This window comes from Hymenobacter fastidiosus, assembly GCF_039539565.1.
GTDB classification, from domain to species: domain Bacteria; phylum Bacteroidota; class Bacteroidia; order Cytophagales; family Hymenobacteraceae; genus Hymenobacter; species Hymenobacter fastidiosus.
Map to the genome: position 1 here is coordinate 1 of NZ_BAABDJ010000002.1, position 115,343 is coordinate 115,343.

The 115,343-nt window shown below is 62.4% G+C and carries 86 protein-coding genes, 2 tRNA genes and 1 pseudogene (1 of these 89 running past the window's edge); 35 read left to right on the forward strand and 54 right to left on the reverse strand.

All coding sequences use genetic code 11. The annotated features are described in order from the left end of the window. Nucleotides 1–74: 74 nt before the first annotated feature. The 3 genes and pseudogenes from ABD833_RS00805 to ABD833_RS00820 form a co-directional block, all read left to right on the forward strand. Nucleotides 75–4,412 (forward strand): annotated as a pseudogene (locus ABD833_RS00805) (CusA/CzcA family heavy metal efflux RND transporter); the annotation flags it as partial. A gap of 23 nt (nucleotides 4,413–4,435) precedes the next feature. Continuing rightward, entirely contained in the window at nucleotides 4,436–5,608 is a 1,173-nt protein-coding gene (locus ABD833_RS00815) for an efflux RND transporter periplasmic adaptor subunit (RefSeq protein ID WP_345070314.1), read from the forward strand. A 267-nt stretch (nucleotides 5,609–5,875) separates the two neighbouring features. Further along, complete coding sequence (locus ABD833_RS00820; RefSeq protein ID WP_345070316.1) at nucleotides 5,876–8,041, forward strand: heavy metal translocating P-type ATPase; 2,166 nt, start codon at nucleotides 5,876–5,878, stop codon at nucleotides 8,039–8,041. 279 nt (nucleotides 8,042–8,320) lie between these two features. Here ABD833_RS00820 and ABD833_RS00825 read toward each other — a convergent pair. After that, a tRNA-Arg gene (locus ABD833_RS00825) sits at nucleotides 8,321–8,392 on the reverse strand. Between the two features lie 151 nt (nucleotides 8,393–8,543). Between ABD833_RS00825 and ABD833_RS00830 the strand changes: the two genes are divergently transcribed. Beyond that, nucleotides 8,544–9,005, forward strand: a complete 462-nt coding sequence (locus ABD833_RS00830) for an organic hydroperoxide resistance protein (RefSeq protein ID WP_345070318.1) — start codon at nucleotides 8,544–8,546, stop codon at nucleotides 9,003–9,005. A gap of 90 nt (nucleotides 9,006–9,095) precedes the next feature. Here the strand turns inward: ABD833_RS00830 and ABD833_RS00835 are convergent, their stop codons facing one another. The 3 genes from ABD833_RS00835 to ABD833_RS00845 form a co-directional block, all read right to left on the reverse strand. After that, nucleotides 9,096–9,950 (reverse strand): transglutaminase-like domain-containing protein, encoded by an 855-nt coding sequence (locus ABD833_RS00835; RefSeq protein WP_345070320.1) that lies wholly within the window; start codon nucleotides 9,948–9,950, stop codon nucleotides 9,096–9,098. A gap of 242 nt (nucleotides 9,951–10,192) precedes the next feature. Beyond that, nucleotides 10,193–11,395 carry an ADP-forming succinate--CoA ligase subunit beta gene (gene sucC, locus ABD833_RS00840; protein ID WP_345070322.1) on the reverse strand — a complete coding sequence of 401 codons (1,203 nt, stop codon included), beginning with the start codon at nucleotides 11,393–11,395 and terminating at the stop codon, nucleotides 10,193–10,195. A 260-nt stretch (nucleotides 11,396–11,655) separates the two neighbouring features. After that, on the reverse strand, nucleotides 11,656–12,786 hold the full coding sequence (locus tag ABD833_RS00845) for a glycoside hydrolase family 113 (RefSeq protein WP_345070325.1): 1,131 nt from the start codon (nucleotides 12,784–12,786) through the stop codon (nucleotides 11,656–11,658). 182 nt (nucleotides 12,787–12,968) lie between these two features. Between ABD833_RS00845 and ABD833_RS00850 the strand changes: the two genes are divergently transcribed. The 3 genes from ABD833_RS00850 (at nucleotide 12,969) to ABD833_RS00860 (ending at nucleotide 16,970) form a co-directional block, all read left to right on the forward strand. Beyond that, on the forward strand, nucleotides 12,969–13,622 hold the full coding sequence (locus ABD833_RS00850) for an ABC transporter ATP-binding protein (RefSeq protein WP_073108416.1): 654 nt from the start codon (nucleotides 12,969–12,971) through the stop codon (nucleotides 13,620–13,622). A 294-nt stretch (nucleotides 13,623–13,916) separates the two neighbouring features. Further along, nucleotides 13,917–14,726, forward strand: a complete 810-nt coding sequence (locus ABD833_RS00855) for a hypothetical protein (RefSeq protein ID WP_345070328.1) — start codon at nucleotides 13,917–13,919, stop codon at nucleotides 14,724–14,726. Nucleotides 14,727–15,050: 324 nt separating this feature from the next. Further along, complete coding sequence (locus tag ABD833_RS00860) at nucleotides 15,051–16,970, forward strand: RecQ family ATP-dependent DNA helicase (protein ID WP_345070329.1); 1,920 nt, start codon at nucleotides 15,051–15,053, stop codon at nucleotides 16,968–16,970. 73 nt (nucleotides 16,971–17,043) lie between these two features. On the opposite strand, the gene ABD833_RS00865 is transcribed toward ABD833_RS00860, so the two are convergent. The 9 genes from ABD833_RS00865 to ABD833_RS00905 all read right to left on the reverse strand — a co-directional run bounded on the left by ABD833_RS00865 (nucleotide 17,044) and on the right by ABD833_RS00905 (nucleotide 26,643). After that, nucleotides 17,044–17,724, reverse strand: coding sequence for a type 1 glutamine amidotransferase domain-containing protein (locus tag ABD833_RS00865; RefSeq protein WP_345070331.1), 681 nt, complete (start codon nucleotides 17,722–17,724; stop codon nucleotides 17,044–17,046). A 34-nt stretch (nucleotides 17,725–17,758) separates the two neighbouring features. Further along, complete coding sequence (locus tag ABD833_RS00870; protein WP_345070332.1) at nucleotides 17,759–18,067, reverse strand: putative quinol monooxygenase; 309 nt, start codon at nucleotides 18,065–18,067, stop codon at nucleotides 17,759–17,761. A 132-nt stretch (nucleotides 18,068–18,199) separates the two neighbouring features. Beyond that, on the reverse strand, nucleotides 18,200–19,195 hold the full coding sequence (locus ABD833_RS00875) for an NADP-dependent oxidoreductase (protein WP_345070334.1): 996 nt from the start codon (nucleotides 19,193–19,195) through the stop codon (nucleotides 18,200–18,202). A gap of 164 nt (nucleotides 19,196–19,359) precedes the next feature. Then, on the reverse strand, nucleotides 19,360–19,791 hold the full coding sequence (locus ABD833_RS00880) for an organic hydroperoxide resistance protein (RefSeq protein ID WP_345070335.1): 432 nt from the start codon (nucleotides 19,789–19,791) through the stop codon (nucleotides 19,360–19,362). A 42-nt stretch (nucleotides 19,792–19,833) separates the two neighbouring features. Beyond that, entirely contained in the window at nucleotides 19,834–20,283 is a 450-nt protein-coding gene (locus tag ABD833_RS00885; protein ID WP_345070337.1) for a MarR family winged helix-turn-helix transcriptional regulator, read from the reverse strand. 196 nt (nucleotides 20,284–20,479) lie between these two features. Continuing rightward, nucleotides 20,480–20,779, reverse strand: coding sequence for a rhodanese-like domain-containing protein (locus ABD833_RS00890; protein ID WP_345070338.1), 300 nt, complete (start codon nucleotides 20,777–20,779; stop codon nucleotides 20,480–20,482). Between the two features lie 74 nt (nucleotides 20,780–20,853). Beyond that, nucleotides 20,854–22,764, reverse strand: coding sequence for a T9SS type A sorting domain-containing protein (locus ABD833_RS00895; protein ID WP_345070341.1), 1,911 nt, complete (start codon nucleotides 22,762–22,764; stop codon nucleotides 20,854–20,856). A gap of 154 nt (nucleotides 22,765–22,918) precedes the next feature. Continuing rightward, the gene (locus ABD833_RS00900; protein WP_345070343.1) at nucleotides 22,919–23,704 is read right to left on the reverse strand and encodes a PASTA domain-containing protein; all 786 of its coding nucleotides are present in this window, start codon (nucleotides 23,702–23,704) and stop codon (nucleotides 22,919–22,921) included. A gap of 71 nt (nucleotides 23,705–23,775) precedes the next feature. After that, the gene (locus tag ABD833_RS00905; protein WP_345070344.1) at nucleotides 23,776–26,643 is read right to left on the reverse strand and encodes a D-alanine--D-alanine ligase family protein; all 2,868 of its coding nucleotides are present in this window, start codon (nucleotides 26,641–26,643) and stop codon (nucleotides 23,776–23,778) included. Between the two features lie 301 nt (nucleotides 26,644–26,944). Between ABD833_RS00905 and ABD833_RS00910 the strand changes: the two genes are divergently transcribed. Further along, the gene (locus ABD833_RS00910; protein ID WP_345070346.1) at nucleotides 26,945–28,141 is read left to right on the forward strand and encodes a phosphoglycerate kinase; all 1,197 of its coding nucleotides are present in this window, start codon (nucleotides 26,945–26,947) and stop codon (nucleotides 28,139–28,141) included. A gap of 393 nt (nucleotides 28,142–28,534) precedes the next feature. Here ABD833_RS00910 and ABD833_RS00915 read toward each other — a convergent pair whose 3' ends face one another. After that, the gene (locus tag ABD833_RS00915; RefSeq protein ID WP_345070347.1) at nucleotides 28,535–29,752 is read right to left on the reverse strand and encodes a site-2 protease family protein; all 1,218 of its coding nucleotides are present in this window, start codon (nucleotides 29,750–29,752) and stop codon (nucleotides 28,535–28,537) included. Then, entirely contained in the window at nucleotides 29,727–30,383 is a 657-nt protein-coding gene (locus ABD833_RS00920; RefSeq protein ID WP_345070348.1) for an HAD family hydrolase, read from the reverse strand. The genes ABD833_RS00915 and ABD833_RS00920 overlap by 26 nt, the downstream gene beginning before the upstream one ends. A 133-nt stretch (nucleotides 30,384–30,516) precedes the next feature. Here ABD833_RS00920 and ABD833_RS00925 point away from each other — a divergent pair. Beyond that, nucleotides 30,517–30,593, forward strand: a tRNA-Ile gene (locus ABD833_RS00925). 255 nt (nucleotides 30,594–30,848) lie between these two features. Here ABD833_RS00925 and ABD833_RS00930 read toward each other — a convergent pair. The 20 genes from ABD833_RS00930 to allB all read right to left on the reverse strand — a co-directional run bounded on the left by ABD833_RS00930 (nucleotide 30,849) and on the right by allB (nucleotide 55,676). Continuing rightward, nucleotides 30,849–31,814 carry a PorP/SprF family type IX secretion system membrane protein gene (locus ABD833_RS00930; protein ID WP_345070349.1) on the reverse strand — a complete coding sequence of 322 codons (966 nt, stop codon included), beginning with the start codon at nucleotides 31,812–31,814 and terminating at the stop codon, nucleotides 30,849–30,851. Between the two features lie 71 nt (nucleotides 31,815–31,885). Beyond that, on the reverse strand, nucleotides 31,886–36,772 hold the full coding sequence (locus ABD833_RS00935) for a T9SS type B sorting domain-containing protein (protein WP_345070350.1): 4,887 nt from the start codon (nucleotides 36,770–36,772) through the stop codon (nucleotides 31,886–31,888). Nucleotides 36,773–37,460: 688 nt separating this feature from the next. Next, nucleotides 37,461–38,237, reverse strand: coding sequence for an enoyl-CoA hydratase/isomerase family protein (locus ABD833_RS00940; protein WP_345070351.1), 777 nt, complete (start codon nucleotides 38,235–38,237; stop codon nucleotides 37,461–37,463). Nucleotides 38,238–38,347: 110 nt separating this feature from the next. Continuing rightward, nucleotides 38,348–40,411: a phenylacetic acid degradation bifunctional protein PaaZ gene (gene paaZ / locus ABD833_RS00945; protein ID WP_345070353.1), complete on the reverse strand. Its 2,064-nt coding sequence runs from the start codon at nucleotides 40,409–40,411 to the stop codon at nucleotides 38,348–38,350. 181 nt (nucleotides 40,412–40,592) lie between these two features. Continuing rightward, nucleotides 40,593–41,798, reverse strand: coding sequence for a 3-oxoadipyl-CoA thiolase (gene pcaF, locus ABD833_RS00950; protein ID WP_345070355.1), 1,206 nt, complete (start codon nucleotides 41,796–41,798; stop codon nucleotides 40,593–40,595). A gap of 20 nt (nucleotides 41,799–41,818) precedes the next feature. After that, nucleotides 41,819–42,268 carry a hotdog fold thioesterase gene (locus ABD833_RS00955; RefSeq protein WP_345070356.1) on the reverse strand — a complete coding sequence of 150 codons (450 nt, stop codon included), beginning with the start codon at nucleotides 42,266–42,268 and terminating at the stop codon, nucleotides 41,819–41,821. After that, entirely contained in the window at nucleotides 42,243–43,424 is a 1,182-nt protein-coding gene (locus ABD833_RS00960) for a 3-hydroxyacyl-CoA dehydrogenase NAD-binding domain-containing protein (protein WP_345070357.1), read from the reverse strand. Before ABD833_RS00960 ends, ABD833_RS00955 begins: the two co-directional genes overlap by 26 nt. A gap of 159 nt (nucleotides 43,425–43,583) precedes the next feature. After that, the gene (gene paaD, locus ABD833_RS00965) at nucleotides 43,584–44,090 is read right to left on the reverse strand and encodes a 1,2-phenylacetyl-CoA epoxidase subunit PaaD (protein ID WP_345070358.1); all 507 of its coding nucleotides are present in this window, start codon (nucleotides 44,088–44,090) and stop codon (nucleotides 43,584–43,586) included. Then, entirely contained in the window at nucleotides 44,084–44,887 is an 804-nt protein-coding gene (paaC, locus tag ABD833_RS00970) for a 1,2-phenylacetyl-CoA epoxidase subunit PaaC (protein ID WP_345070359.1), read from the reverse strand. Before paaC ends, paaD begins: the two co-directional genes overlap by 7 nt. A 53-nt stretch (nucleotides 44,888–44,940) precedes the next feature. Further along, on the reverse strand, nucleotides 44,941–45,228 hold the full coding sequence (gene paaB / locus ABD833_RS00975; protein ID WP_135497483.1) for a 1,2-phenylacetyl-CoA epoxidase subunit PaaB: 288 nt from the start codon (nucleotides 45,226–45,228) through the stop codon (nucleotides 44,941–44,943). A 166-nt stretch (nucleotides 45,229–45,394) separates the two neighbouring features. Then, complete coding sequence (gene paaA / locus ABD833_RS00980) at nucleotides 45,395–46,348, reverse strand: 1,2-phenylacetyl-CoA epoxidase subunit PaaA (RefSeq protein ID WP_345070360.1); 954 nt, start codon at nucleotides 46,346–46,348, stop codon at nucleotides 45,395–45,397. Between the two features lie 209 nt (nucleotides 46,349–46,557). Further along, nucleotides 46,558–47,637 (reverse strand): 1,2-phenylacetyl-CoA epoxidase subunit PaaE, encoded by a 1,080-nt coding sequence (paaE, locus tag ABD833_RS00985; protein ID WP_345070362.1) that lies wholly within the window; start codon nucleotides 47,635–47,637, stop codon nucleotides 46,558–46,560. Nucleotides 47,638–47,754: 117 nt separating this feature from the next. Continuing rightward, nucleotides 47,755–48,336 carry a TetR/AcrR family transcriptional regulator gene (locus ABD833_RS00990; protein WP_345070364.1) on the reverse strand — a complete coding sequence of 194 codons (582 nt, stop codon included), beginning with the start codon at nucleotides 48,334–48,336 and terminating at the stop codon, nucleotides 47,755–47,757. 453 nt (nucleotides 48,337–48,789) lie between these two features. Beyond that, nucleotides 48,790–49,320 (reverse strand): TetR/AcrR family transcriptional regulator, encoded by a 531-nt coding sequence (locus tag ABD833_RS00995; RefSeq protein WP_345070365.1) that lies wholly within the window; start codon nucleotides 49,318–49,320, stop codon nucleotides 48,790–48,792. 150 nt (nucleotides 49,321–49,470) lie between these two features. Next, complete coding sequence (locus ABD833_RS01000) at nucleotides 49,471–50,907, reverse strand: DUF6986 family protein (RefSeq protein WP_345070366.1); 1,437 nt, start codon at nucleotides 50,905–50,907, stop codon at nucleotides 49,471–49,473. A 270-nt stretch (nucleotides 50,908–51,177) separates the two neighbouring features. Beyond that, complete coding sequence (gene uraH, locus ABD833_RS01005) at nucleotides 51,178–51,516, reverse strand: hydroxyisourate hydrolase (RefSeq protein ID WP_345070367.1); 339 nt, start codon at nucleotides 51,514–51,516, stop codon at nucleotides 51,178–51,180. A gap of 74 nt (nucleotides 51,517–51,590) precedes the next feature. Beyond that, entirely contained in the window at nucleotides 51,591–52,202 is a 612-nt protein-coding gene (gene uraD, locus ABD833_RS01010) for a 2-oxo-4-hydroxy-4-carboxy-5-ureidoimidazoline decarboxylase (RefSeq protein WP_345070369.1), read from the reverse strand. 60 nt (nucleotides 52,203–52,262) lie between these two features. Beyond that, the gene (gene allE, locus ABD833_RS01015; protein WP_345070371.1) at nucleotides 52,263–53,009 is read right to left on the reverse strand and encodes a (S)-ureidoglycine aminohydrolase; all 747 of its coding nucleotides are present in this window, start codon (nucleotides 53,007–53,009) and stop codon (nucleotides 52,263–52,265) included. 77 nt (nucleotides 53,010–53,086) lie between these two features. Next, nucleotides 53,087–54,337 carry an allantoate amidohydrolase gene (locus tag ABD833_RS01020; RefSeq protein WP_345070372.1) on the reverse strand — a complete coding sequence of 417 codons (1,251 nt, stop codon included), beginning with the start codon at nucleotides 54,335–54,337 and terminating at the stop codon, nucleotides 53,087–53,089. Further along, entirely contained in the window at nucleotides 54,324–55,676 is a 1,353-nt protein-coding gene (gene allB / locus ABD833_RS01025; protein WP_345070374.1) for an allantoinase AllB, read from the reverse strand. Before allB ends, ABD833_RS01020 begins: the two co-directional genes overlap by 14 nt. Before the next feature lie 217 nt (nucleotides 55,677–55,893). Between allB and ABD833_RS01030 the strand changes: the two genes are divergently transcribed. After that, on the forward strand, nucleotides 55,894–57,300 hold the full coding sequence (locus ABD833_RS01030; protein WP_345070375.1) for a urate hydroxylase PuuD: 1,407 nt from the start codon (nucleotides 55,894–55,896) through the stop codon (nucleotides 57,298–57,300). 147 nt (nucleotides 57,301–57,447) lie between these two features. Here the strand turns inward: ABD833_RS01030 and ABD833_RS01035 are convergent, their stop codons facing one another. Next, nucleotides 57,448–58,356 (reverse strand): hypothetical protein, encoded by a 909-nt coding sequence (locus ABD833_RS01035; RefSeq protein WP_345070376.1) that lies wholly within the window; start codon nucleotides 58,354–58,356, stop codon nucleotides 57,448–57,450. A gap of 239 nt (nucleotides 58,357–58,595) precedes the next feature. On the opposite strand from ABD833_RS01035, the gene ABD833_RS01040 reads away from it, so the two are divergent. The 16 genes from ABD833_RS01040 to ABD833_RS01115 all read left to right on the forward strand — a co-directional run bounded on the left by ABD833_RS01040 (nucleotide 58,596) and on the right by ABD833_RS01115 (nucleotide 77,192). Continuing rightward, complete coding sequence (locus tag ABD833_RS01040) at nucleotides 58,596–59,588, forward strand: fasciclin domain-containing protein (RefSeq protein WP_345070378.1); 993 nt, start codon at nucleotides 58,596–58,598, stop codon at nucleotides 59,586–59,588. A 162-nt stretch (nucleotides 59,589–59,750) separates the two neighbouring features. Beyond that, nucleotides 59,751–61,313 (forward strand): alpha/beta hydrolase family protein, encoded by a 1,563-nt coding sequence (locus ABD833_RS01045; RefSeq protein WP_345070379.1) that lies wholly within the window; start codon nucleotides 59,751–59,753, stop codon nucleotides 61,311–61,313. Between the two features lie 59 nt (nucleotides 61,314–61,372). Next, a complete protein-coding gene (locus ABD833_RS01050) occupies nucleotides 61,373–61,912 on the forward strand; it encodes a hypothetical protein (RefSeq protein ID WP_345070380.1) in 540 nt (179 codons plus the stop codon). A 427-nt stretch (nucleotides 61,913–62,339) separates the two neighbouring features. Then, nucleotides 62,340–63,737, forward strand: coding sequence for an undecaprenyl-phosphate glucose phosphotransferase (locus tag ABD833_RS01055; RefSeq protein WP_345070381.1), 1,398 nt, complete (start codon nucleotides 62,340–62,342; stop codon nucleotides 63,735–63,737). 157 nt (nucleotides 63,738–63,894) lie between these two features. Beyond that, nucleotides 63,895–64,680 carry a WecB/TagA/CpsF family glycosyltransferase gene (locus ABD833_RS01060; protein ID WP_345070860.1) on the forward strand — a complete coding sequence of 262 codons (786 nt, stop codon included), beginning with the start codon at nucleotides 63,895–63,897 and terminating at the stop codon, nucleotides 64,678–64,680. A 297-nt stretch (nucleotides 64,681–64,977) separates the two neighbouring features. Beyond that, nucleotides 64,978–65,862, forward strand: coding sequence for a glucose-1-phosphate cytidylyltransferase (gene rfbF, locus ABD833_RS01065; RefSeq protein ID WP_345070383.1), 885 nt, complete (start codon nucleotides 64,978–64,980; stop codon nucleotides 65,860–65,862). Between the two features lie 142 nt (nucleotides 65,863–66,004). Then, entirely contained in the window at nucleotides 66,005–67,111 is a 1,107-nt protein-coding gene (locus ABD833_RS01070; RefSeq protein ID WP_345070384.1) for an NAD-dependent epimerase/dehydratase family protein, read from the forward strand. Between the two features lie 43 nt (nucleotides 67,112–67,154). Beyond that, on the forward strand, nucleotides 67,155–67,712 hold the full coding sequence (rfbC, locus tag ABD833_RS01075; protein WP_345070386.1) for a dTDP-4-dehydrorhamnose 3,5-epimerase: 558 nt from the start codon (nucleotides 67,155–67,157) through the stop codon (nucleotides 67,710–67,712). A gap of 83 nt (nucleotides 67,713–67,795) precedes the next feature. Further along, entirely contained in the window at nucleotides 67,796–69,148 is a 1,353-nt protein-coding gene (locus ABD833_RS01080) for an NAD(P)H-dependent oxidoreductase (RefSeq protein ID WP_345070389.1), read from the forward strand. A 23-nt stretch (nucleotides 69,149–69,171) separates the two neighbouring features. After that, nucleotides 69,172–70,515: a methyltransferase domain-containing protein gene (locus ABD833_RS01085; RefSeq protein WP_345070392.1), complete on the forward strand. Its 1,344-nt coding sequence runs from the start codon at nucleotides 69,172–69,174 to the stop codon at nucleotides 70,513–70,515. A 102-nt stretch (nucleotides 70,516–70,617) separates the two neighbouring features. Further along, nucleotides 70,618–71,445, forward strand: coding sequence for a sugar phosphate nucleotidyltransferase (locus tag ABD833_RS01090; protein ID WP_345070393.1), 828 nt, complete (start codon nucleotides 70,618–70,620; stop codon nucleotides 71,443–71,445). After that, nucleotides 71,439–72,089 carry a PIG-L deacetylase family protein gene (locus ABD833_RS01095; protein WP_345070394.1) on the forward strand — a complete coding sequence of 217 codons (651 nt, stop codon included), beginning with the start codon at nucleotides 71,439–71,441 and terminating at the stop codon, nucleotides 72,087–72,089. The genes ABD833_RS01090 and ABD833_RS01095 overlap by 7 nt, the downstream gene beginning before the upstream one ends. A 191-nt stretch (nucleotides 72,090–72,280) precedes the next feature. After that, nucleotides 72,281–73,651 carry a DUF4910 domain-containing protein gene (locus ABD833_RS01100; protein ID WP_345070395.1) on the forward strand — a complete coding sequence of 457 codons (1,371 nt, stop codon included), beginning with the start codon at nucleotides 72,281–72,283 and terminating at the stop codon, nucleotides 73,649–73,651. Further along, complete coding sequence (locus tag ABD833_RS01105; RefSeq protein WP_345070396.1) at nucleotides 73,638–74,498, forward strand: SDR family NAD(P)-dependent oxidoreductase; 861 nt, start codon at nucleotides 73,638–73,640, stop codon at nucleotides 74,496–74,498. The genes ABD833_RS01100 and ABD833_RS01105 overlap by 14 nt, the downstream gene beginning before the upstream one ends. Further along, on the forward strand, nucleotides 74,495–75,418 hold the full coding sequence (locus ABD833_RS01110; RefSeq protein WP_345070398.1) for a phytanoyl-CoA dioxygenase family protein: 924 nt from the start codon (nucleotides 74,495–74,497) through the stop codon (nucleotides 75,416–75,418). Before ABD833_RS01105 ends, ABD833_RS01110 begins: the two co-directional genes overlap by 4 nt. 184 nt (nucleotides 75,419–75,602) lie before the next feature. Next, nucleotides 75,603–77,192 carry a carboxypeptidase-like regulatory domain-containing protein gene (locus ABD833_RS01115; protein WP_345070400.1) on the forward strand — a complete coding sequence of 530 codons (1,590 nt, stop codon included), beginning with the start codon at nucleotides 75,603–75,605 and terminating at the stop codon, nucleotides 77,190–77,192. Nucleotides 77,193–77,659: 467 nt separating this feature from the next. On the opposite strand, the gene ABD833_RS01120 is transcribed toward ABD833_RS01115, so the two are convergent. From ABD833_RS01120 to ABD833_RS01190, 15 genes are all read right to left on the reverse strand, one after another. After that, nucleotides 77,660–79,612 carry a glycosyltransferase family 2 protein gene (locus ABD833_RS01120; protein ID WP_345070402.1) on the reverse strand — a complete coding sequence of 651 codons (1,953 nt, stop codon included), beginning with the start codon at nucleotides 79,610–79,612 and terminating at the stop codon, nucleotides 77,660–77,662. A gap of 29 nt (nucleotides 79,613–79,641) precedes the next feature. Beyond that, nucleotides 79,642–80,874 carry a glycosyltransferase family 61 protein gene (locus tag ABD833_RS01125; RefSeq protein ID WP_345070403.1) on the reverse strand — a complete coding sequence of 411 codons (1,233 nt, stop codon included), beginning with the start codon at nucleotides 80,872–80,874 and terminating at the stop codon, nucleotides 79,642–79,644. Between the two features lie 42 nt (nucleotides 80,875–80,916). Next, entirely contained in the window at nucleotides 80,917–81,873 is a 957-nt protein-coding gene (locus tag ABD833_RS01130; protein ID WP_345070405.1) for a GDP-L-fucose synthase family protein, read from the reverse strand. A gap of 122 nt (nucleotides 81,874–81,995) precedes the next feature. Next, nucleotides 81,996–83,108 carry a GDP-mannose 4,6-dehydratase gene (gene gmd / locus ABD833_RS01135; protein WP_345070407.1) on the reverse strand — a complete coding sequence of 371 codons (1,113 nt, stop codon included), beginning with the start codon at nucleotides 83,106–83,108 and terminating at the stop codon, nucleotides 81,996–81,998. A 267-nt stretch (nucleotides 83,109–83,375) separates the two neighbouring features. Beyond that, nucleotides 83,376–86,444, reverse strand: coding sequence for an Ig-like domain-containing protein (locus tag ABD833_RS01140; protein ID WP_345070408.1), 3,069 nt, complete (start codon nucleotides 86,442–86,444; stop codon nucleotides 83,376–83,378). A gap of 873 nt (nucleotides 86,445–87,317) precedes the next feature. After that, complete coding sequence (locus ABD833_RS01145) at nucleotides 87,318–88,478, reverse strand: hypothetical protein (RefSeq protein WP_345070410.1); 1,161 nt, start codon at nucleotides 88,476–88,478, stop codon at nucleotides 87,318–87,320. Between the two features lie 158 nt (nucleotides 88,479–88,636). Next, nucleotides 88,637–89,521 carry an O-fucosyltransferase family protein gene (locus ABD833_RS01150; RefSeq protein ID WP_345070411.1) on the reverse strand — a complete coding sequence of 295 codons (885 nt, stop codon included), beginning with the start codon at nucleotides 89,519–89,521 and terminating at the stop codon, nucleotides 88,637–88,639. Nucleotides 89,522–89,542: 21 nt separating this feature from the next. Continuing rightward, complete coding sequence (locus ABD833_RS01155) at nucleotides 89,543–90,382, reverse strand: glycosyltransferase family 2 protein (protein WP_345070412.1); 840 nt, start codon at nucleotides 90,380–90,382, stop codon at nucleotides 89,543–89,545. Nucleotides 90,383–90,394: 12 nt separating this feature from the next. Next, nucleotides 90,395–91,762, reverse strand: coding sequence for a glycosyltransferase family 4 protein (locus tag ABD833_RS01160; RefSeq protein WP_345070414.1), 1,368 nt, complete (start codon nucleotides 91,760–91,762; stop codon nucleotides 90,395–90,397). Continuing rightward, nucleotides 91,759–92,805 carry a nucleotide-diphospho-sugar transferase gene (locus ABD833_RS01165; RefSeq protein WP_345070415.1) on the reverse strand — a complete coding sequence of 349 codons (1,047 nt, stop codon included), beginning with the start codon at nucleotides 92,803–92,805 and terminating at the stop codon, nucleotides 91,759–91,761. Before ABD833_RS01165 ends, ABD833_RS01160 begins: the two co-directional genes overlap by 4 nt. Further along, nucleotides 92,771–94,090, reverse strand: a complete 1,320-nt coding sequence (locus ABD833_RS01170; protein WP_345070417.1) for a hypothetical protein — start codon at nucleotides 94,088–94,090, stop codon at nucleotides 92,771–92,773. Before ABD833_RS01170 ends, ABD833_RS01165 begins: the two co-directional genes overlap by 35 nt. 14 nt (nucleotides 94,091–94,104) lie before the next feature. After that, nucleotides 94,105–95,229, reverse strand: a complete 1,125-nt coding sequence (locus ABD833_RS01175; protein ID WP_345070418.1) for a glycosyltransferase family 4 protein — start codon at nucleotides 95,227–95,229, stop codon at nucleotides 94,105–94,107. Nucleotides 95,230–95,231: 2 nt separating this feature from the next. Continuing rightward, nucleotides 95,232–96,863: a lipopolysaccharide biosynthesis protein gene (locus tag ABD833_RS01180; RefSeq protein WP_345070419.1), complete on the reverse strand. Its 1,632-nt coding sequence runs from the start codon at nucleotides 96,861–96,863 to the stop codon at nucleotides 95,232–95,234. Between the two features lie 56 nt (nucleotides 96,864–96,919). Further along, nucleotides 96,920–99,307 carry a polysaccharide biosynthesis tyrosine autokinase gene (locus ABD833_RS01185; protein WP_345070421.1) on the reverse strand — a complete coding sequence of 796 codons (2,388 nt, stop codon included), beginning with the start codon at nucleotides 99,305–99,307 and terminating at the stop codon, nucleotides 96,920–96,922. Between the two features lie 25 nt (nucleotides 99,308–99,332). Further along, the gene (locus ABD833_RS01190; protein ID WP_345070423.1) at nucleotides 99,333–100,121 is read right to left on the reverse strand and encodes a polysaccharide biosynthesis/export family protein; all 789 of its coding nucleotides are present in this window, start codon (nucleotides 100,119–100,121) and stop codon (nucleotides 99,333–99,335) included. 296 nt (nucleotides 100,122–100,417) lie between these two features. Here ABD833_RS01190 and ABD833_RS01195 point away from each other — a divergent pair, with 296 nt between their 5' ends. The 8 genes from ABD833_RS01195 to ABD833_RS01230 all read left to right on the forward strand — a co-directional run bounded on the left by ABD833_RS01195 (nucleotide 100,418) and on the right by ABD833_RS01230 (nucleotide 110,595). After that, nucleotides 100,418–101,098 (forward strand): response regulator transcription factor, encoded by a 681-nt coding sequence (locus ABD833_RS01195; protein ID WP_345070424.1) that lies wholly within the window; start codon nucleotides 100,418–100,420, stop codon nucleotides 101,096–101,098. 218 nt (nucleotides 101,099–101,316) lie between these two features. Continuing rightward, entirely contained in the window at nucleotides 101,317–102,723 is a 1,407-nt protein-coding gene (locus ABD833_RS01200) for a sensor histidine kinase (RefSeq protein ID WP_345070426.1), read from the forward strand. A 236-nt stretch (nucleotides 102,724–102,959) separates the two neighbouring features. Beyond that, a complete protein-coding gene (locus tag ABD833_RS01205; protein ID WP_345070427.1) occupies nucleotides 102,960–104,558 on the forward strand; it encodes a SulP family inorganic anion transporter in 1,599 nt (532 codons plus the stop codon). Between the two features lie 111 nt (nucleotides 104,559–104,669). After that, nucleotides 104,670–105,422 (forward strand): carbonic anhydrase, encoded by a 753-nt coding sequence (locus ABD833_RS01210; protein ID WP_345070428.1) that lies wholly within the window; start codon nucleotides 104,670–104,672, stop codon nucleotides 105,420–105,422. Nucleotides 105,423–105,584: 162 nt separating this feature from the next. Then, a complete protein-coding gene (locus ABD833_RS01215) occupies nucleotides 105,585–106,529 on the forward strand; it encodes an NAD(P)-dependent alcohol dehydrogenase (RefSeq protein ID WP_345070430.1) in 945 nt (314 codons plus the stop codon). A gap of 194 nt (nucleotides 106,530–106,723) precedes the next feature. Beyond that, nucleotides 106,724–109,255, forward strand: a complete 2,532-nt coding sequence (locus ABD833_RS01220) for a type IA DNA topoisomerase (protein WP_345070431.1) — start codon at nucleotides 106,724–106,726, stop codon at nucleotides 109,253–109,255. Between the two features lie 251 nt (nucleotides 109,256–109,506). Next, on the forward strand, nucleotides 109,507–110,187 hold the full coding sequence (locus ABD833_RS01225) for a hypothetical protein (protein WP_345070432.1): 681 nt from the start codon (nucleotides 109,507–109,509) through the stop codon (nucleotides 110,185–110,187). Between the two features lie 27 nt (nucleotides 110,188–110,214). Next, on the forward strand, nucleotides 110,215–110,595 hold the full coding sequence (locus tag ABD833_RS01230; RefSeq protein ID WP_345070433.1) for a hypothetical protein: 381 nt from the start codon (nucleotides 110,215–110,217) through the stop codon (nucleotides 110,593–110,595). Between the two features lie 15 nt (nucleotides 110,596–110,610). On the opposite strand, the gene ABD833_RS01235 is transcribed toward ABD833_RS01230, so the two are convergent. Then, a complete protein-coding gene (locus ABD833_RS01235; protein WP_345070435.1) occupies nucleotides 110,611–111,276 on the reverse strand; it encodes a hypothetical protein in 666 nt (221 codons plus the stop codon). A gap of 179 nt (nucleotides 111,277–111,455) precedes the next feature. Here ABD833_RS01235 and ABD833_RS01240 point away from each other — a divergent pair, with 179 nt between their 5' ends. Further along, nucleotides 111,456–111,683: a DUF2905 domain-containing protein gene (locus ABD833_RS01240; RefSeq protein WP_345070437.1), complete on the forward strand. Its 228-nt coding sequence runs from the start codon at nucleotides 111,456–111,458 to the stop codon at nucleotides 111,681–111,683. Between the two features lie 12 nt (nucleotides 111,684–111,695). On the opposite strand, the gene ABD833_RS01245 is transcribed toward ABD833_RS01240, so the two are convergent. Both ABD833_RS01245 and ABD833_RS01250 read right to left on the reverse strand, forming a co-directional pair. After that, on the reverse strand, nucleotides 111,696–113,579 hold the full coding sequence (locus ABD833_RS01245) for a prolipoprotein diacylglyceryl transferase family protein (RefSeq protein WP_345070438.1): 1,884 nt from the start codon (nucleotides 113,577–113,579) through the stop codon (nucleotides 111,696–111,698). A 339-nt stretch (nucleotides 113,580–113,918) separates the two neighbouring features. Further along, nucleotides 113,919–115,343: the 3' portion of an SDR family oxidoreductase gene (locus ABD833_RS01250; RefSeq protein ID WP_345070439.1), read on the reverse strand. 57 nt of this gene lie beyond the right edge of the window; the window shows 1,425 of its 1,482 coding nt (coding positions 58–1,482); its start codon lies beyond the right edge, outside the window — the gene reads right to left on this strand; it ends in the stop codon at nucleotides 113,919–113,921.

Genomic DNA, 115,343 nt, shown 5'->3' on the forward strand with positions numbered 1-115,343 from the left:
CTAACGCATGGATTAGCTTGGCAAACATCAAACGGGTGCTCAAATTCTGCTAACTCAAACAGCTTCTCAGGCATTTACCCATCGACGCGGTGCCCGATATTACCACCAATCAGGTGGTGGTGTATACCGTAGCGCCTTCGCTGGCAGCCAGCGACATCGAGCGGCTCGTCTCGTTTCCCGTCGAGCAGAGCGTGGCCACGATTCCTGAGCTGGAAGAGGTGCGCTCTTTTTCGCGCTTCGGACTTTCGGTTGTCACCATCGTATTCCACGACAAGGTGGATATCTACTGGGCCCGTCAGCAAATCAGCGAGCGGCTGCAGCAAGCGCAGGAGCAGATTCCGCCCGGCACCGGCCGGCCCACCCTGGCGCCGGTGAGCACCGGGTTGGGCGAGATTTACCAGTATGTGCTGCGCCCCGCCCCCGGCTACGAGAAGGTGCACAACGCCCGGGAGCTGCGCACGATGCAGGACTGGATAGTGCGGCGGCAGCTGCTGGGTACGCCCGGCGTGGCCGATGTCTCGTCGTTCGGCGGCCTGCTTAAGCAGTATGAAATTGCCCTCGATCCGGCCCGGCTCAGCTCCCTGGGCGTGACCGTGGACCAGGTATACCAGGCCGTGCGCCGCAACAACCAGAATACCGGCGGGGCCTACCTCGACGTCAATCCGCAGGCTTACTTTATCCGCACCGAAGGCCTGGCCGCCACCCCCGCCGATCTGGGCAACATCGTGGTGCGCCAAACCGCTACCGGCCTGCCCGTGCTGGTGCGCGACGTGGCGCAGGTAGGCCTGGGGTCGGCCATTCGCTACGGGGCCATGACGCGCAACGGGCAAGGGGAGGTAGCCGGCGGCGTAGTGCTCATGCTCAAGGGCGCTAACGCCAACGAGGTGATTCAGGCCGTGAAAACCCGCATGGCAACCGTGCGCAAGTCGCTGCCCCGGGGCGTTATCGTCGATGTGTACCTGGACCGCTCCGAGCTGGTGGGCCGGGCCATCGGCACGGTGACCAAGAACCTGGCCGAGGGCGCGCTGATTGTGCTGCTGGTGCTGGTGCTGTTTCTGGGCAACTGGCGGGCGGGGCTGGTGGTGGCTTCCGTTATTCCGCTGGCCCTGCTGTTCGCCATCAGTCTGATGCGCGTATTTGGGGTGTCGGGAAATCTGCTCAGCCTGGGGGCCATTGACTTTGGGCTGGTGGTAGACGGGGCCGTGATTATCGTGGAGGCCATCGTGCATCGCCTGCACAGTGGGCCGCTGGCGGCCACCGCCCGGCTGAACCAGGACCAGATGAACGAAGAAACCTATCAGGCGGCCTCGAAAATCCGCTCCTCGGCGGCGTTCGGCGAAATCATCATCCTCATCGTGTACCTGCCGTTGCTGGCTTTGGTGGGCACCGAGGGCAAGATGTTCCGGCCCATGGCCCAAACCGTGGCCTTCGCCATCCTGGGCGCCTTTATTCTGAGTTTGACCTACGTGCCGATGATGTCGGCATTGTTCCTGCGCCGCAACACCCCGCCCAGGGAGAATTTCTCGGACCGGATGATGCTGTTTTTCACCCGCTTGTATGAGCCCGTGCTGCTATGGGCATTGCGGCGCAAGACCCTCGTACTGGGCACTGCCGTAGGATTGTTTGCCGGCGCCGGGCTGCTGTTCCGCACGCTGGGCGGCGAGTTTATTCCCACGCTGGCGGAAGGCGACTTCGCCGTGGAGATGCGCACGCTGGCCGGCAGCTCGCTGGGCTACACGGTGGAGAAAACCGAGCAGGCCCAACGCATTCTGCTGAAGCAATTTCCGGAGGTGCAGGAAGTGGTGGGCAAGGTGGGCTCGGCCGAAATCCCCACCGACCCCATGCCGGTTGATGCCGCCGACCTGATGGTGGTGCTGGAAAAGGACCCGGGCAAATGGACCTCGGCCACAACCCAGCAGGAGCTGGCGGAGAAAATGACGGCGGCGGTAAGCGTGATTCCCGGCGTGACATTCAGCTTTCAGCAACCTATTCAGATGCGCTTTAATGAGTTGAGCACCGGAGCCAAGCAGGACGTGGTGATGAAAATCTACGGCGAAGACCTGGCCCAGCTCAGCCGCTACGCCCGGCAGGCGGCCGCCCTGGCCCGCAAGGTGCCCGGCGCGGTCGATATCTACGCCGAGGAAGTCACCGGCCTGCCCCAGATTGTGGTGACGCTCGACCGCAACCGCCTGGCCCAGTTCGGCCTCAACGTGGAGGACGTGAACCGCACCGTGCAAACGGCCTTCGCCGGCCAGACCGCCGGGCAGGTGTTCGAGCAGGAGCGCCGCTTCGACGTGGTGCTGCGCCTGCGCGCCGATCTGCGTCAGGACATCAGTTCGGTGCGTCAGCTGTTCATCGCCACGCCCGGCGGCGCCTCGGTGCCGCTGGAGCAGGTAGCCACCGTGGCGCTGGTCGACGGCCCCAACCAGATTCAGCGCGACGACGCCAGGCGCCGCATCACCATGGCCTTCAACGTGCGGGGCCGGGACGTGGAAAGCGTGGTGACGGACCTGCAGGCGCGGGTGGACCGGCAGCTCAGGTTCGCGCCGGGCTACTACGCCACCTACGGCGGGCAGTTCGAGAACCTGCGCCAGGCCACCGACCGGCTCCTGATAGCGGTGCCGGTGGCCCTGGGGCTCATTTTCGGGCTGCTGTATTTCACCTTCCGCTCCCTAAAGCAGGCGGCGCTGATTTTCACGGCTATTCCGTTGTCCGCCATTGGCGGGGTGCTGGCCCTGGGGCTGCGCGGCATGCCCTTCAGCATCTCGGCGGGCGTGGGCTTCATTGCCTTGTTCGGAGTAGCCGTGCTCAACGGTATCGTTCTCATCGGCTACTTCAACCAGCTCAAAGCCGAAGGCGTCACCGGTCTGGTGGCGCGCATCCGGCGTGGGGCGGAGGTGCGGCTGCGCCCGGTGCTGATGACGGCTACGGTGGCGTCGCTGGGCTTTTTGCCCATGGCCTTGAGCACCTCCGCCGGCTCGGAGGTGCAGCGGCCGCTGGCCACGGTGGTCATCGGCGGCCTGGTTACGGCCACGCTGCTCACGCTGCTGGTGCTGCCGGTGCTGTATGCCCTGGCGGAGCGAAAGGCAGGGAAGCCAGCGGCTCCGGACCACGAGCTGATTGAAACCCGCGCCCGCGCTCTGCCCAAAACGCCGGGCCGTCTGGCCGTGGTGCTGGCTTTATTACTGCCTCTTGCGGGCCAGGCCCAGCAGGCTCCCATTTCAGCTGCTCAGGCGGTGAGTTTGGCGTTACGGGCCAACGGTACCGTTGCGGCCGCCCGGGGCGCGCTGGAAGCCCAGCAGGCCGGGCGGCGTGGGGCCGTGGATGTATTGGGTCGCACCACCATTCAGGGCACCTACGGCCAGTTCAACTCCTACCGCAACGACAACCAGCTTAGCATCACTCAGCCCCTGAGCCTGCCTAGCGCGTACCGCAGCCAGGCCCGGCTGGCCGACGCCCAGGTGACCAGCCGGGAGCTGGAACTGGCCCAGGTGCAGGCTGAGCTCCGCCGGCAGGTGCGCCTGAGCTACGAGCAGGCCGTACACGCCCGCCACAGCCTACAGGTGCTGCGCGGGCAGGACAGCATTTACACCGAGTTCCTGCGGGCGGCCAACCTGCGCTTCAAAACCGGGGAAGCCGCCCGCCTGGAACCTGCTACCGCCCAGGTGCAGCAGGGTGAAAACCAGGCTAAACTGCGGCAGGCCCGCACCGCCTACGTTGTGGCCCGGCGCCAGCTGCAAGCGCTGTTGCAGCAGTCGGCGCCGGTTGAGCTAACCGATAGCTTATTGCGGCCCCTGCGGCCAGCTGCACCCCCAACTGATCGGGATACCGCGGAGCCGGTCCGCAACGCCCAGGCCCGCGTGCTCCAGCAGCAGGTGCGGGAGCAACAGGCCGCCACCCGCGCCGAGCAGGCCCAGGGGCTGCCCGGCTTCACCCTGGGGTATTTCAACCAGAGCCTCATTGGTCCCCAGACCGTGGGTGGCGTGGGCGGCCCGGAGCGTTACTATGGCGGCAGCGCCCGGTTTCAGGGGGTTACGGCCGGCGTGGCCCTGCCGCTGTACCGCAAGCCGCAGCAGGCCCGGGTGCAGGCGGCCCGCCTGCGGGCGCAGGTAGCCCAAACCCAGGCCCACCGCTTTCAGACCGAGCTGGCCGCCCGCGTCGACGAGCTGCAGGCCCGCCGTCAGGAGCTGGCAGAGCGGGTGCAGTTCTACGAGCAGACTGGTCTGCCCCAGGCTGCCGTCATCGTGCGCCTGAGTACCCGCGCGTTCAAAGCCGGGGAGATGGGCTACTCCGAGTACCTGCTCAATCTGGACCGGGCCCTGCACCAGCGCACTGCCCGCCTCGACGCCCTGCTGGCCCACAACCAAACGATCATCGAACTGGATTACCTGCTTGGCACCGCCGCCCAGTAGACCTTCTCTTGCTGACTCTTCCGATGCGTATCCCGTTTATTTTTCTGCTGCTGCTGAGCCTGGCCCAGGCCGGGTGTGACTCCACCCCCAAAGAAGCCGCTGCTACTGACGGCCCGGACCCCACGGGCGGGTCCGCCGAAGCTGCCGAAACCGATCCGGACCTGGTGCTGCTCTCGGTTGCCGAGCAGCAGGCTGGCGGGCTCGAAACCGGGCGCGTCAGCTCCCGCCCCATGGGTACGGGCCTGGCCGTGACCGGCACGCTGGATGTGCCCCCCGAAAGCTCGGTGGCCATCACGGCCCCGCTCGGCGGCTTCGTCGAAAATACTCAATTGTTGCAGGGCACGCGGGTGCGCAAGGGGCAGGTGCTGGCCGTGATTCGCAACGCCGGGTTCGTGCAGCTCCAGCAGGACTACCTCGAAACGGGCAGCCGTTTGGAATACGCCCGCACGGAGCTGGCCCGCCAAAAAGAACTGTACGAGCAGGAGGTAGCCCCCCAGAAAAACTACCAGCGCGCCCAGGCCGACTACAACGCCCTGCGGGTACAAACCAACGCCCAGGCCGCCCGGCTGCGGCTGGCGGGCCTGCCCGTGGGCGGCCGCATCGTGAGTACGGCTACCGTGCGCGCCCCGCGGGCGGGCTTCGTGAAAACGGTGAACGTGACCGTGGGCCAGAGTGTGACGGCCACCGAAACGCTGTTTGAAATCGTGGACCCCGAGCACCTGCACGTCGAGCTGACCGTATTCGAGAAAGACGTGGCCAGACTGCGGAAGGACCAGCTCATTCGCTTCACCCTGCCCGGCGACTCGGCCCGCGGCAGCCAGCCGCGCACGGGCCGGGTGTACCTCATTGCCCAGGCCATCGGCGCCGACCGCACCGTGCGCGTCCACGGGCATTTGGATAAGGAAAACGACCGGGCGCTACTGCCGGGCCTCTACGTGCGAGCCATTATCGAAACCGGCCGCACCGCCGTCGTGGCCCTGCCCAACGCGGCGCTGGTGCGCTTCGCAGGCCAGGCCTACGGCTTCGTGGCCGAAGCGGCGGGCCGCTACCGCATGGTGGCCCTGCCCACGGGCCGCAGCGAGGATGGCTACACTGAAGTCACCTTGCCCGCCGATTTGCCCGCTACTACCACGTTCGTGACCGCGGGCGCCTACTCGCTGCTGGCCAAGCTCAAAAACGCCGGGGAAGAGGATTAGAGCGGTCCTCGGGGTGGTGTACGTCCCGCCCGGTCCGCCGGCTTTTTCGGCCAGCAGACCGGCCATCGGCTGCTGACCTTGTTTACCTTATTTACCGGTAATGGTCACGCCCGTCTTGTTCCGGCGCCGACTGGTCCGCGGGCCAAAAAGCCGGCGGGCCGGAAAAACGGCCGCGTACACCAGGCGGAGAACCGCTTTAATTCTTCTGCCCGGGGCAACTTATTCGGGCCCCTTCCTGGCTGCTTCTCTCCTGCAATTGTCTTTGCTATGCCTGAGCCAACCTCCTCCGATACCAACGAAGAGCTGAACCCTGCCAGGCAGGTGCCGCCCGAAAACGTGGGTGCCCTCAACCGCGACCAGCTCACGCCCGCAGCGGCCGCCGGGCCGCCGGGGCACGACGTGCCCGGCCACGCTCATGCCCCGGCCGCCGATACCACCCCCGACAAGCACGCCGGCCACCACCATCCCGCCAGTAAGCTCGTGGGGGATAAAGGTGGGGTAGGCGAAGATGAGCACACCGGGCACGACCACGGCCCGCCCGGGGCCAACCCCTACCTCGGGCCCGGCGTGAGCCTGGGCCTGCTGCTGGGCGGCTTGGCGCTGGACTACTACGACGCGGACTTTTTCACCGGCTACGTTCGCCTGCTCTGGTACGGCGTGGCCTTTCTGCTGGTGGGCTGGCAGGTGATGAAGGCGGCCGTGCTCAGCATTCCCTCCAGGAATATCTTCAACGAGTTTTTGCTGATGAGCATCGCCACGCTCGGGGCCTTTGCCATCGGGGAATACCCGGAAGGGGTAGCGGTGATGCTGTTCTACACCGTGGGGGAGCTTTTTCAGGACGCGGCCGTGAACCGGGCCAAGCGCAGCATCAAGGCCCTGCTGGAGATTCAGGCCACCGAAGTCACCGTCATTCGCAACGGGCAACTGCTGGTGCTCGACCCCAGGCAAGTGGTAGTGGGCGACACCATTGAAGTGAAGCCGGGGGAGAAAGTAGCGCTCGACGGCACCCTGACCAAGGGCCCGGCTTCGTTCAACACGGCTGCCCTCACCGGCGAATCGGTACCGCAAACCAAACAAACCGGCGAAACCGTTCTGGCCGGCATGGTCAACCTGGCAAGCCTGATCCAGGTGGCCGTAACGGCTGACTACCAAGACACGAAGCTGGCCCGCATCCTGGCTATGGTGCAGGACGCGGTGGGCCGCAAAGCCAAAACCCAGCAGTTCATTACCAGGTTCGCCAAGGTGTACACGCCTGTCGTGGTGGCTTTGGCGGTGCTACTGGTGCTGGCACCTTACTTCTTGGTCGACGACTACGTATTCCGTACCTGGCTCTACCGGGCGCTGGTATTTCTGGTTGTTTCCTGCCCCTGCGCACTGGTTATCAGCATTCCGCTGGGCTATTTCGGCGGTATCGGTGCGGCCTCCAAAGCCGGCATTCTGTTCAAGGGCTCCAATTTCCTGGACGTGATGCGCGAGCTGGACACGGTGGTACTGGATAAAACCGGTACCCTCACCCAGGGCGTGTTTGCTGTGCAGCAGGTGCAGCCCGCGCCTGGGTTGGCTGCCGCGCAGCTATTGCGGCTCGTAGGCGCGCTCGAAACCAAATCGACCCACCCCATTGCCAAAGCCGTGGTGCTCTACGTGGGCGCCGCTGCCAGTGGCGTGTCGGTGGAGAATGTGGAGGAAATATCCGGCCACGGTATGCGGGGTAAAGTCGATGGCCAGGACGTGCTGGCCGGCAGCGCCCAGCTATTGACCAGGTTCAGCGTCGGCTATCCGTCCGAAGTCGACCAGGTAACGGACAGCATCGTAGTGGCCGCCATCGACGGAACCTACGCCGGCTACCTCACCGTGGCCGACGCCCCGAGGGAAGACGCGGCTCGCACCGTACGGGAGCTGCGCGCCGATGGCATCACCAAAATTGTGATGCTCTCCGGCGACAAGAACAGCATCACCCAGCGCGTAGCCAGGGAGCTTGGTATTGATGAGGCTCATGGCGGCTTACTACCGGAAGACAAAGCCCGCTACGTGCAGCAGTACAAGGATGCGGGCCGCAAGCTGGCCTTTGTGGGCGACGGCGTAAACGACGCGCCCGTAGTAGCGCTGGCCGATGTGGGCATTGCCATGGGCGGCCTGGGCGCCGCCGCCACCATCGAGACGGCCGACGTGGTGATTCAAACCGACCACCCCAGCAAGATTGTCACCGCCCGGCGCATTGCCCGTGCCACGCATACCGTGGTCTGGCAAAATATCTGGCTGGCTTTTATCGTGAAGGGCATTGTATTGGCCCTGGGTGCCGGAGGCCTGGCTACTATGTGGGAAGCCGTGTTTGCCGACGTGGGCGTGGCCCTGCTGGCCATTCTCAACGCGGTGCGTATTCAACGAATGGACTATTCGACCGCTGCAGACAGGCCTCGGCGACGCGCGGCATGACTACAGCAGCTTCGCCAGCGTGGGCCAGGTACGCAAAAATGAGTAGGTCAGGCCTTACGCCCTGGTTCGCGAAAATCATTTCACGCAGGGCTCGCAGGGTTAAAACGCAGGGCTCGCAGTGCGAACGGAGCAGAACCCTGCGAGACCCTGCGGGAAAGATAATTCGCCGATTTTGCGTAAGTCCTGACCTACTCACGACATCACAAGCAGGATCGGGTCCCCTGGCAGGGGCCCCGTAAAAGCAAAACCCCTTCACGACGACGTAAAGGGGCTTTTCTGTGGTCACGCTAGGAATCGAACCTAGATCAAGAGCTTCGGAAACTCTCATACTATCCGTTGTACGACGTGACCAGGTTATTTCCGATGTGGGGCAAAAGTAGAGAGAAAAACACGTGCAGCCAAATACAAGCCGTATTAGGCGGCCAGATTGTTAGCTGGGTGGAGGTAACCTTAACACAGTCAGAACGGTTAAATGACTACACAACCACCAACTCTTTCCAGGATGAAAAAGAATCTGTATACCGCCGATGCTACGGCCACCGGCGGCCGTAGCGGCCACGTTCGCTCCTCCGATAGTACTATTGATCTGGATATGTCGGTGCCAGAGGGTTTGGGCGGCAAGAAAGGAACTACCAATCCGGAACAGCTGTTCGCTGCCGGTTATGCCGCCTGTTTTCAGCAGGCCCTGCTGGTAGTAGCCGGGCAGCAGAACGAGGAGCTGGATCCGGCCAGCACTGTACAATGTTCCGTAACGCTGTTCCAGGAGGGCGAAGGTTACGGTCTCAGTGCGGTGCTGAATGTTGATCTGAAAGGACTTGACATCCAGAAGGCCCAGGCTATGGTAAGCAAGGCCCATGAAATTTGCCCTTATTCAGTGGGCACCCGCGGCAATATGGAAGTAGAATTGAACGTAGCCGGGCAACCGGCAGAGGTTGTAGAGTCTGAGAAGACAGCCTCTGCCTGAGCAATAGCGAAACGTCACTAACCGTGCTATCTGACAACAAAGAAGCCTTCCATCGTCATTGGAAGGCTTCTTTGTTGTCAGATAGGGTCTCTATTTCAGGGCTGTCAGCGATGGTACGGGCTGGTAGAACGTAGTGACGGAGTGGGTATAGCGCATCCGGCTTATTGGGGTGTCATGCTGGAATACGGTAGGATTTTTAGCGCCCGTTGGAACCAGCATCAAGCCACTGGGCGCAGTTCCGGTACCGATGCGGGTGTCTAAAGTAGTGTCAAAATAATACAGGTAGTTCGCGAGCCAAGTGAAGTAAGGCTTACTCTTGGTACCGGAAGAAGTAGCAATCTGCAGGCCCGGTGCCTTACTTACCAGCGCTGCCTGAAGTTCGACGGCATTAAGCGGGACGTCGTTAAGCATCGGAACCACATCCCACTGCCCGTCTACCATCACCCATTTCTGCTGGTCGCGGAGCCAGGCCTCCGCTACCGCGTGGCCAGCGCCCTGCCGGCGGGTTTCTACATCGGCCGTTTTCAGGTTCAGGGGCCGGGCCGGAATACCCAGGGCGGTGAGAGCTCCAACAATCACAATGCTGTATTCGACACACTGAAACTGCTCACCCATTGCCGCATCCTGTAAAATGGAAATTGGATCGGGTTTGCGGGCTTCGTTGCGGCCGTTGTGTTCCCAGCGGTTGTGCACCCACGTACATACGGCTTGCACTTTGGCCAGATCAGTGTCTTTCCCCACCACAATATCTTCCAGCGCATAGGAAGTGTAAAGGTTAACCAGATAGGGCTCCCCGGGTGAGCTGCGCTGAAAGGTATAAGTAGTCGGATCAGGATCTTTCTCAAATTCCAGAGTCTTAAGCCTGTTCTGAGCACTGCCGGGCCACTGACACGCCAGCAGGAGTAGTGTGAGAACAAATGACCTGGTGAAGCGATGGAAATTCATAGAGTGCAGGTGGCGCGGAGGGGCAATAGGAAACAGGCAGTAAGGACGTATTCAAGCAAGGGGTAAACGCAGGAGGTATAGCTCGGGTTGTGATGTTAAAGTTATACATAATATATATATTAATCAATTTAATTCTTTGTAGAGCAGCTCCCGGATGGGAAGCAAGCGCACAAGAAGGCCCACCCAATAGCTGGGTGGGCCTTCTTGTGCGCTTACCCGGGAGTGGGGAAGCCAGAGAAAGATTACGCTACCTGGCTGGCCAATACTTCCTTCACGCGGTCAGCCGCATCCTTCAGCAATACGGCCGAGAATACCTTCAATCCTGACTCATCAATGATGCGGGCTCCTTCCTCCGCGTTGGTGCCTTGCAGGCGCACGATGATGGGCACCTTGATGTCGCCGATGTTTTTGTAAGCTTCTACCACCCCATTGGCCACCCGGTCGCAGCGCACGATGCCACCGAAGATGTTGATCAGGATGGCTTTCACGTTCGGATCCTTCAGGATGATGCGGAAACCGGCTTCCACGGTCTGGGCGTTGGCTCCACCCCCTACGTCGAGGAAGTTGGCCGGCTCACCGCCGCTGAGCTTGATGATATCCATGGTGGCCATGGCCAGACCCGCCCCGTTCACCATGCAGCCCACGTTGCCGTCGAGCTTCACATAGTTCAGGTTAGAGGCCGAAGCTTCCACTTCCAGCGGATCTTCCTCGTTGGTGTCGCGCAGGGCTACGAAATCGGGGTGGCGGTAGAGGGCGTTTTCGTCCAGCGTTACTTTGGCGTCCACGGCCAGAATCTTGTTGTCCGAGGTCTTCAGCACGGGGTTGATTTCGAACATGGCCGAATCCGTCTCGTCATACGCCTTGTACAGGGCCTGCACGAACTTCACCATCTCCTTCTGGGCCGGGCCGGTCAGGCCCAGGTTGAAGGCAATTTTAGCGGCCTGGAACGGGCGCAGGCCCACGCGCGGGTCCACGTGCTCGCGGTGAATCTTCTCGGGGTGCGCCTCAGCTACTTCCTCGATGTCCATGCCACCTTCGGTGGTATAGATGATAACGTTTTTGCCGGTTGCCCGGTCCAGCAGCACGCTCATGTAGTACTCCTTTACTTCCGACTCGCCGGGGTAGTACACGTCCTGAGCAATGAGGACCTTGTGCACTTTGCGGCCTTCGGCGCCGGTTTGCTTGGTTACCAGCTGCATGCCGATGATCTGGCCGGCAATTTCCTTCACCTGCTCCAGGTTTTTGGCGAGTTTCACCCCGCCCCCTTTGCCGCGGCCGCCGGCATGAATCTGGGCCTTGATAACGTACCAGCTGGTGCCGGTATCGGCGGTCAGCTTTTTAGCGGCTTCGACGGCCTCCTCGGCGGTGTCGGCCACGATGCCTTCCTGCACGCGGACGCCGTAGCGCTTAAGAATTTCTTTACCCTGATACTCGTGAATGTTCATAGAGGGTCCAGTTGAGTGGGGTTGACGGGTGGTTTGCGGCCACGAAAGTAGACAATAATCGGTTGTGCTGCGTTATGCCGCCTGTCATTGGCCGTACCAGGTGTCATTGCGAGCAAAGCCAAGCAACCCGTCCTCTGAAATGTAAAAAGCCCTGTTAACCCCGCAAGTCCCAACGTACTGCATTCGTCCGGGCTTGCTGCTTTCACAAGGGTTAACTTATTGTCCAGGACGCATTGCCGCGCTTCGCTCGCCCCGACAGGCTACCGGCCATACCAGGCTGCCATTACCCGCTCGGCGGGCTTGTGCTGGGGCGTGAAGTCGGCGTGGCGGCGGGCCGGGCCGTCGGCAGCCAGGCCGGGGTACCATTTCCACACGAACAGGCCCTTGAACCAGGGCTGAGGCCAGAACGTCTCGAACAGGGCCTCGTAGCAGGCCGCCTGCGTAGCCTCATCCGGCGGGCTAAAAGCAGCCGTGTGGTCGGGCCATTTCCAGGGCTCGATGGCGGCATCGGGCGTGCTTTTGTAGCCGGCTTCGGTGAAGACTACGGGCTTGTTAAACTGCTTCTGCACCCGCGCAATGGCCTTCAGGTGGGGCTGCCAGTTGGTCAGCAGGGACTTTTTTGGTGGACTATCCGCCTGGCTCAGCGGAAAGTAGGCCTGGATGCCGATGAAGTCCAGCGCGTCCCAGAAGCGGACGCGCTCAAACTCGCCGCTCCAGTTGGCCGCGTAAGTCAGCGGGCCGTGGTACACCTGCCGCACCTGCCGGATCAGGGCGCGCCACTCGGCCTCATGACTCACGGTTTTCTCCAGCTCCGTGCCAATACAGAAAGCCGCCATCTGCTGCTCTTCGGCCAGCCGGGCGTAGTGCAGAATGAAGACGGAGTAGCTGGCAAACCAGGCCTGCCAGTCGGCGGCCGACTGCATTTCCACGTCGCCGGGCCAGGTGCCGCCGGGGCCGCGCAGCCAGAGGTGAGGCTTGAGTAGCGTGTTAATGCCTTGTTTACGCGCCTGCCGCGCGGTTTGGACCAGGCCGTAGTCGCTTTCGCCCCAGTAGCGGTGGCGGCCGGACAGGCGCTGGGTGTGCAGCTGCACCGTGGGCACGGCCGCGCCGGCCTGCCAGCCGAAGGGGGTTTGGGCAATCCAGGTGACGTGGGCGCGGAGCAGGGGAGCAAGGTCGGCCGAGGCGGCGGAGTCGGCCGCCACCCAGCTCACGCCCCGAAAGCGGCCGTCGCTGACTGGTCCGGCAGCCGCGGAGCTGTTGGCAGTCAGCAAGGCTGCTGGCGGCGGGGTGCGCGGCCAGTTCCACCACGCGCCGGCGCTGATGACCAGGGTGAGCACCGCCAGGACCGGAGCCAGCCATCGCCAACGGCGTCCCGGGGAAAGCAGCCGCATCCCCATTATTTCAGAGCCCGAAGAAAAAGCAAGAGGCGGTGGCGGGAGCATCAGGGAAGGTTTAAACGGCGGTGGCGTCTGGCCTGACCGGGGAAATCCACTGAATTTGGGAAGTAAACCTGACAACGCCCTACATTCCGTAGCTTTGTTTCGTAAGACCAGCTTAACCAATCCCGTTTCCCTTGCTCCAGGCCATCAACGTTCGTAAAAAATATAATACGCTGGAAGTGCTGAAGGGCATCGACCTGACGATTGAGAAGTCGGAAATCGTATCCATCGTGGGTTCTTCGGGCGCTGGCAAAAGCACGCTGCTGCACATCCTGGGTACGCTGGACAATCCGGATTCGGGCGAGGTGCTCTTCGATGGCACGTCGGTCAGCTCGCTGGGCCGCGCTAATCTGGCCAAGTTCCGCAACCGGCACATCGGCTTCATCTTTCAGTTTCACAACCTGCTGCCCGAGTTCACGGCCCTGGAAAACGTGTGTCTGCCGGCTTACCTGGCCGGCCGCTCGGAGAAGGAAACCCGGGTGCGGGCCCGCGAGCTGCTCGGCATGCTGAACCTGGAGCGCCGCGCCGACCACAAGCCCTCGGAAATGAGCGGCGGCGAGCAGCAGCGCACCGCCGTAGCCCGCGCCCTGATCAACTCGCCCGAAATCATCTTCGCCGATGAGCCCAGCGGCAACCTCGACTCGCAGAATGCCCACGAGCTGCACCAGATTTTCTTTCTGCTGCGCAAGGAGCTGGGTCAGACCTTCGTTATCGTAACTCACAACGACCAGCTGGCCGAAATGGCCGACCGCACCATCACCATGAAGGACGGGCACATTTCGGAGTAAGCAGTCTTTGTTGCTACAAAGAGCCCTGCCGGATAGTCCGGCGGGGCTTTTGGCGTTTGGGACTTCGGCCAGGGAGGTTGCACAGGATTGAGGTTGGTCAATATTGCAGGTGGTAAAGCGTTAACAGTCAGGAATAGTCGAAGTGAAAAAGCCAATAAAATTAGGCTGGCTAATATGGTTGGAAAAATAGTTTGTAAGTAGCTGGTAATCAATGGGTATATTTTGTAATTTTTGGCACGAAACCACCTCCTTTCTGGTTTGCTACAGAGAACAACAGAACGTAACAGGACACTTATGGAAACCGCCATGAACGAAGCCCCCAAAACCACCAAGAACCAGGTCAACAAGACCAAAGTCGAGAGCTACGACATCTCGCGCTCCGATGAGACGCTGCACCTGGCCACGGATCTGGCCAAGTTCATCAAGGACAACAAGCTCACCACGAATGTGCAGGGCAAGGAGTTCGTGAACGTGGAAGGCTGGCAGTACGCCGGCTCGCGCCTGGGCATCGTGCCCATCGTCGACCACGTCATCAATGTCTCGACTGAAACGGAAATTAAATACCAGGCCAAGGTCACGCTGTTTGACCTGCGCTCGGGCCATATCGTGGGCGCCGGCTTCGCCATCTGCTCAAATAAGGAGCAGGGCAAGAAATTTTACCAGGAGTTTGCCATCATGAGCATGGCCCAGACCCGGGCCATCGGCAAGGCCTACCGCAACATTCTGGCCTGGATTATCCGCGCGGCAGGGTACGAGCCCACGCCCGCCGAAGAAATGGAGTACGGTGGCAACCAGCCCGAGGCGAAGGGGGTTGTGCTCACTCCGGCTCCGCAGGCAACTGCTGAGCCAGCCATTGCCGCCGCTATGAAAGCCGTGCCCGCCGAGCCTGCCGTCGTAGCCGAAGCTCCGGCCGTCGCCTACGCCACGGCCGCGCAGAAAGAGGAAATCATCCGCCTCCTGAACCACCCGGTGATTACCCGCCAGGAGAAAACCAAGATGCTGCTCAACATCAACCGGCTGGATGAGGAGCGCGCCACTCAGGCCGTGGCCAAGCTCCGCAAAGCCATCGACGACCGGGAGAACGGGCAGTCGGCCGCGGCTTAAGCGTTATCCTGCTATTGTTATCGAAAGCCCGGTGCCATTTGGCGCCGGGCTTTTTCGGCCGTCATTTCCCCTCGTTTGTCATCCTGAGCAAAGCGAAGGACCTTCCTCTGAATTGGCAGTGAGCCTTCTTAAATGAGCAAAGCCCTTTCCCGTTGCGTACGGGAAAGGGTTTTGCATTTTGAAAGAGGTTTTGCAGAGGCGACGAGGAAGGTCCTTCACAGGCTCAGGATGACAGCCGTAAATGAGCTGACAGCAGCCGCCGAAAGCTTCCGTTTCCGAAGCCGCCCTGCTACCTTCGCTGCTCCGCCAAAACTATCTGTACCCGTGGCTTTACCTACCGACGATATTCTGCTGGTTCTGCGCCAGAACTGGGGGCACGCGGCATTCCGGCCCATGCAGGAGGATATTATCCGGGCGGTGCTGGCGGGGCAGGACACGTTGGCCCTACTGCCTACCGGCGGCGGCAAGAGCGTCTGCTTTCAGGTGCCGGCGCTGGCGCGGGACGGGCTGTGTCTGGTGGTGTCGCCGCTGATTGCGCTGATGAAAGACCAGGTGGAAAGCCTGCGCAAGCGTGGTATCAAGGCCGAAGCGGTGTTTTCGGGGATGAGCCACCAGGAAATCGACCAGACCCTGGACAACTGCGTGTACGGGCCGGTGAAGTTCCTGTACGTGAGCCCCGAGCGGCTCCTGACCGATATGTTCCGGGCGCGGGTGGGCAAGATGAAAGTGAGTTTGCTGGCCGTGGACGAGGCCCATTGTCTTTCGCAGTGGGGCTACGACTTCCGCCCGCCGTATTTGCAGATTGCCGCGCTGCGGGAGCTGCTGCCCGGCGTGCCCGTCATTGCTCTCACGGCCACCGCCACCGCGCAGGTGAAGCTGGATATCGTGGAGAAGCTCCAGTTTCGGCCCGGCAGCCGGGTTTTTCAGCAAAGCTTCGCCCGGCCCAATCTGTCGTACTCAGCCCTGCCGACCGAGGACAAGCTGCGCCGGCTGCTGGAAGTGGTGCGCGGGGTGGGGGCTGATAAAACCAGTATCGTGTACGCCCGCACCCGCCGCCAGACCGAGGACACGGCCGCTTACCTGCAGCAAAACGGCTTAAAGGCCGCTGCCTACCACGCCGGCCTGCCCGCCGACCAGCGCAGCCGTACCCAGCAGGACTGGATGGAAAACCGCATCCGCTGCATCGTAGCCACCAACGCCTTCGGCATGGGCATCGACAAGCCTGACGTGCGGCTGGTGGTGCACCTGGAAGCGCCCGACAGCCTGGAAGCCTATTACCAGGAAGCCGGGCGGGCCGGGCGCGACGAGAAGTATGCCTTTGCCGTGCTGCTCCAGGGCCCCAACGATGCCGACGAGCTGCGCCGCCGTACCCAGCAGGCCTACCCGCCGCTCGACACCGTGCGGCGGGTATACCAGGCCTTAGCCAACTTCTCGCGCACGGCCGTGGGCGGGGGCGAGCTGGTGGCCTTCGATTTCGACATCCAGCATTTCGCCGAAACCTACCGCATTAAGGCCCTGGACGCCCACAACAGTCTGCGTACCCTGGCCCGGGAAGGCTTCGTGCAGCTCAACGAGGCCGTGAACACGCCCGCCCGGGTCCACATTCCCATCGACCACCACGACCTGTACCGGTTTCAGGTGGCCAATGAGCAGCACGACAAGCTGATTAAGTCGCTGCTGCGCTTTAATGGGGGGGAGCTGTTCAGCGGGTTTCAGCGGATTTCCGAAAACAGCCTGGCCCAGCACCTGAAGCTGAGCGTGCTCGACGTGCGCAAAACGCTGCTGTTTCTGCACCGCTCGGGCATCATTCAGTACCAACCGCGGCAGGAATCGCCGCAGGCGCTGTTTACCACCCCGCGCTTCGATGCCGACAAGCTGCCGCTGGACCAGAAGCGCCTGCTCCGGGCCCGCGACCTGGCCCGCGACAAAACCGAAGCCGTGATTCGCTACGCCCACGGCGGCCTATGTCGCCAGCAGCTGTTGCTGGAATACTTCGGCGAGCTGGACGCGCCGGCCTGCAAGGTCTGCGACTTCTGCCTGGCCGAGAAGAAAGCCCGCCAAACTCCGCCGCCCACCACCAATTTGCGCGCTCAGCTGCTCACGCTGCTCAAAGCCACGCCCCAGACGCCCCGCGACATCCTCGCGCGCTTCGCGCCGGGCCAGGCTACGGCCGTAACCGAGCAGCTGCGGGAGCTGGTAGAAATGGGGGAGCTGCAGTACGCGCCGGACGGGCGGCTGGGGTAGATACCCAAAAGCCGCCCCGGCCGCGCCTGAAACAGGAGCAACCGGGGCGGCTTGGTACGGCAAGCGGCAGGAGCTACTTCGCCAGCTGCTTCAGCAATTCGTGGGCGGCCAGCTCGGAGGAGGCCGGGTTCTGGCCCGTAATCAGGTTGCCGGCGCTTACCACGTACGGGGCCCAGTCGGCCCCTTTGGAGTAGGTGCCGCCGTTTTCCTTCAGCATGTCTTCCACCAGGAAAGGCACGACGTTGGTCAGCTGCACGGCTTCTTCCTCGGTGTTGGTGAAGCCGGCTACCGACTTGCCTTTTACCAGCGGCTCGCCGTTGGCGGCTTTCACGTGGCGCAGCACGCCGGGCGCGTGGCACACGGCCGCTACGGGCTTGCCGGCGGCGTAGAACGTTTCGATCAGCTCAATCGACTTCTGGTCCTCGGCCAGATCCCAGAGCGGGCCGTGGCCGCCGGGGTAGAATACGGCGTCGTAGTCGGTGGCGGAAACTGTGTCGAGCTTGACAGTATGGGCCAGCGCCTTTTGCGTCTCCGGATCCTTTTTGAACCGCCCGGTGGCTTCGGTCTGGGCGCCGGCTTCGTCGCTCTTGGGGTCGAGGGGCGGCTGACCACCCAAGGGGGAGGCCAGGGTCAGCGTCGCGCCGGCGTCCTTGAACACGTAGTAGGGGGCGGCAAATTCTTCCAGCCAGAAGCCGGTTTTATGACCCGTGTTGCCCAGCTGATCGTGGGACGTCAATACCATCAGAATATTCATGGGAGCGTGCTTTTAAGGTGAAAAAATGCCGTGGCTAAGCCAGCAGGCGGTAAAAAGTGGTTTTGCGCTCGGCCAGCAGCGGCACGATCCGGCCCAGTACCAGATCCTGGAAGTGGGGCGCGGCGCGGTGGGCAATCTGGGCTTCCTGGTTGGCGTACTGCTCGTAGATGAAGAAGCGCGCCGGCTCCTCCGTCGACTGGTGGGCAATGTAGAGCAGGTTGCCGGGCTCATGCTGGCGTACGGCCGCGGCGGCTTCGAGGAGCAGGCGGCGCACGGTTTCAACGTGGTCGGGCTGCACCAGCCACTCGGCGGCTACGCAGTAGATTTCACCTTGGTTGGTCATGGGGTTTGGGTTGATGTGATTTCACGCAGGGTAGCGCAGGGGATGGCGCGGGGGCGCGCAGTGTGGTTCAACGGGCCACTGCGCTACCCTACGGTTTTAACCCCGAGCCCCTGCGTGAAACAGAGAAGAAAGTTACGCCATCTTCACGATGGCCTTGCCGGTGTTTTCGCCCTTGAACAGGCCCAGGAAAGCCGCCGGAATCTGGTCGAAGCCCTCGGTGATGGTTTCTTCGGCGTGCAGCTTGCCCTCGGCGAGCCACTCGCTGAGCCTGGCCACGCCTTCGGGCCAGCGGCTGTGGTAGTCGCTGACGATGAAGCCCTTCATCAGGGAGCTGGTAGTCAGAAGCTTGCCTTCCGGGCGCGGACCTACCGGCACTTCGGTGGCGTTGTACATCGAAATCTGCCCGCAGATGGCAATACGGGCGTTTTTGTTGAGGTTGTTGTACACGGCATCCGTGATGGCCCCGCCCACATTGTCGAAGTAGCAGTCTACGCCGGCAGGCGCGGCGGCGGCCAGTGCTTCGGCGATGTTAGCGGTCTTGTAGTTGATGGCCTCATCGAAGCCGAGCTTTTTCAGGTAGGCTACCTTTTCGTCGGAGCCGGCCGTGCCGATGACGCGGGCCCCCTGGATTTTGGCCAGCTGACCCACCACCATCCCCACGGCCCCGGCCGCGCCGGATACCACAACGGTTTCGCCGGCTTTGGGCTGGCAGATGTCGAGCAGGCCGAAATAAGCGGTAAGACCCGGCATGCCCAGCAACCCCAGGAAATAGCTGATGGGGGCTTTATCCGTGGGTATCCGGGTCAGCCCCGCCCCATCCGACACGCTGTATTCCTGCCAGGGCAGATTGCCGACGACCACGCTGCCCACGGGCAGCTGGTCATGCTGACTTTCCACTACTTCGGCCACTATACCACCACTGATGGGCTGGCCCACCTCGAAGGGTGCCACGTACGACTTGCCGGCATTCATCCGCCCCCGCATGTACGGGTCGACCGATACATAGCGGGTTTTGAGCAGCACCTGACCGGCCGCGGGCTGGGGTAGGGCCCCGGTTTCGAAGCGAAACTGGTCCGCCGAAGGCTCCCCCTGGGGGCGGCTGGCCAGCACAATGGTTTGGTTTTGCATAGCTCGGGGGGAATGAGGGGAAAAATCTATTCTCCTGCGTCGTCTGTCATCCTGAGCAAAGCGAAGGACCTTAGCACGCAGCAACGACTGGTTCTGGTATGATAAGGTCCTTCGCAGGCGTACGCCAGATCAGGGATGACAGACGGCGCAGCAGGGCAGAAGAATTAATTAGTCGTGGTAGTGAGGTTCACCTCGATGTTGCCTTTGGTAGCCCGGGAATAGGGGCAGATGCCGTGGGCGGCTTCTACCAGCTTTTCGGCCTGGGTCTGCGCCAGGCCGGGGATATTTACGTGCAGGTCGGCCGAAATGCCGTAGCCGCCGTCTTCGGCCTTACCAAAGCCGATCAGGGCTTCTACGGTTACGCCGGCGAGCTTCACCTGAGCCTGACGGGCGGCTACGCCCAGGGCCCCTTCGAAGCAGGCCGCGTAACCAGCGGCAAACAGCTGCTCCGGGTTGGTAGCACCAGCTTTGCCGGGGCCGCCCATTTCCTTGGGCGTGCTCAGCGTGAGATTCAGCACATCGTCGTTGGTGGATACGCCGCCGTCGCGGCCGCCTTTGGCTTTGGCCTGGGCCGTGAAGATTTTTTCGATTTTCATCTAAAAAAAGTAAAAGTGAACTTGGAAAAACAGCCGGCCGGATCAGGCCAGCTGGGTTAAAAGAGTATGTAGCTGGAGGCGGAGCGCGGCAAACTCAGCGGGCGTCATGGCCAGCTTTCCCAGCAGCTGGAGCGGAATGTGGCAGGCGCGCTGCTGCAGCGCCCGGCCGGCGGGCAGCAGACCAATGATAACCGACCGCTCATCACGCGCGTCGCGGCGGCGGCTGACCCATTGTTTCTGCTCCAGGCGCTTGAGCAGGGGCGTGAGCGTGCCCGAGTCGAGCAATAGCTTTTCGCCCAGCGCTTTCACCGTCAGCTCTTCGTGCTCCCACAGCAGCAGCAGCACCAGGTACTGCGGATAGGTCAGGTCCAGCTCCCGCAAATAGGGCTGGTAAGCTTTCGTCAGCATCCGCGACACGGCATAGACCGGAAAGCAGAGCTGGTTTTCCAGCTTTTGCAGCGCGTTTTCGGACGAAGTGGAGGGCTTGTTCATGGGTTTCGAAAAAGACAACCAGCAATAGTTGTGCAATGTTTGATTGTGGGCAACTAAATTTCCCGGGCCGTCTGATACCTTGTACAGCAAGGCGAAAAACGCCAAGCAGTGCGGGCCTGACGATGGGGCAAAAAAACCGGAGCCTCGCGGTAGCAAGGCTCCGACAGGGGAGCGGCAAAAAAAGGACTGTGGGCTGCTAGGCTTGCTGGTAAGCCTGGAAGCCCCCTAACAGGTTGCGGACATTCCGGAAGCCATGCTGCACCAGGAGCGCCTTGGCGGAAGCCGAGCGGCCGCCACCCTTGCAGTGGACGATGATTTCCTGCTCCTTCAGGTCTTCCAGCTCATCCACTTTCTCGGGTAGGGTACCGAGCGGAATATTTCGGCTGCCTTTGATGTGGCCTTCCTCGTTTTCCCAGGTTTCGCGCACGTCAATGATGGTAGGCGTTTCGCCAGCGGCCTGGCGCTGTTTCAGCTCGGCAGGAGTGATGTCAGTCATGTAGTATAGTAAGGAGACGGGAGGAAAAAGGCGTTGCCCGCGCAACAATAGGAAATTCCGGTCACAGCTGCTGTCTACCGGGCCAGCACCAGCCGCTTGGTCACCGTCAGGCCCGTTGGCAGCGTGAGCTGCACCAGGTATACGCCGGCCGCCAGAGGCCGCAGATCCAGCGCTGGCTGCCCCAACTGCCCAACGGGCTGGGTCCAGACCGGACGGCCCAGGGCATCGAGTACCGTAGCGCGGAGGTAGCGGCCCTGCACCTGCACCAGGCCGGAGCTGGGGTTCGGATACAGCGCGAAAGCCGCCGCGATAGCCGGATCAGCGGCCGCCGTCACCAGCTTGTTGGTCAGCACCGGCCGCATCATAATGGAGCCGGCCGGGGTTTTGCCCGCGCTGAACTGGTCGGTAGTATATACTTGCCACAGGCCGGTTTCGTTGGCGAGGAAGTGGTTCTCCGGGGGCGCGTTGTTCAGATCAAGCCCTATGGGAACATACTGCCCGCCCAGGGCCCCCCGGCTGTAGCCCGCGAAGAACGTCCCGCTTACCGGCACCGGCGCATCGAAGATAATTTCCACGAAGTTCTGGCCGGCGGGCAGCGTGGCCGGAATGACAAAGGTTTTGCTGGCCCCGGGCTTGGGCAGGTCGGTGGGGCGCAGGCCGGCGCCCGAGCCCTGGCTGTCCCAGACGTGGGCCGTGATGGTGCGGCCGGCCGCCGCGGGCATAATAGGGTAGATGCGTAGGCTGCGAACCTGATCAGCAACGCTCAGAGTGTAGCGGAGGGCATAGAAGCGGGCGGGGCCGCTGATAAACGGAAAGAAGTCGATGGTGCCTTCGGGGGTGCCGTCGTCGTAGGCGTAGAAGTTGCGCAGCTCCGTCACCCGCGAAATACTGTCGTTGGCTAAGGTCCGCGGATCGGCTCCGGCCAGCGGGAGCAGGGCAATGGTATGGCGGATGGTTTTTTCGGCCGGCGTCACCGGAATCGGGGTGTTGCGGACATTCCCGGCCAGCCGCACCTGCCGGGCCGAGGCATCCAGGGCCTGGTTGCCTACCAGAAATGTCTCTGCCGGACCCGCGGGCAGAATCTGCAGCGTCCCCCGCCAGTCGATGGGAATGGGCTGGGGGCCGATGTCGAGGTTATTGATGGTCGTCGCTACCTGGTCATTCAGCTCGGCGGTGGGTGCTGGGGAAGCGTTGTACTGCCAGACCGGCATGGCCGTGTAGCGCTTCAGCAGGCTGGTCAGCGGGGTGCTGACGGCAATATCGCGGTAAGACGAGTCGGCGGCGGAGCGGTTGCGGTCCAGCTTCACGTAGTCGACGGCCCAGCTGTCGTTGCCGTTGGCGGTGGTCTGGTAGCCGGACGTGTGGAACCGGAACTGGAAGTTGGCGTGCAGGTAGCGGGCCTGGTCCACGGCCAGCAGCTGCTGGCGGAAATTGGTGCGCTTGCCCTGACTGCGCAGAATCCAGGCCCGCTGCCAGCGGTTGTTCATATCCTTGAACTGCACTTCAATAAATACCGGCCGCGAGCCGCTGTTGGTCGACGGCTGGGAGTAGATATTGCCGACCTGGTAGAAGAAGCTCAGAAACACCTTATCCGTCGCCGCCAGCGAGCTAAGGTCGATAGGCTGGGAGGTGAGCGTATCCGTATCGCTGTAAAAAGTGCCGTAGGGCAACCCTTTACCGTTCAGCCCGTCGAACGAGGCGACGCCGCGCGAGGGGGGGGCCAGGGCGAAGCGGTTGTTGATGAGCACGCCCCCACCCGCCGTCCAGCGTTCGGGGGTAGCCGGGCCTTCGGGTTGGGTGGAAAAATCGTCGAAAAAGGGCAGGGGAAGCGCCGCCGGTCGTGGCGCGGCGGCCGGCTGCCGCGCCAATCCGGCGGCCCGGTCGGGAGCAGTGGGCAGGGGCTGCACCAGCTGGGCCCGAGCGGTCAGCGGCAGCAGCGCCGCAAAGAGAAATAGCGACTTAAGTAACGCTTTCGGGTGGATCATAGACGGTAGCTTACGCAGGGCAAACGAAGAGGGCGGCGGGAAAATTTCGTGTTTACCGGAAATACGACGGACCGCTTTGGCTCCGAAAACCAGGCTGCCCGTCAAAGTACCCTGCGGTCTTTGGCGGGCAGCCTGGTTTTCGGAGTAGAGTCGTTTATTCGACGGCATCCAGCGGGGCCCGACCCGCAATCCAGAGGTCGACGAGCTGGCCCATGCGAATGGTAGCGCCGGGCGCGGCCACCGGGCGCTGCTTCACTACGGAGCCGTCGGCCTGGCCTTCCTCCGCGGTCTGGTAAAAAATTTCGCCTACCTGCAGACCCTGACCCACCAGCAGCGTGGCGGCTTCATCCTGGGGCATATTCACCACGTTGGGCACCGGGAATTCCTGGTTGCCCTGGCCGTCGCCGACGACCAGATCGACGCGGGTGCCTTTAGCAATGGGAGCTCCGGCCGCTATTTCCCGGCCGCCCACCAGCTGCTTGAGCACCGCGTTCTGGGCCAGATCGGGCACCAGCTTGATTTCACCGACCACCAGGTCGTAGCTTTTCAGGATCATCTGCGCGTTTTTTACCGAGCCATCAATCAGCTTAGGCATCTTGATGACGGGCGGGTTCTTCATGCTCACCGACACGTAAATCTTGCGGTCTTCCTTCACCCGCTCACCGGGGGCGGGGTCCTGGGTGAGTACCGTACCGGGCCGGATGCTGGGGTTGTAGCTGCTGTCGTCAACGAAAAAGCGCAGGTTCCGCTCGTCGAGGTAGTCTTCCAGCGCCGCCTGCTGCATGCCGGTCACCTTGGGCACCACGATGGTTTCGCCGTGGTTGGTGGTCATGGGCAGATACACGAAGAAGAAGCCCCCCAGCAGCGCTGCCCCAATGGCCGCGATGACCAGCAGATGTTTGAGCAGATCAACGGGGGTGTCAGATTTAAGAAAGGACATGAAGGGAAGGAGGTAGGAACTGGGAGGTAGGAGCTGGAATCGGACGGGAAAGATAGATGTTCAGAGAGGCTTTAGCCCTGGGCCATCAGCTTCTCGTTCCGTGCCTTGCCAAACTCCAGAATCTGGTCGATGAAGTCGTAGGGCGTGTAGCCGCTGAGGGCCGTCTGGTGGAAGATGCAGGTGGCGGGCGTCATGCCGGGCAGGGAGTTCACCTCGATGATGATGACTTCCACGGCCCCGCCAGCTTCGGCTTCTCCGCGCACCCGCACGAAGGCGTCGATGCGGGCGTAGCCCTGAATGTTGAGCACCTCGGCTACGCGCTGCAGCTCCGCTTTCACCTCGTCGGAGATGCGCTGGCGCTCGGCGGCCTCGGGGGCGTAGCGGGCCGGGGTAATGTTCTGGCCTTCGCCGGCCAGGAATTTCTCCTCCAGGCTAAGTACTTCACCCGTCGCCAGGGCCTCCGATGCCTCAAACACTTCGATGGTCAGCGTCCCATCAGTCTGCCAGTGCGTAAGCAGGCCGCCGGTGACTTCGAGAAAGTGCCGGGCCCCGTCGCGGCTGATGAGGGTTTCCACGAGAAAGGCCTCCTTTTGCGGAAATTCCTCCTTGAAGCCCAGGCTCAGGACGGTGGCGGGCGCGGGCAGCAAATCTTCCTGGTCGCGGAAGATGAGCTGGCTGAAGGCTTCGAGCTCGGCGCGGGTCTTGATCTTCTTTACCGCCGAGGAGCAGCCGTCGTCGGCGGGCTTGGCGATGAAGGGGTAGGGAAACTGCGTTTCGAGGCTGCGGTAGAAGCTTTCGGCGTCGGCGGCCCACTCCCGGCGGCTGGCCATGCGATGCTCGGCCACGCGCAAGCCGGCTTCGCGCAGGCGGCGGTTCGTTTCGAACTTGTTGATGGTGATGCTGCTGCTTTCCACGCCCGAGCCGTTGTAGGGCAGGCCCAGCTTTTCCAGCTCCTTTTGCAGCGCGCCATCCTCGCCGGGGCGGCCGTGCAGGGCAATAAACACTTCGTCTACTTCCCCGGCCAGCTCGGCAAACGACAGGCGGCGGGGCTGGGCCGGGGGCTGGCCGGCGTAGGTGCTGGTAATGGCACCGGCCTCGCGGCGGATGCGCGCCAGCACCGGGTGCAGGGCGTGGCCGGCTTCGGCGTGCTCAATTTTCTCCCGGATGTCGTCGGCGTTGTCCTTCAGCATCACGTTGATGGGCAGCACGTAGAGGCGGAACTCCTGGCTGTTGCCGGTCAGGAACACCGGTACCGGCTCGTACTTGATGCTGGAGCTGAGCTTCTCGTAGATATTGCGGCCGCTTTCCACCGAAATGTGGCGCTCCGACGAGTAGCCGCCCATAATCACGGCCACTTTGATGCGCTGCTGCTCCTGCTGCTGCCGCGAGGCGACGGCCGCATCCAGCTGCTGCAATAGTCCGCCCAGCTTCACCGGCTTCAGGCCGCCGCGCCGCCGCGCCGCCAGCGACGTGCGAATCAGGTAAGTGAGGAACTGGGACGGATTCAGCCCGATTTCGGCGGCCTGGTGGAAGAAGAACGAAGCCGGCAGCATGCCCGAGGTAGTGTTCGGGTCGTTGAGGAAGATTGAGTTGCCCGTTGCCGGTTGCGAGTTGCCGGTTTGTTCATCCAAAGACCGGGAACCGGCAACTGGCAACCGGGAACCGGCAACTGGCAACCGGGAACTGATAAACCCGTCGATGCGGGCGTAGACCTGGAAGCCGAAGATGCGGAACATCTCCTCGCAGGCCTCGCGGATGCGCTGGATTTCGGCTTCGGGCAGGTCGATGGGCGTGATTTTGCGGGCCAGACCGGGCAGGTACTTCGAGCGGTAGTCGAACATTTCCTCGCCCTTCACAATCTCCGTCGGCGGCAGCGCCAGCGGGTTGCCCTCGGGGTCTTCCACCACAATGCAGCTGAACTCCCGTCCCGCCACAAACGACTCCACCAGCACCTGGGCCTCGCCGTCCACATTGGTCAGCCGCACGCTTTCGGCCGTTTCAAACGCCAGATCCAGCGCCTTCAGCAAGGCCTCCGGGTGGTAGATGAGCTGCCCGTTGTGAGTTGCCGGTTGCCAGTTGCCGGTTGCCGGATCCTCATCTCCAACTGGCAACTGGTAACTGGCAACTGGCAACTGAACCAAAACGGGCAGGCCAATGCCTTCGCGGATATCGGTCAGCTGCTGCACCCAGGCAATCTTGTCCTGCTCGCCCAGGCGGTTCCAGTCGTCGCGGGCGACGGTTTTGCGGAACAGGCTGCGGTCTACGGCCGTGGCAAACTGCTCGGGCGTGGGGTCGCGCAGGATGCTGATGCCGATGCTGGAGCCCTGGCGCGGCGCTTTGAACACGAGCGGCAGGCCCAGCTCCCGGGTGAGGTAGCCGAGCAGGGCGGCGCGGTCGGTGGTGTCCCACTCTTCCGCCGTGATAACGCGGAAGTCGGGCGTGGGCTGGCCCAGCGCCTTGAGCAATTTCTTCTGCGCGATTTTGTCGATGCCGAATGCCGAAGGCAGAATGCCCGAGCCGGAGTAGGGCAGGCCGTACCATTCGAGCAGGCCCTGAATGGCTCCGTCTTCGCCGCCCGGGCCGTGCAGGGCCAGGAAGGCGAAGTCCATCAGCTCGGTCAGCTCGTGGGGCAGCACGCGCCGGCCCACGGCGCCGATAATCCGGTCCTGCTCGGCCGGGCTCAGCTCGCCCAGGCTTTCCAGGTACACCTGCATTTTGTGCTCGGAGTCGGGAAGGGCTGATACGGGCGGGTAAAAGTCGCGGATGGTGCCCTTGTAGATGTAGTGCCAGTCGAGCAGAATGAAGTTGCCCCGGCTATCGACGAAGATGGGCACGGCCTCAAACAGGCCCTTATCCAGGTTGTCGTACACGGTGCGGCCGCCCGCGAAAGAGATTTCCCGCTCACGCGACGGGCCGCCGAAGAAGATGCCTATTTTCATAACTGAGGCAAAGGTACGGGGTAAAACAGAACGGCGGCAACTGCGCCCGTCTGTCATCCTGAGCTTGCGAAGGACCTGCCTCAGGGCTACTGCAAACCTCATTTCAATGAGCGGGGCCTTTTCCGTTCACAACGAAAAAAGGCTTCGCTCATCGAAAACGACTTCTGCTTTCCCCGGAGGAAGGTCCTTCGCAGGCTCAGGATGATAGAACAGTGAAGAAGTCTAACCTTGCTTGGCACCGCAAATCTGCCGAACTACGCGGCCCGAAGCCGTATACGCCTTATCAACTTCCTTTCCTCCCATGAAAACTCTGGATCAGTTCAACTTCGCCGGCAAGCGCGCCGTGGTGCGCGTCGACTTCAACGTGCCCCTCGATGCCGACCTGCGCATCACCGACGACACGCGCATCCGCATGGCCACGCCGACTATCAAAAAAATCCTGGCCGATGGCGGCTCGGTGGTGCTGCTCTCGCACCTGGGCCGGCCCAAGGGCGGCCCCGACAAAAAGAACTCCCTGCGCAACATCGTGGCCCGCCTGCAGCAGGAGTATGGCACGGAAGTGAAGTTTGCTGATGATGTGATTGGGGACGAGGCCGCTCAGCTGGCCGCCAGCCTGCAGCCCGGCGAAATCCTGCTGCTCGACAACCTGCGCTTCCACGGCGAGGAAGAAAAAGGCGACCCCGCTTTCGCCGAGAAGCTCAGTAAGCTCGGCGACGTGTACGTGAACGACGCTTTCGGCGCGGCCCACCGCCGGCACGCCTCCACGGCCGTCATGGCGCAATATTTTACCCCCGAAAACCGGGTGGGCGGCTACCTGATGGCCAGCGAGCTGGACAACGCCAAGCGCGTACTCGAAAACGCCGAGCGCCCCTTCACCGCCATCATGGGCGGGGCCAAGATTTCGGATAAGATTCAGCTCATCGAGCAGCTGCTCGACAAGGTCGATTACCTGATTATCGGCGGCGGCATGTCCTACACCTTCGCCGTGGCCGAGGGCGGCAGCATTGGCAACTCCCTGCTCGAAGCCGATAAAGTGGAGCTGGCGACCAGCCTGCTGGCCAAAGCCAAGGCCAAAGGCGTACAGCTCGTGCTGCCCGGCGACTCCATCATCGCCAACAGATTCGCCAACGATGCCGACATCGACGTAGCCCCCAATCACCACATTCCCGCCGGCTGGATGGGCCTCGACATCGGCCCCGAGTCGCGCGAAATCTTCGCCGACATCATCCGCAAGTCAAAAACCATCCTTTGGAACGGTCCGATGGGCGTGTTTGAGATGAGCAACTTCTCGGTCGGCACCGAGTTCGTGGCCCGCGCCATTGCCGAAGCCACCGCCGACGGCGCCTTCAGCCTCATCGGCGGCGGCGACTCGGCCGCGGCCGTGACGCAGATGGGCTTTGCCGACCAGGTTTCCTATATCAGCACCGGCGGCGGCGCACTGCTGGAGTACATGGAAGGCAAGGAGCTGCCCGGCGTAGCCGCGCTGGAAGGCCGTTAGAGGCCTCACCCCCGGGTGGCCTCACCCCCAGCCCGCAAATGCTTTAGGCGCATTATCCTAAGGAGAGGGGAGCCACGGCGGCGCGGAGTCGTCGGCTCACGCCTCCGACCCCGCCATTACAGCGGTTTTCAAGTTGGTGTACAGTTTTCAAATGAATTAAAAATGAAGAATTAAAAATTAAAAACTTGTTAATCAGTGTTTTAATTTTTAATTCTATTCATTACAGCTGAAACTGCTCTAGGCAGCTTAACTGCTGCTGCTGCTACAAACACAAAAGCCAACCGCTGCGAAGCGGTTGGCTTTTGTCCGTTAGCGCCATCAGGCTCCCCTCTCCTTGGGATAATGCGCCTAAAGCATTTGCGGGCCGGGGGTGAGGCCACCCGGGGGTGAGGCCTACCCGAACGGCGAGGGGGAGAAGCACAGCACGAAAATCACCAGCATCAGCCAGCCCAGCACCTGGCGGCCGGCATTCAGGGGCCGCTCATCCGGGGCCGGAGGATGGAAAATACCCGTCACCCGGCCCAGCAGCAGTCCGAATACCAGCCAGCCCGGGTTGCCCGCAATAGCCGGTACGGCCTGGGCCACCGCCAGCTGGGCCGCGAATACGCCCAGGGCCAGCATCAGGCCCCGGCGCGGCGTGGGCAGGGCTTTGCGAAATACCAGCACCAGGTACAGCAGGTAGGGCGCGCCCCAGTACAACCAGGTATCGGCGGAGCTTTGCAGACTGAATAGCCCCAGCCCGGCGTAGAAGATGAACCCGATAAACAGCCCCAACGACAGCCGGTTGAACCGCCGGAAACCCAGCAGCCCGTACAGAATGTGGCCGCCGTCGAGCTGGCCGATGGGCAGCAGGTTGAGGGCCGTGAAGAACAGGGCCAGCGCCCCGGCCAGCAGCACCGGGTAGTGCATCAGCTCGTTGGGGTGGGGCAGGCGGGCGGGGTCGGCAAAGGTGGCTTCGAGCAGGCGGTAAAGCAGCGGCTTACCCAGCGTCATGCCTTCCCCGGCCCGGTACACGTAGCGGGCGTAGTCGGCCCCGTAGATGCGGTACTCGGGGTGGATGCGGAACACGTATTCCAGCGGATCGGGCAGATGGGTGAAGCCGTAGATGAGGACCGGCACCGCCACCAGAAACCCCGCCAGCGGCCCGGCCAGCCCGATATCAAAGAACTCCTTGCGGGAGAATATCCGGTCCTTGATGCGGATAACCGCCCCGAACGTGCCAATGGTATTGAAGAAGCCGGTGAAGAATGGAATGTAATACGGCAGGGTAGCCCGCACCCGGTAGTGGCGGGCGGCAAAGAAATGCCCGAACTCGTGCACCGTCAGCACCCCCAGAAAGGGCAGCGAAAACCACAACCCATTCAGGATTTCAGTTTGAGTGAACCAGCCGGTAAGCTTAAAGCCCTGATCAAAGAATACTCGGCCCGTTATCCACTCTGCCCCCGCCAGCGTGGTGGTGGCGAGCGTCAGCAGAAACAGCAGCAGATGCAGCGCGTAGGTGCGCCAGCGCGGGGGCTCGGGTTTTTCGTATTGGGTAAAGCCCAGCATTTCGGGCGTTACCGGGTCGGTAGCCGTCGCGTCAGTATCAGGTGATGGAAGCGGGGAAGGCACGGATAGCGGCGGGAAGGGCGGCGGTGAGGGTGAGGGGCGGGGCCAGAAACAGCGTGGGCAGTCCCAGGCGGCGGGCCGTTTCGATATGCTGAAAACTGTCCTCGATGAAAAGAGTTTCCGCCGCCTGCCAGTTCATTTCGCGCAGGGCATAGGCAAAGATTTCGGGGCCGGGCTTGCGCAGGCCCACTTCCTGGGAGTAGAACACCCGGTCGAGGCAGTCGGCAATGCCGTGGCGGAAGCCGTACTGGGTGTGCAGCCGCCGGTTTATTTCTTCGATGTGAATCTGGTTGGTATTGCTGAGCAGGGCGGTCTGGTGGCCCTGGGCGCGCAGCTCGGCCACGTAAGCCAGGCGCTCGGCGGGCACGTCGAGCAGCATAGCGTTCCAGGCTTCGTCCAGCGCTTCGTCCGAGGCTTCCAATTGGTAGTGGCGACGCAGTTCCGCCCGAAACTCCGGTGGCGTGAGGCGGCCGGTTTCCATCAGGTCGAATAGCGCGGATTGACTTTGCTGGGTGAATTCAATGGCGCTACCCGCCCGGCTGAGCCGGCGCATGGCCTCTACCGTGCGCTGGTAATCGATGTTGATTAGGACGCCCCCGAAGTCGAAGAGCAGGTTAGGCTTTTTACCAGACATAGCGTTGAAGAATGCTGTTCAGAGCCTGGTCGATACGTTCGTCCACGCGCCACCATGATTTAACAATTGGAAATACGGCCGCAAACTTCGAAGTTTGCGCTGCCGAAACCAACCCCCGGGCCGGTTTTGAGCGGGGCCTATAGCTCAATTGGTTAGAGCAGCTGACTCATAATCAGCAGGTCACTGGTTCGATTCCAGTTGGGCCCACCAAACCGGACTTGGCACCTTTTGCGGTGTTAGGTCCGGTTTTTTTATTGCTATTAGTAGTTGAAAGTGAAGTGCTTGTGTCGAAAATAATGTTAACCCTGCCGGTTCGATAGAGCCCGATTTCAGGTGCGAAGGCAAGGCCGTTTGGATGGATCATGTTCTGGAGTTTTTGACGGGTATGCAAATCGGCTTTTTTCCACCCAATGGGCAAGTGAGCTGCACCTCACCCCACAGCGGACGAGTATATCGGGGCAGACCCTACCAGAACCTGTTGGTGCACACTGTCTGGGCTTTTTTCTTGAGCCGCAAACCCAGCAGCACCTCGTGGCTGCCGCCGTTGTAGCCGGCCAGCTCCGAGAAACCGGCGTCGTAGGAATAGCCCAGCGTGAACTGCTCGTAGCTGAAGCCCACCAGCGCCACAAATGAGTCGGCGGCGCGCCAGGATACGCCGGCCCAGAGCAGGTCCTGGTACTTGAGCTTGGCGTTGAGGTCGACCGAGACCGGGGCCGGGTTGACGGCCTTGACCAGCACCGACGGCACCAGCGACCAGTCGTTGCTGAGCGGCACCCGCACCCCGGCCGTGGCGAAGTAGTGCCGCCTGAGGAAGTTGCCCGCGCCCGCATCCAGCGAGTTGGGCCCATAGGAAAAGTTGAGCTCATTGGCCAGCAGCTGCGCACTGGATACCCCGACGTAGAAATCGGAGCTGTACACCCACAAGCCCACCGACCCATCAAGCACCCGCGAGGCGGCGCTGCCCGCGCGGGTCGTGCGGTCGAAGAATTGTAACTGCTGCCCATCGACGGCAAACTGCTGCATACCCGCCGACACGCCCAGCGCCGCCCGGAGGTTGGGCCTCAGGACCAGGTTGTAGGCGTAGGAAACGTAGGCGCCGGCCCGGCTGGTGGGCCCGGTCACGTCGTTGTACACGATTGCCCCCAGCGCGTGAAACGGCCGGCGCCGGTCGCGTAGGGTACGCTTGCTGGTGCTGCGCCACTTGCCCAGCGAGGAGCTGATGCTGGCGTAGTAGGTTTTGGGCGCCCCTTCCAGGCCCACCCACTGGGTGCGGTAGCTGAACTTGGCGTCGATGTAGTCCTCCACGCCCGTTGCGCCGGGGTTGAGGATGTAGTTGTTGTTCATGTACTGGCTGTATTGCGCCTGCTGCTGAGCAAGGGCCGGCGCGGTGGCCAGTAGCAGCGGCAGCAGTAAGGTCAGAGCTGTTTTCATGGCAGTATGGGCCTTGGGGGCGGTTGCGGAAGAAAGCGGCCCGGCTGCCACCAGCGTAGCCGCGCGTTTGGTTAATACAGAAGCGTAATCGACCCACTATAAGACCTGCCCAGCGGGCCCTTCGTGACGACCACGTAATAGTACGTGCCGACCGGGGCGGGCTGGCCGTTGATGTCGCCGCGCCACTCATTGGCCCGGCTGTAGTTTGTGGCCGAGAAGACCCGGTTACCCCAGCGGTTGAACACGCTCACGGTATTATCCGGGAATTGCTCGATGAACTCAATCTGCCAGGTGTCGTCGTTGCCGTCGCCGTTGGGGGTGAAGGCGTTGGGAATGCGAATGGGCGGGCGCACCGTCACGGTCATCTGGTCGGAGTCAGCGCAGCCGTCGGCCCCGGCCGAGAGGGTGTAGGTGGTAGTAACGGTCGGCGAAACCACGGGCCGCAGCTGGTTATTGCCCGGGAAGGGCGGCCCCACTGTCGGCGTCCACGTCACGGGGTAGGTGCCATCGGCGCGGCCTTCCAGCATCACGGAGGTGCCGGCCAGAATTTCCTTATCGGGGCCGGCATCCACGTCAACGGGCGGCTGAATACGCACGGCCACGCCATTGGAAACGGCCGTCACGGGCTGCCCGCACCCGTTGGTCGCGCGCAGGCGCAACGTCACGGTCTGGCCCTCGCGCAGCGTCGTGCTGGTGAAAACCGGGCCCGTGGCCCCCGCCACGTCGCCGCCATTGACCTGCCACTGGTAGTCGGGGGCCGGGCCGGCCCCGGTCACCGAGGCCAGGCTGAACGTCAGCGGTGCCCCCAGGCATACTGCCCCGCCCGGCTGTACGGCAATGGCGAGCGTGGGCAGCGGCGTGGGCGTGCGCGTCACCGTGACGATGGCCGTGGCCGGGCCTGCGCTGCACAGCCCCGCCGTGGGCGTCACCTCCACCCGTACTAGGTCGCCCGAAGCCAGCGTGCTGCTGCTGAACGTGGGCCCACTGGCTACGCCCACATTGTTGACGAACCATTGAAAAGTAGGTGCCGCCCCCACGTTCGTAGCCACGGCCGTGAAGGTAAGCGGCGTGCCGGGGCACTGCACCGGCGGGGCCGCCAGACTCACTGTGGGCGTCACGGCGGGCTGCACCCGTACCGTCACTACGTTCGATACCTCCGTTGCGCAGCTGCCCGTGCCCGACGTTACCCGGCGCCGGAAATAGGTGGTAGCCGTCAGTGACCCGGGCGCGAAAGTGGGGTTGGTAGCGCCCGCTATGGCGGTCCAGGTCGAATTATCTGCCGACGACTCCCACTGGTAGGCAAACGTGCCCGTGCCGCCGCTGGCCCCGCCGCCGCTGAGCGGAGCCGGCGCGGAGCCCGCGCAGATGTCCTGGTCGGCCGCAACGCTGCCGGCCGTCAGGGCGGGCAGCACCGTCAGAGTCACGGCAGGTGAAACCTCTGTTCCGCAGGCCCCTGACGTCACTCGGCGGCGGTAGTACGTGGTGGCCGTGAGCGGGCCGGGCGCATAGTTGGCGCCCGTAGCACCAGCAATGGCCGTCCAAGTGGTATTATTCGGCGACGAATCCCACTGGTAGCTGTAGCTGCCGGTGCCGCCGCCGGCCCCGGCCGTGCTGGTAAGGGGCGCCGGCGTGGCGCCGGGGCACAGCGTCTGGTTGGCGGCAATACTGCCGGCCGTCAGCGCCGGCAGGACGGTGATGGTGACGACATTGGACGAGAATGGCCCGCAGGCTCCCGCAGTCACCTGCCGCCGGAAGTAGGTGGTGGCCGCTAGCGGACCGGGCCCGAAAGTTGCCCCTGTGGCGCCAGCTATGGTAGCCCAGGTTGCGTTATCTGTTGAAGATTCCCATTGGTAGGCAAATGTGCCCGTTGCCCCATTAGCTCCCGCCGAGCTGGTAAGCGGGGCCGGAGTGGCGCCAGGGCACACGGTCTGGTCGGCGGCAATGCTCCCGGCCGTTAACACCGGAAGAACACTGATGGTGACGGAAACTGAATATTCCGGCCCGCAGGCACCAGAGCGCACCTGGCGGCGGAAGTAGGTAGTGGCCGTGAGCGGACCAGGGGCAAAGTCGACGCCCGTGGCGCCGGCAATAGGCGTCCAGGTCGAATTATCTGCCGAGGATTCCCACTGATACGCAAACGTGCCCGTGCCGCCGCTGGGGCCAACCGTGCTGGTGAGCGGGGTGGGGGTAGCGCCCGCACACACGGTTTGGTCGGCCGCAATGCTTCCCGCGCTCAATGCCGGGAGCACCGTCAAAACGACGGAAGGCGAATACACCGGCCCGCAAGCCCCCGAACTTACCTGGCGGCGGTAGTATGTGGTGGCCGTGAGCGGGCCGGGCGCGTAGTCGGCGCCCGTGGCGCCGGCAATGGCCGTCCAGTTGGCATTATTTGGCGAAACTTCCCACTGATACGCAAACGCGCCCGTGCCGCCGCCGGCCCCGGCCGTGCTGGTAAGGGGCGCCGGCGTGGCACCGGGGCACAGCGTCTGGTTGGCAGCAATACTGCCGGCCGTCAGCGCCGGCAGGACGGTGATAGTGACAACGTTGGAAAAGGCGGGGGCGCAGGCGCTGCCCGAAGTTGCCCGGCGGCGGAAATAGCTGGTAGTCGTCAGCTGGCCCGGCGCGTACGTCGGGCCGGTGGCGCCGGCAATGGGCGCCCAGGCTACGTTGTCAGCGGATGATTCCCACTGGTAGTCGATGGTGCCCGTGCCGCCCGTGGCCACGGTTTCGCTGGTGAGCAAAGCGGCAGGAGCGCCCGCGCAGAGGGTTTGGCTGGCGGCAATGCTCCCGGCCGTCAGGGCCGGCACCACCGTTATGGTCACCACGTTGGAGGGCGGGGTGGCGCAGGCGCCGGAACGCACCTGGCGACGGAAAAGCGTGGTGGCCGTCAGCGGGCCGGGCGTAAGCGTTTCGCCCGTAGCGCCGGAAACGGGTAGCCAGGTGGTGCCATTATCCGCTGACGATTCCCACTGGTACGCAAACGTGCCGGTGCCGCCCGTAGCCGGGGCAGTGCTGGTCAGCGGGGCAACGGCGCTGCCGGCGCACACGGTTTGGTCGGCGGCAATGCCACCGGCCGCCAGGGCCGGCAGAACGGTGATGGCTACCGAGGTGGTGGAGCGGGAATCACAGTAAGGACCTGATTGGTCGGGCAGCAGCAACTGAGCGCGCCGACGGAAATAGGTCGTGCCAACCGGTAGCGAACTTGGGGGCGTGTAGCTGGCACCGGTGGCCCCACTGATAGCCGTGAAAGTGGTATTATCCGTTGACGATTCCCACTGGTACACGAGCGGCAAGCCGGCGTCGCTGGAAGCTCCAGTACTGCTGGTCAGAGCGGCTGGCGCTGTTCCGGCGCACACTACCTGAGGGGCGGCAATGCTACCGGGCTCAGGCAGAGCCGGCACTCGAATAGAGCCCGAGCTTTCGCGGCAAAAGCAGGCGGTCGTGATGCGTAGTGTCACGGTGTAGTCGCCGGGCGTAGCGTACGTGTGAACGGGATTCTCCTCGGTTGAGGTGGCACCGTCGCCAAAATTCCAGGCGTAGGTTTTCCCGTCAAAGTCAATGGGCGGGGCTGTAAAAGTAATTTGCCGACAACCCGTTATCTGAAACCCAGGCCCCACGCGCAGCAAGGAGCTTTGGTTGAAATTGACGAGGCCCAAGCCACTCAGGCGGCCGCCCAGCTGCAGGCTGTCGTCGGCGTAGCGGGCCCTGGCCCCCAGCGAGTCGGGGTAGGCAATGAAGCCCAGCGCGGGCTGGTTGTCGCGGGCCACGTAAATCTTGCCATCGGGCGCGGCCTGCATCGAGCCCAGGTCGGCGGGAGTCTTCTGCCTGAGCGGAATGTCCTGCCTGGTAACCGGTCCGGTGCCACTGATATCGAATTGCAGCAGCTTGGGCAGGTTGCGCACCGTGGCGTAGAGGTAGCTGCCGGGCGAAAACTCCACCCCATAGTATTTCCCTTCGCCACGGTCCACGATGTACGGAACCTGCGGGTTGGCGCTCACCTGGCCCGTGCCGGTATCAAACCCAAACAGCTCGACGGTGCTGCTGCTGTCGCCCACCGCTTCGCTGTAGCGGGCCAGGGCCAGCCGCTGGCCGTCAGGGGTTACCTTCAGCTGGCCTTTGTAGCCCAGGGCCGCCACGCTCGGCGCGTGCAGGCTACCGATGACTGAAGGAACGGGAGTAGGCTGTACGCCGGCCAGCGTTACGCGGTAGGCCAGAAAGGCATCGCCCCGGTTGTCATTGCCGGTCTTGGCATCGCCCCAGCCGTGGGTGATAACCCAGATATCGCAGCCATTCTTATGAAATACGCCCGTTAGCTTCTCCGCCGTGCCGCGGGCCAGGGGCGTGTTTTTGGTAGCGGCTATCACGGTACCCGGCCCCCCACCCGCGGGAATATCTATTTCCGAGTAGCTCAGGCCCACGGTGCTATTGAGGGTGAAGAGCAGGTAGCGCGTCGGTTGGCCTGGCAAAGGTATGCCCGGCATCTTGAGGGGCAGAGGGCCGTCGGTGGTGAAGCGGTTGCCCGCCAGCCCGGTGCCGTTGGTCATCACGGTGCCGTCGCCGTTCCAAATAGTTTCGCCATTGCTGTAAAAGAGAATTTTACCATCCCTATCCGACATTACCCCCGAGCCGGCGGGGGCATCCATCGCCCCATCAGTGAGCACCTTCGGAAGAGAGTCGGCAGAGGCTTGGTTGAAGTCCAGCCCCGCCTTAAAGCCGAAGTACCAGGTGTTGGCAAACTTCTCATCGGCCGCGCATTCCGGGGGCGGCGTCCCTTGCGCCAGGGCCGTCGGAGCGGCGCCACCCAGTAGCAATAGCAGCAGCAGCAGCAGCAGCAGCAGCCAGCCAGCAGCCGGTCGTATCCGTTCGGCTGGGTTGCGGCAACTGACGCCAGCTACCAGGTCAGGCGTGAAGATTGGCAGAGAACAAGTATCAGTAAGATGCGATAGGTCTGCGCGCATAGTAGGACAGTTGAGTGGGCCGGCGGATAAGCGAGAACTCGGAACACAAAGTGCAGCCCACCGCTCTCATGTAAACGGAATAAACGAGCCTGCTGAACAGCTACTGCCGAAAAAGCGCTACCAGCCGATCTTACTAACTGCTGTTACGCAGGCCATTTTGAGCCCTTGGGTTTCAGCTTGTTTCTCGTTGCTGGTTTCTTGTTTCTCGTTGAATTTGGGTCCCAAAAACGGCTAACAAGAAACCAGCAATGAGAAACAAGAAACCGAGTGCGTAACAGCAGCTACTAAAGCTACGCACTGCCAGCCAGTTTTGTGCAAGGCCATGACTGAGTAGGACTGAAAGTTGCCATTTGCCGTCCACTTCGGGCTAGCCTGGCCTTATTCGCTGCTCACTTACGTAGCGCTAATACTTCAGCGGGAACAGTCAGGGCGCGGGATTTGCGCGCTGCCTGGGCCGAGGTGGGCGAGGAGGTCGTCTTCATGAGGCGAGGTCCTGCTGCTGATCGGTAGAAGTTGAGCCCAGCTCAACCTGGCGGCGAAAGGCTGCAACAGCTTCCAAATCCTGACGCCAATAGTTCGATAATTCACTGGTTGGGCCCACTGAAGAACCGCTTTACAAATCTGTAAAGCGGTTCTTCCTTTTTAGGCAGTAGCCTTGCAAAGGCCTGTTTGAGTAATGTATAGCTGCCTACCGGCTTTTAAACTGCTGAATGGCCTGCCGGGTGAAGTCCGATAGCACCAGCCGCCCGCTGATGGCGGCCCGTTCCACGAGCAGGGTATCCCAGTTTTCGGTGCCCGCCCAGATGACGCGCTTCAGATCGGTCAGCGCGGCCGGGTTGTAGGCGGCCAGCCGGGCGGCAAAGGCATCGACGGCAGCATCCAGGGCTTCCAGGGTTTCTACCACGGTGGCGTAAAGGCCTTTTTCCTGGGCCCAGGCCGCGCTGCGAAACTCCGCCGCGTCCAGCGCCAGCTGGGCGTAGGCCGCTTTGCCGATCTTCAGCTCCACCACCGGCCCCACCACGAATGGCCCGATGCCGACCACCAGCTCGCTGAGCTTCACCGCCGCCTGGGCCGTGGCAAAGCAGTAGTCGGTAGCGGCGGCCACGCCCACGCCGCCGCCGATGGCCTTGCCCTGCACGCGCCCGACGATGACCTTCGGGCAGGTGCGGCAGGCGTTGATGACTTTGGCGAAGCCGGAGAAAAAATCCAGCCCCTGGGCTTCGTCCCGGATGGCCATCAGCTCGTCGAAGCTGGCGCCGGCGCAGAAGGTTTTTTCGCCCTCACTGCGCAGGATAATGACTTTGGTGGCTTCGTCCTGGCCGGCCTGGGTGATGGTATTGGCCAGCTGGGTGAGCAGCGCGCCGGGCAGGGAGTTGTGGGAGGGGTGGAAAAAGGAAACCGTGGTGATGCCGCGGGCATCGGTGGCGGCCGTTACCTGGCCGGCGGTGAGGGTGTTGGTGGTCATATTTTGGGGTGATATTATTTTCTCGCAGAGGTCCGCAGAGGGATGCGCAGAGGTATGGAGAGGACTCTTTTAAACCTCCGCGCATCCCTCTGCGGACCTCTGCGAGAAATCTACTCCTGATTTTTCTTCCTGACCATCGTCAGAATCGTAGCCACGGCCACGGTTTCCTGGGTTTGGTCAGTAATTTCCACGTACCAGCGCACGATGCCCTTGGCGACATCTTCCGCGTCGCGCTTTTCCTGGCCGATTTTCTCCTTCACCGTCAGCGTCACGCCGATGGTGGTGCCGGGATACACGGGCTTGGTGAAGCGGCACTCGTCGAGGCCGTAGTTGAGCAAAACCGGCCCCTTGCGCGGGTCCACGAACATGCCGGCGGCCTTGCTCAGGATGTAGTAGCCGTGGGCCACGCGGCCGGTAAAGAGCGTGCCTGCCAGGGAAGTCTCATCCACGTGGGCGTAGAAATTGTCGCCCGACACCTGGGCGAAGCTGCTGATATCGGCTTCCGTAACGGTGTGCTTGTGGGTGACGTAGGTCTGTCCGATTTCGAGCTCCTCGAAGTAGTGCTGAAACGGGTGCTTGTCCTTTTCGATCTGCTTCGCCTTGGGCTGGTACACTTCGGTGATGGCCGTAATCATGCTCGGCGAGCCCTGGAGCGCCACGCGCTGCATGAAGTGCTCCACGCCGCGCATCCCGCCCATTTCCTGGCCGCCGCCGGCCCGGCCGGGTCCGCCGTGAATCAGCAGGGGCAGGGGGGAGCCGTGGCCGGTGCTTTCCTTGGCCATTTCCTCGTTGATGATCAGGATGCGGCCGTGGTGGGTAGCGGCACCCAGCACGAAGTCCTGGGCCGTGCGCGGGTCGTTGGTGGCCAGGGAGCACACCAGGGAGCCTTTGCCCAGGTTCACCAGCCGGATGGCCTCGTCGGTATCCTTGTAGGGCATCAGCGTGGCTACGGGGCCAAATGCTTCTACCTCGTGGGAGTCGAGGTGGCGGAAGGGCTCGGAGTTGAGCAGCAGGATGGGGGAGATGAACGCGCCCTTGTCGAAGTGGGCGCCGCGGTCCTGGCCCAGCACGTCCACGCCGCCGTCCAGGTCGCCGTACACGATGGGCGTGTTTTTGGCCAGCAGCCTGATTCGCTCGCGCAGCTGCGCGGCCTGCTCGCGCCCGGCCAGCGCGCCCATGCGCACCCCCTCGGCCAGCGGGTGGCCCACGGTGGTTTGCCCGAGCAGTTTACCCAAGGCAATCTGCACGTCTTCCACCAGGTTTTCGGGCACGATGATGCGGCGGATGGCGGTGCATTTCTGTCCGCACTTACCGGTCATCTCCTTGCGCACTTCTTTCACGAACAGGTCAAACTCCGGCGTGCCCGGCCGGGCGTCCAGGCCCAGCACGGCGGCGTTCAGTGAGTCGGCCTCCATGGTAAAGGGCACGGCTTCCTCGATGATGCGCGGATGGGCCCGCAGCTTGCGGCCGGTGGTGGCCGAGCCGGTAAAAGTCACCACATCCTGGTAGGTGACGTGGTCCAGGATTCCCTGGCCCGAGCCGACGACCAGCTGCAAAGCGCCCGCGGGCAGAATGCCGGAGGCAATGATTTCGCGCACCACGGCTTCGGTGAGGTAAGCTGAAGGTACGGCGGGCTTCACCACGGCGGGCATGCCGGCCAGCAGGTTCACCGCAATTTTCTCCAGCATGCCCCACACCGGGAAGTTGTAAGCGTTGATGTGCACGGCCACGCCCTCCCGGGGCACCATCAGGTGCTGGGCCATGAAGGTGCCGCCCTTCGACAGCCCTACCGGCTCGCCCTCCACGTAGAACGGCTTGTCGGGAAACTTGCGGCGCAGCGAGGCGTTGGCAAACAGGTTGCCGATGCCGCCCTCGATGTCGACCCAGGAGTCGGCGCGGGTGGCGCCGGAGCGGTAGCTGAGCGCGTAGAACTGCTCCTTTCTCTCCATCAGGTGCATCGCCAGCGCCTTGAGCATGCGGCCCCGCTCGTGGAAAGTCATTTTGCGCAGGGCCGGGTTGCCCACGCTCCGGGCGTAGGTGAAGATGGCTGCGTAGTCGAAGCCCTCGGTATTGGCCAGGGCAATGACTTCGCCGGTGCTGGCATCAAGCAATTCCTGGGGGGCGGAAGCGCCGGGCGTCCAGCGGCCGAGGGTGTAGTTTTCGAGGGTGGTCATAGTGCGAGCGTACGCCTCACCCCCTAGCCCCCTCTCCTAAGGGAGAGGGGGGACTAGCTCTAGAAAACCTAGCGCTAGGTTTTGGTCGGTGAAGAGAGGATTATGATTGGTGGGAAATTTTGAGACTAAAAGCTAAAGCTAGTTCCCCCTCTCCCCAAGGAGAGGGGGCTAGGGGGGGAGGCTACACCCGCTCGATAATGGCCGCGTAGCCCTGCCCGACGCCGATGCACATCGTGACCAAAGCGTAGCGCTTCTGCTGCTGGTGCAGCTCCAGCGCGGCGGTATTGAGCAGGCGGGCACCGCTCATGCCCAGCGGGTGGCCCAGGGCAATGGCGCCGCCGTTGGGGTTCAGGCGCGGGTCGTTGTCCGAAAGGCCAAAGGCGCGGATGCAGGCCAGGCTCTGGGCGGCAAAGGCTTCGTTGAGCTCGATGATATCCATCTGGTCCAGCGTCAGGCCGGCCTTTTTCAGCGCCTGCTGGGAGGCCGGCACCGGACCGATGCCCATGATGCGCGGCTCCACGCCCGCCACGCCCATCGAGACGATGCGGGCTTTGGGGGTGAGGTTGTGCTGTTTCAGCCCGTCTTCGGACGCCAGCAGCAGGGCCGCCGCGCCGTCGTTCAGGCCCGAGGCGTTGCCGGCCGTCACGGTGCCGGTTTTGCGGAAGGATGGCCGCAGCTTGCCCAGCCCTTCGAGCGTGGTGTCGGCCTTGATGAACTCGTCCTGGTCGAATACCAGCGGCTCGCCCTTGCGCTGGGCAATGCTGACGGCCACGATTTCTTCGGCAAACCGGCCCCGCTGCCGGGCGGCGGCGGCTTTCTGCTGGGAGGCCAGGGCAAACTGGTCCTGGTCGGCGCGGCCGATGGTGTCGCGCTCAGCCAGGTTTTCGGCGGTTTCGCCCATGGCGTCGGTGCCGTAGAGCTCCTCCATGCGAGGGTTGATGAAGCGCCAGCCGAAGCTGGAATCGTACATCTGCGCGTCGCGGCCGAAGGCGGTGCTGGCCTTGGAAATCACCAGCGGGCCCCGGGTCATATTTTCCACCCCGCCGGCCACGAACAGGTCGCCGTCGCCGCTCTGAATGGCGCGGGCGGCGGCTATGCCGGCCGAGAGGCCCGAGGCGCAGAGGCGGTTCACGGTTTCGCCGGGCACCGAGGCGGGCAGGCCGGCCAGCAGCAAAGCCATGCGGGCCACGTTGCGGTTGTCCTCGCCGGCCTGGTTGGCGCAGCCCAGTAGCACGTCGGCAATGGCGGCCGGGTCGGCGCTGGGGTTGCGCCGGAGCAGCTCCCGAATAACCAGGGCCGCCATATCGTCGGGCCGGACGGTGGCCAGGGTGCCGCCGAAGCTGCCGATGGGGGTGCGGATACCGTCAACTAAATAGGCTTGTTTCACAGGGGTGGTTAGGTTGTTGGTTATAGGGTTGGGATGCTCAGAATGTCGGTGCCGGTGCGGTAGGCCGTGCCCTTGAACAGGGCCAGCACCGTGCCGTGCTGATTGGTGACGCGCAGCTGGTACACGCCGATTTTATGCTTCAGGCTCTCTTCCCGGGCTTCCACGGTGATGAGGTCGTGGAGCTGGCCGGCTTCGAGGTAGTCCATCGTCACGCTCAGGCCCACGCTGAAGCGGCCGTGGCTGTTGCAGGCAAAGCCGAAGGCCGAGTCGGCGGCGGAATAGGTGACGCCGCCGTGCAGGTTGCCAAATCCGTTGAGCATGTCGGGCCGCACCCGAAAGTGCAGGCGGCAGTAGCCGGGGCCCACCTCGTCGATTTCCAGCCCCAGCAGGCGGGTGAAAGCGTCGTGGCGCAGCATGTGCTCCTTCACCGCTTCGGCCGGGTGGTTAGCGTGGGGCAGCGGCCGGCTCATGCTGGAGAAAAAGCTGATTCTGGCGCACCATACGGCGCAGCAGCGGGCTGGCGCGGTAGCGGTCCTCGTGGTACTCGGCGTAGAGGTCGTCGAGGGTTTTGAGCACGTTTTCGGGCCCGATTTCGTCGGCCCAGGCCAGCAGGCCCTTGGGGTAATTCACGCCCTTGGTCATGGCCAGCTCCAGGTCCTCGCGGGAGGCTACGTTCAGGGCCAGCGCGTCCACGGCCTCGTTGATGAGCATGGCCAGAATGCGGTGCAGCACGGCGCGGCCCAGGGTTTCGTCGCGGTTGGGCTCAGGCGGCACAGCATCGGCGGCGTAGCTGTAGAAGCCCCGGCCCGACTTGCGGCCGTAGTAGCCGGCCTCAAACAGACGCTTCTGGGTGAAGGAGGGCTTGAAGCGCGGGTCGTAGAAGAAGGAGGCGAAGACGGACTCGGTAACCCGGTAGTTCACGTCGTGGCCGATGAAATCCATCAAGGCAAACGGGCCCATGCGGAAGCCACCCAGCTCGGTCATGGCCCAGTCGATGGTGGCCAGGTCGGCAATTCCTTCTTCCAGAATGCGGATGGCCTCACCGTAAAAGGGGCGGGCCACCCGGTTCACGATAAAGCCCGGGGTGTCCCTGGTCAGCACCGGCAGCTTACCCCAGCTTTGTACTAAGTCGCGCACTTCCTCGGCCAGCCCGGCGCGGGTCTGCACCGCCGGAATGACTTCCACCAGCTGCATAATGGGCGCGGGGTTGAAGAAGTGAATGCCGATAAACCGCTCCGGCTTCCGGCAGGCCGCCGCAATAGAGGCAATGGACAGCGAGGACGTGTTGCTGGCCAGAATACAGGTGTCGGAAACCAGCATTTCCACTTCCCGGAACAGCTGCTGCTTCACCGCCAGATCTTCCACAATGGCTTCCAGCACCAGCTCACAGTCCCCGAAAGTCGTCACATCCTGGGTTAGGTGCAGGCGGGCAAACGTGGCCGCGGCGGCCTCGGTAGTCAGCTTGCCCTTTTCCGCCAGCCTGGTCAGGCTGGCTTGCATGGCGCTGCCGGCCCGTTGCAGGGCTTGCGCGTTCTGGTCGAGCAGGCGCACGGTGTGGCCGGCCGTAGCCACCACCTGCGCAATGCCCGCGCCCATAGCGCCGCTGCCGATAATTCCGATGATCATGTGAGAGAGTGAAGTGGTAAAAGGGCTTTTGTCATGCTGAGCTTGCCGAAGCATCTCGCGTGCTGACGTTGGATTACCAATCCAATACTAATCATACATGAGCACGCGAGATTCCTCGGAATGACGTGTAGGACTTAGCATGACACGTTCTGGATTAGCTCAGGCGTGGCACTTGAAGTAGTCGAAGGGCTCCTTACAGTCGTCGCACTGGTAGTGGGCTTTGCAGGCCGTGGAGCCAAACTGGCTGACCAGGTGCGTATGCGCTGATTTGCAGAGCGGGCAGCGCACGGCGGTGTCCTTGCCGAACAGGTTGAGCATGTGGCCCGTCGCGGTGCCATCCACGGGCGGCGCGATGCCGTAGGCTTCCAGCTTATCGCGGCCCGCCCGGCTCATCCAGTCGGTGGTCCAGGCGGGGCTGAGCTGGTTGTGAATGGTGAGCCGGGTGATGCCCTCGGCCAGCAGCCGCAGCCGGATGTCGGTGGCAATGGTGTTCATGGCCGGGCAGCCCGAGTACGTCGGCGTAATGCTGACCGTCACCTGCTCGCCTTCCACCCGCACGCTGCGCACGATGCCCAGATCCAGAATGCTGAGCACGGGCACCTCGGGGTCCGACACCTCTTCCAGCAGCTGCCAGACGCGTTCTTCGGTGGGCGCCGCGGCTACCATGTCAGGCCCGGATACGTGCGCTGCATGTACTGCAGCTCGGCCAGGATGTAGCCCAGGTGCTCGGTGTGCCGGCCTTCCTTGCCGCCGGTCATCATAAACGCGCCCTGCGGAACGGGCAGCGTAGCTTCCTCAAAAACGTGCGCCAGGTGCGCCTCCATTTTCGGCAGCAGTGCGGCGTAATCGGGAATGAGGCCGGTGGCCTGCAGGGCTTTTTCGGTGGCTGTGGGCGTGGTCAGCTCACCGGAATAGCGCCAGAGGCTGGCCAGGGCTTTGTCGAGACGCTGGCGGCTTTCCTCCGTGCCGTCGCCGAGGCGGATGATCCACTCCGAGCTCCATTTCAGGTGGTAGGCGGCTTCCTTCACGGCCTTTTCGGCAATGGCGGCCAGCCGCTCATCGGGGCTGGCGCGCAGCTGCAGCAGGCAGTGGTAGTGGAAGTTGTCGAACAGAAACTGCCGGGTGATGGTGTCGGCGAAGTCGCCGTTGGGCTGCTCCACCAGCAGCGGGTTGCGGTACTGGGTGGCGATGCGCAGAAACGCGAGGTCGTCCTCGGTGCGGCCCTGGCCTTCCAGCTCGGCGGCGTACTGGTAGAGGCTGCGGGTTTCGCCCAGCAGATCCAGTCCGATGTTGGCCATGGCCAGATCCTGCTCCAGCACCGGCCCGTGCCCGCACCACTCCGACAGCCGGTGGCCCAGAATCAGGCTCGTATCGGCCAGTTGCAGCACGTACTGAAACAGGAGCTGCCGCAGCTCGGGCGGGTAGGCATTCAGCGCCGACGTATCGGAAGGGGCAACTTGCATAGGGCGAAAGTAAAAAGCGGCCAGCTGACTGCTACGGGCAGGCAGCTGCTTACCTACATGTGCTTGATGGAGTCCGGCACGTCGTAGAACGTGGGATGCCGGTACACTTTGTCGTTGGCCGGGTCGAAAAACGCCTCGGCATCATCCGGGTTGGAGGCGTGCACGTGCGTCGACTCGACCACCCAGATGCTGATGCCTTCCTGGCGGCGGGTATACACGTCGCGGGCATTCTGGATGGCCATGGTGGCGTCGGCGGCGTGCAGGCTGCCCACGTGCTTATGGTCGAGGCCCTGCTTGCTGCGGATAAAAACCTCCCACAGCGGCCATTCGGATTGGGTCATGATTCTGGTGTGGCCTCACCCCCTAGCCCCCTCTCCGAAGGGAGAGGTGGAACTAGCTCTAGCAGCTAGGAGCTGGCTTGGGCTTTAGGTAAAGCTGATTTTTAGAGTAAAAAAAACTAAAAGCTAGTTCCCCTCTCCCCTAGGAGAGGGGCTAGGGGTGAGGCCACTATGCAGCCTGCGTCGCCATTTTCCGGGCGCGTTTCCGGGCGTGGGCGGAGGCGGCTTCGCGCACCCAGGCGCCTTCCTCGTGGGCTTTCACGCGGGCGCCGAGGCGGTCCTTGTTGCACATGCCGTTGCCCTTCACCACGTTCCAGAATTCCTCCCAGTTCACGCCGCCGAAGTCGTAGCCTTTTTTGGTCTCGTTCCACTTTAGCTCCGGGTCGGGCACGGTCAGGCCCAGGAACTCGGCCTGGGGCACCATCATGTCCACGAATTTCTGGCGCAGCTCGTCGTTGGTGAAGCGCTTGATGCGCCAGTTCATGCTCTGGGCCGTGTTCGGCGAGTCCGCGTCGGCAGGGCCGAACATCATCAGCGTGGGCCACCACCAGCGGTTCAGCGCTTCCTGGGCCATTTCCTTCTGCACCGGCGCGCCTTCGCACAGCGTCTGCATAATCTCGAAGCCCTGGCGCTGGTGGAAGCTTTCCTCCTTGCACACCCGCACCATGGCGCGGGCATAGGGGCCGTAGGAGGTGCGGCACAGCGGCACCTGGTTCAGAATGGCTGCGCCATCTACCAGCCAGCCCACCGTACCCATATCGGCCCAGCTCAGGGTGGGGTAGTTGAAAATGCTGGAATACTTGGCTTTGCCCGAGTGCAGGTCGGCCAGCATCTGGTCGCGCGAGGTGCCGAGGGTTTCGGCGGCGCTGTACAGGTACAGGCCGTGTCCGGCTTCGTCCTGCACCTTCGACAGCAGAATGGACTTGCGCTTCAGCGACGGGGCGCGGGTGATCCAGTTGCCTTCGGGCAGCATACCCACCAGCTCGGAGTGGGCGTGCTGGGAAATCTGCCGCACCAGCGTCTTGCGGTACGCATCGGGCATCCAGTCCTTAGGCTCAATGCTGATGTCCGCGTCGATGCGGGCCTGAAACTGCTCTTCGAGGTTGATTTCTACCGTTTCCATGCGTTTTCAACAATGTTTAACTAACAATCGTTAGTTAAAAGTAAGGAAAAGTTTGGGCTTTACTCTTTTGTATATGCTCAATCTAAGCAGAATGTCATGCTGAGCGAAGTCGAAGCATCTCTACCGCTTCGTTAGAGTGCCAATCCACCGTCAGCACGCGAGATTCCTCGGCTGCGCTCGGAATGACGGTCAACGAAATACTGGTCCGGCTACTGGTCAAAGTCCACCAGCACCTTTTCCGAGGTCGGGCGGGCCTGGCAGGAGAGGACGTAGCCTTTGGCTAGTTCGCGGTCGGAGAGGGAGTAGTTCACGTCCATTTCCACCGTGCCTGCCACCACCCGGCAGCGGCAGGTACTGCACATGCCGTTTTTGCAGGAATAGGGCGCATCAACGCCGGTTTCGAGCAGGGCGTCAAGGACAGTGTTGCCGTAATACGACATCTCCAGTACCCGGGTCGTGCCGTCGAGCTGCACGGTTACCTGGCTGTGCTTGTCGTCGGCGCCGGCGGGGTGGGGGCGGGCCGGGCCCGCCGCTTTTTTGCCCCCGCTGGCCGAGGTAAACATTTCGAAGTGAATCTTCTCCGGGGCCACGCCGGCGTTGGTCAGGGCCGCTTTCACGCCCAGAATCATTTCCTCCGGCCCGCAGATAAAGCACTCGTCAATCTGGCTGGCGGGCAGAATCTTGTCGAGAAACAGCTCGGTTTTCCGCTGGTCGATGCGGCCGAACAGCAGATCGGTGGTGCCCTGCTCCCGGCTCAGCACGTGGTACACGCTCAGCCGGTTCAGAAACTTATTCTTCAGCGCCTCGATGCCTTCCTTGAAGATGATGGAGTTGCGGCCCCGGTTGCCGTAAATCAGCGTCACCTGACTGTGGGGCTCCGTCAGCAGCACCGTTTTGATAATAGAATACACCGGCGTAATGCCGCTGCCGGCCGCAAACGCCACGTAGTGCTTGGCCTGGTCGGGGTGCAGCGGGGTGTGGAAGTGGCCGGCCGGCGGCATCACGTCCAGCTCTTCGCCTACCTGCAGGCTGTCCACGGCCAGGGACGAAAACCGGCCCTCGGGCACCTTCTTGATAGCTACCTGCCACTCGTTTTCCAGCGGGCTGCTGCAAATGGAGTAGGAGCGGCGCAGCTCCTCGCCGTTGTGCTCGCGCCGGAACGTGAGGTACTGCCCCTGGATGAAGCGGAACGTGTCGCGCAGCTCCGCGGGCACGTCCAGCGACACGACAACCGCGTCGGGGGTTTCCCGCTGAATACGCTTGATCTTGACTTTATGAAATCGACTCATTTCTGGTTTTTGGTTTTTAGCTTTTGGTTTTTGGATCGTGGGTTTGGGTAACGAATGCGGCCATTACTGATCGGTTATAAGACCAAAAACCAAAAACCATCAACCAAAAACCAACTGCTACTTCGCTATTCCGTTCAGGAGCAGGGTCATGATGTTTTCTTCCAGCTCCTCGGCCGTGATGCCCCGACCCGGCCGGTACCACAGCTCCACCCAGCGCACCGCCGACAGAATGGTGAACAGCGCCACCGACGTATTTACGGGTTGCAGCTCGCCGGCGGCAATACCCTGCTCAATGAGCGCCGCAAAGCCCTTTTCGTAGTTTTTGCGGGCTTCCTTGAAGGCTTCGAGCTTGTCGTTGGTCAGGTACTTCCAGTCGTTGTTGGCCACCGAAACCGCCGCGCCATCCTCAATCATCAGCCGGATGTGCAGGTGAATCAGGGCCTTGATCTTCTCGACGTAGGAAGTGTCGGTCTGCTCAATCTGGGCCAGCTGCGACACGTAGGTGTTCGAGACGTGGAAGCAGATCAGCTCCAGAATTTCGTCTTTGGAGTTGATGTGGTTATACATGCTGGCCGCTTCCATGCCCACCTGCGCGCCCAGATCCCGCATCGACGTGCCGCCAAATCCTTTGGCTTTGAACAGCTTGGCCGCTTCCTCCAGAATCAGCTGGCGCTTGTTGTTCTTGACTTTCTTCGCCATCGGGGTTTTGCCAGGGCTGAGGGTAAACGATAGGGCAGCCGGCTGGCTCCTTCAAATATACTAACAAATGTTAGTTGCCTTTATTGCGAAGTAGTCGTCATCCCACTATATCAACATAATCAGTTGATTACGCTAAAGAGAAAGGTCTTTTGCAGTAAAAGGTGAGTGTATACTTACTAAAAGTTAGCTAACACTTACCAGTCGTTGAAAATCTTTCCGTAACATTGTACTGTCATCAATGAATAATCCCCCCGGTTTCATGGCTGACTTAGTACCCCGCCTCTATTTCCAGGTGCTACTCCCACCCCACCTGGACAGGCAGTAGAAAGCCAGCCGGTTTTCGAAGCCAAAAGCCCGCCCAATCGAGACGCTCGATTGGGCGGGCTTTTGCTTTTTCAAGCGTTTCGGCCGCAGGATCTTGGCTGGCTAAAAGGCGCCAGCGGCACCCCGGCGTTAGGCCTGCTGCGGGTATTTGGTTTTGATGAAGTCGCGCATTTCGGGGGTAAACTCCGGGCGCGTGTTCGCCAGTCCTTTCCACAGGGCATCTACCAGCCCGAGCAGAAAGCGGGTTTCCATTTCGGGCTGCGGGTAGCCGAGCTGGCGGAAGGCTTCAGTCAGCAGCGCGGGCATGGGGTGCAGAAACTGCTCGTGCTGCTTACGGGCCGTTTCCACGTCGATCAGGCGCGACTGCAGCTTCCAGAAGTAGGGCTCTTCGCGAACCATCTCGTAGGGCAGGTCGATGATTTTATACACCAGCTCCTGGGGCGAGTTGTTCAGCAGCCGGCCCCGGTTTTGCTCAATAACCCGCTTATAGCCGCTTTTGATGATGTAATCGAGCAGTCGTTCTTTGCTGCCGAAGTATTTGAAGATAAGCGCTTCCGATACGGCAGCTTCCTTGGCAATGAGTTGGGTCGAGGTGTTTTCAAAGCCTTTATCAGCAAAGAGCTGCAAGGCAGTAGTGGCAATGTGGGGTTTGCGGTTCATGCGCTGAAAGTACGGCTTGAGGATGCTAAGTAAAGACCAGCTTCCCAATATCGGCAAATGATAACACGGAGCAGCGCCCCGGAACAGCAGGTTCTGGGCTGTTCCGGGGCGCTGCTCCGGGGGCGGCAGGCAGTGTCTGGTGTGGTGCGGCTATGCTTTGGGCTTACGGCGGCCTTCCAGAATGCGGAAGAACGAGCGGCTGTGGATTTCTGCGGTGGTGAGGCCGGTAGCCAGCACTTCCTCCTCCGTAATGGCGCCGCAGTTCAGGGCTTTCAAAAAGAAGTTGAGCAGGCCCTGACCGGTGGCGGCATCGTCGAAGATGTCGCCGGTGAGGGTGGAAATGGCGGCCCGCTCCACGAAGCTTTTCAGGCGGAACAGCGCGTCGTCGTAGCTGCTCAGGAAAAAGCTGTAGGTGGCCGCGTAGCGCATCGGCAGCTGGGCCGGGTTCAGGTCCCAGCCCTGGTAGAGGCCGTTGATGAGCGAGTGGGTGGTGTGGTGGAAACCCTGCCGCCAGGCGTTATGCACCGAGTCGCGGTTTTCCCGGAGCTGTTCAAACGTGAGGTTGTCGCCGCGGTGGGGGCCGATGGGCATCACGTTGGTCGCGCCATCGGAAAGGAAGATGCCGGTGCCGCCCAGCGCCACTTTGGTCATGTGGTGGGCGAAGTCGCAGACGGGGTGGGCCATGGTCTGGTACCGGGCCGTGATGCCGGCCGAGGCCGTGTAGTCGTAGGTGCCGAAGTGGGCGGCCACGCAGCGGCCCTCACTGGCGCGGATGATGCGCAGGAGCGGGTTGCGGCCGTCCTCGTCCAGGATGATCTGGGTGGCTTCCACCATCGTCTCCATCTTCAGCGTGCCGGCCGGCAAGCCGTTGGCTTTCTCGAGCATCTCAAGCAGGCGCACCATGGTGGTCATCTGCTCGGGAATAGTCACCTTGGGCAGCATCACCACGAAGTTTTCGGGCAGCTGGCCGCCGGTTTTTTCCAGCAGGGCCGTCAGGAAAATGTCGAGGGTGCGCACGCCCCGGGCCTTGAGGTCTTCGGTGAAGGGCTTGATGCGGATGCCGATGAAGGGCGACACGGTACCGTTGGCCATGCCTTTGGCCAGCTCGCCGGCGGCCTGCACGGCGGTGGCGTCCTCTTCCGCGTCGGGGCGGTTGCCAAAGCCATCCTCGAAGTCGATGCGGAAGTCTTCCACGGCCTCGCGCTGGAGCTTTTTCATGATTTTGTTGTAGACCGAATACGCCAGCCAGGCGGGCTCCTGCTTGCGCTCGGCCGGACTCATGGCGTCGAGGCGGGCGGTGAGGCCGGCCACCTCCTTCTCCAGGGTGGGCAGGTACTCGTGGCCCTGGAGCTGGAGCACGCGGGCCAGCTCCGCGAAGTTGGGGGCGTAGGTGCGCAGGTTGTTGAGGGCACTGTCGCCCATCCGCACGCAGGTATCGGCCTTGAACAGGTTGGCCCCGCCGTACACGGTATGCACCGGCTGGCGGTCGGGCTTGTCGCCGGGGTAGGTGTGCTGGAACTTAAGGTTGGCCGCGCCGAGCTCGTCGAGCAATTGGGTTTTGTCGGCGTCCTGGATGCTGAGTTTCATCGGGAAAGAAAAAGGGAAGGCGGGATTTGAGAAAGAGGAAAAGGCGGACAAGCTACCGGAAAGCAGGCGGCGAAACTAGAATTAGCTCCCCTCCTTTTTTCAAGGAGGGGTAGGGGTGGTTACTAAAGCTAGTTGTCATTGAAGGATGAATTAGCTCTAAAAAGTCGTTCAACGGCTTTACCACCCCGCCCTACGGGCACCCCTCCTTAAAAAAGGCGGGGACCTCAGACCTAGCCCTAAGCTAGCTTTAATGATAGATTTCGACCAGCCTCAGGAGCCACGGTAGGTGCTGTAGCCGAACGGATTCAGCAGCAGGGGCACGTGGTAATGGGCGGTGGTGGCCACGTCGAACACGATTTCCACGAACGGATAGAAGCTGGCCGTGGCCTGCTGCTCAAAGTATTCCTGGGTGCAGAACTTCAGCTTGTAGATGCCCAGCGGCAGCGGCTCATCAGTAGGCAGCAGGTGGGCAATGCGGCCGTCCTGGTTGGTGACGCCGCGGGCCAGCTCCGTCCAGGTTTCCCCCTGCCGGGCAGATAGCACGATGGTAACGCCCTGTGCGGGCCGGCCCAGGGTGGTGTCGAGAATGTGGGTGGTTATCTGGCTCATTCTTGGGGGCGTGGGGGCGTGGGGCGTGGAGGCGTGGAGGCTTGGGGCGGGGCGTCAGAACGACAGCCAAGACCCTAAGAACCCAAGCCCCCAGGATCCTGACTCAGGAGCTTCTCCAGGCGGATACGGGTGATTTTATTTTGCTCGGCGGCGGCCAGCTGAATTTCGGCTTCGGGCTTATTGAACAGCCGCGCTTCGAGCAAGGCCAGCATCTCCTCCGCCGTTTTGCCGGTGGCAAATACGATGAAGATGTAGCCGAACTGCTGCTCGTAGCGGGTGTTGCCCTCGGCCAGCGCCCGAAGCACTTCCTCACTCGTTGCGCGCACGCCGGCCTGCTCACCCTCGGCCCAGGCGCTGGTGCTGGCAAACTTCGCCCGCAGCGCCGCCACGTTGCCCCCGATTCTGGGGTGGTGGGTGAAGGCCTCCTTCCAGTCTTCTTCCGCCAGCCCGTTCCAGACGGTGTTGGCCTGGTCCATCAGCGTGTCCTCGTCGGCGACGGGGAAGACTTCGTTCAGGCCGGCCACCCAGGCGCGGGCGCCGCAGCACTTACGCAGCTCTTCGGCGCGGGCCGCGGGCGGGAGGTTATTGAGTTCGTCGAGGGTCATAGTCTTGCTAGTGGTAGCACCAAAAAGAACGTCATTCCGAGCGAAGCCGAGGAATCTCGCGTGGCGTCGTCTGATTACCAATCCAACGTCAGCACGCGAGATTCCTCGGCTTCGCTCGGAATGACAGTCGATTATTGGCAGTTACATCACCGTGGGGAAGCGGTTGACGTTTTTGTAGTAGATGTACACCGAGTCTTCCTGGCCCATGGCGGTGGCCCACTGCTGGCAGTAGGGCGCCATCCAGATCGAGTCGCCTTTCCTGACCGGGTACCACTCGTTGTCGAGCATGTAGATGGCCTGACCCTGCAGGTACATGAGGCCGTGCTCCATGATGTGGGTTTCGACCATTGGCAGGTGGCCGCCGGTGCGGTAGGTGAAGATGTTCACGGCCATGTCGAAGCCCAGTTCATTCGGCAGCAGCTCCTGAATGCGCAGCGCCTCGTCGTTCATGTAGACCGGTGCCTTGGCCAGATCCCGCTCCCCGAAGAATACGGCCGGCGTGGCGTGGCCTTCCAGCGGCTCGTACACCTTGTGGAAAGTCAGCAGCTGGGTGCCTTCGATGGGGTTCTGAAACCGGTAGTGCTGCCCGACCGGCACGTACACGTACTGGCCCGGCGTGAGGGTGCGGTCCTGGCTGCCGACGGATACTTCGCACTGACCTTCCACCACGAAGAAGAAAATCTGGGACGCCTGGGTCTGGCCCGTCAGCTGGCCGCCGGCGCGCAGGGTCACGAGCGTCTGCGCCAGGCGGGCCCCCAGCTGCTCGTTGATGATAACGTTGACCGTGCAGTTCGTCCAGCCGGGCACGACGCTGTTGATGTAGCCGTCGGGAGCAATAATGGCGTGGTTGCGCTTGACGACGGAGCGGGTGAGAGCGGAAATTTCCATGTTTGGGGGAGAGATTGTTCAGATGATTTTCCCGCAGAGGTTCGCGGAGGGATGCGCAGAGGTAGCGCAGAGGCCGTTCAGCAACTTTCAGGCGTCCGTATCAGGCTCACTAGAAACTGCTCGGAAACCTGGATAGCAGCGGCAATGTCGGTCAGCTCGGCGTTTTCCAGCGGGTTGTGGCTGATGCCCTGGAAGCAGCGCACGAACAGCATGGTAGCCGGGGCCACGAACGAAACCGGCACCGCGTCGTGCCCCGCGCCGCTGACCAGCTCCACGACCGGGTAGCCGGAATCAGCAATGGCCCGCGCCAGCAAGGCATTCAGGTTGGCGTCGCAGGCAACGGGCGCAGTGTGCTGAATCGGGTTCCAGTGCAGGGTCAGGTTTCGGCCGGCGGCAATGTCGCCGGCCTGGGCGAACAGGGCTTCGTAGGCCGATTCAAGCCGGGCCGCATCGGCGCTCCGGAGGTCGAGGCTGCAGGTAGTTTCACCGGCAATAACGTTGCTGGCCGCGTGGCGCACGTCGAGCTTGCCGACGGTAGCCACCAGCCCGGCCTTGTTTTGCCGTCCGAACTGCTCCACGGCCAGCACGAACCTGGCGGCCCCGGCCAGCGCATCCTGGCGCATGTCCATGGGCACGGTGCCGGCGTGGCCGGCCATGCCACGAAAGGTCAGCTCCACCCGGCGCTGCCCGGCAATGGCGGTTACCAAAGCCACGGGAATGTTCCGCTCCCACAGCACCGGGCCTTGTTCGATATGTGCTTCGAAATACCCCAGCCACTGGTCAGCGGGAATGGCGTCGGCGGCCAGTGCCGCGACGTTGCCGCCCATCGTCTCAACAGCCTGCGCCAGGGAAATGCCGGCGGCATCGGTTTTAGACAGCAGGCCCTGGTCGAAGGAGCCGGCCACGACTTTGCTGCCCAGATAGGTGGTGTGAAACCGTACGCCTTCCTCGTCGCTGAAGGCAATCAGCTCGAGGTGAAACGGCAGCTCGGCCTGCCGGGCAAGGAGGTTTTCCAGCAGGTCCAGCCCCAGCAGCACACCCAGCGGCCCATCGAATTTGCCGGCATTGACCACCGTATCAATATGGGAGGCCATAACGAACGTCTTCGCCCTGGGGTCCGGGCTCACCAGCCGGCCGCGTACGTTGCCGATGCCGTCGAGGCGGGTGCTGAGGCCGGCGGCTTCAAACCAGCCGCGCACCAGGGCCCTGCCCCGCAGAAAAGCCGGCGTGCCGAAGGTGCGCGTGATGCCGTCAGGATCCTCGCTGATGGCGGCCAGCTCGTGAATGCGCGCCAGAACTTTTTCGGCGCGGGTACTATAGTTTTCCACCCCGGTAGCGGGTTAAAAGTTGGCCTTGATTGAGCTGGATGAATTTTGGGCGCTGATACACCAGCTCGCCGCGCAGAAACGTCTGCTCGACTACGCCCCGCAATTCGCGCCCAAGATAAGGCGACACTTTGTGTTTGTGCTGCAGCAGGCTTTCCGTGACTTGAAACGTCTGCTCCGGGTCCAGTACCAGCAAATCGGCGTCGTAGCCCTTGGCAATGCGCCCCTTGCGGTGGGCCTGTCCGGCCAGCTTTGCCGGGTTTTCGCTCAGCCAGCGGGCCAGGTCGTTCAGCGTAGCGCCGCGCTTTTGGGCCGCGGTCCAGAGGACGGGCAGGGCCAGCTGGAGCGAGGCAATGCCACCCCAGGCGGTGGTGAAGTCGCCGGTTTCGATCTGCTTCAGGGCGGGTGGGGCCGGGGAGTGGTCGGTGGCCACGAAGTCGATCAGGCCGCTTTGCAAAGCTTCCCAGAGCTGGTCGTTGTTGGCCTTTTCCCGGATGGGCGGGGCGCATTTGAACTGCGTCTGGCCGTCCCGGATGTCTTCGGCGGTGAAGAACAGGTAGTGCTGGCCGGTTTCTACCGTCAGCGGCAGGCCCCGGGCTTTGGCCGCCGCAAGCTGCGCCAGCGAATCGGCCGACGACAGGTGCACGATGTGGGTGCGGCAGCCCGTTTCGGCGCACAGCCGGATCATCAGCGCCACGGCGGCGTCTTCCCAGCTTTTGGGCCGCGAGGCCAGGTAGTTGGGGTAGGAGCGGTGGTCGCGCTGCTTCCACGCCGCGTCGTCGGTGGTCAGCTCGCAATGCACCAGCAGGGGCAGGTCGTGACGGGCCAGCAGGGGCATCACCTGCCGCAGATCGGCTTCGGTAACGTTGGGGAAGTCGTCGATGCCCGAATGAGTGAGAAAAGCCTTGAAGCCCAGCACGCCCCGCTGAATCAGGCCTTCTACCTCGGCCGCGTTGCCCGGCACGATGCCGCCCCAGAAGCCCACGTTGGTGTGCCGCTGGCCCTGGGTAGCGGCCAGCTTCAGCTCGAAGTTCGCCACCGACGTCGTGACCGGGGACGAGTTCAGCGGCATATCGACCAGCGTGGTGAGGCCGCCGGCCAGCGCGGCGCGGGTGGCCGTGTCGAAGCCTTCCCATTCGGTACGCCCGGGCTCGTTGATGTGCACGTGCGGGTCGATGAGGCCGGGCAGCAGGGCCTGGTGGCCCAGATCCGTGACGGGACAATCGACGGCGGAATCTACGGGCCGCAGGTCGGTGATTATGCCGTTTTGCAGGAGCACCAGCGCGGGACGGGTGCCGTCGGGCGTCACGACGCGCTGACTTTTTAGGGCGAGGTCTGTCATTTTTATCAGTAAATTGGAGCTTTCCCGGGCTCATTCTGCCCGGGTTTTCCTCAACGGAAGCTCGTTGCCGCGGGCTGGCCGGGCAAAGTAGGAACGTGGCCCCGCGCTGAACAGCCGGGCTTCGTTCCGGCGGTAAGGTGGATATTTTGCGGCACAACCACTTTCTTCCCTCTTCGGACAAGGGCCGTTCCGGGCCTTGTCTTTGCCCTCGCCGCGCATGATTCGACTGCTTACTTTCGGTGCCGCCTTCCTGGTGTTTCTGCTGCTGCTCGGTATTATCTACGCGTTGCAGCGGGTGGCCAAAACCCGCTCCGGGGGCGGCAAAGTGGGGGAAGGGGGCCTCACGATGCAGGGCTTTTCCTACGCCCTTATCCTGCTGGCCGTGGCCTACCTGCTGGCCATGACGTACGTGTTCGTGCGGGGCACGCCCTGGGAAGGCCACCTGCTGGAGTGGCTGAACATCGGGGTGCGCCTGATGCACATCACCTTTGGCATTGCCTGGATCGGGGCCTCCTTCTACTTCGTGTTCCTGGAAAATGCTCTGAACCGCACCGACAACGTGCGCGACGAGCTGGCCGGCAACCTCTGGGCCGTGCACGGCGGCGGCTTCTACTACCTCGAAAAGTATAAGCTGGCTCCCCAGGCCATTCCCCGCGACCTGCACTGGTTCAAGTACGAGGCGTATTTCACCTGGCTGTCGGGCTTCAGCCTGCTGTTCGTGACCTACTATTTCAACGCCAGCGCCATGCTGACTGACCCCCGGGTGCTGGCCATCAGTCCGCTGGTGGGGGTGGCCATCGGCATCGGCTCGTTCGGGGTGGCCTGGCTGGTCTACGATGTGCTGTGCAAAACGCCCCTGGTACGCAAAGGCCGGTGGTTCGTCCTCGTCGGTGGGCTGCTGATTACGGCGTTTGCGTTTTTCTACTGCCAGGTGTTCAGCGCCCGGGCCGCCTACATTCACTTCGGCGCCATGCTGGGCACCATCATGGTGGCCAACGTCTTCTTCGTCATCATTCCGGCCCAGAAGGAAATGGTGAAGGCCGCCACCGAGGGCCGGCCGCTGGACCCGCAGCTGGGTAAAAATGCCGGCTTACGGTCCCTGCACAACAATTACTTCACGTTGCCGGTGCTGTTTGTGATGGTCAGCAACCACTTCCCCAGCACTTTTGGCAATGCTTATCCGTGGGCCGTGCTGGTCGCTATTTCGCTGGGCACGGCCGGGGTGAAGCACTGGATGAACCTGCGCGAGAAGAAGCAGGCCACCGCGCTGGTACTGCCCGCCTCGGCCCTGTTCCTGCTGGCCGTGGCCTTCACCACCGCCCCGAAAAATGCCCCCCCCGGCGCGGCCGCCTGCACGCCCAACGTGAGCATGGCCCAAGTCAGCAGCATCGTGCAAAACCGCTGCGTACGCTGCCACTCCTCCAACCCAACGGATGAGGTCTTCACAGTGGCCCCGAACGGCGTGAAGTACGACTCGCCCGAGGACATCATCCGCCTCCAGGACAAAATCATGCAGCGCGTGGTCGTCACCAAAACGATGCCCCAGAACAACAAGACGAACATGACCCAGCAGGAGCGCGACCTGATCCGCTGCTGGATTGAGCAGGGTGCGCCGAACCGGTAGCCTCTTCTCAGGTAATGCGTCCGGGTAAGCTTGCCAGATCAACCGTAGGGTAATGGAGTAGCGTAAATTATCCTGGTGAGCAAACCCCGCTGCCGGTGGGAAACGGGCTTTGCTCGCTAACCGCTTTCCAGCAGTCGGCGCGAAGCTTTAGAAGTTGTAGGAAACGCCCCCGGAAAAGGCCCGGGACTTGCCCAGATTGCGGCCCGCCACGTACAGGCTGGCCCCGGCCACCAGCCCGAGTCCTTTGGCAATGGGCCGGTACAGGCTGCCGCCGATGCGGGTGTAGTTGACCTGCGTGGCGGGAAAGAAGAAGTCGAAGCCTTCCTGTACGATGTCGGTACCCTTGCTGCTCGACTGCTGGAAGGCCACGTAGGCATCGGCATACAGCTTGCGGCCCGCGTAGCCTACTTTGGTTTCGGCTACGAAAGCATTCGGTACCCGGCCACTGCGCAGGCTATACCCGGCCTGGCCCGTGAAAAACACGCCGGATGGCATCTTGAGCTGCGCGATGCCCAGCGTATTGAATCTGGTGGCCCGGTTGCCAATGGCAATGATGTATTCCTCGCCCTGCTTGCTTTCGTAGCCACTGGCGGGCGTACTCACGCCCACGGCCCCGAGCAGGTCCAGGATATTGTCGCCGACTTCCCGCGAGTACGCCTTGAACTTGAGGTAGCCGGTCACGTCCTGCAGGCCGCTTCGGGTGTTGGTGTAGTCCTTCTCCGGATTGCGGACGCGGTAGTCGTCGAGTACCGTGGCCTCGGCCTCGCCCGTCGATTGAATATAGGGCAGGCTGACCACCACGTCGATTTTGTCGGTGATGCCGTAGGAGCCATACACATTCAACGAGTTGATCTGCACCCGTTTGAACAGGGGCACGGAGTCTACTTTGCGGGACGGAATAAACACCTGCTGATATTTTTCCGTGGTGCCGCTCACTACCAGGGAGCCGTGGCCTTTGCCCGACATAAAGCCGTTGAGGAGACTCTGCGCCCGGGCGGGGCCGGCAGCCAGAGTGGCGCAAAGTAGAAGAAAAGAAAGACGGTAAGCGTGTTGCATGGAGGGAGAGGAGTTAATAAGACGAAAACAAGTCGGATTAGATTTCGTTGTGCCGGTGTAAAAGGTATTCCGCGAAACGATCAGCTTGCGGTGCGGCCACCTACGAAAGCGGGAAGATTATCGGATTGTCACGGCGGTAAATCCACTCAACTTTCTGTTTCGTAGGTCGCTGGCAGTCGTTTCGACCCGGCATTTTCTGCCCGCCCTGCGTTTTTCCTGCTTATCACCTCCTATTGCCCATGAAACACCTCGTCCCTACCTGGTTCGCTGGCCTCGCCCTGACTGCTGTACTGCTTGCCGGCTGCAGCAAAGACGAAGCCGCGGAACTCTCCATTGCCGGCATTGCCGTGTCGAACCCCGATTTTCAGGAGCTGGAAGATGCCGCCATTCGTGGCGGTGTCGTCACGACGCTCTCGAACAAAAACCCGGCTGATCCGCAGGGCAACTACACCGTGTTTGCCCCCACCAATGCCGCCTTTGCCCGCCTGGGTCTGCGCACCGCCGCTGACCTGACGGCGCTCCGACCGACTTTTCTGACCAACACGCTCCTGTATCACGTGGCCAGCGGCACGCTGGCCGGCGCCGATCTGCGCCTGGGCAACTTCTCGGCCTCGGCCCTGGGGCCCAACCGCCGCATCACCAGCCGCGGCGGTAGCCTGTACGTGAACGGCTCCCGTATTCTGGCTACCGATGTGCGCGCTTCCAACGGTACCATCCACATCGTAGACAAGGTGTTGCTGGCTACCGGAGCCGATATCGTGCAGTCGGCGGTGGCGCTGAGCCAGGGCCAGGTATTCGTCAAGCCCGAGCTGACGTTTCTGGTGGAGGCCGTACTCTATTGCGACCTGGCCGGTGCTCTTTCGGCCACGTCCGGCAGCGCGCCGCTCACGGTGTTTGCTCCCACGGATCAGGCCTTCAAAAACCTGGGCACCCTGCTGAACGTGCCGTTGGTGGTGCCGGCCGATATTCGTAAGCTGCCGAAAGATGTAGTAACGGCCGTGCTGCTCAACCACGTGCTGGGCGGCGCCAATGCCGATAAATTCACGTCTGAGCTGCCGGAGAAAACGGCCCTGATCCCGCTCGGGGGCTCCCCGGTGGCTATGGGGCCTTTCGCCAACGGCTTGCTGACCGTGCAGGGCAAGAGCAATGCCAGTCCCGCCACAATGGTAATTCCTGACGTGCAGTGTACTAACGGCGTCGTGCACATTATCGACCAGGTGCTGCTGCCCTAAGCCGCCGCCGGCCTGCTACAGTGCTACTGGGTTTTGGAATCGGATATATTCCAGTAGGAAAGTAATAAAGTCTTGGCTTTATTATACTATCTTGCCTGCTTCCCAGTCTGACCCGCGCTAACTTTGGCCCGGAAAGTAGGAAGCTTTAAGTGAATTGGTAGTATGAATAATTTTCTCGCTGGCTGTTTCGGGGCTTGGCTGCTACTGCTGGGTCTGCCGCTGCTGGTAGTGGCGCAAACCCAGTTGCCGGCAAAAACGAGCCTGCAGGGGCAGTGGAAAGGCGCGCTGACGGTGCCAGGCGGCAGTCTGCCCATTGTTATTTCGGTAACCGAGCTGGCCGGCGGCAATCGGTTTGCTACGCTCGACGTGCCCATGCAGCGGATTGTACGCTCGCCCATGGAAGTGCAGCAGCGCGGGGATACGCTTATTTTCGACGCGAAGGAAGTTGGCTGCCAGCTGGTATGCCAGCGCTCCACCAATGGTCAGCAGCTGCAGGGCACCTGGCAGCAGCCGGGCTATACCACGCCCGTCACCCTGACTTTTTTCGTGGCTCCCGCCGTCGACCCGAAGAACTTTAAATTTCCGCCGCCCTACCGCATTGAGGAGGTAACGGTGTCCAATCCGGTCGATAACACCCTACTGATGGGTACGCTTACCATTCCGGCGGGGGCCGGGCCTTTTCCCGCGGTGTTGCTGCTCACCGATATCGGCTCCCAGGACCGCGACGCGACGTTGGGCTCTTACCGGATGTTCGGCGAGCTGGCCGACTACCTCACCCGTCAGGGCACGGCCGTGCTGCGGCTCGACGACCGGGGTACCGGCCAGTCGGGGGGCGACAATGCCAGCACGACTACCGCCAGCTTGGTCAAGGATGCCCAGGCTGGCCTGAACTTCCTGCGGACTCGCCCCCTGGTCGATTTCAACCATCTGGGGCTGATTGGCCACGGCGAGGGCGGTAATGTGGCCCTGCTGACGGCAGCGCAACCCCTGCCGCCCGCTTTCGTGGTCACGTTGGCGGCTTCCGGCGTGATTGGCAGTGAGCAGCTGATGCTGCGGCAGACGGAAATGCGCCGCTCCAGTGCCAGCGACACTACCAGGGGAAGTATTTCGGTGGCGCAGCAGCAATTTCAGGCCGATGTCCGGCGGCAGGCTGATAAAATGCGCGCCGAAGGAGCTAATTCCGCCCAGGTTGAAACCTTCCTCGATCAGCAGCGGATGCGGCAGCGGAGCGAAGAAAAAAAGCAGCTGGAGGTTATCATGAAACAACAGCGCGCCATGCTGGAAATCATTCGGCAGACGACCAACGACGGGCAGGCGCAAGCCATTGTGGCCAACATGCAGCAGCAGTTTACGCCCGGTCTCGACAAAACCGCCGCCCTGGCCAGCGCCGCTCAGATGACTACGCCTTGGTACCGCTACTTTCTGGAATTCAATCCGCAGACCGATTTACTGAAAGTACAGTGCCCGGTATTGCTGCTCAACGGTACGGCCGATCCGGAGGTTGGCCTCAACAATCTGACGCTTCTGGAGAAGGGGCTGCGGGTGAACAAGCGCGTGACTACCCGCAAGCTGGTGGGTGTCAACCATCAGTTTCAGGCGCCCGAAAGCGAGTGGCCCCTGGTGGCCGGCCAGCCCAAGCCCGTTTTCTCCCCCGCCGCGCAGGAGGCTATCCGCGATTTTGTTCGGCAACAGTTGCCGAACCAGGTTCAGGCATCAGGCAAGTAGTCAGGGAAATATCGGGGACAGCCGACAGCTTTTTTAGGACAAACTCCTATATTGCCTGCATGAAAAGCCTCGTGGCCACCCTGCTTCTGGTACTGTCGGCACTGGCTGGTCAGGCAGATCCGCACCCCGGCACCACGCCCCGGCCGATTCTGGCCCCGTCCATTCGGGTGCTGGATAAGCAGAACGGCTTTCGCGAAACTACGCTGGGTACCGATATCCGGGCCTTTCGCCATCTGGTGCTGGAGCGCACCGATGCGGGCACGCAGACGGCGTATTATACCCGCTCTACCGAGAATCTGAAAGTGGGCGGTTTTCGGGTCACGGGCATCAGCTACGGGTTCTATAAGGACAAGCTCTGCTCGATTGAGGTGCGTACCATGGGCGATGCCAACTGTCGTGCTATTCATAAGTTTCTGCTTGATGAGTATGGACCCGGGCAGCGTCTGGCATCAACTAAAAGTGAGTACTGGATTGGCCAGCAAGTGAGCCTGCGCTACACCGAAGTACCTCAGGGCTACGCTACCGTTATGCTGTCGAGCAAATTACTGATGGATCAGCGCATGGCCGAGCGCAAGATTCCTGCTTTCGGCACCGCCTGATACTGCCCTGACGCCCTCTTCTCTGATGGGGCAAAGCCTGCTTTTTCTGAGCACACTATTTCCGCTTGGAACGTAATATCCATGCCCGTAGGTGAAGGCGAAAGAGGAGAAGTCTGATGGCAGTAGGTGTGTGCCAAGAAGATAGGAATATAGCTTTACCGGCTGAGACTTTACCGCTTCCAAGGGAATCGGGATTGTGAAGTAAACAGGAAAGCTACACGCTGATGATAGCTTTACCGCATTTCTATGCAGCAACTTATAACCCTGTATATATGGCTGATTTGAATATTTTATTTACTTTAAATTATATAAAGTGATATAAAATATTGCTTAAAGACTAAAAAATAGCGTCCTTGTCATAGATGAACCGAATGGAACAAGGCTGCTAGCTGCTTCCAAAGGTCGTGCTGCTTATACGCTAAGTCTCATGGAACGCTACAGACGCTACTCCGACGCCTCAAGCATCATTTTGCCAGCAATTGATGTCGTATTAATTTTTGCTTCCTTCCGCCTAGCCGGCTGGCTGATTATGCATTCCTGGCACTTTAAGGGCTATTATCCCTTCTTCTTCGCCATTTTCGCCCTGCTGTGGTGGATTCTGTCCGGACAGTTGGCTAATATCTATCGGGTTGATAAACTGATTACCTATCCCGAGAAGCTGCTCTACCTGATGCGTACCTTCTTGGTGCACGCCTGCATTATTCTGGTAGTAGTCCTGACGCTGAAAATGTATTGGCTGCCCTTGCGCTACCTGTTTGCCGTGTATACGCTGGCCGTTATCAGCGTCGTTTGTGGGCGTTTTCTGCTCACGTTCGGCTACCGGGCATATCATCAGCATATTGCCCGGCCCCATAGCCGGTTTATCATTGTGGGAGCCGGCGAAAGTGGTCAGGAGCTGTATCGGTTCCTGGCTTCGCACGACCCGGTGGGCAATCAGTTTCAAGGATTCTTCGCCGATGAGCCGGTGTCGGCGGGGCTGCGGCCCTTGGTTCGGGGCTCATTGGCTGATTTGAAGAAGCACTGCCTGCGCACCCAGATCGACGAAATCTACTTCTCCCTGCCGCTGGACCAGCACGAGCTGATCGAAGAACTATCGCAGTTTGCCGACGACCATTTTCTTTCCTTCCGCATCGTCCCGGATTTCCGGGGTACCGTGCGCAAGGACGTGAGCGTGTACTATTACGACCACCTGCCCATTCTCACCATCCGGCAGGAGCCACTGCACATCCGTACCAACCAGGTGCTCAAGCGGGTATTCGACCTTGCGTTTTCGCTCGCAGTTATCGCCCTGCTCTTTCCGGTAGTGCTGCCGCTGCTGGCCTTGCTGATCAAGCTGGATTCGCCGGGGCCCATCTTTTTCAAGCAGATGCGGCCTGGTAAGCGGAATCACTTGTTTCCGTGCTACAAGCTGCGCACCATGCGTACCGGACACGGCCAAGCCGAGTTGCAGGCTACCAAAACTGATCCGCGCGTAACCCGAGTAGGCCGTTATCTGCGTAAGTACAACCTGGATGAGCTGCCCCAGTTTTTCAACGTGCTGGTCGGCCACATGTCGGTAGTAGGGCCGCGGCCGAATATGATTTCTCAGCTGGAAGAATATTCCAAGCACATCCGCACCTACCAGATGCGCCACGCCGTGACGCCCGGCATCACGGGTTATGCCCAGGTGAATGGGTATCGGGGCGAAACGCAGGTGCCCCAGGCCATGAAAAAACGCGTGGAATACGATTTGAAATACCTGGAAACCTGGTCGTTTGGGCTGGATATGAAGATTATTGGCCAAACAGTCTGGAACATGGTGCGCGGCGAGAAAAATGCCTATTAGCCGGTCCGGGTGGCTGGGGCGCATCCCCAAAAAGGCCTGAAGCTCCCTAAACCGCAAAAGGGAGGGGGTGGGAGCGGGGCTGATTGCGACCGGGGTTAACCCGGCGCAGTTGCTCCGCTCCCTAACTCTCCCTCTATTGCCCCAACAAGTGCGCGTTATGCTTCCCAAGCGGCCGGTATTAGATTCCTGGATTTCGACGGGCCAGCCGGCCGAGTTTGTAGATACGATCCTGCAGCTGGGGGCCACCCGGTCCTCCGCCTACGTATGCTGCGCCAACGTGCATATGCTGGTAGAGGCCCAGCAGCACCAGGACTTCCGCCGTATTCTGAGCCAGGCGCACGTGGTAACGCCGGATGGTAGCCCGGTGGCGGCGGCCATCCGTTTTTTTCATCGGGTGCCGCAGGAAAGGATTGCAGGAATGGATCTGCTGCCGGCTCTGCTGACGGCCGCCGCTGAGCGGGGTCACTCAGTTTATTTTTACGGTACTACCGAAACCGTACTGACGGCTTTGCTGGCTCAGGTTCGCCAGCAATTGCCCACTCTCCGGGTGGTGGGAGCCCATTCACCGCCTTTCCGCCCTTTGACCCCGGTTGAAGATGCCGCTGAAGTAGCCGCTATTAACGCTGCCGATCCGGATCTGTTGTTCGTGGCGCTGGGCTGCCCCCGGCAGGAACGCTGGATGGCCGCGCACCAAGGGTGTATCAGGGCGTGTATGCTGGGCGTGGGACAGGCATTTCTGGTGTATGCCGGGCTGGAACCCCGCCTGCCGGCGTGGGCCCGTCATTTGTGGCTGGAATGGGCCTATCGGCTGTGGCTGGAACCGCGGCGGTTGTGGCGCCGCTATCTGTATACCAATTCCCGCTTTGTTTACCTGATCGGCATGCAGGTGCTGGGGCGGTGGGTTGGCCGATCCCAGCCGCATTCCCGCCCCGTTGGCCGGTAGCGGAATCACCAAATCCAAACTGCTTTATTCTGTTGGCGGTGGCCTGTGCTCAGGCCCTGATTGCGTACGCCTTACCCTCGTGAACCCACTCCGCTATCTTTGGTAATCATCTGGTTTGATAGGATCTGATTAGTAAGTATTTGATTTATTTTAAAAATTATTGCTATTATTTATTGGCAATATTATAATATATTCTATATTTCAGTAAACTATGAGTTGAGGAAATAGCAGCCGACCTGATTGCTTCACTCTCCTTGGTTCTTGCTGAAAGTCTCCTTTTCAAAGTCTGATTCTGGTATGAAAGCAGTTATTCTGGCAGGGGGCTACGGCACCCGCATCAGCGAAGAAAGTGGCGTCCGGCCCAAGCCGATGGTGGAGATTGGTGGTAAACCCATTCTATGGCACATCATGAAGATCTATGCCCACCACGGCATCCGGGATTTCGTGATCTGCTGCGGCTACAAGGGACATTTGATCAAGCAGTACTTTGCTGATTACTTCCTGCATAATTCCGACGTGACCTTCCGCATGGACCGCAACGAGATGCAGGTGCACCGCAGCAATGCCGAGCCCTGGACTGTGACGCTGGTTGATACCGGTCAGGAAACAATGACCGGCGGCCGGCTGCGGCGGGTGCGTGAGTATCTGGACGACAGCACGTTCTGTCTGACTTACGGCGACGGCGTGGGCAACGTGGACGTGCGGGCGGCCATCGAGCACCACCGGCAGCACGCCGCGCTGGCCACGCTCACGGCCGTACGGCAACCGGGCCGGTTTGGGGTTTTCAATCTGGGGGAAGAATCGTCGCTGATTGCCAGCTTCACCGAAAAGCCCGAAGGTGGGGACACGCCCTGGATCAACGGGGGCTTTTTCGTGCTCGAACCCGCCGCACTCGACTACATCGACGACGACGATACGGTGTGGGAGAAAAAACCGCTGGAGCGTTTGGCCGCCGCCGGCCGGCTCGCGGCCTACCGCCACTCGGGCTTCTGGCAGCCCATGGATACGCTGCGCGACCGGAATATGCTGGAAGAGCTCTGGAGCACCGGCCAGGCGCAGTGGAAAGTCTGGTCGGATACGGCGGAGCCCACCGATCCGGTTCTGTCGCAGATCATGACGTCGGCGGTGGTAGCCCCGGTGGGGCAGCGGGTCGCCTTGCCCACGCTACTGGATGTTAATTAGTGCTCGGCGGAGGCGTTGAAAGCGGGTTATTTGCCCGAACTGGCAACCGCCGACCTTCCGGACCGCACTCATACCCCGGACCAGGCGCGTGCCCGGCCCCTGCAAAGCCCGCAACCACTACTCATCCCCGAAACCTCAGCTTATGCAACGCATCCTCATTACCGGCAACATGGGCTACGTCGGTCCCGGCGTGGTGCGCCACCTGCGCCGGCAATTCCCCGGCGCCGAGCTCATGGGCTACGATATGGGCTACTTCGCCCATTGCCTCACCGGCGGGCAACGGCTGCCCGAGTCGCGGCTCGACCGGCAGCTATTCGGCGACGTACGCCACCTGCCCACCGATCTGTTGCGCGGGGTAGCGGCCGTGGTGCACCTGGCGGCCATTTCCAACGACCCCATGGGTCAGACGTACGAGGCGGTGACGCTGGAAATAAACCACCAGGCGGGCATCGAGCTGGCGCGGCGGGCCAAGGCGGCCGGGGTGCGGACGTTCGTGTTTGCCAGCTCGTGCAGCCTGTACGGCGCCGGCGGCGAGGGGGCCAAAACCGAAAATTCGGACCTTAATCCCCTCACGGCCTACGCCCGGTCCAAGGCGCTGAGCGAGCAGGATCTGCAGCCTCTGGCCGATGAGAATTTCCGCGTCACCTGCCTGCGCTTTGCCACCGCCTGCGGCTGGAGCGACCGGCTGCGCCTGGATCTGGTCGTGAACGACTTCGTGGCCGGCGCGGTAGCCGGGGGGCGGATCAATATCCTGAGCGACGGCTCGCCGTGGCGCCCGCTGATTCACGTGCTGGACATGGCCCGCGCCATTGAGTGGGCGCTGATTCGGGAGGCCGGGCAGGGAGGCGACTTTCTGGCGGTCAATGCCGGCTCCGATACCTGGAACTACCAGGTGCGCGACATTGCCCAGGCCGTGGCCGCCGAGATTCCCGGCACGGTGGTGCAGCTTAATCCGGCTGCCGCGCCCGACAAACGCTCCTACCGCGTCGACTTCCGGCTGTTCCGGGAGCTGGCCCCCGGACATCAGCCCCGGCACACGCTGCCCGCCACCATTGCTGAGCTGCGCGACGGGCTGGTGGAAATGAACTTCCGGGACTCTGCTTTCCGCTCGTCCCAGCTTATGCGTCTGCGCGTGCTGACCAGCCTGCGGGAGAGCGGGCAGCTCGGCGCAACGCTGGCCTGGCTGCCCGAACGGGCCCTGGCCCCAGCCGCCGCGCCGCTGGCCCGGGTCAGCGCCCTGCTGGCGTAAGCAGCATTGTCGATCTGTTTTTTCTTTTTAACCCCAGTGCGTTATGATTTTCACCGAAACGGAGTTGCCGGGTGCCTTTATTATTGATGTTGACCGCATGGCCGACGAACGGGGCTTTTTTGCCCGGTCGTGGTGCGAGGAGGAGTTTGCCGCCCACGGCATTCTGATGCCCCCGCTGCAGGCCAACGTCTCGTCGAACCCCAAGCGTGGGACGCTGCGCGGCATGCACTACCAGCTGCCGCCCCACGAAGAAACCAAGCTGGTGCGCTGCACCCGCGGCGCTGTCTACGACGTGATTGTGGACCTGCGCGAGGAGTCGGCTACCTACGGGCAGTGGCTGGGGGTAGAGCTCACCGCCGACAGCTTCCGGATGCTGTTCGTGCCCGCCCGCTTTGCCCACGGCTTCCTCACCCTCACTGATACGGCCGACGTGTGCTACCAGGTGTCGGCCAGATATGCGCCCGGGGCCGAGCGGGGCCTGCGCTGGAATGACCCGGCCATTGGCATCCGCTGGCCCTTCGAGCCCGGCCTGATTTCCGACAAGGACCGCCGCCACCCGGATTTTCAGCTGCTGGTATCGGAAGAAAACGAGCCCGTCTGAGCAGCGGGAAACAGCAGGAAAACCGGGTTTTATCGAATCACCGCCGGCCTGACGCCTGGCTTTACCTCTTACCAACCTGCCCGATGATACTTGTTGACAAAGCTTTGGCCGAGCGGCAGCGCCGGGGAAACCCAATCCGGGTAGCCATGGTGGGCGCCGGATTTATGGGGCGGGGCGTGGCCCGGCAGATCTGCCGCTACGTGCCCGGTATGGAGCTGGTGGCCATTGCCAACCGCACCCTGACTAAAGCCCGGCAGGCCTACGAAGAGGCCGGGGTGCCCCAGGCCCACGAAGTGGAAACCGTAGCCCAGCTCGAAGCCTGCGTGGCCCAGGGCCGCCCGGCCATCTGCGCCGATGCCCTGCTGCTGAGCCGGGCCGCCGGGATTGACGCCATTATCGAGGTGACCGGGGCCGTGGAGCACGGGGCGCGGGTGGTGCTGGAAGCCATCCGGCACGGCAAGCATATCGTGCTGCTCAATGCCGAGCTCGACGGCACCGCGGGCGCCATTCTGAAAGTGTATGCCGACCAGGCCGGCGTGGTGTATACCGTGGCCGATGGCGACCAGCCGGGCGTGACGCTGAATCTGGTGCGCTTCGTGCAGGGTATTGGCCTGCGGCCGGTGCTGTGCGGCAACATTAAGGGCCTGCACGACCCCTACCGCAACCCCACGACCCAGGAAGCCTTTGCCCGGCAGTGGGGGCAAAACCCCAGCATGGTCACCAGCTTCGCCGACGGCAGCAAGATCAGCTTCGAGCAGGCCGTGATTGCCAATGCCTTAGGAATGCGGGTAGCCCGGCGGGGGATGCTCGGCCCTACGGTAGCGCCCGGTACGCCCGTCAGCAAAGCCGCCGAGTGGTACGATGCCGACCTGCTGCTGGCCGGCGGCCCCGGCATTGTAGATTACGTGGTGGGGGCGGAGCCGGGCCCCGGGGTTTTCGTGCTGGCCACCATCGACGACCCGGTGCAGCAGCACTACCTGAAGCTCTACAAGCTGGGGCCCGGGCCGCTCTACTGCTTTTATACGCCCTATCACCTCTGCCACTTCGAAACCCCTACCTCGGTGGCGCGGGCCGTGCTGTTCGGCGATGCGGCCCTGGCCCCGCAGGGTGCCCCCACGGTAGAGGTGGTGACGGCGGCTAAAATCTCCCTCTTCGCCGGGCAGGTGCTGGATGGTATCGGCCACTACCTCACCTACGGGCTGGCCGAGAATGCCGACGTAGCGCACCAGCAGAACCTGCTGCCCCTGGGCGTAGCCGAGGGCTGCACGCTACGCCACGACGTGGAGCGCGACCAGGTGCTCACCTATGATGATGTGATTTTACCCCATGGCCGCTTGATTGACCAGCTCCGGCGCGAACAGGCGGCCCATTTTCAGCGGCCGCCGCTCATTCCCATCCCCGCGTCCCGGATGCTGGAAACGGACCTTCCGCACTAACCACTTTTTATTTCCGGCCTTCCATGGAACCGCTTGTTTCTATTGCCCCGCCTACGCCTGCTCCGGCAGCTATTTCCGTCGCGATGCTTCCAACGGCCCTGGCCCAGCCGCGGCTGGCGCCGGTGGAACCGCCGGGCAGCCCCTGTCGGTTCTGCGGCACGCCGCTCGATGTCACGTTTGTGAACCTGGGCACTTCGCCCCTGTGCCAGGACCACGTGCGGCCCCACCGGTTCAACCAGGCCGAGGCCTTTTACCCGCTGCACGCCCGCGTATGCCGCAACTGCTTTCTGGTGCAGCTGGATGAGTTTGCCAGCTCAACGGAGATTTTCCAGAACGACTACGCCTACTTCTCCTCCTATTCGGCCTCGTGGCTGCGCCATGCCCGGCTCTACACCGACATGGCGGTGCAGCGGTTTGAGCTCACGGCCCACAGCCGGGTGGTGGAAGTGGCCTCCAACGACGGCTACCTGCTGCAGTACTTCGTGGCGCAGGGCGTGCCGGTGCTCGGCATCGAGCCGGCCGCCAACGTGGCGGCCTACGCCGAGGCCAAAGGCATTCCGACGCTGGTGCGCTTTTTCGGCCGCGACACGGCCCGCTACGTGGCCGCTACCACCGGCCAGGCCGATCTGCTGCTGGGTAACAACGTGCTGGCTCACGTCCCCGATATCAACGATTTCGTGGCTGGCATGCAGATTCTGCTCAAGCCGGAGGGCGTCATCACCATGGAGTTTCCGCACCTGCTGCGGCTCATGGCCGGTAACCAGTTCGATACTATCTACCACGAGCATTTTTCCTACCTCTCGTTCTATACCGTGGAGCGCATCTTTGCCCACCACGGCCTCACGCTCTTCGACGTGGAAGAATTGCCTACCCACGGGGGCTCGTTGCGCATCTATGCCCGGCACGCGGCCCACTCGGCCCGGCCGGTGTCGGCCCGGGTGGCCGAGCTGCGCACCCGGGAGCTGGCGCTGGGCGTGACGGACCTGGCGTATTACAGCGCCTTCGCCGCCCAGGCCATGGAAACCAAGCGTAAGCTGCTCGACTTTCTGATTGCGGCCAAGCGGGCGGGCAAAACGGTGGTCGGGTACGGGGCACCCGGCAAGGGCAACACCCTGCTCAACTACTGCGGCATCCGTACCGACTTCATCGACTACACCGTGGATCTAAGCCCCCACAAGCAGGGCAATTTCCTGCCCGGCACCCGCATTCCCATCTGCCACCCTGATCTGATCCGGCAGACCCGCCCCGACTACCTGCTCATTCTGCCCTGGAATCTGCGCGAGGAAATAATGGACCAGATGCAGGATATCCGGGCCTGGGGCGGGCAGTTCGTGGTGCCCATTCCCGAGGTGCAGGTGTATGCCTGACCAACGGCCAATCAACAAGGAGCCGTAATCCGGCGGCTCTGGAACGTCAGGGGTAAGTGCTTAGCGCTGCTCTTTCTCTCACTCTTTAATTTCCGCAAAGCCATGAAAGTCATTCTGTTTTGTGGTGGCCTGGGGATGCGCCTGCGCGAGTACTCCGAAAATACTCCCAAGCCGATGGTGCTGCTGGGCTACCGGCCCATGCTGTGGCACCTGATGCGCTACTACGCCCATTTCGGCCACAAAGACTTTATTCTGTGCCTGGGCTACCGCGCCGACATGGTGAAGCAGTACTTCATGAATTACAACGAATGCCTCTCCAACGACTTCGTGTATTCAAAGGGCGGCAAGCAGGTCGACCTGCTGAGCTCCGACATCGACGACTGGAACATCACTTTCGTCGATACCGGCATCAACGCTAACATCGGCCAGCGGCTGTTGGCGGTGCAGCCGTTTTTGCAGGGGGAGGAAATGTTTCTGGCCAACTATGCCGACGCCCTGACCGATATGCCCCTGGACCGGATGCTGGACGATTTCCGGGCCCACGGCAAAGTAGCCGGCTTTCTGGCCTACCAGCCCCCGCATAGCTTCCACGTAGTGTCGTTGGATGCGGCCGAAAACGTGCAGAGCATCAGTCCGATTGCCAGCTCCGGGCTCTACATCAACGCCGGCTTCTTCGCCTTCCGCCAGGAAGTATTCGACTACATGCGGCCCGGTGAGGAGCTGGTGACGGAGCCCTTTCAGCGCCTGATTCAGCAGCAGCAGCTCAAGGCCTACCGCCACGAAGGCTTCTGGGCCGCCATGGATACTTTCAAAGACAAGCAGCTGCTCGATGAGCTTTATGCCACCGGCAACCCGCCCTGGGAACTGTGGCGCACCAGCCCCGGGCTGCCGGCCGCGAAAGTAGAGCAGCAGCAGGCCCTGGTATGCTGAAGCTGGCTTTCGACCCCGACGCGGCGGCGCGGCCCCGGCTGCTGTGCCTCGGGGCCCACTGCGATGACATCGAGATAGGGGCGGGGGGCACCATTCTGCGCTGGCTGGACGAAGGGACGATCAGCGCCGTGCGGTGGGTGGTGTTTGCCGCCACCGACGAGCGGGCCCGCGAGGCCGAGGCCAGCGCCGGGCTGTTTCTGCGCCAGGCCCCGCCCGCTACGGTCAGCATCACCATTCACCGCTTTCCGGATGGCCTGCTGACCCAGCACACCGAAGCCGTGAAAGCGGAATATGAGCTGCTGAAAGCGTTTGCTCCCGATCTGATTCTGACCCATTACCAGCACGATCTGCACCAGGACCACCGCCTGGTTTCGCAGCTCACCTGGAATACCTTCCGCAACCATCTGATTCTGGAATATGAAATCCCCAAATACGACGGCGACCTGAGCAACCCCGGCCTGTTTGTGGCGCTGTCGGAAGCGCAGCTGAGCCGTAAGCTGGAGCTGTTGCGCGCGGCCTTCCCCAGCCAGGCCGCCAAGCACTGGTACGACGACGAAACCTTCCGGGCCCTGCCCCGGCTGCGCGGAATTCAGGGGGCCACGCGCTACGCCGAAGCCTTCTACGTCCGCAAGCTTCTGGTGTGAGCGGCCGGTCGGTTCAGCTACCACCCGAAACCGGCACCCCGGAATCCGCCAGCGCACGTCCGCCACTAGCAACACCCAACTAATAACACCCAACCGGCAACAGGCAACACCCAACCGGCAACACCCAACCGGCAACCGGCAACACACAACAGGCAACACACAACAGGCAACACACAACAGGCAACTGCTATATGGAAACTGAAACGGCTCTGTCGCCCGTACCCGTCGTCGCTGCTGCTGAGCAGGCGCCCGGGGCCGCCATGCACGCGCTGCTGACCCGGCTGTTTCCCATTTGCCGCAGCATCACGGGCCAGGGTGTGCGCCAGACGCTGGGTATCCTGCGCGAATACCTGCTCGGGCTTCAGGTGTACGAAGTACCCACCGGCACCCCGGCCTACGACTGGCTGGTGCCGCCGGAGTGGAACATCCGCGACGCCTACGTGAAAAATCAGGCGGGGGAGCGGGTCATTGACTTTCAACAGAACAACCTGCACGTGGTGAGCTACAGCGCGCCGGTGCGCGGCTGGCTTACCCGCGCCGAGCTGCTGCCCCACCTGCACACCCTGCCCGGCCAGCCCAACCTGATTCCCTACCGCACCAGCTACTACGCCGAAACCTGGGGCTTCTGCCTGAGTCACCAGGCCCTGCTGGGCCTCGACGAGCCGGGCTACGAAGTCTGTATCGACAGCACCCTGGCACCGGGCAGCCTGACCTACGGCGAGCTTTTTCTGCCCGGCGAAACGACCGACGAAGTACTGATTTCCTGCCATATCTGTCATCCGTCCCTGGCCAACGATAATCTGTCGGGTATCGCGGTGGCCATATTTCTGGCCCGGTACCTGACCCGGCAGCCGCGGCGCTACGGCTACCGGTTCGTGTTCGTGCCCGGTACCATTGGCTCCCTCACCTGGCTGAGCCGCAATGCCGACGCCGTGACGCGCATCCGCCACGGCCTGGTGGCCACGCTGCTGGGTTCGGCGGGCGGTTTCACCTACAAAAAGTCGCGCCGGGGGGAGGCGGAAATCGACCGGCTGGTGGCGCGGGTGCTGGCCGACCGCGGGCTGCCCCACCACATCCAGGAATTCAGCCCGTATGGCTACGATGAGCGGCAGTACTGCTCGCCTGGCTTCAACCTGCCCGTGGGCTGCCTGTCGCGTACGCCATTCGGTGAATTCCCCGAGTATCACACTTCGGCCGACAACCCGGAGTTTGTGCGGCCGGCGGCGCTGGGCGGGGCCCTGGAGCTGTTCCAAACCATCGTCGAAACCCTGGAAGCCAACCGCCGCTACCGCAACCTAAGTCCCTTCGGCGAACCGCAGCTGGGCCGGCGCGGCCTTTACAAAGCCACCGGCGGCGGACCGGAAGGCGCGGCCTTTCAGCTGGCGCTGCTCTGGGTGCTGAATCTGGCCGACGGCCACTACGACCTGCTGGGTATGGCCGAGCGCAGCGGGCTGCGCTTTGCCCAGCTGCGGCAGGCCGCCGAGGCCCTGCTGGCCGCCGGCCTGCTGACGGATGAATCTCACCCGCTCCCTGCTAACCCTGCCGCCCATGACCTTCGCTGAAAAGCCACTTACTCCCAAACTACCGGCCGACCTGACCGGCCGCACCGCCCTGATTACGGGCGCCAGCAGCGGCATCGGGCAGGCACTGGCGCTGGCGCTGGCCGAGGCCGGGGTGGCCGTGTGTCTGCTGGGCCGCGACGCCGCCCGGCTGACCGACACGGCGGCCCGGGCCCGCCGCTGCGGGGGGACGGTAGCGACGCTGGCCCTGGAGCTGACCGATGATGCCGCCCTGGAGTCGGTGCCCGCCCGGCTGCCGGCCGCTTTTGCCCGGCTGGATTTTCTGATTCACGGGGCCGGAATCGTGTGCCACGGCCTGCTGGCCGCCCAGCCGGTGGCCGAGCTCGACCAGCAGTACCGTATCAACGTGCGCGTGCCTTACCTGCTCACCCAGACCTTGCTGCCCCGGCTGGCGGCGGACGCGCAGGTGGTATTTATCAACTCGATGGCGGCCCTCATCAGCCGGGCCAGCAACGGGCAGTACGCGGCCACCAAAGCGGCGCTGAAAGCCCTGGCCGATAGTCTGCGCGAGGAGCTGCGGCCCGTTGGTCAGCGCGTGCTCAGCGTGTATCCGGGCAAGGTGGCCACCCCGCTCACGGCCCAGCTGCACGCCGAGGAAAACCTGGCCTACGACCCCACGCTCTACATTCAGCCCGCCGACCTGGCCGGGCTGGTGCTGGGCGTGCTGCGTCTGCCCGCCACGGCCCTGCTCCACGACTTGCCGGTGCGCTCGGTACCCCGGCCCGCCGTGCCGCTGCCTCCGTCGACGGGGCATTCAGAACCTGCTTTCCTCTCTTCGGCTTCCGCCCCGCCCGGGGCGTTTCACCCTCAACCAGCCTTTGCCCTATGAACACCGTGTACTTTGATGCCGCCCTGACCGACGACCAGCGGCGCGCCCAGCTTTTCGAGGGCCAGATCTTCGTGTATTCGCCCCGGCCCAGCGTGCGGGCCCTGGTCGATTTCGCCCGGGAGTTTATTGAGCCCGCTTTCGGCCACCTCGACCCCGTGACGGCCCAGCACGCCCTGGATCCGGTGGAGTATGAGCGGGTGCTGGCCGGCTTCAAGCCCACCTTCATCAACCATCCGCACTCCAAGCAGCTGGTGCAGAACATCCTGCGCGACTTCGGCTGCGCCCCGGACCAGACCTACTTCGACGTGCCCCGGATGCGCACCGCCACCAGCCACGCCTACCTCAGCCGCGGCCTGGCCTACTCGTTTGAGGCGCACCGCGACACCTGGTTTTCGGGCCCCATGAACCAGATCAACTGGTGGCTGCCGATTTATGAGTTTGAGTCGGGCAACGGCATGGCGTTTCACCCGCAGTACTGGGCCGAGGCCATTCCCAACGGTTCCGAGGGGTTCAACTGCCACGCCTGGGACGCCGAGGGAGCCCGCCTGGCCGCCCGCCCCGGCACGCCCGACCGGCGGGTACGGCCCCAGCCGCTGGCGGCGCTGCCCGTGGAACCCCAGCTGCGCGTGGTAACGCCCGTGGGCGGGCTGATGGTGTTTTCGGCGGCCCACCTGCACTCCACCGTGCCCAACCACACCGGCCGCTCCCGCTTCAGCATCGATTTTCGAATGGTGAACCTGCAGGACGTGCGGACCCGCCGCGCCGCGCCCAACTACGATACGCGCTGCACCGGCACCACGCTGGCTATGTACTACCGCCTGGCCGACCAGGCCCGCATTCCGGCCGAGTGGGTGCGCGACTATGAACACGGTACCCCTCTGATGGTAGATTCACCGGATCAGCTCATCCTGAAACAATAAATAACCCAAGCTGTGGCCGTAAGTTCTTGCGCTCGACCCCGTAGGGTAGCCACTCAAGTCAGGCTAGAGTTTTGACACTTCATCGGTTACGGCGGCCGTTTCGGAGAAATTAAATTGGCCGCTGACCCTGGAAAGCAGAAGTTTACAGCGTTGGTTCTGACTGCCACCTTTTCATTTGTTCGCGATGCTGCTGGCCCTCCTGTTTTTCCCGTTTTTCGCCCTGCCCGCTACGGCCTTGCCCGTGCGCTTGCTGCTGGGGCTGCACATCGCCGCCGGCACTGCGGCGCTGCTGATTGGTCTGGTGCCCATGCTGAGCCGCACAGGGGGGGGCGCGCACGTGCGCGCCGGCCGTCTCTACACGGTTTGCATGGTGGCGGTGGCGGCTACGGCCGGGGGACTGTGCGTGCTGCAGCCGCTCACGCTGGGCCGCCTGTTTCTGACGGGCATCGCATTGCTGAGCTTCTATCTAAGCTTTAGCGGCTGGCGGGCCGCCCGGCGGCGCAGCGTCCAGCTGCCGACCTCGGATATAGTATTGGCGGGCATTGCGGTGGCCGTGGGACTGGGCATGGTGGCCGCGGGCGTCTGGCTGGGGGCCGTGCTGTTTGCCTTCTTCGGGGCCTTAATCTGCGTGTTTGCGGGCCTCGATACCTGGCATGGCGTGCGGCGCGCCGGCCCCGCAACGGGTCCGGCGGCTTGGGTGCTGCGGCACGTCACGCGCATGGGAGGCTCCTATATATCGGCGGCTACGGCCTTTATCGTCGTGAACCTGGGCCGCTGGCTGCCGGCCGGCGCGCCGTCGTGGGCGGGGCTGGCGGGTTGGCTGGCCCCTACCTTCATCGGCAGCTTTGTGATTCTCCGGGCAGTACGGCGCTACCGGGCCCGGTTGCAGCCGCGCCCCGACGCAGCCCACCCGGCCAAAGCCGCCAGGCCGCTGGCTGGGCTGGCCCTGCTGCTGGCCTTGGCGGCGCCCGCCGTAGCGCAGGTGCCCGGCCGCCTGACCGGCACCATCACCGACGAGGCCGGGCGGCCCTTGCCCTACGCCACCGTCGGCGTAACCGGCAAAGGCGTGGGTACCGTCGCCGATGAGCAGGGCCGCTTTCAGCTGGCGCTGCCCGCCGCGCAGGTCACTGCTTCCGACACGCTGCGTTTCGCGTTGCTGGGTTATGCCGCGCAGTCGCGGGTGGCGGGGAGCTTGCCGGCGGGCCAGCTGCTGACCGTAGTGTTGCCCGAAGCGGCCATTTCACTGCCCAACGTGCGGGTGCAGGCCCGCGGCCTCGACTCAGTACGCATCGGCAACCGGCACTACCGCACCAACCTGCAAACGAATTTCGCGCTCGGGAAGCAGCCGGGACTCAACGTGGGTTCCGAAATCGGGCGCGTGTTTCAGCTGCCCACCCGCGGCGCCTGGCTCGACACGTTTGAGTTCGTGCTTAGTGCTAACGACTTCGATACGATTCAGCTGCGCATTAATATTTATAAGCTGCAGGGCGGCACCCCCGCCGGGCTGCTGCTGCGCTACCCCATCTACAAGCAGCTCACCCGGCTCGGCGCGACGCGCATTCGCATTGACCTGCGCCCGGAGCACCTGTTTGTCGAGGAAAATGAAATTGCCATCACCGTGGAGTGGATTGGGCACTCGCGCCGGGGCAGCCAGCTGGCCTTGCCACTACTGATGCCTGCCTTTGCCACCCACCTCTACCGCTACGGCGCCGCCAACCGCTGGAAGAAATTCACCGGCATGAGCACCACTATGGAGCTGCTGGTACTGGAATAGCCCCGCCAGCGCCAGAAAGCCGCTTGGGCAATTGTAGACTAGCGAACTGACTGGCCCCCGCCGAGACGCCTTGCGTTGCGTCTCGGCGGGGACTACGGGTGTTTGGGTTTTGCCGAAAATGCAGTGAGCGTGCTGCCTCATCAGGCGTTAGCGCAGCCGAATCATCCGCTCGCTGGCAGAACCAAAATGGAACAACGGTAACTGCTCTATAGCTCAGAGTGTCAATCCTGGACTACGTAGGTTAGTAAAATCGCCCAACACCGCAGAAGAGACGCTTCGACTACGACTGCTTCGACAAGCTCAGCGTGCCAATTTTCGAACATCATGCAGGTTTCCCTCCCCGAAAAAACGGGCCACTAGCAGCGGAGTCCAGGGTAAGCAACGGACTGGGGGTTGCGGCAGCATTCCGCCGAACTAACTTCAACCGTTTATCTGACTGAGCCAGAGCCGGAGTTTCGGCGGGGCAGTCAGAACATTTTCCCCAGTAACGGCAAGCCCAGGCCCAGGCGGGTGAGCAGCTCAAACGCGAGCCGGACGGGCAGCCACCGAACGGGTACCGGCAGCTCCCGCAGGGCCGGCACCGCAAATAAGTCGAGCACCTGCCGGGCGGCGGGCACGTCGCGCCGCCGCAGCGAACGGTAGGCCCCGGCCAGGATAAACTGGTGAAAAAACAGCCCCTGCGCGCGCCGCAGCCGCGTCTCGGACAGAAGCTGGGTCTGGTTGGCCTTGTGGAAAATGCGCAGCAGCAGCCCAATAATCCGCTCGTTGAAGACGCCCGTGGTAAGCGCGCCCGCATGTACGGTGTACGCCGCCACGCACTCCGGCACCCGGTAGAGGCCGTAGCGCGCAAACAGCCGTGCCCATAAGTCGGTGTCGTCGGTGTTGAGCTGGGTCGGGTCGGGCTCCCCGTCGGCCTGGTAGGCGGCGCGGCTTACTACGATAGCCGGAATGCGGACGAACGACGAATCGGTGAGAACCTGCTCCAGGGCCACGGCAGGCGGTAGGTACCCGGCCGCGCGGGGCTGCTGCCGCCGGATTTCGCGGGCCTGTCCGTCTACCACGCTCACGCCAAACAGGATGGTTTCGTACTGGCCGCGCACGGCCCGTAGGGTGCGCAGCATCGTCGTCAGGGCACCCGGCAGCAGGTAGTCATCGTCGTGAAGCATGTGCACGAAATGGCCGCGGGCCCGGCGCAGGCAGTGGTTCCAGTTGCTGGTCACGGTGCCGCCCGGCCCGTTGCGGAAGTAGCGCCACTGGCCGGCCGGCTGGGCCGCCAGCGCATACCGGGTCATCTGCTCCGAAAAGTCGTTGGCCGTGGAATTGTCCGATACGATCAGCTCGACGTCGGCGGGGAGTGGCCCCAGGGAGCGCAGGGTGCGGGCCAGCATTTCGGGCCGGTGGTAGGTCGGCACACAAATGCTGAGCAGGGGCTGCCAGTCCGCGCCGGGCCGGGCTACCGGCTCGGGCGGCGACCAGCGCTGCCGGGCCCGTTGCTGCACCACCCGGCGGCTCTGCCAGATGGCCCGGCGCTGCCGCCACACGCTGGCGTAGCCCTGCAACGACTGCCGTTCCAGCACCAGACTGTAGGCCAGAATGGCCAGCTGCCGGGGCAAGGCCCGCAGCAGCACCGGCACCACGCGCCCCGGCTCCAGGTTCTTGATCAGCAGCAGCAGCTGGTTTTTAACGGCTTCCTGCTTCATGGCGGCCGAGAGGCGACGCCGTAATTTCAGATCGGAAGGACGGAAGTAGCGCGGATGCACGGCCCGGCAGGCGGGCTCGAACACCGTGCGCCAGCCGTATAGGCGCCCGCGCCAGGCTACGTCCCAGTCTTCTTTGTGCGCAAAGAACCGCTCATCGAAAAACTGGCCGTCTACCCGCAGGTCATCAATAAAGCGCCGCCGGTACAGCGGCAAAGCTCCGTCGGCTCCGTCTACCTCCCCCGCGGTCAATGGGCCGGCGTCACTCAGGCGCTGCCCGTGCAGGCGCAGCTGAAAGCGCCCGTCGGGCAGGGCCGTCATCCCGGCGCTGTCGACGCAGGGGTCCGCTTCGGCCGACTGCACCAGCAGCCCGCATACGGTGCCGATGCGGGCGTCGGCCTGCATGGCCGCCACGGCCCGCGCCAGATAGTCGGGTGCCAGGTCCACGTCCGGGTTCACCAGCAGCACATACTCGGAACGGCTGCGGTCGAGGGTGTAATTATGGCCCCCGCAAAATCCCGTGTTCGTGCTCTGGGGATAGAGCCGCACGCGGGCATCGGTGGCCGCCAGGGCCGCTACCTTCGCATTGGTCGCGTCGGCCGAGGCATTGTCAACAATCCAGAATTCGAAATCCTGGTAGGTCTGGGCCAGTACGGAGCGCAGACAGGCCTCAATGGTATCGGCATTGTTCCAGGTGACGAGGGAAAGGATGACAGTGGCCATAAGGAACCGGAAAGAGATGGAGGACAGTACTACACGCTCACAACCGGCCGGCGCAGGGCCGCTTCAACCTGCCGGCGCAGGGCGGTCAGGTCTACGGTAATGTGGTCGAACTGCGCCGCGCCGCGGGTGCGGCTTAAAGTCTCATCGGAACACACCAGATGGCGGTGCGTAATGCCCAGCCGGGCCGCCAGCTCCAGATAATCCGGCACCATGAAGCGTTCAGGGAGCAACTCAATCAGTTCAGTCCCGGGGGGGCTGAATACAATATTGGCCAACCCCGCCCCGACGGGCGAAATGATGACGCGGGCGTGGGCAAAGAGGGCAATTTTCTCGGCCTGCGAGTAGGGCGTCAGCACGTGAGTTTCGAAGCCGTATTCGCGTAGTACGGCTTCCATTGCGGCCTCATTGCGCACGTGCCGCCCCGGGGCGTCGCGGCGGCTGACGTAGAGGTAGGGGCCAAACCGGCGTTCCGGCAGAGGGGAGGGGAGCAGGACGTCACGTAAGAAGTCACACGCCCAGTTGGGCGTGTGGGTCTGCTCACCCCGCACCGCCGAGGACACTATCAGGCGACGGGCGCGCAGGTGGCGGTGAGTCGATACGTCAATCAACTGCTCGGGGCGGATTCCCAGCGGGGCCAGCGTATCGAGGACGAAGCGTTTGGTCTTATCATAGACCAGGAAATAGTCGATCTGGGCAAGCAGGCCGGCTTCGCGCACCAGATGCAGGCGCGGCAGCGAGTCAATCAGCCAGTGGTAGTAGTTGCCCGTAGCGGCCCCGCCCCCGGAAAGCAGGCTGCACACCGTGCCGGGTACTTCGGTGGGGGTCAGAAAGTAGCGCTGGCGGAAGATGTTGTTGTCCTCGGGCCGCACCAGGTCCCATTTAGTGCTGGTAAACTGAAACGAGGCGTCGCCTACCAGCCGGTTGTCGGCGGTGATGATGGCCACGCTGTTGAGGTTGTCGGCGTACAGGCGGCCGTTTTCCAGGCTGAGCACGAAGCTGGGCTTCACCCGCTCCCGGTGGTTGGGCTTGCCGTACAGCCCGCCGTAGTCGGAGGCGCGCTCGTAGAAATCGGCCGGCACGTCCAGGTGGGAGACGTAGCCGGGTACTATTTCCTGGTAGTGCGCCCGGCTGTCGGGCTGCGTGGGCAGCAGGCTGCTCCGTTCCCAAAAGCTGGTAGGCTGATACTGCCGTTGGTAGGGAATCCATTCCCGCAGCAGGCGCCCGGCGCGGCGGCGGGCCCGAATGAGAATATTCTTACACATACTAATAGAACGTAGAAGAGCCAGGGTGCAGTGGGGAGAAGGTCAGGTGGTAGCGGTTGCAACCGCCTGCGTGGCCTGCAACCAGTCGGCGGAGGTCAGCACCTGTTCCAGTCCCGCCCGCAGACCAATGCGGTGCCGCCAGCCTAACCCGTGTAGGCGGCTCACATCCAGCAGCTTGCGCGGAGTGCCATCGGGGCGGGCGAAATCAAACACGACTTCGCCGGTATAGCCCGTCAGCTCCGCGACCAGGTCGGCCAGTTCCTGGATAGTGATGTCGCGCCCCGTTCCGGCATTGACGGGTAGGGCGCCATCGTAGTGGCGCAGCAGGTGCAGGCAGGCATCGGCCAGATCATCGACGTGCAGAAACTCGCGGCGGGGCGTGCCGGTGCCCCACACCGTTACCTGGGGTAGGCGCTGAGCGGCCGCTTCGCTGAATTTGCGCAGCAGCGCCGGCAACACGTGCGAGTTTTCCAGGTCGTAGTTGTCGCCGGGGCCGTAGAGGTTGGTCGGCATCACGGTGATGAAGTTGCTGCCGTGCTGGGCCCGGTAGGCTTCGCACAGCTTCAGGCCCGCTATTTTGGCAATGGCGTAGGGCTCGTTGGTTGGTTCCAGTGGCCCCGTGAGCAGGTATTCTTCCCGGATGGGTTGCGGGGCCAGCTTTGGATAGATGCACGAGGAGCCCAGAAACAGCAGCTTGCGCACGCCGTGCCGGTGGCTCTGCTGCAGCACGTTGCTCTGAATCATCAGGTTGTCGTACAGGAAGTCGGCGCGGTACGTGCTGTTGGCCTGAATGCCGCCCACTTTGGCCGCGGCCAGCAGCACGTAGTCGGGCTGCTCCTCGGCGAAAAAATCGGCCACGGCGGCCTGATTGCGCAAATCCAGCTCGGTGGAGGTTCGCACCACCAGATTAGTGAAGCCCGCCCGGCGCAGCCGGCGCACCAGCGCCCCACCCACCATACCGCGATGCCCGGCTACGTATATTTTGGCGTCAGTTTCCATTTTTTAGTGCTTGATGCTTAGTGCCTGGTGATTCGCGGTAAGGGGTTGAGAGTGCTGGGCCTGTTTTTGGTGGGAGGGGCATGCCAGAACCGACAAAACACCCGGCCCCCGGCACTAAAAACCTACTCATCATGGAACATCACCGGGTGACCGGCTTCGAGCAGCACCGTGTCGCGGCGGAACAGCCGCACGTCGGCCTGCACCATGTCGCTGACCAGGGCGGACAGGTCGTGGCGGGGCGCCCAGCCCAGTTCGGCCTTGGCCCGACTAGGGTCACCAATCAGCAGTTCGACTTCCGTAGGCCGGAAGTAGGCCGGATCGACGGCCACCACTACCTGCCCGACGGCAAGCTGGTAGCCCAGGTTGTGGCAGGCGGCCACGTACCCTACTTCGTTCACGCCCTCACCTACGAAGGTGATTTCGATGCCCAGCTCGGCGAAAGCCAGATTGACGAACTCCCGTACGGTGGTCGTCACGCCCGTGGCAATGACGTAGTCACGGGGCTGATCCTGCTGCAGCATCAGCCACATGGCCTCCACATAGTCTTTGGCATGCCCCCAGTCGCGGCGGGCGTCAAGATTCCCCAGAAATATCTTCTGCTGCAATCCCAGCGCAATGCGGGCCACGCCCCGGGTAATCTTGCGGGTAACGAAAGTTTCGCCCCGCAGCGGCGACTCGTGGTTGAACAGAATGCCATTGCAGGCATACATATTATAGGCTTCGCGGTAGTTTACCGTAATCCAGTAGCCGTACAGTTTCGCCACGGCGTAAGGCGAGCGGGGGTAAAACGGCGTCGCCTCCGACTGCGGGACCTGCTGCACCAGTCCGTAGAGCTCGGAAGTGGAAGCCTGATAAATCCGGGTTTTCTGGGTCAGACCCAGAATTCGAATAGCTTCCAGCAGGCGTAGCGTACCCAGCCCGTCTACGTCGGCCGTATACTCGGGCGTGTCGAACGATACTTTCACGTGCGACATGGCGCCGAGGTTATAGATCTCATCGGGTTGTACTTCCTGCACGATGCGGATCAGATTAGTGGCGTCGGCTAAGTCCCCGTAATGCAGCTTGAAGCGGATGCCTTTTTCATGCGGGTCCTGATACAGGTGGTCGATACGATCCGTGTTGAACAGCGACGAGCGACGCTTGATGCCATGAACCTCGTAGCCTTTGCTGAGCAGTAGCTCAGCCAGATAGGATCCATCCTGCCCCGTGATACCGGTAATGAGTGCGCGCTTCATAAAGCAAATTCTAAGTGGAAGAAGAAATACTGGTTCTACCTATTTCCTGAGTAGAACTTTAATAACAAATTATTGTATTTATATCTACAATTGCAATCTGTGAGCGAAAAATATTTACTTATTTGGATATCAAATTGAAATAATGCAAGTTAGTGCGTTGGGCCTTACCCATATTGATAGAGTAGATGTTTACGGCCCTAAAAAAGCCTGCCCTCAGAGAGAGCAGGCTTTTTTGGGGCCGTAAACAGAATAGTCGGCTGGTAGTCGTTAGCTGGTGACGGGCCGCGTCTGCCCGGCAAGGGCACCACCCGGAAATTTAAGGAAGTACTGTTCAGCGGGTAATTGGTTTACCACGAGGTTTTTGGTCGATACGCCTTGCCCGAAGGGGAGAGCCGACGGCAGCACTGTCGCTCCGCCTTGCTGCAGCATGGCCACCGGCACGATTTCGGCCTGCGGTATTGCTACGGGCAGACCCAGCCCGGTTACTACCGGGTTAAGGTAAGGCGTCGCACTGGCGGTCGACTTGGCGGTGGTAGCAGGCGCGGTCAGGTTGGTGGAAGCCGTACCGGTAGATTTGCGCCACACCTCCACGCCCGAGAAGTTGATGGTGCCACCCGTGCTGGTGATGCTGATGAGGCCATTGGTCACGTTGGCAGCATAAGGCCCCATCTTTTTCCAGGTCCCGGCCGAGCCGCTGTTGTAGTTGCTCTGTACCGTCTGGCCGTTTACTGCCAGACTGAACGTTTCGGCATTGTTGTCTTCCCAAACATAGACGTACACGTCGTAAGAACCATTCGGAACTGAATTCATCTCGAATTTGAGGGCGTTGGTATACACCGAGGAGCGGATCATCTGGGCCCGGGCCGTAGTGGTAGCGGGGTTCAGGGTGATGCCCTGATTGGCAAACCCAGTACCGTTGACCGTGTAGTTCAGCGCGCTTCTACCCTGCCAGCTGTTGCCATCAAGCTGCGTCGCGGCACCGTCGATATCGATGGCACGGTAGAAGGTGGCAGTGGTGGCGGGTGGTGTAGCCGTCGTCACGGTTACCGTAACGGCCGATGAGGTGGTCGTTGCGCCGGCGTTGTCGGTGGCCTTGGCGGTGAGCGAAAGCGTGCCGGCCGCGTTGGGGGTGTAGCTCAGCCCGTAAGGCGCGGTGGTGTCTTCGCCCAGCTTGGTCGTGCCGTTGAAGAACTCCACTTTCGTTACCGAGCCATCGGTGTCAGCCGCGGTAGCTGTCAGGGCCAGTACGGTTCCAGCTGTTACGCTGGTGTTGGTGGTCGGCGACGTCAGGCTGGCCGTCGGGGCTACGTTGGTTGTTGTCGTCGGATTCTGCTTCCAGATTTCCACGCCCGAAAGGTTAGCATCACCGCCCGAAGTAGCCACGTTGATCGTGCCATCGGTCACGCTGGCCGTGAATGGACCCAGACGGTCCCACCGGCCGGCCGCACCACTGGTATGATTAGCCAGTACGGTTTGGCCTTCCAGCATCACCTTAAAGTTCTGACTGTTGTTATCCTCCCATACGTAGAGATAAACAATGTAAGTAGCCGAAGCGACGTTGCTGATGGCCGCGCTGGTGCTGGTGCCATACAGCGAGGAGCGAATCAGCGTAGCCCGAGCCGCATCGGTAGCTGGATTCAGCGTAGCGTTCTGGTCGGCAAAGGGCGTCCCGATAAGCTGCACGTTGGCCGCCCCGGCGGCGGCTTCCCAAGCCCGGCCATCTACCGTCACGGCCGCGCCATTCACGTTGATACCACGGAAGAAAGTGGCATTAGCGGGCGTTAGCGGCGTGGTGACCGTGGTTGAAGTTACCGTTACCGTAACGGCCGATGAGGTGGTCGTCGCGCCGGCGTTGTCGGTGGCCTTGGCGGTGAGCGAAAGCGTGCCGGCCGCGTTGGGGGTGTAGCTCAGCCCGTAAGGCGCGGTGGTGTCTTCGCCCAGCTTGGTCGTGCCGTTGAAGAACTCCACTTTCGTTACCGAGCCATCGGTGTCAGCCGCGGTAGCCGTCAGGGCCAGGGCAGTATTGACCGTTACACTGGTGTTGGTGGTCGGAGCGGTCAGGCTTACGGTCGGGGCCACGTTGGTCGGAGTGTTATTACCCGTGGTCGGACCTAGCACAATGCTGTTCTGCTGGACTTTCTGCAGCCAGAACGTCCATTCTTCCTGCTCCCGCTGCAGAGTGATGGGTTGGTTGGGCAGGTGATTGGAGTTGGTGCAGGGCGTGCAGTTACCAGGGCTCATGTCCAGCCGGTTGGGGTAGGGGCTGCTGTGGCCAAAGTTCGCGAAGCCTATCAGGTTGTTGTCGAACGAGTTGTTGTAGAAAACACTGGTGGGTTGCTGATAGGCGTTCCACAAGCCAAAACCGGCGTAGTTGGCCTGCAGCTTGGTGCCATCGGGCAGATAGCCGCTGGTAACCGCGCGGTTGTTGTAGTACTTGTTGTCGTGGCCCGCGGCGATGTTCAGGGCCGCGCAGGTCGAGACGATCTGGTTGTTGTACCCGTTGATGAAAGCGCTGGTCAGGGTTGGGGAGCTAGCGTCGCCGTCGATCGTGATGCCGGAGCCGGTGTAGACGGCGCTAGCGGCTGGGAAGGGGTAGGCACCCTGAATGTAGTTGTCGTGCAGCTTGGCCGGGCTGGCCTGGGTGCCGCCGGAGTTGTAGAAGTTGATGTTGTCTTCTACTTTGCTTTTATCAGGCTCGTTGATCACCTGGTTCCAGGACACTTCCATGTTGCTAAGGTTGCGTACTCCGTTCAATCCCAGGAAGTTGGCGAAGGTGCCGGTGCCGCCGTTGCGGTAGCGCCCGTCCATGTTCTTGATTACGTTGCGCGTTATGGTCAGCGTCTGCGAGGGCGAGCCGTCGCCATTCCACAAGTAGATGGAAATACCGCTGACGGACTCCACGTAGTTGTTTTCCATGCGTACGGAAATGGCATTATTCACTTCCAGGAAGCGTCCCCGCCGGGTGTTATCGAGGCTGGGCGTGAGACCGTAGCCCTTGTTGTTGCGCACGATGAGGGAGTAGTTGGCCCCCATTTTGGCCTGAATCAGGTCGCCGGCACCAGCCAGGACGCAGTTTTCAATGATAACAGGCTGGGTGGTTTCAATTTTGATAACCGGCACATTAGAATCGAGGCTGCGATAGTTGCCGGTGTAAGTGCCTCCCTTCGTGATGACGATGGGAGCGGAATACGTGATGTCAGGGGCCTGGGCGTGGACCTTCCCCGTACCCAGGCCGAGTACCAAAAAAGTGAACATTGCCGCCAGCACAGGCGATGTGCGGGTACCGAAGTGGTTGCTGAGCGCGAAGGAGGAATGGTATCCGGTTTCTTTTTGCATTTTATGGCTACTTTGGTTGAAATTTCTGGGTTGACACGTAAACTAACTCAATGGGATAAGTCAATTTCATGTAAATTCAATGATTCGATTTGTGCTATCCTCTGCTGGAAAAAGGGTACGCACAACCCTCTGGTTAACCCGTAGTCCAACAGGGAGGGTAATATGGGTAACCGAACTGCCGGTGGCCGACTGGCACCAGCGCTGCATTTTGAAAAAATGCTTTCAAGGTTATTTATCAGGCTTTTACTCACTCCGCACAATCCGTTTCAGCCTACTGACAATCAAATAAGTCAGTCCTCACAACTCTTTCCCCGGCAACGTTTTCAAGCACAGGCGCTAAATAATCGGCTGCCTGCTAAAAGCTGACTTGAGCTTATGACTATGAAAAGTGATAAAGCTTTGGAAAGGTTTCAATGCAAATGTATAACTAATATTCAAGTTTGATAAAGGAGTCAATTGGTGTGCTATTGCATTATAGTCAGCTGAAATTATATAGTCTGAAAGCAATGCTTAGTGTATAGCTCTACAGCCGGGTTTTTGGGCCGGGCGAGGCAGACCAAAAAAAAGGAGAATCCCAAAATTTTGTTAGTGCCCTAGCTCTGAACAACATGGATTGCTGCGCCAGGGCTGGCCGCATGGGCGCAGCAGGCCCTGGCCGGCATAGTCAGCCGTGGTTGGGCTGAAGATTGGCTAACGACGAAGCTGTTTAGAAAGTCTGATTTTTTGTTGCCTGTCATCCTTCGCAAGCGGACGCCAGATGAAGGATGACAAACGACGAAAAAACCGAAACCCTAAACAGGTTCGATGACAGACTTCTTGACTTTCTAAACAGCTTCAACTTAACCCAGGTTAGGCGGCTAACCGGAAGCGGACTTAGTAAGGACCTACGCGCCGGCCGGCCCGCCTCAGCTTCCGTTGCCAGAGGTCCCACTCGTGCTGCTCGGTTTGCAGGGTAATCGGATTAGGCAAGTGCGTGGTAGCCGTACAGGAAGGGCAGGCGCCAGGGCTCAGGTCCTGCCGGTCGGAGTAGGGCGTAGTACCGCCCCAATGCACGAAGCCGATGACATTATCACGGAAGTGATTGTTGAAAAATACCGTTGCGGGCTGCTTATATTGATTCCAAAGACCCGCAGCGGCATAGTTGGCGGTCAGTTTAGCGCCATCGGGCAGGTAGCCACTCGTGACCATTCGATTATGGTGAAAGACGTTGTCGTGACCGGCGGCGATATTCATCGCGGCACAGGTCGAGACCAGCTGATTATTGTACCCCTCAACAAAGGCGGTGGTAGTCATCGCCGAGCCCCCATCCCCATCGAGCGTGATGCCCGAGCCGGAATAGCGCGTACTCGTGGCCGGATAAGGATAAGCCCCCTGAATATAGTTATCGTGCAGACGGGCGGGGCTGGCCCGGGTGCCGCCGGAGTTGTAGAGGTTGATGTTGTCCTCTACTTTGCTTTGGTTGGGCTCGTTGATCACCTGATTCCAGGCAATTTCGATATTGCCGACGTTGCGTACGCCTACTAAACCCAGAAAATTGGCGAAGGTGCCGCCCCCATTACGGTAGCGGCCATCCATGTTCCGGGCCGTGTTGCCTACTACCGTCAGCGTTTGGGCCGGTGTGCCGTCGCCGGCCCACAAATACACGGCAATGCCACTGACGTGCTCCAGATAGTTGCGCTCCAGGCGTACCGATATCGCCTGGTTTACCTGCACAAACCGCCCAGGATACCGCTGATCGGCCGTAGGCGTTAAGCCATAGCCCCGACAGTTTACCACCGTCAGCCGGGCGCCTCCGTTGGTAGCCTGAATCAGATTGCCCGGGCCCCGCAGAACACAGTTTATCAGGGTTACCGGCTCGGTGGTTTCAATCCGGACGCAGGGCTTATCCGAGTCGTCGCTGATAAAGGTGCCGGTATACGTGCCGCCGTGTCGGACGATGAGTGACCCGCTAGTGCTGGGTTGCGACGTGTTCAGCGCCAGGCACAACAGGCTAGCGCTAAATCCGGGACGAAGCAGCGTGACAAAGGGCAGCATAAGGCGTAGACAGTTAAGTAAAGTTCGGTGACCGGGCAACAGGCGAAATACCAGCACCTGAAACCCGGTATACCTTGTCGGGCCCCGACCGCAAGTCCTGACGAGCCGCCCGCCTGCCAACGGGCGGCTCGGTTTTCGGGCAACAGCTGGCTAGAAGATCAGGTATCCAGGAAAACCTGGAAGTCATTGAGCGTCAGGCGTTGATCGGGGTGGTGTAGATGACAGAGGGGCACGCCCCCATAAAATGAAGCCCACATGGAGTAAGAGCTGGGGGGGCCGAGCACATAATCGCAGGCCGCCAGCGCGTAGAGGTCTTCCACGAAGTGCCCGGTAGCGCGGTGCAGGACGAGTCCGGCAAAATCCCGGGCATCGAAAGCCTCATTGGAGCACAGCAGAAAGGCCACGCGCGTCGTGGCCGGAAACTGGGCCTGGACTTCGCGCATGCGGGCGGCATACGTGGCATTATCGTAGTAGAAAGCACCGTGGGCAAAAGTGGCATAGTCCCCGCGGCGCATGTGCACGCCTACCAGTACCGCACATTGCTGCCGGCAGAGCCCAATAAGCTGCTCAACTGCCCGGCGGTGTACCGCGACGGGAGCAAACAGCTGTCGGATCAGGGGGGCATGCCGGCGCAGATGGGTTTTGTCGCGAAACATCCAGCCGTGGGCCAATACCAGGCCCTGGCGGGCGGGGGTCAGATACTCGGGTTGGTTCAGGTCAAAATCCGGCCCGTCCTCATCCGCCAGCAGGGCGGCCGCCGCCAGCCGGCGGGGTAAAAGCTGCACTGCTTTCTGGAGTACCCGAAAAATACGGGAGTGCTGGACCAGCTGAAAAACGTAATCGAACCGGGCCCGGCGGAATACCTGCAGCCGGATGGGTAAGCCCCCAAAATCCTGGGTAGAGGTGGCCTCAAAGTACGGCGCGTAGGCCCGGAAGCTGGGGTTAGCCAGGGCATAGCGGTGCTCGGCCGCGTTGGCCACGAAATGGGCAAAGAGAAAAAGCCGGTTGCCGAGCTGGCCGGTGCGTTTCGTGACGATAACCATGCGGAAGAAGCGGAAAGTATGCTAGTGCAGAAAATACCCTACCAGCCGGCGGGCATACCCATTGAGCAGGTAGTAGGGCATATACCTGGGCGGACAGTTCCTGAGGGCAAAGTGGGTGAAGTTGCGCAGATTTCCCCCGCCCCGGATGCCAAACAGATGCTGGTAGTAGCCCCGGAAGCTCCGGTGACGGCGGGTTTGCTGCTGGCCGCTTTCGTCGGGGTAGGTACTCAGCGGCGCATCGTAGTTGCAGAAGACCGGAAAGCCGTGCTGCCGGGCCACGCTGGTATAGTCGTAGTCGGCCAGGTAGTGGGGCAGGCGCTGCTCGTCGAACAGCCCGATTTCCTGAATCACCCGCAGCGGGATAAGCAGGCCGCGGCCCGGCAAATAAGTTACCGGATGCAGCCCGTGGCGGCGGGTTTCGGGCAGCTCAGCCAGCAGGTACTGACTGGTGTTATTGCGCCAGTTCACCCGCTCGCCCCCATAGATGGGCTGGCCGGTGGCCGCGTCCAGCTCCAGGGCGCCCAGCAGCGCATCCGGCCGACGGTCGGCCCAGAGCAGCATGTTCTCTACGAAGTCCGGGGGCACCAGCACGTCATTATTGAGCGTGAGCAAGCGGCTGGCTTCGTGGGTGAGGGCGCGGCGGATACCCGCATTCACCCCGGCCGTCCAGAACAGCTTCCCGTCGCCGGTAACCACTTCCACCTCCGGAAACTCGTTCGTCAGCATCACATCAGTACCGTCGGTGGAGCCGTCATCCACGACGATGATACGGAAGTCCGCCCGGGTTTGCTCGCGCAACGACAGCAGGCAGGCACGGGTGTAGGCCCGGCGGTTGAAGACAGGAATAACGATGTAAAGCATAGCCGGAAGCGGTTAGGGAATGCCGGGAAGAGAGAAGCCTGTACTGCTGCTGCTGCCGGCGGCAGCGGGCCATAAGAAAGAAGCCGGCGGATTAATTTTTTCCGGGTTTGACGAACCTACAACCAGCGCCTGTTCTGCCTGCGGAGTCGTGTCGATGCCCATCTCCGCCAGCATGGTCAGCACGCGGTCCATGCGGTCGGGCCAGGTCTGCCGGTGGGCGAAGTCGTAGCCGGCCCGCCCCATGGCCCGGCGCTCCGTAGGATGATTATAGAGGTATTCCACGGCGCGGGCCATGGCGGCAGTAGTTGCTTCCGGATTCTCAACCGGCACCTTGATTGCCGCCGTATCGGGCAGGAAGGAGCGGGCTCCTTGATGATTGAGCGTGATAATGGGCATGCCCGTGGCCATGGCTTCCATGAACTGCGACGCGAAGGAGTCGCGTAGCGAGCCGAAAATGAACACGTCGTGGCTGAGCATGCAGGCGTGGACTTCCGTCCAGGGTACACTGCCGCGCCAGGTTACGCGGTCCGTGAGGCCGTATTCTGCAATCCAGCCCGGCACCAGGTCGCGCATCGGACCATCACCCAGCACGGTGAGGTGAAATGGAATCCAGGCATCAACCTGGGCGAGAGCGTCCAGCACCAGCGGTAGAGCCTTGTTGGGATACAAGCGTCCTACCCAAAGCAGCTGTAGCACGGGCTGGGCCGGGCGCTCCGGAAAGCGGGCGGCCTCGAAGGCCTCGGGCAGACCCGTATCCAGAAACAGCTCGACGCGCCGCGCCCCCAGCTGCCGGGCCAGGGCTGCCGACTCGTCGTTGGAAGCCAGCACCAGCGTAGCGTGCCGCAGGTTCTGGTGCAGGTTCACGTCGAAGGTGGTGAGTACCCAGGTGAAAGCGGAGCGGAGGGTTTCGGTGCGGAACCAGTCGGGCAGGTAGCGGCGGAAGGCAATGGGGGCTTTCTGGGCCCCACCCACCGGGCCATAAACCATGGGCTTGCCCAGCCGCCACAACCAGGAACCCATTTTCAGGCTGCTGTAGGTAGCGTGGTGCACCAGGTCGAAGTTGATGGTCCGGTCCATTTTTTGGGCCAGCCGCCACGCATCGTACTGCCATACCATATAGTGGAGGTACACGCCGAACTGCCAGCGGTAGAGAAACTGCCATAGCGGGGCTAGCTCAATAAAGGTGAAATGCATCCGCTGCGCGTGTGGGTCAGTGGCGTGGGCCGCCTGAAAATTCCGAATGTCGTCGTGGTTCGACGGTGTGGTCAGGCACCAGACGGCGTGGCCGCGCCTGGCCATTTCCCAGGCCCAGCGGAACCCATTGCCATTTTCCCCGCCGCTGGCGGGGTTGCAGGCATAAGCGGAGAGCAGAACGTTCATGATGAGGCGGCAGTAGCAAAGGTGGAGGGCGGAAGAGCAGGGGTTGTTTGGGCGGGAGCAGCCGGCGCGGAAGCTACCGGACGGGCCGGCAGGAACCGGCGCAGGAACCGCCGGGCTTTGAACACGGCTCGCTCGGTCAGAAACTCGCGAAAGTGGCGGTGGTCCCGGGCCCAGTCGCGCAGCACCACGGGCGGGTGCCGCAGGGGCCAGGCCAGCTCGGCGGTGCTCAGGCGGGCCCGCCGGTCCAGCGGATCGAAGGTGTGGGTGGCGTCGTCGCCGAAGCCGATGTTGGTGACCAGGTTTACGGCCGGCGTGATGGCCAGCCCCGAGTTGGCGGCCACGGTGAAGTGCCACTGGTAGTCCCAGGTGTGGGGCGGCTGCGGACCGGTGCGCATGGCCTCGAACTTGCGCAGCCAGTAATGCCGCTCAAGCAGCGACGGGTACATGCCCGGCAGGGCTCCGCGCTGTCGCAGCTCCGGCAGCCGGTCGTAGTGGAAGTCGTAGTGCTGCCAGGCGCGGCGCCAGGTGGCCCAGCCCCAGCTGTGGACCTGGCCGGAAAAGTGGTACGACTCGCCGGCCGCCGCCCCGGGGTGCCGGGCTTCCGGGGAAAAGTTATTGCCGCCGATGTGCATCACGCGGGTGTCGTCGCGGTAACGGGTCAGCAGCTCCTGGCAGAACCGGAAAAAGCCGGGCGTCGGCAGGCAGTCATCTTCCAGGATTATGCCTTCCGGTTCGTGGTCGAAAAACCACCGGATGGCCGACGACACGCCCCGGCTGCACCCCAGGTTGGATGCCCGGAACAGGGTGTGCACCTCGCAGGGCCAGTCGACGCCAGCGGTAACTACGGCGCGGGTGTCGGCGCACAGCGCAGTTTCGGCCGGCCGCTCGGGGCGCGGCCCATCCACGGCTACGTACAGCCGGGCCGGCCGGGCCTGCCGAACGGCCTCGAATACGCGGCGGGCAGGCACGGGGCGGTTGAAGAGCAGCAGCAAGACGGGGGCCTGAAGCTCAGCGTCCGGAGTCGGGGGCAGAGGCGGTAGCATGGCTGGTTGGGGAAAAAGGCGCGAAAGAAGCGAGAGGCAGACTTATGGGTAAGGCCGCAGGGGGCGAAGAGCGGATCAGGACGGGTGACGCAGCGGCCAGCGTAAGGCCCAGAATGGCGTAGAAACAGGGCGGCCAGTCGTAGGAGATGCCGTAGACCAGCATGCCCAGGGAGAAAAGCGCGAAAGCCGTAGCGGCCGGGGCCAGGGGAACCGGCTGGAGCAGGCGGTGACCCAGCAGCAGCACGGGCACCACCAGCACGAGGCCAACCCCGATGAGCCCGAAATAGAAAATGCGGTCCACGTAAAAGCTGTGGAAATGGTGCCCCGTCCAGTTGGGCCACACCGGCAGGTTGGAGTCCGGGGCGTAGAACTGGATAGGCAGCTCGAAGCCTTTGAGTCGCATACCGGCCACGGGGTATTTGTATAGAAACGGCTCATAGGCTTCAAACTGGCGCAGGCGCCAGCTGCCGGTTCCCTGCTTGTCGGGGTGGATGATGTCCTGCATACTGTCGCCCAGCTTCTGCAGCACCTGCGGATTGCTGAGGACGGCCAGCCCGCCCGAAATCAGGAGCGCCAGCGGAATCAAGGCCAGGGGCAGCAGCCGGTTGGGGCTCAGGCGCGTGCCCTCTACCCGGCCCAGGGCCAGCAGCACAGCATTCAGCGGCAGCGCCAGGCCCAGCGCCAGCCACACGGAGCGGTGCTGCAGAAACACGATCATGCCCACGCCCAGAAAGAAGACCAGCAGCCGCAGCAGTCCGCCCCGGGCAAAGTATTCGTTCAGGTAGTACAGCGTCGGCAAGAGCACCAGCATGGCCGAAGTAGAGCCAAACCCGCGCTCATTATCCAGGAAGGCCGATAAGCTCAACGCCTCGGGATGAAAGAACAGCAGATTGGCCAGCAGCCCCAGCAGCAGCAGCCGCATAAGGGTTTCCAGCGGCGGCAGCCCGTGGCGGGAATAATAAGCGCCCACCGCGAAAACCGGTAGCAGGATCGTGAGCTTGGAAAACACGTGGGGGTAAATCATCCACGCTCCCCACCCCGCGTACGATTCCAGGGCCAGGAGGACCAGACCAGCCATAATCACCCAGAACCAGCCCTGCATTATCGCGCTCAGGTAGCGGTAGTTGCGCAGTATCACATAGAGCGACAGGGCTACCAGCACATAGTTATACCGGTTCAGCACGGCATCGTCTTCGTTGACAAACACGAATTCCGTAAAGGCCCGGTCGGTGACCAGAAAGGCCAGAATGAGCAGAGTATAGCGGAAGCGCAGGCTGATGATCATGGCGATGCGTCCAGTTAGTGGGAGAAAACGGGGGCCGCCGCGCGGGCCTGCTCATATACCTGCCGGGTGCGGGCCGCGGTATGCTGCCAGGTGAAGTCGCGCACCCGCAAATCGCCCAAACGGGCCAGGTGGGTGCGTAAGTCTGCATCATGCAGCAGCTGTCGCAGCTGCTGGCGTAGCTCCTCCGGCTGGTTAGGATCGAAATACAGGGCCGCGTCCCGGGCTATTTCGGGGAAGCAGGAGGCCTGGCTGAGGACTACCGGACAGTGCTGGCCGAACGCTTCCAGAATGGGCAGGCCGAAGCCCTCATAGTGGGAAGGGAACACGAAAGCCCGGGCATTGCGGTACAGCTGCTGCAGCTGGGCGTCGGTTATCATCCCGAAATGGTGCACCCGGCTTTCGATACCGGCCTGGCGCAGCATTTCCCGTTCCGGGGAGGTAAACGGATGGCCTCCGGCGCAGACCAGGTGCAGATCCGGGAATTCCCGTTTGGTAAGCTGGCAAAACGCTTCCACCAGGCAGCTGAAGTTCTTGTACAGGGCTCTGGTACCGGTATAGAGCAAGTAGTTTTGGGGCGCGGCTATCCGGCTTTCGGCCGCCTGGTACTCGCGCCGGGCATAGCCGTGGTAGATGACCTCGACGCACTCCGGGGGCAGTTTCAGCAGCCGCAGCACATCAGCCCGGGTGTGCTCCGATACGGCAATGACCCGGCTGGCCCGGCGGCACAGCAGCTCCTGGGCCGCGCCCGGGTCTGGCTCGGCGTAGAACTGCGGAAACAGCCGCTCAATCATGTCATGGATAGTCAGCACGAAGGGTTTGGCTTCGAGCAGATCCAGAAAGTAGGGGGAGCTACTCAGCGTGGGGTGAAACACGTCGAAGTTCTGGCGGCGCAGGGCCCGCCGGGCAGCCTGTTGGTTGACGTACTGAATGATGCGCCACCGCCCGCGAAAAGGCAGGTGGCGGAAAAACTCGTGGTGGCGGGTGTGGCGCCGGTCGTGCAGGTAGAGGTTGTTGCTGAGCACCACGGGCAGCTCCGCGCTCAGGCCGGGACCGGCGTGGTCGAGCAGCTCATGAAAATAGCGCGAGACTCCCCCGAAGTCCTGAATACTGAATATCTGATGGTCGTAGAGAACGTTCATAGCTATACGAGTTCAGTTTCGGGGTCGGGAGAAAAAACCGGGTGGGGCCGGCGCGCCGGGCCCGGGCCCGGCTCAGCAGCTGCTGACATGGTCTTATTGACCCCGTCGGGGCTGGCCAGCCGGGCGGCAAGGCCCGCCAGCAGCCGGTTGACGAGACCTGTCGGCGGGCCGTCGGGGGTAGGCCGGTCCAGCAGGCGCCGCAGGATTTCCCGCAGCTGAGTCGGCGGGGCCAGCCAGGCCAGGGTCAGCAGTACCCCGCCGCCGGTCAGCATTTGCAGCAGCAGCGTAAGCAGCGGGACGCTGCCGGCCGTGCGCAGCCCGTAGCTGACCACCGCCGTACCGCCCGCCACGGCCACCGCTGCCAGCACCCCCGGCCCGTAGGCCCGCAGCACCACCGCCCCCGGTACCGTCAGTACCCGGCGCATCAACAGCAGATAGAATAGCGTCCGGACCACTTCACCCAGTACCACGGCCGCCGCTACCCCCCGCAGGCCATAGGGACTCAGCCCGAAAAACAAGCCGGTCAGAATCAGCATCGTGGCTACGTTGAGGGCGAGCTTGGGCAGGAGCGTGGCCGTGGCATCGCAGACGATACCGGCAAACATCGTAACCAGGCTCAGGGCGAAGGCGAAGCTGATAATCCGCAGGATGGGAACGGCGGCCCCCCACTTCGGGCCCAGCAGCACCTCCACAATTTCGGGGGCGGCTACGGCTGCGCCGGCACAGATGGGCATCACCAGCGCGGCAATCAAGGTGATGCTGCTCAGATACACGCGGCGCAGCTTGGGGCGGTCGGCCTGCACCTGGCTGAAGGAAGGAAAGGCTACTTTGGCCACGCTGGTGGTGAGCAAATACACCGGTAGGCCCACCAGCATCCAGCCGCGGCTGTAGATGCCCAACGCCGTCGCGCCCAGCAGCCGGCCGATCAGCACGGTGTCGAGGGAGCCGTTGATGAACTCGACAAAGCTGATGGCCGACATCCGGCTGCCGTAGGCCACCAGCGGCCGGTAAGCCGCCCAACTGAAGAGCAGGCGCACCGAGTGCCGCACCGCGCCGTAGCTGAGCACCGTAATCAGCAGGCCCTGACCCAGCGTAGCACCTACCAGCGCCCACACGCCGTAGTCCTGCCAGGCCAGCACCAGGCCCAGCCCGGCGTAGCTCAGCACGTAGGAGATAACCTCAATGATGGCCAGCGTGCGAAAGCGCATCTGCCGCCGCAGCAGGCTCAGGGCCGTGGCGTTCAGGCCGGTCAGAAAAATGCTGATGGCCAGCACCCGTACCACGGGTAGCACTTCCGGCTGCCGCACCAGGCTGGCCGCCAGCGGCGCCCCCACGGCCAGGAGTCCGGCAAATACTGCCCCCAGCAGAAGGGAGGAGGTGAAAGCCGCCCGGACGTCAGTAGCGCTTAGCTCGGGTTTCTGGATGATGGCCTGCTCCATCCCCATCTGGGCGAAGTAAGTGCCGAAGCGCAGCACCACGCCGGCCAGGGCCACCAGCCCGAACGCGGCCGGGCTGAGCAGTCGGGCCATCAGGGCCGAGTAGCCCACCTGCAGCACCGCGTTGGTCACGGTGGCCGCCGTCGTCCATTTCACCCCGTGCACGGTGGCCGAGGTCAGGTTCTGGGGGTGCGCCATTAGAGTGGGATTGGGACAGGGAGAGGGTCGCAGGTAAGGCAACAGGGCGGGACAGCTTACTGACCGTAGGCGTAGGCCTTTTCCTTGTAGCGGTACTCGTATGTTTTAGTGAAGCGCACGTCGTTGATGATGATGTAGAGCTGCTTGATCTTCTGCTCCTGGTGTAGCTCGTTGATCTGGCTGACCAGTCCTTTGTCGGTGTAGTTCTGGCGCACCACGTACACGTTAGCCTCCAGATGGCGCAGCAGGACAAAAAACTCGGCTACGTAGCCCACGGGTGGCGTGTCGACCAGCACGTAGTCGTAGTCGGCGCGCAGCCGGGTGAGCAGGGCCTCCATGCGCGGAGTTTCCAGCAGCTCGGTAGGATTGGGCGGGATAGGCCCGCAGCAGAGCACGCTCAGGTTGCGCACGCCGCTATCGGCCACGCAGTCCTCCAGCGGGCTCAGGCCCATGAGGTAGGAAGCCAGCCCATGTTGCGGGTGCGGGCTGAGGCCGAAATAGCCGGCGATGGTGGGGCGGCGCAGGTCGCACTCCAGCAACAGCACGCGCCGGCCGCTCTGGGCTATTTCGGCCGCCAGATTTACCGCGCAGAAGGTTTTGCCTTCGCCCGGTACCGACGAGGTGACGCCGATAATCTTCTTGTCGAGGCCCGCCGAGAGGTACTGCAGGTTCACCCGGATCGAGCGAAACGATTCGGCAATGGGCCCCTTCGGATTGTCGAGCATATGCTCTTTGTCGGCGCTGGAGCCGTGGGCTACCACCCCCAGCATGGGAATGGCCGTGATGCGCGACAGATCTTCTTTCCCCTGAATGAGCCGGTTGGTTTTGCTGAGCAGAATAGTGAGGGCAAAAGGAAAGCCCAGGCCGAGCATAAAAGCCAGCAGCAGGGCCATCAACGGTTTGGGTGACGATGGGCCGGTCCCGCTCATGGCGGCCCGGTCGATTACCTTCTTATCGGTGGCGTTGGTGGCCAGGGCAATAGCGGCTTCGGCCCGCTTCTCCACCAGGAAGTTGTAGTTCTTATCGTTGAAATCACTCTTGTTTTTGAGCGACGCCAGCTGGCGCTCATTTTCGGGCATGGCATTGATCGTGCCCTGCACCCGGCCCAGCTCCTGGTTCAGGTCGCGCAGGGCGATGTCGGTGACGCGAATCATGTTTGTCAGCGTCTGCATCAACGACTGCTTAGCGGTGCGGATCCGCTCGTCGAGCACCGTTACCAGCGGGTTGGTCGTGCTGGCATTCACGCCCAGGGCGGCCCGTTGGCTGTTCAGGTCCGTGAGCTGGAGAATCAGGTTATTCACGGCCGGATCTTCGATGCCCACGCTGCTCGGGGACGCCACCTGCGCTGCCTCCTGGTTGGCGCGCAGATAAGCCAGCATGCTCTGGTAGTATTTCCGGCTGGTAGCCGCTTTGGCCTGACGCATTTGCAGCTCACTTTGCTGCCGGATGCCTTCACTGGACTGGACGCCCACGTCCACCACGCCCCGGGCGGAACGGAAGGAGCTCAACGCCGCCGCGGACTGCTGCTGGGAGGTGGCGAGCTTACCGATTTCCTGATCCAGAAAGTCCACCGTTTTGAGGCCGATAAGGTTTTTCTCCCGGAGGTCATCCTCAATAAAAACGGCCATCAGCGTATCCAGAAACTGAGTTTCCTTCACCGGTACTACTCCTTTGAGGGCCAGCTCCACGATGCGCGAGTCGTGGTCGAGGGGGCGTACGGCCAGGAATTTCTGGTAGTCAGTAACCAGCGTGATCTGGTCGTTGAGCTGGAAGTAGTAGTGCTCGTGGACCAGGTCGGCGGGGTAGCCCGGCTCGGCCTGAAGCACGACGGTGAGCAGCGGATGCCGCAGCGTGTCGCCGGCGGCCACGGTCTGATCGATGTTTATGCCCAGTACGTCGCGGACCACCTCCCCCGTGGGCAGGCTGTAGAGCTGGCCGTGCTTGGCCTGGGCCCTGACCCGAAAGCGGCCCCGCGGTAGCGGCGTCACATCGATGCGGGTATCAGCCAGCTGGGGTACGGTCAGATCAGGGATAACCTGGAAGGGCATTGCCCCCGCGGGCCGTTCCCGTACTTGCAGGTCCCCGATTTTATTGATCCAGGAGTGCGGTACGGCGTAGTAAGATACCGTAAACGGGAGCCGCGCCAGCGTGCGTTTTACCATGTCGGCCGAGCGTAAGAGCCCGATTTCGTCCTCCATCTTCACGCCCTTCTCCTTTACCTCCAGAATCTGCAGCAGCTCCTGGGCCCGCTTCGACCCCGACCCCTGATTTCCCAGCAGCATCGAAGCCCGGAAGTCATACACCGGGGACTTCACCTGCAGATACAGAAAAGCCAGCGTGCAGGTCAGCACCAGCGACCCCACAAACAGTGGCCAGCGGTTGCGAAGCTTGAAAAACAACTCGTGCAGGTCAAGTTCGTCGGAGGAAGAGGAGCGTTGTTCCATGCTGAAGGAGTAGGAAAGGGCGGCGCTAGAGTAGCTTGACGTAGTTGAGAACCAGCACCACGGCGGAGATGCCGGCGAATACTATTCCCAGATTGTTGGCATTTGCCCGGCCCGCCCGCGCCTGAATCGGTTCCACGTACAGGGCATCGTTGGGCAGCAGGTAGTAGTAGCTGGAGCGCAGCAGGTTGGGGTCAGTCAGATTGAGGAGCACCACTTCTGAGCCGGTAGCCGTCTGCCGGATCAGCTTCACATTCTGGCGGTTGCCGAATTCGGTCAGGTCGCCGGCCAGGCCCAAGCCTTCGAGCAGCGTGGCCTGGGCGTTATAAACAAAGTAGCGGCCGGGGTTCTGCACCTCGCCCAGCACCGTGATTTTGAAGCTGAGCAGCTTCACCAGCACGTTGGCATCGCGCACGAACTTGCCGACCTGCTGCTGAATATGGGCCTGGGCCTCTTCCAGGGTCAGGCCCGTCACCTTCACCTTGCCCACCGTGGGCAGGTTGATGAAGCCGTCCACATCGACCGAGTAGCCGGAGAGAAACAGGGTGCTGGGGTCGCCGCCGGCCAGTATGTTGCGGGTATCGGTGATGTTGAACATGTCGTTGAGTACCGTCTGCACACTTTGCACCCTAATGCTGAGCACGTCGCTGGATTGGAGACGGTAGGGCCGCGGCTCGTTGAGCACGGTTACCGCGGCGGTGGTGGAGTAGGCCGGACTTTGCAGATAGGGCAGCGTCCGTTGGGCCACGCATCCGCTAAGCCATGCGGTGGCCAGCAGCAAGCAGAGATACGCGCAGAAACGAAAGGGTGGACCCATAGTGGTAGAGGTATGGTAGCGAAATCAGCCGCTGAAGCAGACCGGCCGGAACAGCCTAAAAACAGCCGATGCAAGCAGCGCAATGGAAAATACCCGGTTATAGAGTATTTTCATAAACGTATTGGATTGAGTTGGTAATATCAAGCATAATTTAAATTATTCTGATAATTTATTGTATTGCATAGGGAGAAATTGATCCGGTTAGTATTTCCTTCACCTGGCCCAGCCGGTTTTATCCGACCGGTGCTCCGGAACCCCTTACCTTCGCCGCCCCTCCCACCGCACCGTGCGCGTTCATGAAAATTCTGCTGGTTGAAGATGAGCCGAAAGTGGCGTCATTTCTACACAAGGGCCTCACTGAGCAGTCGCATAGCGTCGACACGGCTGCTGACGGGCTCACCGGCATGCGCCTGGCGCTGGGAAATAGCTACGACCTGATCATTCTTGATAATCTGCTGCCTGGTTTAAGTGGTCTGGACGTGTGCCGGCAGGTGCGGGCCCTGAACAGCAAAGTGCCTATTCTGATGCTCACGGCCCTGGGCGAAACCGATGATAAAATCCGGGGCCTCGATGCCGGAGCTGATGACTACCTGGTTAAGCCCTTTGCCTTTCAGGAACTGCTGGCCCGGATCCGGGCCCTGTCGCGCCGGCGTCAGGAAGCACCGGCTGCCGACGCTATACTCCAGCTGGCCGACCTCACCCTGAGCCCGGCCCGGAAACTGGTGCAGCGGGCCGGGCAAACCATTCAGCTCACGGCCCGCGAGTTCGCTCTGCTCGAATACCTGCTCCGCAACCAGGGCCGGGTGGTGTCACGGGTGGATATTCTGGAACACGTCTGGGAAACCAGCTTCGACACCGGTTCCAACGTTATCGACGTCTACATCAACTTCCTGCGGAAGAAAGTAGATAAGGATTTTACGCCCAAGCTGATTTACACGCTGGTGGGAATGGGGTACGTCATGAAGGAAGAGGTTTAGCCGGGGCAGCGGCCCCCACGGTTGGCACTGCCCCGGCGTAGGCTCAGCGTACCTTATCCTCGTGGCGAAGTAGGGGGCGGGGCTTGCCCCCGCCCGTCGTTGCCACAAGGATACCTGGGATTGAGGAGCAGGGGTGTTGCCCGGTACCCGGCCTGCAGACTGGCGTCAGCCCGGATCCCCGTTCCTACCTCAGCCCCTCAGCACATTATCCCCATCGTATGACCATCCGAACTCGTCTGGCCTGGCAGTTTGCGGCAATTCTGGCCGTTACCCTGCTGCTGTTCTCCGCTGTCATTTACTTTTTCACGTATCAGTCGCGGCGCAGTGCCTTCACCGACAGCTTGTTTGTGCGCGCCCGGGTCGTGGCCCACGTCTATCTGGATGGCACTAACCGGGGCAGTGAGGAAAGCCGGGCTTCGTACCGGCGCTACCTGCGGCAGTTCTACCGTACGCTGCCCGAAGAGGAAGTGCGGGTATTCGACCGCCACAACAAGGAAGTATTCTACGAAGGGCAGGGCCCCCGGCATCCTGTACCGCTGGCGTTGCTGAGGGCGATACGGCGGGTCGGCAGCCACATTGAGGAGCAGCACGACTACCACCAGATCATCGGGCTGCGCTACCGCGATGCCCGCCGCGGCGACTTCGTGATCATGGCCGCGTCGCTGGACGCCGACAGCCGCTCGAATCTGCGCACGCTACGGCAGGTGCTGGCCGGGGGGCTGTTCAGCTCCCTTATTATCGTGGGCATCGGCGGCTGGTTTTTTGCCCGGCAGGCCCTGCGGCCCATGCAGCGGATTGTGCAGGAAGTGGATACCATTTCGGCCTCCGATTTGCACCGCCGCCTGTCGGAAGCCGACGGTCAGGATGAAGTATCCCACCTGGCGCAGCGCTTTAATAGTTTGCTTAACCGACTCGAAACGGCCTTTGCCGGCCAGCGGACCTTCGTGCGTGATGCTTCCCACGAGCTACGGACCCCGCTTACGGTACTCATTGGTGAGCTGGAGGTGGCCCTGTTGCAGCAGCAGCGGAGCCCCGTCGAGTACCGGCGCGTGCTCCAAAGCACCCTCGACGCCGCGCGCCTGCTCAAAGACCTCACTAATGGGCTGCTCCAGATTGCCCGCGCCTCCGACGACCCTTCCCAGGTGCCCTTAAAGCCAATTCAGCTCGATGAGCTGCTGCTGCAGGCCCACGAGGAAGTACAGCGGCGTCAGCCCACCTGCCGCATCGACCTGGAATTTGGGGAGCCGGCCCCGGGACGGGAAACCCAACCCTTTCTGGTAAGTGGGAACGAGCCCCTGCTATTGGTGGCCTTGCTGAACGTAATTGAGAACGCCTGCAAGTTTTCCCGCGACTCCAGTCAGCCCATCCTGGCCCTGCTCTCTATCGTGAAAAATACCGTGCGGGTAGAAATCCGGGACCAGGGGGTAGGCATGAGCGCCGCCGACCGGGAACAGGTGTTCGTACCGTTTTTCCGGGCCGAAACGGTCCGCACCGTACCGGGGCACGGTATTGGTCTGCCGCTGACGGCCAAGATAATGGCGCTGCACGGCGGCTCAGTGCGGATAGCCAGCAAGTTGGGGGAGGGCACGCAGGTAACGCTGGAGCTACCCGCCGCGCCGGGCTAAACCGCCCCGGATACTACTTTATGACTGCGCGTTATGACTCCTGGAGCAGGCCGGTTTGGCCCGCCCTGGGATTGGTCAAACCAAGCCCTGCCGCGCCTGGGTGAGCGGTACGAGGGTTTTAATTTCCTTTTAACCCGTTTTTAACGCTGTCTTAACCCCCCGGCCGTACACTTGTATCCCACTCTGGCCCGTCGCTGCTGTTAGCCGATGGGAGTCAGGGCTGATTTTCCTGCTTTATGGTAAAAAACACTCCGGCTCACAGCGCCGATACTGCCACGGCACCTGCCGTAAGCTACTGGCAAACTATTGCCAAAGACGCCCCGGCAGGGCTGGTGGTCTTTCTGGTCGCCTTGCCGCTGTGCCTGGGTATTTCGCTGGCTTCGGGGGCTCCATTGCTCTCGGGCATAATTACGGGTATTGTAGGCGGCGTGCTGGTGTCCTGGGTGAGCGGGTCCCAGCTAAGTGTAAGCGGTCCGGCGGCTGGCCTGACGGCCATCATGCTTACGGCTATCAGTACGTTGGGCTCATTTGAAGCGGTCCTGGCGGCCACCGTCCTGGCGGGCGTGCTGCAGCTGGTGCTGGGCTTTTTGAAGGCGGGCATCATTGGCCTGTACTTTCCCTCGTCGGTCATTCGGGGGATGCTGGCCGCTATTGGCCTGATCCTGATTCTGAAGCAGATTCCGCACTTTTTCGGGGCCGATACGGATTACTTCGAGGATATGGACTTTCTGCAGTTCAACGGGCAGAATACCTTCTCCGCCATCGTGGCTTCTACTAATGCCATCAGCTGGGGCTCCGCTTTGATTGGCTTGGTTTCGTTGGTAGTTCTGATAATCTGGGATAGTAAGCCGGTGAAAAGCGTGCCGCCGCTGAAGCTGATACCCGGCGCGCTGGTGGTAGTAGCGGTTTCCATTGGCCTGAACCTATTGCTGATGAACGGGGCTCCCCACCTGCAGGTCCGGGCCGAGCACCTGGTGCAGCTGCCCGCTATCGGCTCCTTCGCCGACCTGACCCGCGAACTGGCATTCCCCGACTGGTCGGCGCTGGGCCGGGGCCGCACGTATATCGTGGCTTTCACCATCGCCATCGTGGCTTCGCTGGAAACCCTGCTCAGCGTGGAAGCCGTAGATAAGCTTGACCCCCACAAGCGACACACTCCCCAGAACCGCGAGCTGAAGGCCCAGGGAATTGGCAACATTGTCAGCGGCCTGATTGGGGGCCTGCCTTTGACGGCCGTTATCGTGCGGAGCTCCGCCAATATCGACGCCGGCGGGCAAACCAAGGTAGCCGCATTTATTCACGGGTTGCTGCTGCTGGTCAGCCTGCTGGTCTTGTCGTCGGTGCTGAACCTGATTCCGTTGTCGGCCCTGGCGGCGGTGCTGCTGCTGGTGGGCTTCAAGCTAACCAAGCCGGCCCTGTACCGTACGCAGTGGCAGCTGGGCTGGGAGCAGTTTCTGCCCTTCTTCATCACCGTGGTAGCCATTTTGTTCACCGACCTGCTGAAAGGCGTCTGCGTAGGCCTGGCCATCGGGGTGTTCTATATCTTGAAAGCCAACCTGAACTCGGCTTACTATTTCCACCACGAGCCCAGTAGCCAACCCAACGTGCTGCACGTAAAGCTTAGCGAGCACGTTTCTTTTTTGAACAAAGCCAGCATCATCACCACTATGGAGCGGTTTGCGCCCGGCACTCATGTCATTATCGATGGCACCGACTCGGCCGTTATTGATTACGACGTGCTGGAGGCCATTGAGAACTTTCGCCTCGCGGCTCCCGAGCGCGGCATTGAGGTGGAGCTGCGCGGCATCCGGCAGGTAGAAGCGCTGGCGCATTAAGTCGGTTGCCGGTTCCGCGTTGCCGGTTGCTGGTTTTGAGTTGATAACTGAATCCGCGGGCAATCGGCAACGCGCAGCTGGCCCCGCAAACCCTGAAAACGCTGAAAAAAAATGAAAAAAATACTTGATAATAACCGCAAGTGGGTAGAATCCAAGCTTGCCGAAGACAGCGACTATTTCAATAAAATGGCCAAGGGCCAAAAGCCGCGCTACCTGTTCATCGGCTGCTCCGATTCGCGGGTGCCGGCCTCGGCCATCACCGGCACCGAGCCGGGCGAGATGTTCGTGCATCGCAACATCGCCAACCTGGTGGTGCACTCCGATATGAACCTGCTGGCCGTAGTGCAATATGCGGTAGAAGTGCTGGAGGTAGAAATTATTATGGTGGTAGGGCACTATGGCTGCGGCGGCGTGGCGGCGGCAGTTTCCAACAAGCAATACGGGCTTATCGACAACTGGCTGACCCACATCAAGGACGTGGTGCGCCTGAACGAAACGGAGTTCCTGCGCATCCGCGACAAAGAGCAGCAGCTGCGCCGCCTGGTTGAGCTCAACGTGATTGAGCAGGTGCGCAACCTGGCCAGCACCAACATCATCCAGAACGCCCGCAAAGGCCCCAACCCGCCCGACCTGCACGGCCTGGTGTACGATATTCACGATGGCCTGCTCCATGATCTGGAAGTGCAGACCGATACGCTCGACGAGTTTATGCACATCTACAGCGTGGAAGCCACGAATCATGCTGAGAAAGTAGCTGAAGGAGCCCGGGAAGGCAAGGTGGCCGAGCAGAAAGAACCCGAGACCAAGCCGGCCACCAAGCCCCGGAAGGACGATGAGCCTTCGGCGATGCCCAAAGCCAGCTAACCGCCCAGGTCCGGTTATCGGACTTGGATTTGTCGCTAAGTATGGTCAGCAATGCCGCGGCTCCTGGCTGCGGCATTGCTTTTTAGCCGCAAACGGGAGCGGCCAAAGTCGGCTTCGGGTCGCGCTTCTCCCGTACTCCAGGTTCAAGCCACTTCTGCTGCCATGAACGCCATCTACTACCCCCAATACGGCTCCGCCGACGTGCTCCACTACGGCGAGCAGCCCACGCCCACGCCCAAAGCCGACCAGATCCTGGTGCGCGTACGGGCCAGCAGCGTCAACCCCGTCGACTGGAAGATTCGCAGCGGCGGCCTGAAGCTGCTCACGGGGCAGAATTTTCCCAAAATCCCGGGCCGCGACGTGGCCGGCGAGGTAGCCGCCGTGGGCCACTCCGTGACGCGCTGCAAAGCCGGCGACCGGGTGTATGGCATGGCCGGGGGCATCGGCGGGGCCAACGCCGAATATGCCCTGCTCGATGAGCGCAACTTCGCCTTCATCCCCGAAAAGCTGAGCTTTGCCGAAGCCGGGGCCGTGCCGCTGGGGGCGCTCACGGCGTTGCAGGGGCTGCATCATCACGGGCAGCAGCTTTCCGGCGACCGGGTGCTCATCAACGGGGCCTCGGGCGGCGTGGGCACCTTCGCCGTGCAGATCGCCAAAGCCCTCGGCGCGGGCGAAATCACCGGCGTGTGCGGCCCCGACAACGCGGAACTGGTGCGCGGCCTCGGGGCCGACCGGGTGCTGAACCACCACGAGCACGACTTCACCCACGACCTGAGCCGCTACGACCTCATTTTCGATGCCGTAGGCAAGAGCAGCTACCTGGCCGCCCGCCCCGCCCTGCGCCGCAACGGCCGCTACGTAACCACCGCTCCCGAGCCCAAAGATACCCTGACCGGCACCCTGGCCGCCGCCTTCTCCGACAAAAAAATGAGCGTGTTCCTGGCCGCCAACCGCGGCATGGATCTGGCCCTGATTTCGGCCTGGCTGCAAGCCGGGACCCTGCGCCCCATCATCGCCAGAACCTTCCCGCTGGCCGAAACCGCCGCGGCGCATCGCCTCAGCGAAGAAGGCCGGGTGGCGGGCAAAATTGTGCTGATGGTGGAGTAGGGGAGCTGGCTTGGCTATCGAAATCCGCCTCAGCTGGTTGCCGTCTGTTGGCATTGCCGAAACGGGGTAAAAACGCGAAATACCGCGTTTTACCCCGTTTCGGCAATGCCGGAAACGACCTTTTTGCGCCGTATCTTTGTTGATTCCCGGCTGACTCAGATCAGCGAAATCAGCGTTATAATCAGCGAAAGTCAGTGATAGTTTGCATTGCCGAAAAGCCCAGCGTAGCCCGCGAAATTGCCCACGTACTCGGGGCCAGCCGCAAGATGGACGGCTACTTCGAGGGCAACGGCTACCAGGTCACCTGGACGTTCGGGCACTTCTGCCAGCTGCGCGAGCCGGAAGACTACCGCCCCGAGTGGAAGCGCTGGAGCATCCACGACCTGCCCATGATGCCTGAGCAGTTCGGCATCAAGCTCATGCGCCGCGACGATGGCGTAGTGCGGCAGTTCACGGTGATAAAAAACCTGCTGGCCAACGCCGAAGAAGTGGTGAACTGCGGCGACGCCGGGCAGGAGGGCGAGGTGATCCAGCGCTGGGTGCTGATGGAGGCCAAGTACCGCAAGCCCTTCAAGCGCCTCTGGATTTCGTCGCTCACCGAGGAGGCCATCCGCCAGGGGTTCGCCAACCTGCGCGAGGGCTCGGAGTTCGATAACCTCTACCAAGCCGGCAAAAGCCGCGCTGCCGGCGACTGGCTGCTGGGCCTGAACGCCACCCGTCTGTTCACCCTTAAGTATGCCGCCGGCCAGAAGCAGGTGCTCAGCATTGGAAGGGTGCAGACGCCCACGCTAGCCCTGCTGGTAGACCGCTACCATGAAATCCAGAACTTCCGGCCCGAGCCCTACTGGGTTTTGCGGACGGAATACCGGGGCACGATGTTCAGCCACGTGGCCCCGCTGAAAAAGGGCAAAGACGAGGATGAGCCCGACGAGCAGGCCCGCCTGAAAGCCCGGGGCTACTTCGTGAGCCAGGAAGAAGCCGATGCCGCTATGGCCGCCGTGAAGGACGTGCCGCTGACCGTGACGGGCGTCGAAATCAAGAAAGCGCTGGAGTCGCCACCCTCGCTGTTTGACCTGACCTCGCTGCAGGTGCAGTGCAACAACCAGCTGGGCCTCTCGGCCGAGGACACGCTCAAAACCGTGCAGGCGCTCTACGAGAAGAAGGTAGTCAGCTACCCGCGGGTAGACACCACCTTTTTGCCCGACGACCAGTATCCCAAGATTGCCGGGATTATGAAAGGCCTGGGGGCGTACAGCGGCCTCACGCAGCCGCTGCTGGCCGCCAGGATTAAGAAGAGCCCCAAGGTTTTCAACAACAATAAAGTCACCGACCACCACGCCATCATCCCGACCGGGGCCAGCGCCGGCGGGCTGGGCGGCACCGAAAGCAGCGTCTATGATATCATCGTGCGCCGCTTCCTGGCCGCGTTTTATCCCGACTGCGAAGTCAGCAACACCACCGTGACGGCCGAGGCTGCCGGCCATCCGTTCCGCGTCCGGGGCCGTCAGATTCTGAGCCCCGGCTGGCGCATCGTCTACGGCGACCCGGCGGCCCAGCAGGCCCCCGCCACCGCCAAAGCCGCCACCGAAGGCGACGACGACGTGGTGAGCACCGTGCTGCCTTCGTTCGGGAAGGGCGAAAGCGGCCCCCACAAGCCCCGCCTCGACCAGAAAGTAACCCAGCCCCCGCGCGAGTACACCGAGGCCATGCTGCTGCGCGGCATGGAAACGGCCGGCCGCAATATCGACGACGAGGAAATGCGGCAGGCCATGAAGGAAAACGGCATCGGCCGGCCTTCCACCCGCGCTGCCATCATCGAAACGCTGTTCAAGCGCGGCTACATCCGGCGCGAAAAGAAGCGTATTCTGCCCACGCCCACCGGCGTGGAGCTCATCGGCCTGATCCGCAACCCCACCCTGAAATCGGCGGAGCTGACGGGGCAGTGGGAGCGGAAGCTGCGCCAGATTGAGGCCGGCAACCTGGACTCGGGCCTGTTTCTGGATGAGCTCAAAACCCTGGTGCGCGAAATGGTGGATGAAGTGAAGCAGGACGGGTCGCGTCGCTACATCACCATGGCCGGCAATGTCTCGGAGGTCACGGCGGCCAAGCCGGCCGCGGCCCCTAAGCCCGTGGTAGCGGCTACTCCGGCTATTGCCGGCAGCCTGGGCAGTTGCCCGGCCTGCAAGGCGGGCCACGTGCTGAAGGGTAAAACGGCGTTCGGCTGCTCCCGCTTCCGCGAAAACTGCCAGTTCCGCCTTCCCACCCGGTTCGAGGACAAGAATCTGACGGATAAGCAGGTTTTCGCGTTGCTCACCAAAGGGCGCACCCCGGTTATCAAGGGCTATTTCGACGCGGCCGGCAACAAGTTTGACGCTGCCGTGCGCCTCACCCCGCAGCACGCGCTGGAGCTGGTGCGCGCCGCCGAAAGCAAGCCCACCACCGCCGCCGACCCCGGCCAGATTCCGTGCCCCGTGTGCAAGCTGGGCACTATGCTGAAGGGCAAAGCTGCCTGGGGCTGCTCCCGCTTCCGCGAGGACTGCCAGTTCCGGGCGCCCTTCGAGTGGGGCGGCAAAACCCTGAGCGAGGTGCAGATCAATCAGCTGCTGCGCAAGGGCAAGACCGGCGTCATCCGCGGGTTCGTGTCGGCCCGCACCGGCGACCGGTACGCGGCGTCCTTGCAGCTCAGCGCGGAGGGCCGGATTGAGCCGGTTTTTGAGCCGGGGTAACGGGCGCGGGGCCGGCCGCTACACGTCTGCCAGCCGTCGGGCCGGGATGGGCAGGACGCCCGCTGCCGTGCCAAAAAGGAGCCCGGAGCTGCACGGTGCCCAAAGCATACCAGCCGGGGAAACGATACCGGTGTTGGGGTAAGGGCGCCTCCGCCTATATTTGCTGCCTGCCCCGCCAGCCTTACCTTGAGTAAGGCTCTGCTGGCTAAAACCGAGGCCTTTGCTCACTGCCTATATATTTTCTGAACCAGATGCGTGCTTCCCGCTTTTTTGGGCTTTTGCTGACTTCCGCCGTCGCGTTGCAGGCCGCCGCCCAGACCGTGGGCGCCCCCGCCCCGGCCGGGCTGCCCGACCCGGCCACCATGCCGCTCGGGGCCCAGGTGCAGGAGTTTTTCACCCACCTGCTCGACCCCGCCGGCTGGCCCCCGCGGTGGCACTGCGGCCGCTGGACCGACTTTCACGGCTGGGTCTACATCATCGCCGACCTGCTGGTATGGGCGGCCTACGCGGCCATCCCGTTCCTGCTGGTGCAGTTTATCCGCAAGCGCGCCGACGTGCCCTTCGACCGGCTGTTCTGGCTGTTTGCCCTTTTCATTGTGGCCTGCGGCAGCACCCACCTGCTCGACGCGGTGATGTTCTACCTGCCCGTGTACCGGCTCAGTGCCCTGGTGAAGGTGTTTACGGCCGTGGCTTCCTGGGGAACGGTGTTTGCCCTGATACGGGTATTGCCCCGGGCCCTGAGCCTGCGCACCCCGGCCCAGCTCGAAGCGGTGGTGCAGGAGCGCACCAGCGAGCTGCACACGGCCAACCAGGAGCTGCGCCGCGCCTACGACGACCTGGAAACGAAAGTCACGTTCCGTACCCTGGACCTGGAGCGCGAAGCGGAGCAGCTGCGGGCCGAAAATGCCCGGCTGCGCTCGGCAACCAGCTAACTACGTTCGATTCCTATTTTACTGCCCGTGCCGGAAACGCTACTCTACGACGTGAATCTACAAACGTGCCCCGACGCGTGGCTGCACGGGCATTGGCGGCAGCGTCGGCGGGGGCCGGGGGCCGATACCGTGTTTAGCCGGGCGGAAGAGTGGCAGCTTTATCCGACGGGTGTGCTCCAGCTACTGGGCACCGCCGGGCAGCACGCCGGGGGCTGGCAGGTGGAGCGCGACGCCCGCCTGGGCCGCCCGTACCTCACGCTGGTCCTGCCGCAGGAGCAGTCCCGCGCCCTGATCACGCGCCTGCAGCGCGCGCCCGACGGGCGGGCCGCAGCCATCACGCTCTACCTTGCCAACGGCGTAGAGCTGGTGCTGGATTACGTGTCGTCCCCCGAAAGTGGTCGGCCCTAAAAAAACTCAGCCGGCTCACCACTTTCCTTCCCGACGGGTATCGTTGCGCCGGAAAAGCACGTGCGTGTACGGCTGAAGCGCCCCCTGCGGCGGCTGATGCGTTTCCTCGCGGGCGGTGTGCAGCGTATAGCTCGGCCCCAGCAGCGCGGCTATTTCGGCGGTGGTGTAGGGCTGTACCAGCAGGCCGGCGTCGGGCGTCGAAACCGGGGCCGCGGTGGGTGCCCGCACGGCCAGCAGCACCCACCCGTGGGCATCTACCATGTGGTGGAGCAGGCGGCAGTAGGTAGCAATCTGGGCGGGGCTGCGCAGCGTGTGCAGCAGGCCCCGGTCGTGCCAGAGCAGCACGGGGTCCAGCAGGGGCAGGTGTTCGGAGGCAGTTACGTCGTCTACTACCCACAGCACCCGCTCGGCCTGGGCGGACGGCAGGGCCCGGCAGTGCTGGTCGAGGGCCGTGGCGCTGCAGTCGGTGGCAATCAGATTGAAGTAACCCTGGGCCAGCAGCTCGTTGAGAAAGGGCGACAACCCCGAGCCCACGTCTACGATCGGGGCATCAAAGGGCAGGCCCGTTTCGGCGAACAAACTCAGCGAAACGGTGGGGTAGGGCTGGTACCAGCTGCTCTGCTCGGGCGTCCGTTGGGCATACAGCTGGTCCCAGTAAGTAGTCAGCAATGAAGGGGGCATCGTCGGGCCATAAGGGAGTGGACGTATACGGGGCCGGAAAGGGAAGGATATGCAGGAGCTGGAGCCAAAGTGCGGCGTTTCGGTGGGCCGCCGCCAGCGGTTGGGCGTATATTTCCGGCCCGGCCCGGCTACCCATATCCGCAGGCGGCCGGCTTACCTCCCGTCTTATTTCTGCGTTGATGACATCCCGGTTCGGCAAGCTACTGATGGTGCCGGGCCTCGGCCTGCGCGTACCTGGCGGCGTTACCTGGCTGGGCGGGGGCCGTCTGCTGGGCTGGTTTGGCCGCCTGCCCGACGACATCCGTATCGAGCGGCCGGGCTTCCGGTTGTACGCCCCGCTGGCGTCGATGCTGCCGGTGAGTATTGTGGTTAGCTTGGTTACGTGGCTGACGCGGCGGCTGAACTGAACCGTTGGGTAGCTATTTAGACGTTTTCAGCCGGTATTGCAGCCGCAGCACTGCCTGCCGGTGGCGACTGAAGTTGGTAGCGCCGTAGGGCTCCAGCCACAAACCCGTAGCGCCCAGCGGAAAGCTGGCGCTCAGAAAGCCCATCGCTGAACCCGGCGTGTGCCGGGCCAGGGCCACGCCACCCAGTACGGAGCGGTTCCAGTCGGAGCCCAGGCCGGAGCCCAGCGCCAGCCGGCCGGTAGCATTCCCCAGCCCCAGCGGCCCGTTGCCATAATCGGCCTGAACAAACAGGGTGCTGCGCTGGCCCAGCCAAAGCTTTACGTCGGGCTGGATGCTGACGCGGCGCAGCTCCGGCAGCGCCGACTCCGGGGCAAGGTGTGCCAGCTCGCCCACGTGCAGCCCCACGCGTAGCCCATAGCCGAAACCACCGCTGCGGAGCCGGTCGCGCTCGATGTAGGGGTTCACGTCGAACAACGGGTAGCGCGGGCCGTCGTTGGCGTTGGCGGTCAGGAAAGGCCCGCCCGGCAGCAGCGGCTGCGCGTTCACATATTCGCGGCCACTCCAGATGCCGATGCCGTAGGTGGTGCGCCCGGGGGTGTGCCGACTGGGCCGGGTGTAAGCAAAATCGCCACCTATTGCCTGGTAGCGGTGGTAGTAGCCGGCCCGGACGGGGGTTCCGCCCGACCCGGAACAGCCGCCGCTGGGCGTGTAGCTGACGTCCTCATCGTAGCGGCCGGCCACCACGCCGGGCGTGAAAGAGAAGTAGGCCGAATTATCGGATTGAGCGGAATCAGCCGGGGCCTGGCTGGTCAGCACCAGCACCACGCAGGCCAGGCCCAGGGGCAGCGCTACGCGGGCCGGGCGGGTGGCATCGGCGGCGCCCAGCAGCAGGGCGCCGCTTTCGAGCACCACTACCGTCAGAAGCAACGTCTTCACCACCAATATTTCGGGTAAAGTAAGAGCGAAAGGTCCCAGCCAGGCCGTGAGGGCCAGCAGGGCGGCCACCGCCAGCAGGTTGCGCCCGGGGTTTGGCCCCGGAATCTGCTCGGGCGGTAGTGCCGCAAGCCGGGCGCGGTGCAGCAGCCAGCCCCACCCGCCCAACGCCAGCGGAGCCAGCAGCAGCAGTGCCCATTGCACCTGTTTCAGCGCCATGCCACCATGCGTGTGCAAGGCCGCGCCCACCTGCTCGCCGGCCGGGTCGCGCCAGAACTCAATGAGGAAGCGTCCGGTCAGCAGCAGGCCCAAGTGCAGCAGCCGACGACTACCGCCGGGCCAGGCCCGGTGCCGGGTGAGCAGCAGTACCGTTGCTACGGCCGCGCACAGCGCCAGCGAGTACAGCTGCGTGGGATGCACGGGCAGCGACTGGGCCGCCCCAACCGGAATCAGCCCCCGGTACGCCTGCCAAACGTAGGGAAGCGTATGGGGAGCGTAGGTGAGGCCCCAGCTGCCAGCGGTCGGTTCGCCAAAGCAGCAGCCCGTCAGCACGCACCCCACGCACTGTACCGCCAAGGCCGCGCACATGGGCAGCGTAAAGGCATCGAATACGTGCCAGCTGAAGCCAAAGGAGCGCCGCAGCGCCAGCAGCGTCAGGGTGCCGGCCAGGGCCCCGCCCAGCACCGTGCGGGCTTCCGAGTCCGGCCACTGTCCCGTGCTCAGCAGCGCTGACCACTCCGGGCCCGACAACGCCAGCAGCTTGGTGCCCAGAATAAAGGTGAGCGTAGTGCAGGCCAGCAGCACCAGCCAGGTACGCATGGGGTAGTTTCGCCGATGCCCTTCCCAAACCAGCAGGACCAGATTCAGGGCAAATGCCAGCACGTAGAACAGGGTATAGAAATCGTACCCGGAATCAGCCGGTACGGCCCAGCGCAACGGGAGAGGAAGTAGAAAATTCGTCATCGATAATTAACTGCCAGCGTAAATCACGGCCCACCTCTGGCGCGGGAGTACCGCCGCCGCTGGCCAGGCGTGTCGTTGTCCCGAACTTATCCCAAGAATACTAAAAAGCCTGACCATAATTTGTGGCCGTTAGACTTTCTGTTTTGACTTTGCGGGTCGTAAGTAGCTGGATAAAATATGATTATGTCTGAAATGGCAGATGTTGCAGGGCCTTGGGCTGCACACGTTTATATCGATATGATTGTTTTTGGCGGGGAATAAACTGGTTTCGCGGCTTCCCCGAAGAGCTGGTCAGCACCTGCCTGAACCGGGCAACAGCGTTGGGCTGCCTCTTGTCGGTTACGCCGATACGCCGGGTGCCACCGCTGCCGGGTTGCCATACTGCACGATATTTTCCACCATGCCCTTGAAAATAACAAAGTGAAACGGGACCAGCGAGTACCAGTACAGCCGGCCCGCCAGCCCGCGGGGCCGAAACGCAGCCAGCTGTTCCAGCGTGTGGGTGCCGTCGTCGTTGGCCAGGATGCGGAATTGCAGCCAGGCTTCGCCGGGAAGCTTCATTTCGGCATAGAGCAGCAGGCGCCGGCCGGCGCGGTCGGCGACCAGCACCCGCCAGAAGTCGAGCGGTTCGCCGGCGCGCAGGTCGGTGGGGGAGCGGCGGCCCCGGCGCAGACCCACGCCGCCCACGGCCTTGTCCATGAGTCCGCGCAGGCGCCAGAGCCAGTCGACCTTATACCAGCCCCGCTGACCGCCGATGCTCCAGATGTTGCGCACCACATCCTCCGGGGGCCGGGTGAAGGTCAGGGTCTGGCGGTCGGTGAGCATGCCGTGCTGGGGAATCTGGACGAAGTCCATGTAGTTCTGCTCCATCACCCCGCTGCTCAACGCGTCGCTCCAGCTGCTGATAACTTCGTTCTGCTCGATACGGGTGAAGGCCAGGGCCAGTGCTTCGGCATACGTCATGCACGGGTGCCGCAGCACCTGGTCGATGCTGCGCTTGGTGGCCACGATGGTGTCGTTGCGCAGACTTTCCACCAGGCTCTGGGCCAGCGAAAACGTGGTGCGCGTGACCAGAAACAGCCACCACGACGACAGCCGCGGCGTGAGCACCGGTACCGTGACGATGTAGCGCCGGTAGCCGCGCTCGGCCGCCAGGCCGAGTAGCATCTGCTTGTAGGTCAGCACGTCGGGGCCGCCGATGTCGAAGTTCTGCCCCAGGCAAACCGGGTTGTCGAGTACGGCCGTGAGGTAGTGCATCACGTCGCGGATGCCGATGGGCTGGCAGCGCGAGTTCAGCCAGCGGGGCGTCACCATCACGGGCAGTTTTTCCACCAGATCCCGGATAATCTCGAACGAAGCGGAGCCCGAGCCGATAATGATGCTGGCCCGCAACACCGTAAGCTGGGCCCGTTGCGCCTTGTGCAATACTTTTTCTACCGCCTTGCGGGAGCGGAGGTGGGCCGACAGGGCCCGGTCGTTGGCAATGCCGCTGAGGTAGATAACCTGCCTGGCGGTGGTGCGGTCGAGGTAGGCCGTGAAATTCTGCGCCGACTGCTGCTCGGCCCGGAAAAAGTCCCGGTCGTGGCCGCTCATGGAGTGGACCAGGTAGTAGGCCGCGTCCAGATCCGTGGGGAGGGCCGTTAGCGAGGCCGGCTGTAGCAAGTCGGCCTGCACTACCTGCACGCAGCCCTGCAACCGCTCCGGCAGCTCGAAACGGCGCGGGTCGCGCACGAGGCAAACTACGTCGTGCCCGGCTTCAACCAG

Excerpts from the sequence above, each read along its gene's own strand:
- ABD833_RS01030 (WP_345070375.1), top strand. The coding sequence starts at position 55,894 with ATGATTCGACTGCTTACTTTCGGTGCCGCCTTCCTGGTGTTTCTGCTG.
- paaD (WP_345070358.1), bottom strand. The coding sequence starts at position 44,090 with ATGGTAGCCGCGGCGCCCACCGAAGAACGCGTCTGGCAGCTGCTGGAA.
- paaB (WP_135497483.1), bottom strand. The coding sequence starts at position 45,228 with ATGACCCAATCCGAATGGCCGCTGTGGGAGGTTTTTATCCGCAGCAAG.
- ABD833_RS01210 (WP_345070428.1), top strand. The coding sequence starts at position 104,670 with ATGAAAAAAATACTTGATAATAACCGCAAGTGGGTAGAATCCAAGCTT.
- ABD833_RS00895 (WP_345070341.1), bottom strand. The coding sequence starts at position 22,764 with ATGATCCACCCGAAAGCGTTACTTAAGTCGCTATTTCTCTTTGCGGCG.
- rfbF (WP_345070383.1), top strand. The coding sequence starts at position 64,978 with ATGAAAGCAGTTATTCTGGCAGGGGGCTACGGCACCCGCATCAGCGAA.
- ABD833_RS00920 (WP_345070348.1), bottom strand. The coding sequence starts at position 30,383 with ATGTCTGGTAAAAAGCCTAACCTGCTCTTCGACTTCGGGGGCGTCCTA.
- ABD833_RS00935 (WP_345070350.1), bottom strand. The coding sequence starts at position 36,772 with ATGCGCGCAGACCTATCGCATCTTACTGATACTTGTTCTCTGCCAATC.
- ABD833_RS01165 (WP_345070415.1), bottom strand. The coding sequence starts at position 92,805 with ATGCTACCGCCTCTGCCCCCGACTCCGGACGCTGAGCTTCAGGCCCCC.
- ABD833_RS01145 (WP_345070410.1), bottom strand. The coding sequence starts at position 88,478 with ATGCTGCCCTTTGTCACGCTGCTTCGTCCCGGATTTAGCGCTAGCCTG.
- ABD833_RS01050 (WP_345070380.1), top strand. The coding sequence starts at position 61,373 with ATGAAAAGCCTCGTGGCCACCCTGCTTCTGGTACTGTCGGCACTGGCT.
- ABD833_RS01205 (WP_345070427.1), top strand. The coding sequence starts at position 102,960 with ATGGTAAAAAACACTCCGGCTCACAGCGCCGATACTGCCACGGCACCT.
- ABD833_RS01120 (WP_345070402.1), bottom strand. The coding sequence starts at position 79,612 with ATGGCCACTGTCATCCTTTCCCTCGTCACCTGGAACAATGCCGATACC.
- ABD833_RS01115 (WP_345070400.1), top strand. The coding sequence starts at position 75,603 with ATGCTGCTGGCCCTCCTGTTTTTCCCGTTTTTCGCCCTGCCCGCTACG.
- ABD833_RS01070 (WP_345070384.1), top strand. The coding sequence starts at position 66,005 with ATGCAACGCATCCTCATTACCGGCAACATGGGCTACGTCGGTCCCGGC.
- ABD833_RS00930 (WP_345070349.1), bottom strand. The coding sequence starts at position 31,814 with ATGAAAACAGCTCTGACCTTACTGCTGCCGCTGCTACTGGCCACCGCG.
- ABD833_RS00880 (WP_345070335.1), bottom strand. The coding sequence starts at position 19,791 with ATGAAAATCGAAAAAATCTTCACGGCCCAGGCCAAAGCCAAAGGCGGC.
- uraH (WP_345070367.1), bottom strand. The coding sequence starts at position 51,516 with ATGAGCCAGATAACCACCCACATTCTCGACACCACCCTGGGCCGGCCC.
- paaE (WP_345070362.1), bottom strand. The coding sequence starts at position 47,637 with ATGAGTCGATTTCATAAAGTCAAGATCAAGCGTATTCAGCGGGAAACC.
- ABD833_RS01060 (WP_345070860.1), top strand. The coding sequence starts at position 63,895 with ATGCTTCCCAAGCGGCCGGTATTAGATTCCTGGATTTCGACGGGCCAG.
- ABD833_RS01175 (WP_345070418.1), bottom strand. The coding sequence starts at position 95,229 with ATGAACGTTCTCTACGACCATCAGATATTCAGTATTCAGGACTTCGGG.
- allB (WP_345070374.1), bottom strand. The coding sequence starts at position 55,676 with ATGACAGACCTCGCCCTAAAAAGTCAGCGCGTCGTGACGCCCGACGGC.
- ABD833_RS00900 (WP_345070343.1), bottom strand. The coding sequence starts at position 23,704 with ATGTCCTTTCTTAAATCTGACACCCCCGTTGATCTGCTCAAACATCTG.
- ABD833_RS01110 (WP_345070398.1), top strand. The coding sequence starts at position 74,495 with ATGAACACCGTGTACTTTGATGCCGCCCTGACCGACGACCAGCGGCGC.
- ABD833_RS01085 (WP_345070392.1), top strand. The coding sequence starts at position 69,172 with ATGGAACCGCTTGTTTCTATTGCCCCGCCTACGCCTGCTCCGGCAGCT.
- ABD833_RS00905 (WP_345070344.1), bottom strand. The coding sequence starts at position 26,643 with ATGAAAATAGGCATCTTCTTCGGCGGCCCGTCGCGTGAGCGGGAAATC.
- paaZ (WP_345070353.1), bottom strand. The coding sequence starts at position 40,411 with ATGACCACCCTCGAAAACTACACCCTCGGCCGCTGGACGCCCGGCGCT.
- ABD833_RS01045 (WP_345070379.1), top strand. The coding sequence starts at position 59,751 with ATGAATAATTTTCTCGCTGGCTGTTTCGGGGCTTGGCTGCTACTGCTG.
- paaA (WP_345070360.1), bottom strand. The coding sequence starts at position 46,348 with ATGGAAACGGTAGAAATCAACCTCGAAGAGCAGTTTCAGGCCCGCATC.
- ABD833_RS00955 (WP_345070356.1), bottom strand. The coding sequence starts at position 42,268 with ATGAGCCGGCCGCTGCCCCACGCTAACCACCCGGCCGAAGCGGTGAAG.
- ABD833_RS01000 (WP_345070366.1), bottom strand. The coding sequence starts at position 50,907 with ATGAAACTCAGCATCCAGGACGCCGACAAAACCCAATTGCTCGACGAG.
- ABD833_RS00820 (WP_345070316.1), top strand. The coding sequence starts at position 5,876 with ATGCCTGAGCCAACCTCCTCCGATACCAACGAAGAGCTGAACCCTGCC.
- ABD833_RS00885 (WP_345070337.1), bottom strand. The coding sequence starts at position 20,283 with ATGAACAAGCCCTCCACTTCGTCCGAAAACGCGCTGCAAAAGCTGGAA.
- ABD833_RS00940 (WP_345070351.1), bottom strand. The coding sequence starts at position 38,237 with ATGACCACCAACACCCTCACCGCCGGCCAGGTAACGGCCGCCACCGAT.
- ABD833_RS01150 (WP_345070411.1), bottom strand. The coding sequence starts at position 89,521 with ATGGTTATCGTCACGAAACGCACCGGCCAGCTCGGCAACCGGCTTTTT.
- ABD833_RS01095 (WP_345070394.1), top strand. The coding sequence starts at position 71,439 with ATGCTGAAGCTGGCTTTCGACCCCGACGCGGCGGCGCGGCCCCGGCTG.
- ABD833_RS01090 (WP_345070393.1), top strand. The coding sequence starts at position 70,618 with ATGAAAGTCATTCTGTTTTGTGGTGGCCTGGGGATGCGCCTGCGCGAG.
- ABD833_RS00865 (WP_345070331.1), bottom strand. The coding sequence starts at position 17,724 with ATGAATATTCTGATGGTATTGACGTCCCACGATCAGCTGGGCAACACG.
- ABD833_RS00910 (WP_345070346.1), top strand. The coding sequence starts at position 26,945 with ATGAAAACTCTGGATCAGTTCAACTTCGCCGGCAAGCGCGCCGTGGTG.
- ABD833_RS01215 (WP_345070430.1), top strand. The coding sequence starts at position 105,585 with ATGAACGCCATCTACTACCCCCAATACGGCTCCGCCGACGTGCTCCAC.
- ABD833_RS01155 (WP_345070412.1), bottom strand. The coding sequence starts at position 90,382 with ATGCTTTACATCGTTATTCCTGTCTTCAACCGCCGGGCCTACACCCGT.
- ABD833_RS01190 (WP_345070423.1), bottom strand. The coding sequence starts at position 100,121 with ATGGGTCCACCCTTTCGTTTCTGCGCGTATCTCTGCTTGCTGCTGGCC.
- ABD833_RS01170 (WP_345070417.1), bottom strand. The coding sequence starts at position 94,090 with ATGATCATCAGCCTGCGCTTCCGCTATACTCTGCTCATTCTGGCCTTT.
- ABD833_RS01035 (WP_345070376.1), bottom strand. The coding sequence starts at position 58,356 with ATGCAACACGCTTACCGTCTTTCTTTTCTTCTACTTTGCGCCACTCTG.
- paaC (WP_345070359.1), bottom strand. The coding sequence starts at position 44,887 with ATGCAAGTTGCCCCTTCCGATACGTCGGCGCTGAATGCCTACCCGCCC.
- ABD833_RS00815 (WP_345070314.1), top strand. The coding sequence starts at position 4,436 with ATGCGTATCCCGTTTATTTTTCTGCTGCTGCTGAGCCTGGCCCAGGCC.
- ABD833_RS01185 (WP_345070421.1), bottom strand. The coding sequence starts at position 99,307 with ATGGAACAACGCTCCTCTTCCTCCGACGAACTTGACCTGCACGAGTTG.
- ABD833_RS01105 (WP_345070396.1), top strand. The coding sequence starts at position 73,638 with ATGACCTTCGCTGAAAAGCCACTTACTCCCAAACTACCGGCCGACCTG.
- ABD833_RS00990 (WP_345070364.1), bottom strand. The coding sequence starts at position 48,336 with ATGGCGAAGAAAGTCAAGAACAACAAGCGCCAGCTGATTCTGGAGGAA.
- ABD833_RS01180 (WP_345070419.1), bottom strand. The coding sequence starts at position 96,863 with ATGGCGCACCCCCAGAACCTGACCTCGGCCACCGTGCACGGGGTGAAA.
- ABD833_RS01235 (WP_345070435.1), bottom strand. The coding sequence starts at position 111,276 with ATGCCCCCTTCATTGCTGACTACTTACTGGGACCAGCTGTATGCCCAA.
- ABD833_RS01225 (WP_345070432.1), top strand. The coding sequence starts at position 109,507 with ATGCGTGCTTCCCGCTTTTTTGGGCTTTTGCTGACTTCCGCCGTCGCG.
- rfbC (WP_345070386.1), top strand. The coding sequence starts at position 67,155 with ATGATTTTCACCGAAACGGAGTTGCCGGGTGCCTTTATTATTGATGTT.
- ABD833_RS01240 (WP_345070437.1), top strand. The coding sequence starts at position 111,456 with ATGACATCCCGGTTCGGCAAGCTACTGATGGTGCCGGGCCTCGGCCTG.
- ABD833_RS00835 (WP_345070320.1), bottom strand. The coding sequence starts at position 9,950 with ATGAATTTCCATCGCTTCACCAGGTCATTTGTTCTCACACTACTCCTG.
- gmd (WP_345070407.1), bottom strand. The coding sequence starts at position 83,108 with ATGAAGCGCGCACTCATTACCGGTATCACGGGGCAGGATGGATCCTAT.
- ABD833_RS00845 (WP_345070325.1), bottom strand. The coding sequence starts at position 12,786 with ATGCGGCTGCTTTCCCCGGGACGCCGTTGGCGATGGCTGGCTCCGGTC.
- ABD833_RS01100 (WP_345070395.1), top strand. The coding sequence starts at position 72,281 with ATGGAAACTGAAACGGCTCTGTCGCCCGTACCCGTCGTCGCTGCTGCT.
- ABD833_RS00995 (WP_345070365.1), bottom strand. The coding sequence starts at position 49,320 with ATGAACCGCAAACCCCACATTGCCACTACTGCCTTGCAGCTCTTTGCT.
- ABD833_RS01245 (WP_345070438.1), bottom strand. The coding sequence starts at position 113,579 with ATGACGAATTTTCTACTTCCTCTCCCGTTGCGCTGGGCCGTACCGGCT.
- ABD833_RS01160 (WP_345070414.1), bottom strand. The coding sequence starts at position 91,762 with ATGAACGTTCTGCTCTCCGCTTATGCCTGCAACCCCGCCAGCGGCGGG.
- ABD833_RS01125 (WP_345070403.1), bottom strand. The coding sequence starts at position 80,874 with ATGTGTAAGAATATTCTCATTCGGGCCCGCCGCCGCGCCGGGCGCCTG.
- ABD833_RS00890 (WP_345070338.1), bottom strand. The coding sequence starts at position 20,779 with ATGACTGACATCACTCCTGCCGAGCTGAAACAGCGCCAGGCCGCTGGC.
- ABD833_RS01195 (WP_345070424.1), top strand. The coding sequence starts at position 100,418 with ATGAAAATTCTGCTGGTTGAAGATGAGCCGAAAGTGGCGTCATTTCTA.
- allE (WP_345070371.1), bottom strand. The coding sequence starts at position 53,009 with ATGGAAATTTCCGCTCTCACCCGCTCCGTCGTCAAGCGCAACCACGCC.
- ABD833_RS00855 (WP_345070328.1), top strand. The coding sequence starts at position 13,917 with ATGGAAACCGCCATGAACGAAGCCCCCAAAACCACCAAGAACCAGGTC.
- ABD833_RS00960 (WP_345070357.1), bottom strand. The coding sequence starts at position 43,424 with ATGATCATCGGAATTATCGGCAGCGGCGCTATGGGCGCGGGCATTGCG.
- ABD833_RS00870 (WP_345070332.1), bottom strand. The coding sequence starts at position 18,067 with ATGACCAACCAAGGTGAAATCTACTGCGTAGCCGCCGAGTGGCTGGTG.
- ABD833_RS01200 (WP_345070426.1), top strand. The coding sequence starts at position 101,317 with ATGACCATCCGAACTCGTCTGGCCTGGCAGTTTGCGGCAATTCTGGCC.
- ABD833_RS01055 (WP_345070381.1), top strand. The coding sequence starts at position 62,340 with ATGGAACGCTACAGACGCTACTCCGACGCCTCAAGCATCATTTTGCCA.
- ABD833_RS01130 (WP_345070405.1), bottom strand. The coding sequence starts at position 81,873 with ATGGAAACTGACGCCAAAATATACGTAGCCGGGCATCGCGGTATGGTG.
- ABD833_RS00875 (WP_345070334.1), bottom strand. The coding sequence starts at position 19,195 with ATGCAAAACCAAACCATTGTGCTGGCCAGCCGCCCCCAGGGGGAGCCT.
- ABD833_RS01140 (WP_345070408.1), bottom strand. The coding sequence starts at position 86,444 with ATGCAAAAAGAAACCGGATACCATTCCTCCTTCGCGCTCAGCAACCAC.
- sucC (WP_345070322.1), bottom strand. The coding sequence starts at position 11,395 with ATGAACATTCACGAGTATCAGGGTAAAGAAATTCTTAAGCGCTACGGC.
- ABD833_RS01040 (WP_345070378.1), top strand. The coding sequence starts at position 58,596 with ATGAAACACCTCGTCCCTACCTGGTTCGCTGGCCTCGCCCTGACTGCT.
- ABD833_RS01080 (WP_345070389.1), top strand. The coding sequence starts at position 67,796 with ATGATACTTGTTGACAAAGCTTTGGCCGAGCGGCAGCGCCGGGGAAAC.
- ABD833_RS00830 (WP_345070318.1), top strand. The coding sequence starts at position 8,544 with ATGAAAAAGAATCTGTATACCGCCGATGCTACGGCCACCGGCGGCCGT.